Origin of the sequence: Wolbachia endosymbiont (group B) of Parapoynx stratiotata, from assembly GCF_947250635.1 — a bacterium.
Taxonomy (GTDB): domain Bacteria; phylum Pseudomonadota; class Alphaproteobacteria; order Rickettsiales; family Anaplasmataceae; genus Wolbachia.
In genome coordinates this window covers 749,729-865,071 of the sequence record NZ_OX366335.1, presented here as the reverse complement: position 1 = coordinate 865,071, position 115,343 = coordinate 749,729, and the positions used below count along the sequence as shown (strand labels likewise).

Sequence of the window (115,343 nt, the reverse complement as noted above, 5' to 3'; positions counted from 1 at the left end):
TATTCTCCTGATTTTAATCAAATCATTGGTTTGTTATAAAAAATTGAGCCAGAAAGAATATCCAGCTATTCGAACTATTAGAAAAAGAGCTATATATGAGCATGTTTTAGCACAGACATTATTTTTGTAACTAGGCAAATGCAATCAGTGTTAGCGGCTTGAAAGGATATCAATTAATAAAGAAATGCATCTATAGTAATTAGAAGAAAGAATGAAAAAGTACAGAAGTAGAAATGTGAGTTGACAAAATAAGAGAAATATACTATATTGATGATAGTAAGACTATTTAAAATTAATTATGCCAGTAGTAGTAAATACACCAGGTAACATACAAAGAACGTCAAAATTAAGAGATATTTTACTAGCCCCTGTGAGGTGGCTAGTCATTGGTTTAGCTGTAGTATTACTAATAGCATCTATTGTTCTTGTTCTAGCATTAACTCTAGTCGCTCAAGCATTGAGTAAGCTATATGTTCTTGCAGGAGGCAAATTACCAGAATGGTTAGAGCAAAGAACTGAAGCATTTATGGAGGCAGCGCGTATCCAACAAACAACGCATGATACTAATGTAAATGATGCAATTAATATTAACGTTCAAAAGCTAAAAGAAAACTATGGCGAGCCTGATGTTGATGATAAGTTTATAGAGGAAATAGAAGGATTTATTGATCAGTTAGAGTGCATAGCAAATGGCATACAAAAAGCTGTAGATAAAGATCAACTCACATCAGATGAGAAAAAACATGCACTTGAGTGCCTAAAGCGTATAAAAAATGACCCTAATTCACATAGTGGAAGTGGATTAAGATTGAAGCAAGTTTTAAGTTTGGTTTGGAAAGCTTGTAAGGATAAAAATAAAAAAAGTACTGATAATAATATAGATACTAATACCCGCATATCACAGAGAAAATATCAACTGGTTAAACATTTAGTAGAATCGCAAACAGAATACGGAGTACTTGTTGGCAGTGCATGTTTTACTGGTACCTTTAACAGTATTGTCTCTTCCTTGTACACTTTTGAAGAGTTTTCCTTCTTGCAAAGAGCGGATAAGGCTACTGTAAAACAAGAATTTCAAAATGAGCTACAAAAAAAAGGTGAAGAATTATTTAATCAGCTTGCCAATGATGAAGAAAAAAAAGAAGTTGCAAAAGCTTTAAGTAATCCTTCTACAAATTTCTTTATTAGCTTTATAGAATCATTTAAAAATCACTCTGCACGTGCAGTTTTAGGTGATAAAAAATGTGATGAACTAATAAAAGAAAATTTTGCTAATCTTCAATACAAAAAATCAATATCTAGCTTTATCTAAAGTAATCACTTAACTAACGGCAAAGTGATACCACACTGATTCATATATTTTCCTTTCATATCATCATATGATTTCTCACACTCACTTTCGCCGCTTAAAAACACAAATTGGCATGCGCCTTCATTAGCATAAATTTTTGCAGGAAGTGGAGTAGTGTTTGAGAATTCAAGTGTGACATGACCTTCCCATCCAGGTTCTAAAGGTGTGACGTTTACTATAATACCACATCTTGCATAAGTTGATTTGCCAACACAAATTACTAGTACATTCCTTGGTATACGAAAATACTCCACTGTGCTGGCAAGTACAAAACTATTTGGTGGGATTATACATACATCTGTTTCCTTATCTATGAAACTATTCTCAGAAAAATTCTTGGGGTCTACAATAGCTGAATTAATATTAGTAAAAATCTTAAACTTATTACTAACTCTTGCATCATAGCCATAAGATGATAATCCGAAAGATACGACACCCTTACTGCTTTTATGATTCACAAAAGGTTCTATCATTCCAGAGTTTTCAGCTTTGTCCCTTATCCATTTATCTGGCATAACTGCCATAATTGTCCTTTAAAGTTTTGTAATACTTATAATAATATGTAATAGAATTTAAATGTAAACCTGAATTAGCGTTACACTCTGGAATGGCAAAGTTTCCAGTATAAACTACCTATACAAAAATAAATTGGCAATATTTCAAGCCTGCCAAGCAGCATCAAAAACGATAGAAATAGCTTTACTCCACCACTAAAGGAGGAATAATTACCTGAAGGACCTATTAGGTTACTAAATCCTGGGCCAGAATTTGTAAGCATTGCAGAAACAGAGCTGATGCTAGTTATAAAGTCCGCATTGCTCAAGTAAGACATCACTATTGATGATATAGCGAACGTTAACATGTAAATCGCAAAAAACGTAAAGACAGATTGAACTTCATCATTCTCCAGTATTTTACCATTGAGTTTTACTCTATCGCTTTCACTTGGATTTAATAAAGAGCTAAAGTAATTCCTTATAGATTTTAGAAAAATGACTAAACGGAAGATTTTGATTCCACCACTAGCAGAACCACCACATCCACCAATAAAGGCTAAAAAGAAAGCTAAGACTGAAATAAAGCTCCAATTCAAGTAGTTGCACATTACATAGCCAGTTGATGTGATAAAGGAGGTAATGGTGAATGTGCTGTACCTAAATGATAAAAATACTCCTAAGTCAAAATTTTTATATAACCAAAAACAAGCAAGCAAAGATGAGATAACAACTATCTTAATAAAGTAAGAGACCTGTTCATCATAACAAACGTCTAATCGTCTTATAATTTTTAAATAGCTCAGAAAAGGTAAAGAGCCTAAAATCATAAAGATAATTGTTATGACCTCCAATATAGGGTTATTGTAGTAGCCTATAGAATCGTTATAGTTAGCAAATCCACCAGTTGATACAGCGGACATTCCGTGACATACTGCGTCAAATAATGGCATGCCAGCTAGATAGTAGGAAAATATGCACAATAAAATTAGGCAGTAATATATTTCTGCAATATGTATTACTACGCTTCGCGTATGTGGTAACTTTCTTTTAAGAGCATCTGAGTACTCAGAATAGAGTAAATTATTTAAGCTCAAAACCTTAAATATGGGAAAAATTGCAATTCCTACTGTAATTACTCCAAAACCACCTATACCGTGCAGCATTGCTCTCCACAGTAGTATCCCCGGAGATTGTTGCTCGATGTAACTTAGAACAGTTGCTCCTGTGGTTGTAATCCCAGATACTGCTTCAAACAGTGCATCAATGTAGCTTAAACTATCAAGATAAAATGGAATAGCTGCAAATAGAGATAATGCAATCCAGGTACAACTGGTAATCGCAAAAATTGCTGGCATTCCATGTACCCTATTTAGTTTACCCAGTAGAATAAAAATCGCACTAAATGTGCAGGTAACTATAAATCCAACCAGAAAATTTTTCCATTCGTAACCTAGATAATTATTAGTAATAGCAGGAATAAGCATTGCTACGCCAAACAACAATAGAAAAATTCCCACAATAAACGCAATTGAACGTAAAACTTGCAGACTTTCCATAGACAGTACTGTGAAAGCTATATGTTATTAAAACTTCAACCGCTTTGCTAATTTTTTCTCTTGACTTGATTATAAATACGTATAATTATAGCGCTAAATTTGCCATAAGAGATAGAGGTAAGGTATGTTATTAACTAACAGACAAAAAAACATTCGAGATTCATTAATTAGTGAAGCTATACAAGGCAACTTTGAGAATATAAAAAATAATTACGATAGCGATATACAAGAAGTTTTGAAAAGCGAATTACCTAGTAATATACAAAAAGAGTTTAAAGACGATCTACCTAACCCTTGTACCACTTCACAGTTGATTATATTCAAAAAAAATCAAAAGGAAATTAATCAATGTATACAGAAAATGGAGCAAAAAATTGAGAGTATTTCGTGTGATATAGCTATGCAAGAAGCGAAAGGAAATGATGATTCGCATATGCAAAAAGTGAAAAACTTAAAGAGAACAAGTGATCTTCACCACAAATTACGTCAAGCAATAGATTATTTAGATGTTAAAAAAGTTAAAGCAGTATTAGAAGATTGTGATACAAATCTAGCAATGATTTTAAATAGACCTATACATTCACAGAGCAAAACTACCCTTTTACTTTATCCTCTGCAAGTTGGTCTTAATAAACGATATATAGGTGATGGTAAAAGATTGAAACAAGAAGATCTGAGAAATATAAAAGAAATTACTAAACTTCTTTGGGATAAAGCTTCTCCTGATATTCGCAATTTCTGGTTTAAATTCCATCAAGATCAACAAGAAGAAAGTACAAAAGACACAAAAGCAACCTTTGAAGCTCATTTGAAAAAAGCTCCTCCTGATATTCGTGACTTGTGGCTTAAATATCAAAGAGTGCCTGAAAATCAAGATGCAGCTGTAATAAAACTTCTTAAAGGTGAGCAACAACGACATGCCAAGATAGGTAGTGAGAAGTGGCTTGAAGATTTCATTCAAGAAGTTAAAGATTACAGAGAACAAAAAAGCATAGAAGAAAACCTTGAAATAGCTACAGAGAAACCTACAACAAAATCTGTTCTACAAGACGCACAACTTTCTCAAATAAATAGAACTTGTTGTATTTTGTAGTAAATAAGTTCTTAGGAAATCTAAGTATGATAACAATAAAAACAAGAAATTTAAACGTTCTATTTTTAACCTAGTATCCAGAATAAAAAGGGAGTGTTAAATAAACTGTGTCAAACCGCATTTTTAATTCAACTCAATTTTTAACCTACTAGGAAAAAAGATATCAAGTTGAGAGATAGTTAAAGCCCAATCATGTATAGGCATAGTCCATTTCTCTCCTGCCTTCTTTATAGCACAATATACCTGTTTATACAAGGCATTTGTGCTAGTAAATGAGCCCTTGGTTTTAGTAAATTTTCTGATCTGTCTATGTAGTCCCTCAATAGGATTTGTGGTATAAATTAATTTTCTTACAGGGCCAGAATATTTTAAATAACTAGACAAATTTTCCCAATTATTCTCCCAAAACTAAAGTATATTTTTCTCCTATGATTATTGTCCAGTAGAAATTTCAAATTTTGTAAAATCTTTAAAAACCCAGTTATTTTTAAGAGTGTAGAAAATAGTTATAAGAAATTTTCTAGCAGTAGCAGTTATAGCCTTAGCAGAATCACGCTTCTTTTTTATATGTTCATAAAAGCTTTTCAAGTAAGGACTGTAACGTACAGCAATCCAAGTACATTGAACTAAAGAAGTACGCGCTATTTTTGACCCTCGTTTGGTAATTCTTCCAATTGTACATTGCTGATTAGATTGAGAAACTCTTGGTACAACTCCAAAATATGCAGTAAGTTTCTCAGGTCTACGGAAATCATTAATGTCTCCGATTGTTACAATAAAAACAGCTGCAGAAATTGGACCTATTCCCTTTATGCTGATAAGATTGCTGAACCCAGGAAGTTGTTTAGCGAAAGCTATAATTTCCTTTTCAAGCTTTTTAAGGCTTTCTCGGATAGCTTCTAAATGATAGCTAATCACTTCAATTTCAACTTTTTCTAAAGGATCCCAATTATGCTTTTGAGTAGCACGTTCAAATCCTACTTTAGTTGTAAGTACTTCTTTTTTAATTTTTATTCCATGGTAATTAAAAAGACCATGAACTTTATTGATTAAAGATACCCGTGACTTTACTAACTGATCTCTCATTTGAAGAAGAGAAGCTAACTGCTGGCATTGTTTGTTTTTGCACCTTGCCTCAGGCAACATATCTTTGCTGAGAAAGAAAGCAATAGCTCGTGCATCATGCTTATCTGTTTTGTTCACAGAGCGACGAACAACTTCAAACTGCCCAGGAGCAATTATTACTATGCGTTTAACGTAAGGTGAAACTGCATCATAAAAGAAACAGCTGTTACCTGTTGCCTCTATGGCTACTTCATCTGTTTCTTGAAGCAGTTGTGTTAAAAGTCAATAGAAAAATACTAAAAATAAATTTTTACTTAGTGGACTATAAAGCCAAAGATGCTTTTAACACATTTTACGTAATTTAAGTTGTAGTATTTGATTTGAATTCTTTTAAGAAGTGTGGATGTGGATAAGTGCTTTCAGTCTGTGTAAGCGCACTTATCCACAACTACACTAATTTTCAATCTAAGCAGCTTTAGGGCTATATTCCTCAGTAAAAACCCTGCCATCTCTGATTAAAGAGTTAGCAAGGATAAGTAATTTTCTCATGGCAGCAGTAGAAGCAACTTTATATGGTTTTTTGTATTGATCGTATAGCCTATCAAAGAAGATTCTTATATAAGAATTGTACTTTTGTGCACTAAGAACACACATATGTAAAACTGTTCTAATCTGTGATCTACCACCTTGAATACATCTTTTTCCTTTACTAAAACCACTATCTCGATTAAAAGGTGCAACTCCAGAAAGGCTAGATATTTCTTTATGTCGGAGAGTTCCTAATTCTGGTAGATAACAGATCATAGTAATAGCTAAGATTCTACCTGCTCCTGGCATACTAGTTATTGATATGTATTTTTCTTTAAGCTCTTGACTTTGCTCAATCAATGTTATCATCTCGTCTTCTAAAACTTGAATTTGACTTTGCAAAATGGCAAGTAGTTCTTCCATTTGTTTGATTATGGATATATCAGTTACTTGATGAGCTTGAGTTTTTTGTATTTTTGCCATTTCCACTAATTGATTTCTGCGAGATAACTTTTGCTTCAAACTGTCAATATTACTAACCTTTAAAGGAGTAACACGCATATCTGTATTATTGATATAACGTGAGATGATGCTGCAGTCTATTTTATCAGTTTTAGTAGCGATACCAAGGCTTTTTGCATAATCTCTAACCCATCTAGGTTGAATAACATATACTTCGAAACCATGGCTTAGTAAAGTATAAGCACATAATTTTTCGTACCCACCAGTTGCTTCAAGTCCAACTTTGGTTACATTATGCAAACGTAAAAAGTCGAGTATTTGATCAATAGCTTGAACGTCATTTTCAAATACTTTATAATGTCCAAGTGGATGAATGTGGATATCTAGCTTATTTTTGCTAACATCAATGCCAGCAATGATATTTGATGAATTCATAATTCCTCCGTAAGAATAATATAATACTGCATTTTCCACCCTTATATACGAGCCTAAAAACTCAATCAGTTGTTCGGAACTATTCAGTATATAAACAGAGAAGAGAACCTTGCTCCAATACGGTCCCTTATGACCAAGATCTATGACGGTTCCTCTTCTCTATACATCTTTATATTACTACTTCTTAATACTTATAAAGACTTGTTTTTAACATATAAGATCTTTGGTGAAATTATCCAAGTCTTTTAAGCGAAACGTTTGAATATGCTCAGGTTTCCCTTCTTGTAAGTAACAAACAGTAAAACTATTGGTATGTAAATCGACTCCAATGTGACGCATATTTTTTCCTCCAATTGCATATTTCAATATATCAGAGTAGAATATTGCCGGTTGTTCCAAACTCCTATACGAGGTCATCACATTTTGTGAGCCTCACGATGATTTTCGGTGGCAGGGGCAGTTAATCTCCCCCACGAAGTCTTCTTTCTACTCCCTGGGCAGAAAGTGCTTCAGAAAAACATCCAACCTGCCACCTATCCACTCTGAGAAGTCATTATCTTCTCTTGCTTCCAACCAAGCAATACTTATTCATACCATCTCCCTATTTTTCCTCCAGTTCAAGTAAATAATTCTCGGCAATTTCTCTACTTGATATGTTTTTTTCAAATCATTCATGAAAACTTTTGCTCGATACATATTTCAGTGAATTTCTTATCTGATGTACTATACATTTCTGCTTTAGGAAATACACTGTTTATTGCTTTAGGAAAGCTTTTTAACACATACAATCAGGATATCTTCTACTCCTTTCTCTTTTAAGTCATTTAACATCCCTAGCCAAAAGTTAGCTCCCTCACTTTCTGCTATATAAAAGCCTAAAACTTCTTTTCTGCCATTTTGCTAATATGTTATACATACATTTGCTTACACAATGCCCGTCCTCCTTGACCTTAAAAAACCATGAACACTATTGGATATACAGATTGCAGCGGACGACTGCGCCATTCGTTGATTACCAGTAACAATTTGTCAGTAATACTTGATATCTCTGCTGCAGATATTTTATATTTCTTCTACATGCGATGCTATATCCCATGCCACTGGCATATGTACTTAAAACCTTTGCTTCAAGTTCGGTTGTTTGCCTTTTTCTGACTACTTGTGGCTCGAAACTTCCTTCTCTATCTCCTGGTGTCAATAGTTCAAATACTTGTCCGTAAAGTCTTTGAATTTCTTCGGTTGTTTTCTTCGCTTTCAGCCGACAAATGGTTTTCTATCTCGCCTTCCCTCTAGCAGTTTTTTTATAAATGGTGTTAATGCTCCATCTCTTTCCGTCAATGGTCTTCCTTCTCGTATAGATGATAAGATATTTGTTTCTAATTCTTTATAGTCTACCAAACCGGTAGTTCTGTTTGCTTGACTCATTGTCAAACCTCCATTTTTTTATCAATTTATTACTTTACTTCTCGGTTTGACACAGTTTATTTAACACTCCCGAGAAAGATTATGCTATTTTTTTAATGGAATTTCTTGAGTGGTAGATTATTTTTTACAGCTCTAGCTTAGGTAGCTGTCACTACCTGAAATGTAACAAATAAAATACCAATCTTAAATATTGCTATATTTCACGATAATTTCTCAACTTGACGCACATGCTTTTGGAACATTCTCATTTGTCAAATAGTTTCTGGCATGCTACACAATCTGTAATGCAGGTTTTAACTTACTTTTACGCAATATTGATCATTCTTGAAAAGCAATCTAACATTTTCTATTCCTTGATTACGAAGCTTTGATGCAGCTGATTTAGCTACTTGAGCGTTTACAAAAAATGCTACATATCCCTTACTTTCTGCATTGTTTTGTTTTGGGTGACGTTTCTGCATTTCTTTTTCATATTGCCTTTTGTAATGAGGAGTATTTTGTATCAATTGTTCTGACCTCTTTCTTAAGTACTCGACTTTTACCTTCGCAAGCCCAGACTTATGAAGTCCTAAAACTTGTGCTGCTTTTTCTGACAAGTCTATTATTCTACCTTCAACAAATGGCCCTCTATCATTAACTCTTATAACAAGCTTTCTTCCATTTTCTAAATTAGTAACACGAACAAAGCAGGGTAGGGGCAAGGTCTTATGTGCTGCAGAAATCAAGTGACGATTAAACACTTCACCGTTGGCTGTAATTGTGCCATGATCTTCTATTCCATACCACGATGCTATTCCTACTTCTTCGTAACAGCTACAGTATTTTGGGTGGTAGGTGATACCATTTATTGTATAGCTATTGCCAATTTTATAATGACCTGCAGTGTGATTACACCTATTGCTAAAACTACAACTACTCATCAAAACGAATATTAGACATAGAAAGGCTAGTTTTTTTATCATTGTACTTAGTGAAATGGTTCGATACCATGAGGATTTTAAATTATACTATAATAAATTTAGTAATAAGTAAACGTCTACTGCCAAATATGCACAGCACTAAAAAAGGTTCTGTCGCATCTATAAACCATAGGAAAGAAGATCATTAAAGGTGGGATTATAGGAGTTATGAAGCCATTAACATAGCAAAATTCTCAAAAGTAGAAACATTATTTTAATAATTTGTCTTTCTTGAATCATACGAATATTTTCTATGCCTGTGATGGTAATCTTTGCGGAATGGAAGCTTTTAAACCCAAGCATTGGCTTTATTAGTTTTTTGATAAATCTATCAACAATATTATTTAGATATTTTATTTGAAGAACTGTAATCTTCAGAAATTTCTGCATTCAAATCATCAAGAGCAGCAGTATTACTGCCGCTTTTATCAATTACAATTTTCTCAGGAAGATAGTTACTCCTGAAGGCTTTACGAAAGAATGCAAGTGCTGCAGACTTGTCTCTACTAACACACAAGTCTACAGTATATAAATAAACCCATTTACCGTTTAATTTAATGTAAGTCTCTCCAACTACTACCAACCTGCTTCTTTCTTTTCCTTACTGCCTCATCTATCAGTGGTGATAACCCACCTTTGTAACGTAGCATTTTGCTCCCCTTATACTCATCATTTCTTCCAAATCTCGATAGCTCAAAGAGAATCGACATTTCATGTATACAGATAACATCCTCTGAAAAGCTAAATCCTTTGAAATATGGCAACAATTTTTGATTGATACGAAACATCTTTGCTTTTTTTTTAGACAATTATATCATTCTTCTTTCTACTTCCCTACAAATGCGACAGAACCGAAAATATTCGTATGATTCAAAAAAGACAAATTATTAAAATAATGTTTCTACTTTTGAGAATTTTGCTATGTTAATGGCTTCATAACTCCTATAATCCCACCTTTAATGATCTTCTTTCCTATGGTTTATAGATGTGACAGAACCGTTGGTAAACATGAAAGCGCTTTACAACATTTTTTATGTGAAAGCCAATGTCAGCTACTCAAATGATACCATTTGTTATAAACTCACTTTTACTCTATGGTCTTGTCGATATCCTGAACAGATACAATATTTTTTATTTATAAAATGAAGTAACTACTTATCGTAAAGTTGATCTATAGATATAATACTACCATTTGATGACTTTTCAGCACATTTCTCACTTTCATATTCTTTATCAGAATCAACGCTAAATACTAAAGTATCTCCTGAAATTTTATCATGAAACTCACTAATAGCAAAAAACGGTACAGTGACTTGTTCTTGTTTTCCACGAAAGCTCAAACTGACGCTAAACTTATCTTCAAGAATTTTTAGACCAAAAAATTGATGCTGTAATATAATAAGCATTTGAGTAGGGTATGATTCTTTCAAGTAGTCTGGCATGACAACACCATTAAAGCGCGTAGAAAATACTATTTCTAAGTGAGGAGTAAAAACATTATCTAATATAGTATTCAAAGCCTTTTTGATAACTTGAAATTTAGCATAACTAAGCGACTTCTGATAATCTGTTTTATCCATATAACCCTTACATGTTTGGGGGAACTTCTGTTACCCGGCGTTCCCTAAACCGTGCTTATAGCAATGAAGTTATAGTGCCTAAATTAAGCAGCTAATGCAACATTGTCTTCAGCAGCAAAGTTATCGTTTGCATCTAAATTGTGAACTCTTAGCGGTGGTATCTAACCGAGCAAAGCTACCATCTTTACTATGCATGTCGATCCTTACTCGCCCCCATATCAATCAAAAAATATGGTGGAGGCGCCGAGTACTGCCCTCGGGTCCAATACACCTATTACAAGGTAATTTTATTGCCATAGTGTATAAAAAATACACATGCTTATTATACAGTAGTATTGAATAAATGTCAAGTTATTGAACTCCAAATTGATTGGCAACTAAAAAACTAATATAAAAATTACTTCGCCTATTTATCTAATCTTAGTATACTCACAGTAGAGGTATTTTTAGAGCTCAAAATCTATCTTCGTCTGCAGACTTTTCTATCAAATAATCAAACTCAGTAAAAATGTAGCGTATCTTCTTCAGCGCACATGGGTGCACACATATGCTTAATCTCTGTCGTATGTGCGTTACATTTTTTCTGTTCTTTATTAATAAATATGGGGGATTCTATGCCTAATTCTTAACAAAAAACTACTCAAATGCTTTTGTAGCTATTGAATTTCTGAGTTCAAGAAAGCAAGAGACAGTGTGAGAAATGGCACAAGCCGAAAAAAAGATAAGTTGTGGAACAAAAAATGCAGACAACTGTGGAAAATTACCCACTGGAATCCAGACTTTGATTGTCAAATAAAAAATTCACATCTTAAAAGGATCATATACATTAATTTCCTTAATTTTCACTTTTTCATTTAATAATCTTAAGATGGGCTGTAAATCATCGTCGATTGATAAGCACAGTACTTCTCTATCAAGATAATTGGCTAAATGATTCTTCTTCTCAAGAATTTCTGTTTCTTCCAATAAGTCACATTTATTTAACACTACAATTTCCTCTTTTTCAACAAGATCGCTATTGTAAAGCTTCAGTTCATTATGCGTACAATTATAAGCTGAGATAACGTCATCGCGCGTTACATCAATTAAATGCAGTAAAATTTTGCACCTTTCTATGTGCTTTAAAAATTTGTGTCCGAGCCCAACTCCAAGATGAGCATCAGCGATTATTCCAGGAATATCTGCTATTACAATTTCGCTATAATCCACTTTTGCTACACCTAAATGTGGTCTTATAGTAGTAAATTCATAATCGCCTACTTTCGTATCAGAATTCGAGCAGCGGGTTAAAAATTTAGATTTACCTACATTTGGCATACCAATAATGCCAACATCAGATAAAACTTTTAGCTTCAATATTATATTTCTTTCTTCACCGGGCTGACCATGGGTAAAATGTCTTGGTGCCCTATTAGTAGCAGATTTAAAGTTAGTATTTCCAAGCCCACCTTTTCCACCTTTCACTACTTGAAATTCCATGTCAGGTTTATCAAGATCTACTATTATTTCCTCACTTTCTTCATCGATTATTTGTGTACCAACTGGAACTTTAAGTATAATATCTTTTCCTGCCGTGCCAGATCTATCTCTACTCGTACCACTTTTTCCACTACTTGCTTTAATATGTCTTCGACAACGAAAATTAAGCAAAGTGTTGAGATTTGCATCACTGATGAAAATTATGTCTCCTCCCCTGCCCCCATTACCACCGTTTGGGCCACCAAATTCAACGAATTTTTCTCGACGAAAACTCGCGCAGCCATCGCCACCATCACCTGCTTTTAAATATAATTTAACTTCGTCTATGAAGTCCATGATAACCCACAATAATATTTAGCATTTTCTCCTAATGAACTTTCTATTCTCATTAATTCATTATACTTTGCAAGCCTATCAGAACGCGACAGCGAGCCAGTCTTGATTTGTCCACAATTCGATGCAACCGCTATGTGGGATATCGTTGTGTCTTCTGTTTCACCTGAGCGATGCGAAATAATAGCCCTATAGCCATTTGATTTTGCCATTTCAATAGCAGCAAAAGTTTCCGTAAGTGTTCCTATCTGGTTTGGCTTGATTAGTACAGCATTTGCCATTTTCTCCTCTATTCCTTTACTTATTAGTTCACAATTTGTAACAAATAAATCATCTCCAACCAATTGAACTTTATTCCCAAGTTTTACAGTAAGTAATTTCCAACCTTCATAGTCGTCTTCATTCATTGCATCTTCTATAGAAATTATTGGATATTTGCCTACAAGGTCAAAATAATACTGAACCAATTCCTCTGAAGTGAGTTCTCTGTTTTCAAATTTATAAACTCCATCTTCATAAAAAGTAGATGCAGCAACATCAAGACCCAGTGCAAAGTGGTTTTTCATCGAATAACCGGCAGATTCAACAGCCTGAATTATCAAATTAAGAGCTTCTTCAGTGCTTCCAATGTTTGGTGCAAAACCACCTTCATCTCCTACGTTTGTGCTATAACCTTTTTTCTTAAGAATGCTGCGCAAGTTATGAAATACCTCTGCAGATATTCTGATTGCTTCACTGAAAGTTTCAGCACCAACCGGAAGAATCATAAATTCTTGAAAATCTAGTTTATTATCTGCATGTACTCCACCATTAATGACGTTAATTAGCGGAACTGGCATCTGCTCTTCCCCTACTCCCAAATACTTATATAACGGCATTTTAAAGCTGTTTGCTGCTGCTTTTGCAACAGCAAGAGACACACCCAAAGTTGCATTTGCTCCAAGTTTAGATTTATTTTTTGTTCCATCTAGTTCAATTAAAACTTTATCAATTGCACTCTGGTTTGCTGCATCCATGCCAATGATTTTATTTGCTATCACTCCACTCACAGATTGAACAGCTTTCAGCACTCCTTTACCACAATACCTTTTTTCATCTTGATCTCTCAGCTCCAATGCTTCTAGTTTACCGGTCGAAGCCCCAGAGGGGACAGCGGCTCTACCTGTTGCTCCATCACATAGTTCTATTTCTACCTCAATTGTTGGGTAACCCCTGCTATCTAAAATTTCTCTTGCAAATACACTGCTGATCGTCTTTTTCATCATGCTAAACCTCCACTAGATTCACAATTGTGTTCACGTTCGGGAAATGTCACCCCAGCGCTGTAACATTTCAGTGTACGAACATTGCAACCTACAGATAAACAGATAATTTGAGTAGCAGATGGTGTCATTCCAGTGCTTGACACTGGAATCCAGTTTTTATTATACAGCCACTTATTTAAAGTTAAGTTTTCTGGATCCCAGTGTCTGGGCACTGGGATGACACCATTCTTAATGGAAGCTATCCCCATATCGCAATGTCTGTACAGTTGTTTGCCTAGACACTGGGATCCAGTTTTACTACACAATTTTATCATATAAATCACCAATGCTTAAGTTTATTTTACTAGCAGCAGCTTTGCAGTTTCTTTCGCTAGTTTAGCTATATTACTACCAGCACCAATAAATAATACTACATCTCCTGAACTTGTCGAATTACTAATAAAATGTGAAATGAGTAAAGCATCATTCATAATCTTCACATCATTAAACCCATTACTGATCAAGGTTTTTTGTATATCATCAATTCCACAGCCAGGAATAGGCTTATCTTCTGGAGGATGGACAGGAGTGAGAATTACATAATCAAACATCATGAAAATTCGTACGAACTCATCAAAAAAATTACGAATACGAGCAAAACGAAGCGGCTCGATAATTCCTGTTACCTTTCCTTTAGTGGTCAAACGTGCTGCTGACAGGGTTGCCTGTATTTCATTTGGATGATGAGCATAGTCCTCAATTAACTTAACACCTTTAATATCGGCAATTAAAGAAAATCTCCTTGCTACTCCTTTAAATTCCAAAAGACCTTTTTTAATCTCTTCATCACTAATTCCAAGTTTCACTGCAACTGATATTGCAGCCAGGGCATTGCTAACTTTATGCATTCCTATTGCATTTGATAGCACTACATTCTTTATAATTCTGGTACAAGGTTGAATATCTTCTTTTTGTCTTTCGAGAGCGAGTTCTTTTAATCGAAACACCATATGTACATTATCATCATCAATTTCAATACGCTGAACTAACTTTCTAATTATATTAAATTTAGTCTCCCAATCTACCTCTGATAAATCACACTTTTCCTTCGTTATACGCCCTCTTAACATCTTCACTTCTTCCCATACTACCCCTTCTAGTATATCTGCGCGTATTGATTTGCTGTTACATTCACCAAAACGTTTTCCAGGACAACGATAGTAACTTCTTCCTCCCTTAGCATTACTCATTCCATAATAAACGGATTTGCAACACTGACATATCACTAACCCTTGTAATAAGTATTTTCTTCCACTTTGTTGCATTTTTTCTATTTGTAGCTTTTCTTTTTCCACACTGTATCTCTACGACTTATATATATATTTTGCCTATAGTAAAATACGCACATAATGAGCCAAATCAAGGAAAGTGCAAACCAAGTAATTGCGTATTCAAGATGCTTTATTGGCTGTATAGTCAATTTGCCACCAAAATTATCTTGCCACAATATACATTTCTCTAGCTTAATACCTAGTTCATTGGAGATCTCTTCTGTACTTAGGGTAAACCATGTATTTGAAGCAATATCATTTTTGATAAACCAATTTTTGCTACCATCACAATACAAAACGCCATCAGCAGCTACTTTTTCAATTTTTGCTTTTTCTTCTTTTTTTTCTCTGACTATTCCTTTATTTATTAACATATAATGTCCATTGATAAGCAACATAGGAGACAGCACATGATAGCCACGTTGACCTGCGAAAACATATAGTTCTATATCACTTAAAATTCCGTCGATTCTAACGTTTCTGTAGTTAAACTTTGAAAGATTATCACTAGGCAGTAGATGAATAACTGGAAGATCCATATTTTTGATAATATTGTTCTTCCAATTTAACCTAAATAATTGCCATAACCCGAGTGAAAAAAGAAGTAAAAAAGGTATAATGAAAATAAATAATGTTTTTCTTAACACTCTATATTTGTGTTCTCAAGTAATTTTCGATACCTACAAGTTCAATAAGGTCGATCTGTCCTTTAATCCAATGTAAGTGCTCTTCCTCATTTTTCATTAGCTCTTCTAATAACATTACACTAACGCAATCCTTTTCTTTTTCAGCAACAGAAATTGCCTCTCTGATGCCCTTTATACCTCCTTCTTCCAACTTAAAATTATCTTCTAAGATTTTCTGTATTGTATCTTTTGTGAACTTTCCTTCATACTTTGAGATTTGATTTGTATCTTGAAAATTTGGCACGCCCTTAAGCAGTAAAATTCTTTCTGCTAGCCTATTTGCATGCTCAAGTTCTTCATTAAGCTCGTTTTTCATCTTTTCTGCAAGTTTATTGATTCCGCTATCTTTAAGAATCGCAAAATGCAAAAGATACTGGCGTACAGAAGTCAGCTCATTTGTAAGTAATTTATTTAAATGTTCTACTATTTCTTTATTCATAACCTTTCTTTAGCTAATATACCAATGTAATCTACATAACAATCAAGGCAACATCAATTCATTTTTCTCACAACAATCGTATCAAATAGCACATCATGAAATGCCTGTTTCCTCTGAGAGAAGCAAGCAACTAAATACCAACTGAAGGTAAGCATCACTATAATCACTTCTAGTGTACTTAAAGCATTTACTGATGTTTGAAAAAGTTTGATAAAGGTGATAATTGAATTATTTAGCATAGGAAGAAAAAACTGAGAGATAGTGCGATCAAATGCTAAGCTCAAACCTATTTTAGAACTATCTAAAGTGATAGTATATATATTCATTAACTGTTGACCAGGAGTTGCTTGAGCTGTTGAAGATATAAAATATGTAAAGTAGCCACAATTTATACACATGTATGAAAGGTGTAAAATTAATGGAAAATCCCCTAATGACAACACAATTAGTAAGGTTGGAATTAATAAAATTGCTACATCTATTAAATATGCGCAAAAGCGCCTGTGTACACTAGCGATCTCTGTCATTACCACCTATCTTTCAAATACTTTACTATGAATTCTGTAAGTTTATTAAAATGTTGAAAATATAACAAATCTTCATAACCTCTTATTGATTGTCCGTATACAATAGGTAAGCAATTTGCATTTTGTGCACATAGAATATCTGTGATGCTGTCACCAACAAAAAACACATTTTCTCTATTTACAGGTAGCGTACTCTCCTCTAGTGCAAATAGCAGTGGAGTTGCAGATGGTTTATCTTCTGCAGTATCACATGATCCAACTATTCTTTCAAAGTAAGAATCTAGTTTAAAGTAGGCAACTTCTTGACGTAAATTAGTATTTTTCTTATTGCTAACTATCGCTAGGTAAATATTGTGGCTTTTCAGTGTCTGCAGCATTTTCTCTACTCCTTCATTCAGAGTAATATTTTGTAACAATGCATTATCTAGGTATTTTTGATATATCTGATTCGCTTTTTTCCACTGATCACCAAACAAATTGACCATGTAGCTCTTTCTTGATTCATGAGAATTTCTATCAACAACTTTACTGCCAGATCCCATCAAATCTAAAGTATGCTTAATGGCATTAGAAATATTATCTTGAGTATCAACTAAGGTATTATCCCAATCGAATACTACCGCTAATCGGCTATTTTTCATTTTTATATTGTGACGTATTTTAAACTAATAAGTAAATAATATTTTGATGATAAAGCTTCTATGTTAATCATTTTTACATAGTAACCTAATACACTGGTTATATTATATGCTTTCAGGTAGTAGGTATGGCACAGTTTAAAGACACACCAAGTGTTGAAAAGAAATTCAAAGACGTTTTTAAACGTTCTCCAGGTGCTTTTCCGGAAGGCACATCGCTAGAAGAGAAGGTTGATCATATAGCAAAAGGAACAAAGGCTCTGAATGCTGCAAGAAATCAAGAACTCGAAGGCAAGATGAAGAATGTTGCTGAATTAAATAAAGAGCTTCAAAGACGACAAAGGCAAGAAAATGAGGAAATACGTAAACTCACAAGATCAACACAAGAGCTAAGAAAGGAATTTGGTATAAATAAAAGTAGTAGACCAGACAGCAATGATAAATCATTGCAGGAAACTAAGCAAATTTCTAAACAAAAAGACATAGGAGTTCAAGCTTCAATGACTACAAAGAGTAGTGAAGAGCTTAAGCAACCAGATAACAATGATAAACCATTACGGGAAATTAATCAGATTTCTAAGCAGAAAGGCATGGGAGTGCAAAACTCAAAGAGTAGCAGAGAACTTAAGCAAGATGATACACCACAACCGCAAGAAAATCAGAAAGAAGAAGGCTTGCTTAGTCTCTTGGGGCGCTTTTTGAAAAAAATATTAGAAAAACTTTTTGGTGAGGATGAAAAGAATGTGGAAAATGCTCGTGATACAAAAGAAGCTGCTCAAAAAAGTATATCAAATAACGGAATTCAGCAACATAGTATGAGTCAAAGCTCTTTCATAAATATAAATGGAAAAGAGTTCAATTTAGAACCAGGAAAAGCATTTAATTATCAAGATAAAGCTCTCAATATTAAGATTACATACAATAGTTCTGAGCAAGATACAACTTTTCCGAATGTTACTAATGCGATTAACTTAAATATTGATGGTAAGGAAAATAATGTCCAACCCGGCGAGTCTTTCAATTATAAAGGACCTGGCTTAGAAATTAGCGTGATGAATGGCAATCAACAAAGTAAAAACTTCGACAAAATTTTAAGTCAAGATCAAAGTATAAGAGAAGGTTTAAAGCAAGCAACAAAGCTTGATGATCCATCGGTAACGCCTGTCAATACTCCTGAAGTAGAAAAAACAAACACAGGTCGCGGAAGATAATGCACATAGCCTGTATAATAGACTTGCGTCACATAAGTTTATTATACAGGAGATTTTACTAACTTCTAGCTCTAGAATGAGGGTTGATTAATACGCCTGTAATAAAGAATTCAGCTTCTAATTTTCATAGCATGGACATATCTAGGTGACAATTAAACTACCGTCATCAGTATCATTCCAATATTGATAACTTTTTCTTGCATCTTGCCAATCTTTTTGGCTAACCTGAGAAACTTGTGGCCAGTTAATCTCGCCATTAGCATTAGATACTCTTTCCTTCTTTAATATAGCAGCCTGTGAATAATGATTAGAGTCACCTTACAACAAGAAAAAATTTAAAAATCCATAATCATAAATCATAAGTGTCCGCATAAAGAGTTGCTCATTCTATGTTAATCATTTTTACATAATTAACTAATATACTTATTTTGGTATAAGATTTTACGTAACAGGTATGACACAGCTTCAAGACACACCAAATATTGACAAGCAACCAGATAATAATGTTAAACCATTGCAGAAAACTAAGCAAGTGTCTAAGCAGAAAGGCATGGGCGCTCAAGACGGTTCTGTCGCATTTGTAGGGAAGTAGAAAGAAGAATGATATAATTGTCTAAAAAAAAAGCAAAGATGTTTCGTATCAATCAAAAATTGTTGCCATATTTCAAAGGATTTAGCTTTTCAGAGGATGTTATCTGTATACATGAAATGTCGATTCTCTTTGAGCTATCGAGATTTGGAAGAAATGATGAGTATAAGGGGAGCAAAATGCTACGTTACAAAGGTGGGTTATCACCACTGATAGATGAGGCAGTAAGGAAAAGAAAGAAGCAGGTTGGTAGTAGTTGGAGAGACTTACATTAAATTAAACGGTAAATGGGTTTATTTATATACTGTAGACTTGTGTGTTAGTAGAGACAAGTCTGCAGCACTTGCATTCTTTCGTAAAGCCTTCAGGAGTAACTATCTTCCTGAGAAAATTGTAATTGATAAAAGCGGCAGTAATACTGCTGCTCTTGATGATTTGAATGCAGAAATTTCTGAAGATTACAGTTCTTCAAATAAAATATCTAAATAATATTGTTGATAGATTTATCAAAAAACTAATAAAGCCAATGCTTGGGTTTAAAAGCTTCCATTCCGCAAAGATTACCATCACAGGCATAGAAAATATTCGTATGATTCAAGAAAGACAAATTATTAAAATAATGTTTCTACTTTTGAGAATTTTGCTATGTTAATGGCTTCATAACTCCTATAATCCCACCTTTAATGATCTTCTTTCCTATGGTTTATAGATGCGACAGAACCTTTTTTTTGACTCTGTTGAATTAAAAAGGCTAACTACAGAACGGCCAACTCAGTCTAGTCTTGTAACGGCTTACTAAGGATTCTTTAAATATCGATCCTCAAAAAAATCGGCGTAGGTTTAGGCAGTGTAATGCCTAAGCTTACACATGCGTTGCACAGAGATTTTAAATCACGTTGTTCTTTTGGAATTTGCAACTGATCGAGTATCATTTTTGCTGACTTTGGAGCAATTGGCTGCAGCAAAATGCCAATCATTCTAATGTATTCAAGTAATTTGTAGATTACTAAATCCATGCGCTCTCTATCGGTTTTACTGAGTGTCCAGGGTGCACTTTTATCTATGTAAGCATTGGCCTTGGAAGAGATATTGATAATCAGGAGTATAATCTGGTTAAATTCATACTTTGATAGATGATCCATTACTTGATCAATTATGGCTTTGCAATTTGGTAAACTCTCATCATCTTTAAGCAAATTGCGATCGACCACTGGTACAACTCCAAAGCATTGCTTGTGCAGAAATGAAATTGTTCTTTGCACTAAATTGCCTATATTGTTTGCCAGCTCTGAGTTTATGCGGCTGATCATGTTCTTCTTACTGAAATTACCATCTTGACCGAAACTTGCTTCCCGAAGGAGAAAATAGCGTAGTTGATCAACACCAAACTCTTCTGCAAGATCAATTGGATCTATAACGTTACCAAGGGATTTGGATATTTTTTCCCCCTCGTTTAGCCACCAACCATGAACTGCAATTTGCTTTGGCAGTGGTAAATCTGCTGCAAGAAGAATAGCTGGCCAGTATATAGCGTGAAAACGCAATATGTCTTTACCGATCACATGAACGTTGAAGGAGTTTGTCCAAAACTTCTTATATTCCTCATCTTCTATATTAGGAAAGCCTATTGATGTGAGATAGTTAGTGAGCGCATCTATCCAAACATAAATTACGTGCTTGTCATTCCCTGGTACTTTTATTCCCCAATTAAAACTAGTACGAGAAATCGAAAGGTCAGTAAGTCCTGATTTTACAAACGATACCACCTCGTTTTTTCTGCTCTCAGGAAAGATGAAATTCGGCTGATTTTCGTATAACTCTAGTAATTTATTTTGCCAACTTGACAAACGAAAAAAGTAGCTCTCTTCTTTTATCCACTGAACTTCAGCACCTGTTGGTGCTCTGCCATCTATCAACTCTGATTCCTGATAAAACGCTTCATCACGAACTGAATACCAACCTGAGTAAGAATCCAGATATATTTGCCCTCTCTCTTCAAGCCTATTCCATAGAGCTATAACTGCTTTTTCATGACGTTCTTCTGTGGTGCGAATAAAATCATCATAATCAAAGTTCATTAGCTCAGCCAATTTTCTGAACGTAACACTTATTTCATCTGTAAATTCTTTTGGCTCTATTCCCTTTACCTTAGCCGCTTTTTCAATTTTCTGTCCATGTTCATCTGTACCAGTGGTAAATTTGACGTTCTTTCCAGCTAATTTCATAAATCTAGCTGTAACATCACAGATAAGGGAAGTATATGCGTGGCCGATATGTGGCTTGTCGTTTACGTAATATATTGGCGTAGTGATGTAAAAGCTCTCAAATTGCTCCATCTTGTAGTGCTTAAAGCTTTATCGTATCTGCACTAGTAATAAAAATCAATATATATCCTATCGTACAAGCAATCTGAAAAGCCATTATATGCAGAGGTATAATGGCTGGTTCTGTCGCATCTATAAACCATAGGAAAGAAGATCATTAAAGGTGGGATTATAGGAGTTATGAAGCCATTAACATAGCAAAATTCTCAAAAGTAGAAACATTATTTTAATAATTTGTCTTTCTTGAATCATACGAATATTTTCTATGCCTGTGATGGTAATCTTTGCGGAATGGAAGCTTTTAAACCCAAGCATTGGCTTTATTAGTTTTTTGATAAATCTATCAACAATATTATTTAGATATTTTATTTGAAGAACTGTAATCTTCAGAAATTTCTGCATTCAAATCATCAAGAGCAGCAGTATTACTGCCGCTTTTATCAATTACAATTTTCTCAGGAAGATAGTTACTCCTGAAGGCTTTACGAAAGAATGCAAGTGCTGCAGACTTGTCTCTACTAACACACAAGTCTACAGTATATAAATAAACCCATTTACCGTTTAATTTAATGTAAGTCTCTCCAACTACTACCAACCTGCTTCTTTCTTTTCCTTACTGCCTCATCTATCAGTGGTGATAACCCACCTTTGTAACGTAGCATTTTGCTCCCCTTATACTCATCATTTCTTCCAAATCTCGATAGCTCAAAGAGAATCGACATTTCATGTATACAGATAACATCCTCTGAAAAGCTAAATCCTTTGAAATATGGCAACAATTTTTGATTGATACGAAACATCTTTGCTTTTTTTTTAGACAATTATATCATTCTTCTTTCTACTTCCCTACAAATGCGACAGAACCCTTTGACGTACTCAAAAAAAGAGAATAAAAGGTACCGATATTACGTATGCAACAATCACTTAAGGGGAAAGAATTGTGAATCAATAAACCGAACAATAGTAGCAGGAGAAGTGGAAAAAGAAATAATGAAGAAAGCGGAGCAGCTATATGAAAAATGGAGAGAAAAAGCAGAAGAGTGGAAAAATTTAAGTTTTGGAAAACAGAAAGAAGTAGTGAAAAAGTTAATAAGAACAGTATTGGTGAGAGAGGATGGAATAGAGGTGAGTTCTGAATCAGAGGAAAAATTTATACCAATAAAAAAGAAAGGAAACAAATGTGTAGTAATAGAACCAGAAGGAAAAACAAATAATGCATTGCTAAAAGCAGTGGTAAGAGCCTACCTGTGGAAACGGGAACTAGAAGAAGGAAAATACGAAAGTGTGAAAGAGCTGAGTGCCAAAATTAATATAGGTACAAGACGTATACACCAAATTTTAAGATTAAATTATTTAGCACCAAAAATGGGAACGTTCAAAAAAGTGTGTCAAACCGAAAAAAAAGTAATAAATTGATATAAAAAATGGAGGTTTGATATGGGTCAAGCAAATAGAACTACTGGTTTGGTAGATTATAAAGAATTAGAAACAAATATCCTGTCATCTATACGAGAAGGAAGACCATTGACAGGAAGAGATGGAGCATTAACACCGTTTATAAAAAGGTTGCTAGAGGCAAGTCTGGAAGGTGAAATAGAAAGCCACATGTCAGCTAAAAGTGAAGAAAATAACCGAAGAAATGGAAGGAATGCAAAAACTTTACGTACAAGTTCAGGCTCATTTGAACTATTAACACCAAGAGACAGAGAAGGAAGCTTTGAACCGCAAATAGTCAAAAAAAGGCAAACAAGCCTACATCCAGAACTTGAAGCAAAGGTCTTAAGCACATATGCCAGTGGCATGGGATACAGAGATATAGCTTCACATGTTGAGGAAATATATGACCACAAAATATCAGCAGCAGAGATATCCAGTATTACTGATAAACTGCTACCAGTAATCAATGAATGGCGCAGCCGCCCACTGCAATCAGTGTATCCAATAGTGTTTATGGATGGCATGTTCTTTAAGGTCAAGGAGGACGGACATTGTATAAGTAAATGCATGTATAATATATTGGGCATAAATCAAAATGGCAGAAAAGAAGTATTAGGTTTTTATTTGGCTGAAAGTGAAGGAGCTAACTTCTGGTTGGGAGTTCTAAATGACCTAAAAGAGCGAGGAGTAGAAGATATTCTAATTGCCTGCATTGATGGGCTAAAAAGCTTTCCTGCGGCTATAAATAGTGTGTTTCCTAAGGCAGAAGTACAGCTATGTATAGTGCATCAGATAAGGAATTCACTGAAATATGTATCTAGCAAAGATGTAAAAGTTTTCATGAATGATTTGAAAAAAATATATCGTGCTTCAAGTAAAGAGATCGCTGAGAATTATCTGCTTGAGCTGGAAGAAAAATGGGGAGAGAAGTATCCTTTAGTTATAAAATCCTGGCAGAACAATTGGGAAAACTTATCCAGTTATTTTAAGTATTCTGGGCAAGTTAGGAAGCTGATTTACACCACCAATCCAATTGAGGGGTTGCATAGACAAATCAGGAAATTTACTAAAACTAAGGGTTCATTTACTAGTACAAATGCCTTGTACAAACAGGTATATTGTGCTATAAAAAAGGTAGAGCAAAAGTGGATTATGGCTCTCCCTAATTGGGCTTTAACTATGTCTCAACTTGATATTTTCTTTCCAGATAGATTGAAAATTGAGTTGAACTAAAAATGCGGCTTGACACACTTTTTTGAACGTTCCCTTATACATGCATTTACTTATACAATGTCCGTCCTCCTTGACCTTAAAGAACATGCCATCCATAAACACTATTGGATACACTGATTGCAGTGGGCGGCTGCGCCATTCATTGATTACTGGTAGCAGTTTATCAGTAATACTGGATATCTCTGCTGCTGATATTTTGTGGTCATATATTTCCTCAACATGTGAAGCTATATCTCTGTATCCCATGCCACTGGCATATGTGCTTAAGACCTTTGCTTCAAGTTCTGGATGTAGGCTTGTTTGCCTTTTTTTGACTATTTGCGGTTCAAAGCTTCCTTCTCTGTCTCTTGGTGTTAATAGTTCAAATGAGCCTGAACTTGTACGTAAAGTTTTTGCATTCCTTCCATTTCTTCGGTTATTTTCTTCACTTTTAGCTGACATGTGGCTTTCTATTTCACCTTCCAGACTTGCCTCTAGCAACCTTTTTATAAACGGTGTTAATGCTCCATCTCTTCCTGTCAATGGTCTTCCTTCTCGTATAGATGACAGGATATTTGTTTCTAATTCTTTATAATCTACCAAACCAGTAGTTCTATTTGCTTGACCCATATCAAACCTCCATTTTTTATATCAATTTATTACTTTTTTTTCGGTTTGACACACTTTTTTGAACGTTCCCAACGTACGTAATGAATTTGATAATGAAGAGAATTTAAAAAAGCTATATCCAGAATATGCACATATTTTAATTAATAAGGCTGATGAAGTAAAAAAAGAAATTTTCCTGCACAATAATAAACCATTGGTGGATTTTCTATCAACACATTATAGATATGATTTTCAAAAGGCGAAATTCTTTGGCATGGAGAGATTTTTTGAGGTGCACAAAAATGACTTTAAAGAAGAAAGAGTAGGAGTCCGAAATAATACACTATTTTACTTTGTAGACTTTAATGTTGAAAAGAGGTACGCTCCTAAACTAAAATTACAGGCGTTTGTAGAGACAATTGGAAACGAGGGTGTAAACAGCAATCTTCATCACCCACACACTGAACAAACTCAAGGAGCTAGTCAGTCTCTTAATTAAAGAGGGATACATGGAGACCTGCTGCAAAAACAAAAAGAGGTGTTTCTCACTTGTATAAAGTATTTTTAAACGTGATTTTTTAATATCATAATTACTATGAAAACTGGGGCTTTCCTTTTGCAGCAGTTCTTGAGTTCCAGCAACAGACCAATCCATCCCAAAACGAACTCTTCTCTCACTAGCCAGTTTTAGTTGTTGGGAATGGTTGTTTTATTTAAATTTTTAGTAATATATACTATTAAGTCAGTATTAATTCGTTAAGAACTTTCATTAAAGATTATCAAAAAAACTTCTAAATAGGGATTGACAAGTTTTAGAGATGGAGTATTTTATGAAAAGTATATTGAGCTATTAATTTTTTATGTATAATAAATATGATAGTGAAAATATTTTTCTTTATATTATGAGGTAGCTGTTTTATTCAGGAAAAGATTTTTTTCTTACTTTGAAATTGAGTGGTTTTTATCGAAGGTTAAATGATTAATGAATTATTTGCTGCTGTACGTAGTGGAGATGCTAATCAAGTTGCGGATCTTATCAATAAAGGGGATGATGTTAATGCTAGGGACAATAGAGGCAATACTCCTCTACATTTAGCTGTTCTTGCAGATAAATTACAGGTAGTAGAAAAGCTTATAGAGAGAGGAGCTGATATTAATGCTAAGAATAATCATGGCGCTACTCCTCTGCACTGGGCTGCTCTTAATCAGAATGTCAGTATAGTAGAAAAGCTTATAGAGAAAGGGGCTAATGTTAATGAGAAGAATAAATATGACAATGTCCCTCTGCACTATGCTGCTTTTTTTAATGGTTGCTTAGGTACAGCAGAAAAGCTTATAGAGAGAGGAGCCAATGTTAATGCTAAGAACAATGATGGCGCTACTCCTCTGCACTGGGCTGCTCTTCATGATAATTTACAAGTAGCTGGTCTTTTTATAAATAAGCGTGCTAATGTTAACGCTAAAGATGAGAATGGTTGGACACCTTTGCATACTGCAGCTGCTCGTGGCAATTTGGGTGTAGTTAAGCTCATTCTTGATAAAAGTGATTATGTTGATGCTAGAGGAGCTTTAGCCGTAGCAAATACGCTTAATGAAGAAAACAGCTTAGAAATACGAAACCTTCTAGAAGAAAGAATAAGAAGAAATGAAGAAATCACCCAACATCTTAACTTGCAAGAAGAAAGCAGCTCCCTATCAACACGTGTCCATAATCGCCTCAGTATTGCACAAGAAGATGAAAATTCGTTGCAAAATGATAAGATAGGTCCTGATAAAATAGGAGTTACAAGCGGAACAAGTAAGCCATCTTCATTTATCAATATTTTTGCTTACACTACGGTAGATACTATTAAAGGTATTTTTCAGTTTGTTTCTTCTCCTTTTAAGGCAGCTATAAGTATGGAACCTTCTCAAGCTATTACAGTTCAAGGTATTGATAACAACGGTATACTTCTTTTATTAGATGTATTTATAAGGAAAATCACAGGTCAGAATTATATTTCCACAGTAGTTCAGTCTATATCACCATTAGAAGCACAGGGCTATGCATTAAATATTATAGAGGAATTTGAGAAAGTAGTAGAGCAAGCTGCATTAAAAATTGGGATATCAATGCATCGGTTAAATATTGATTGTGTAGAAATGCAGAAAGAGGTTACTGCAAAAATCACGGGTGGTAAGTTTAATGACATTTCAGGAATTTTAAACTCATATGTAGAGCAAGCATGCCACGATAGAGAAACAGGTAAGTTAAGTCCAAAGAAGTTTAACAAATTTATGGTTGTATTTAATAAGGAACTAGATTTAATAGTAAATCAATCAATAGAGCAGATATTACACAATAGAGATAGTACATTAGAAGTTGAAGAACAGCAAATAAACTTAGAGCCTCAAAGTTATTTAAGTAATACTTCTGTTCAAGGTCATTTAATTCAGGATAGAGGTTTAATAAATTAAGGTAAGGCTTAATTCCTTAGCTTTTTGATTTCATCTAGTAAAAGGTCGGTAATTTGATCTTATAACATCAATGGGCACACCAGCCTTTGTTTTGTATGCATTCAAGCAATGTGTGACTATTACGCCACCTAAAAAAATAATCATACACTGTCTTCCATAGAGGAAAATCTTTTGCTCTACTGGCAAATACCTTTCATTATGTATTGTATAACATTAATAATTGCTTATTTTGTGCTTTCTTGGCCACACCTTGTGCAACTCTTGGCTCAAGAAATTTCCATTCTTTGTCACTTACATCACCTGGATATATTTTTTACTGATCCTATCATATTATCTTCCTGATTTCCTTTCAAGATATGTTCTAAAAAGTAGAATCCATTCAGCAGGGTGACAAAATAAGATAGAAAAGACAGCCATAGAAATAAATGGTGTCATTTCAATATGATGCTTTCTCTGTCATCCCAGTACTTGACACTGGAATGACAACATTTTTGCTTCGATATTTACACATTAGCCATGCATCTGAACGGATACAAAAGTAGAATTTAGAATTCTATCTAAAAGGATACCAAAAAAGAGCAGGAGTCCTATCTGGGAATTATTTTTAAATATGGACATGCATTGATTAGAATCGTTTGGATTGAAATTTTTGTGTTGGTGGTGAAATATGAATCCTATGGCAAGTAAAGCAATATAAAAGATGTTATTTAATGATGATAGTATACCAGCGTACAACCATGCCATTAAGGATATTAAATAAAATCTTTTCAACCAAGATTTTGTTGTATTGCCAAAATATAATGCAGTAGATTTCATTCCTAATTTCTCATCATCTTTTTTATCTTGATGAGCGTATATAGTATCATAACTAAGCGTCCAAAAGACGCATCCTATATAAAATAGCAAGGATTCTATGCTAATCTGGTTTGTTATTGCTGCTGAACCCATGAGTGATCCCATGTTGAAAGTAAACCCTAAAAACAATTGTGGCCACCAAACGTAACGCTTTAGCAAGGGATAGATAACTATCATGCACATTGAAATTATTCCAAGTATAAGAGTAGTTTTATTGGTTAATAATAAGATTACCAGGGCAATAGACAGTAACAGTGAAAGTAAAGCCAAAGCCTGCTTTATGTTTAATGCACCACTTGCAAGTGGCCTATATTTTGTTCGTTCAACATGTGCATCTATTTCTCTATCGAAGATATCATTGATTATGCACCCTGCGGGTCTCATTAAAAATGCACCTATAGTAAACAAAACAAGGAGAAAAAGAGCCTGATACGATAGAGAAGTTGAGGCTAAAAGAATGCCGCTTAAGCTAGAAAATAGCACAAGCCATAAACCTGTTAAACTGTGTATTCTCATTAATGAGAAATAATGGTTGAAATACATTAATTAAGTGTGATTATGTAATATTTTGCTTACATTGACAAAATTATCGAATGCTAAATCAGGCTTAAAAACTAACTCAGGTATAAATCGCAAATCAACATAACACAATATAGATTTACGTATTGACCATGCAGATTGGTTCATTTCATTAACAACAGTGCTGATATCATCATTATCATTTTGGATGTTCAATGAAGATAACACAATATATACATCTGCTTTCTTCAAATCTTTGCTTAGCTTTACATCAGATACTACTACTTTTTCATTAAGCACATTACTTTCCATTAAGACTTTTGATATTGCCCTATGTAATACCGATGCTACTTTTAGGTTTCTAATTTCCTTTTTCATATTCAACTACTATAACGTCCTTTCTTCTTGCACTAATTGATAAGCTTCCAAAATGTCTCCAACTTTAATATCGATATTACCCTCTAGCGATATTCCGCATTCAAAATTTACACCCACTTCTTTAACATCATCTTTAAATCTACGTAGTGCTTTTAACTTTCCTTCATGCACCAATTTGCTGCCACGTACTACCTTAATTAAAGAATCTTTTTTTATAACTCCATCAGTGACATAACATCCGATTATATTACCGGCTTTGGATGCATTAAATATTTGCCTTACAGATGCAGAACCAACACGAACCTCTCGTGTAACAGGCTTTAACATTTTAGTTAGATACATCCTCATGTCTTCAATAAGCTCATATATTATATTGTAAGTATGTATTTCTATACCTTTTTGTTTTGCTAATTCTCTTATTTTTGAATCCACTTTTACATTAAAAGCTAAAATTACTGCGCTTGATGCTTCTGCAAGCAGCACATCTGAATCTGTTACTCCTCCTACTGCTTTGTGTAGAATATTTAATTTCACTTGCTCTTTACCAAGCTTATCAATTGAGCTTGATATTGCTTCAATAGAACCAGTGACATCGCACTTTAAAACTACAGATAGTTCTTCTGTTTCACTATCATTACGACTGAATATATCTAAATTACTGTCGTCTAAATCTTCTTGCTTTTTCTTGATTAATTCTAACCTGTATTCAACAATTTCACGAGCCTGCCTTTCAGAGTTTACAACAACAAATTTATCTCCAGCATTTGGTACACCATTTAAACCAGTAACTTCAACTGGAGTAGAAGGTAGTGACGCTTTTTCTCTTTGACCAAGGTGATTAATCATACTGCGTACTTTGCTGTATGTTGTACCAACTATCAATATGTCACCAATCTTTAATGTCCCTTCTTCAACTATTAATGTAGCTGATATTCCTTTAGCTTTATCTATTTTGGACTCTATTACCCATCCAAGTGCTCGACAATCCTCTATTCCTTCTAGCGTCATTAATTCAGCAATTAATAAAATTGCCTCTTCTAGTTTATCTAAGTTGATTTTCTTTTTTGCTGATACTGGCACAATTATAACATCACCACCAAGTTCTTCGGGGATGAGGTCATACTGAGGCAAACTATTAATTATTCTTTCTACATCGCCAGGTTGTGATTTATCAATTTTATTAATGGCAACTATAATAGAGACATTTGCTGCTTTTGCATGGTTTATTGCTTCAACTGTTTGTTTCATGATTCCATCATCAGCTGCAACTACTATCACAACTATATTAGTAATATTGGCACCACGTGCACGCATTGCAGTAAACGCCTCATGCCCTGGTGTATCAATGAAAGTAATTTTTTGCTTATTTTTTGTCGTTAATTGATAAGCACCTATATGTTGAGTGATGCCACCTGACTCTTTTTCTGCAACATTGGATTCACGAAATGCATCAAGCAATGATGTTTTACCATGATCCACATGTCCCATAAAAGTAACGATAGGTGGTTTTGGTCTTTTAGGTAAGTTTTCTCTGTTGCTTATGAAGAGTAAATTCTTTTCTTTATCAGCATCACTTACTCGTTTAGCCGTATGATTAAATTTTTTTGCTATTTCGCATGCTATATCTGGATCTACTAGATCATCTACTCTATAGCTCTCCCCAACTTCTTCTTTGAGCATTTTTAGCACACTCTTGCTATCTTCTGCCATACGAATAGATAACTCCCTGATAGTTATTTTGTCTGGTATAATAACTTCTCTTGCTATATTTTTACCCTTAGTAAACTTTGATTGTTTACTTCTTATACCAAATTTTTGCTTAAATACAGGGAGGTGTTCATTTCTTTCATCTATTGCCTGTGTAATTACTAGCTTAGAATGCTTAGAGTATATATCTTTGCTAGCTTTAAAAGACTTTTTATCATTGTTCTCATATTCAATACTATCTTCTTTTTGTTCAACTGAGTTAGTATTACTTAAAACTTCCTTATTTATTTCTTTAGGTACAGAGTGTGATTCATTTTTATCTTCAGCTTCTTGATTGCTTTCTTCTTTTTTTATTTTCTCTTCTTGTTCTCTCTGATTCCTTTCTTTCAGCAAAGTAGCATTCTGTACAGCATTAATGCGGGAAATTTGTTCTTTTTCAGTTAAAGAGCCTAATTTACTCTCGTCAAATAAACTATATTCTTCTGCAGAATGAATTTTTCTTCTTTTTTTTACTATTGTAGTACCAGTACTTTGACTATCTAAAGAGTTTAAATTAATGTCTAATTTAAGCTTGCTTAAGCCTTGTAGGGTTAATTTTTTATTACTGATATCTTCATTATTCATATTGTTTTTATATTAATCCAAGCTTTTTACGTGCTTCTATGATTATTAAATCTGCTGTATCTTTTAGATTGTCTTTATTATTAGTTGAGGAAGAGAGTATGCTACAAAACTCATAATTTGATAAATCTGCTATGTCCTCTAAAGTTTTAATATTATGTTTACTAAGAGCAATTTTATTATCTATTGATAAGGCTAAGTTGATTACATCGTCTTCCATACCTAAATTTTTTAGCTCTTCTATTTTTCTATCATTCTCTGCTTTCAGGTAATTATTTGCTCTATTATGAAGTTCATTTGCAATATCTTCATTGAAGCCCTCTATTGAAGCAAGTTCCTTAATTGAAGTGTTAGATATATCTTCTACACTTGAAAAACCTTCTGTTACCAATAATTGGCCCATAATCTCTTCTAAGTTTAAAGCTTCAGCAAATAAAACTGAACATTGACTAAATTCTTTGTTTCTTCTTTCTGATTCTTGCTGAGTGCTTAATATCTCAATTTTCCATCCAACAAGCTCTGAAGCTAATCTTACATTCTGACCCTTTTTTCCTATAGCTAAACTCAATTGATCTTCAGCAACTATTAACTCTATACAATTTTCATTTTCGTCAATAATGACCTTTGATACTTCTGCAGGAGTAATGGCTTTAATAACAAATTGACCCAAATCTGATGAGTAATGTATGACGTCGATTTTTTCACCGTTTAATTCGTGTATAATAGTTTTTATTCTATCTCCTTTAACTCCAACGCAAGCACCTACTGGATCGATATTCTTATCAGATGAAAAAACAGCAACTTTAGATCTTGAACCAGCGTCTCTAGCTATACCTTTAATTGTTATCAATCCGTCAGCAACTTCTGGTACTTCTTGATTCAACAATGCCTCTAAAAAGCCTTCATGAGTCCTAGAAAGAATGATTTGACGTCCATCGTCAGAGCGCTTAACAGCCTGTATGTAAGCTTTAACCTTATCGCCTTCACGAAATGACTCACCACCAATTAAGTTTCGTAAAGGGAGGTATGCTCCAATTCCGTTTATGTCTATAATAAGATCTGAATATTCTACTTGTTTAACGATGCCATACCTCATTTCTCCTACCTTATCTTTAAATTCCTCATATTGCTTTTTTAACTCTTCATTTTTGATTATTTCAGAAATCTTTTGCTGGGCAATTCTTGCTGAAACAAGATCAGTGTTAAGAGAAATCAACTCACTAATAGTATCTCCAACTTTTGCATCTTCTTTTATTAACTTAGCTTGTGTCAACTTAATTAAGTCACACTCATTTTCATTTGATTCATCATTAATGACTTTTAGTTGTCTATATGAGGTAACTTTGCCTGTGTTTCTATCTATATTAACTACAATTTTACTTTTGCTACCATACTTTTGTTGAGCTACTGCTTCGATAGCACTTTTAAGTGCATTTATTATAATATTAAAATCCAAACCTTTTTGAAGTGAGAGCTCTCCCGCTGTTTTTATTACATCAAGGCTCCCAACTATGTTATTCTTGTTGCTTTTCTGCTTAACACTGCTTTTACGATTAGCAATCATATAAATAAATCCAATTTAATTAGTTATAATTATAGCTTCAACAGGTAAAGAACGCTATCTTAAATGTTAAATGATTGCTAATTTAAGTCAAGTTTTTTCATGTCTTTGTATGACAAGCAACGCCGGAGTAAAGAGTAAAGTTAAGACCGTTGCAGCCAATATTCCACTTGCTATGGTTGCTGAAATATCAACCCACCACTGGCTTGATGGAGCATCATATGTGATTTGTAGCGTAAAAAAACTGATATTTAACCTAGTAATCATCGGTATTAAACCAAGAACTGTAGTTGCAACGGTAAGTAGTATTGGCCTGATGCGAGAAATTGAAGCGTTTATTATACATTGCTTAATGTTATTTTTGCGCACCTTAATTTGCTGATGAAAGGCATCAAGCAATAGTATATTATTATTCACTATAATTCCTGCTAAAGCAATTATCCCCACTCCACACATGACAACTACAAAAACTTTCTGAATAAGAAAGAAAATGAAAAATACACATGTTGTTGATAAAAACACTGCTGTCATTACGATAAATGTATAGTATATGTTGTTAAACTGTGCCACTAGCACCAATATCATCAATGTAATTGCTAATATAAAAGCCTTTAATAAAAATGCTCCTGATTTTTGTTGATCTTCCTTATCACCTTTGAAATCAATCTTTACTCCTTTACTACAGTCTTGAGTAATCGAATTTTGAATGAACTTAACTCTTTCATCAACAAGATAGCCAGTATCAACGTCAGCAGAGATTGTTACTGTGCGTGATCCATCAATCCTACTTAGTTTATTTGCCTTTTTTTCGGGAACGTATTTCACTATGCTACTCATAGAATATGGTCCATTTGCTGTATTAATAAAAAGGTTATCTATAGTTTTCATGTTGCGATTCTTTCTGGGAAAGCGTAGTACAATATCAATTTCTTCATCTGCGTTATTTGGTCTATATTTTCCAATTAATACTCCATTTGTAACCATCTTTATAAAATCACCGATGGTTGCAACACTTACTCCAGAGCTTGTAGCCTTACTCTTATCAATACTCATATTCCACTCTATTTCAGGTGCTGATCTACTATCTTGAATATTTATAAATCCAGATGAAGGTTGGTCCATAATTTTTAGGATTTTCTCTGCTACTGAATTCAAGTTGGATGCACTTCCGCTTAAGTTAATTTGTATTGGCTTGTCAGCTGATGGTCCTGATTTTTGTTCCTGTACATCAATTATTACTCCTTTTATGTTTTGTACACTACTCCTTATATCATTTAGTATTTGCGTAGCTTTGCGCCTGCAGCGCCAATCTACAAGTTCCAATTGAATTTTGGCAATAACGTTGTCTGAAAATTTTCCTGATCGAGCATAAAAAACATAAATTTCCTTTTCAACACCCAAAATACGTTCTTCTACTTTCTTAAGTATCAAATCTCGTTCTTTGGCTGATAAGCTTTCTTTTACTTTAACGCTGATTAAAATGTTATCTGAATCTACATTCGGAAAGAACTTTAATCCAGGACCAAAAGTAAAATATAATATACTAGACAAAAATAAAACAAACACAACAACACATACAAATTTTTTGGGGTGATCTAAGACTTTCTCTAACATACGTACATAAGTTCTTATTATAAGCCCAGTATTTTTTATCTCACCACTTTCTATAGCACTCATTCTTATTATTTCTTTTTTTGAAGTTATGGAAGGTTTACCAAATATTGCACCAAGTGTTGGTATAAAAACCAAAGCCATAATTAGCGATCCAGTCAAAGTTAAAATTATTGTAATTGGTATGTACTGCATAAATTTACCGACCGTATCGGGCCAGAGTAGCAGAGGGAAAAACACTGCTAATTTAGTTAATGTTGATGATAAAACTGGATAGAACATATCATGAACTGAGGTGCAAAAGGCTTCTACTTTATCCATGCCACAAATCATCTTTCTATCAGCATATTCGCTGATTACAATTGCATCATCAACCAGCATGCCAACTGCCATAATTAAACTGAAGAGGACAACTATATTTAGAGTAATACCCATTAGGTAAAGAGCCATTATTCCTATGAGAAAGGAGCCGGGTATTGATAGTGCAACAAGAATAGCAGCCCTTGTTCCCATAAAGAGCATTATTATGGTTAGTATTAGTAATACGGCAAATATTATACCATTTTCCAAGTCGTCAAGCACATCACGTACATTTTTTGACTGGTCATTCAAATAAACTACTTTTAAATTTTCAGGTAATTGATCTTTTGCTTTGTCCATTAAGTATTTTACTTGATTTACCGTGTCTATTATGTTTTTTCCATTACGTTTTGAAATTTCTAGTACAATGCTAGGTAGTCCATTAATACGAGCAAATCCTTGGTGATCTTCAAACCCAAAGTATACTTTTGCTATATCTTTGATTCTCAAAACTGCATCACTTTGAGATCTAATAGGAATATTCATAATATCTTCTATGTCTTTTAATAACCCTGATATTTTAATCGAATATTTACCGGTATCGTTTTCTAGTGATCCAGCTCCTACTAATCTGTTGTTGTTTGATATAGCTTGAAATATCTCATTTGATTGAATGTTATATTTTGTTAGAACTGTGGGCTCAATTATAACTTCCACTGTTTCTTTACGCATACCTGCTACTTCAACTTTAAGAACATTTGGCAGAGATTCTATTTCTTTCTTTAGTTTGCGTGCTATTTCAGTTAAAGCTCTTTCCGGCAAATTACCAATCAAGCCAACGTTTAGTATCGGAAATAAGCTCAAGTTTATTTCATTGATTATTGGAGATTCTGCTTCAATAGGTAATTTTGATTTTATGTTTAAAAGCTTTGAACGGACATTATCGAGCACTTCTTTATTATTATACTCTGTTCTAAATTCGATTATCATGTGAGCACCATCATTAGTTGCAAAAGCTCTCAATTCTTTTACACCTTCGATGGATCTTAGTTCATTTTCTATAGGAAGCACTAATAGCTTTTCACTATCCTCGACAGAAATACCAGGAAACCCGACAAATACACTAATTATAGGAATCTGTATATCAGGATTGCTTTCTCTTGGCATCTTTATATAAGTGTATGAGCCGAAGGTAAAAATCACGATAAGCAATAATATTACTGTTCTATTCTTCTCTACAAGTAAGCTTTTCATGCCAAACATTATACGTATTTATATCATATTATAGCTAAGATAAATTATATATTAATTAATCCTTATATGTCTTTATGTAAATGATTAAAATTTTTACAGTTTTGCAAGCGTAAGAAAATTTCTATATAATATGACTTTAGTATGGTATTTGAGGGATTATTATGGCAGCAGTTTTAAGTGTGACAGAAGGCAAGAATAAAGTGATCGTATCTGGGTTGATTGGGCTTTCATCAACCTTAGTATTTTTGACAGTGATTCACATTGCTGCAAAAATAGCCATTATAGTTACTGCTGCTGCAGTTACTTACTTATTACTTTTGCTGATTCATAAAATAAGAACTAAAAAAGAACAGCCTGCTGAAATTACTGGTGTTTCAGAAGATGAAGGGTATAGCAGTGTTGATGAAGATGAAGAAAAAGATACCGTAAAAGCACCAGAAAGAACTGAAACTGAGTTAGAAGAAGAATTAAAAAATAAAAGAGCAGAAGAAGAAATGAAAAGTGGACTACCTGAACATATGGACCTCGACGGTAACTCACTTGCTGGGGCTGATGATACAAGTCAGACTAAATGCGCAACGAATTATATGGATTTAATGCTACCCCCTCCTATGCATATGGATGGATATTACCGAGAAATCAAAGAGGTTAATGCTCTGAGAACTTCTGTAAATAATTATCCAATGATAGTACCAGAGCGGCTAACTATGGAAGATATTGTTAAACAACGTGGTTAGAGTTTATATCAAACTCTCCATCTTGTATTGAGAATCAGATGCAATGCCGTAGACTCTACTTGGTGGAATGATTTTGTTCTCTATACCGAAAGCCATGCCTTCAACTATTGCTGCAAGCACCTTTTCAAGGTTGCAATCTGCTCCAGGAACACGGTGCTCTAGGCGGCATCTTTTGGAATCGTTGCCAAAATAGGGAATTCTTATCGCAGCAGTTCTGTTATTCACTCCCCAACTAATCGTAGTTGGAGTATGAATATCTGGGTACTGAAATCTTAAATATGAATCATCATTTGGAGCAAAAAACAACATATGTTTTTTCATCATTGCACATAATCCACCTATGCTGTGAATCAGGTGGTCACTATATTTTTGCTTATTGCCATAAAATAAGTTATTATTATTTGAATCCATGAGGCTAACATGTACATTTAGTGCGCTGCCTGCTCTATCCAAATAAGGTTTTGCTTTAAAAGAAACATTACCATCGAACTCTTGTGCTGTTCCAATCAGTAATTTTTTTACTAACTCAAAATGCATAATTAAATTATCAGGACTCGTATAACAATCACTTTTTATCTCGTATTGGTTTAAAGAACTCTCTTTCTCACAAAAAAATCCAAGAGAAGCTATTTTATTTTTGATGCTATTCAGAAATAAATATTCTTTTTTTATTCCCTCAGTGTAAAACTCCAGTTCAATACCGAATACAGTATTATGACTCAAATTACTTAATATAATCACAAATTTACTTCAATAAATTTATACTAAATCAGCTATATTTATACAAGTACTTTACTTATTTATCAGTAAATTTAATATCTTATTTATACATAATATATTACTATTTTTTAATAACATACTTCTAATCCTCGGTACAAGCGACATTTACAAATTGATTGTTTTTATTTCAAAAAAATGATCAATTTTAGTGCTTTTATACTCTTTACAACTCGTCAAAAAATCCTCATAATTTTAGATATGTATTAAGTAGTGTTAGCTTTTTATCTTACAGTAAGCTATTGATTATCTTGCATCTTTCTGATTATTGTTCTTTCTTGGTGTGGTATATGAACTTAACTAACCCTAAGGTTTCTACTATGTTTTTTGATCAGATTATTACAGTAACGGACCACAATGTTACTTGGGAAAAAATCCAAAATTATCTCCATAATCTCTATGGAGAAGCAACATATAACAGCTGGCTGAGTTCACTAAGATTTATCAGCAACAGAAATGGAGAAGTTTTGTTGTCTGTACCAACAAGATTTATAAAGGAGTGGATTACAGTTCACTACATGGAAAAAATATTGTCATTATGGCAAAGCGAAGATCAAAGTGTATGTTCTATTGATATTCAATTAATTGAAGAAAGAAATTCAAATTCTAATACGATACTAAAAAATAGAGAGGAAAATAATCATAATCTTGGTTCACCACTAGATACCAGATTCACTTTTGATAATTTTGTGGTAGGAAAGTCAAATGAGTTAGCATTTACAGCGGCAAAGCGTGTAGCGGAATCTATAGATCCAATATCAGGAAGCAACCCTTTATTTCTATATGGTGGAGTGGGACTTGGTAAAACACATTTAATGCATGCTATAGCTTGGGACATAGTCAATTCTCCGTCAGCAAAAAGAAAAGTGGTATATTTATCAGCAGAGAAATTTATGTATCAATATATTACGGCGCTGCGGAGCAAAGATATTATGTTATTTAAAGAGCAATTTAGATCAGTAGATGTATTGATGGTAGATGATGTGCAATTTATCAGTGGTAAAGATAGTACACAAGAAGAATTTTTTCACACTTTCAATGCATTGATAGACCAAAATAAACAATTGGTTATATCAGCTGATAGGTCTCCTAGTGATCTTGATGGAGTAGAAGAAAGAATAAAATCACGACTTGGTTGGGGATTAGTTGCAGATATTAATGAAACAACTTTTGAATTAAGACTTGGTATATTGCAGGCGAAAGTGGAACGAATGAATATGTATGTTCCAAAGGATGTCCTAGAATTTTTGGCAAGGAATATAAAATCCAATATAAGAGAACTAGAAGGAGCATTAAATAAGGTTGCTCATACCTCTTTAATTGGAAGAAGCATGACAGTAGAATCAGCTAGTGAGACCCTAATTGATCTTCTTAGGTCAAATCATAGGTCAATCACAATAGAAGAAATACAGAAAAAAATAGCTGAATTTTTCAATATAAAGATTGCAGATATGCAATCTAATAGAAGGCTCCGCAGTCTTGCGAGGCCGAGACAAATAGCTATGTATTTCGCAAAGAAGTTTACGCAAAAAAGTTTACCAGATATTGGAAGAAATTTTGGTGGTAGAGATCATGCTACTGTTATACACGCAGTCAAACAAGTGGAAAATTTCATAAGAACTGACCCAAAATTTGCTGATGAAATCAATCGATTAAAAAAGATGTTTAAGTAGCACTTTATTAATGACAACCAGGCTGTTTTCATTTTTTTGATCAAATATCTTTTTCAAGTAGATTAAGTAAATCAAAGATCATTATTAGTATAAGCTAAGAGAAAATAGCTAGTCGATTGCTTAAAAAGTATATAAAATCACAATTTAAGTAGTAAATATGGCAATTAGACTTATTCCAGATAATCTTGATATAAAATTTAGTAAATATAGAAATTTGACAGCACTTGTTAGCGTTATTCTTATCATTTTTTCAATGCTTACTTTTATGCTGCGAGGAATGAATTTGGGTATAGACTTTACAGGTGGAATTTTGATAGAGATAAAATCTTCAAGCAAGGATGATGCTATTCTCGGTATATTAAAAGAGAGTGGATTTACGATACAGAGTTCAAAAGCTGGTGATAACTTAGTTGTGCGGTTTAAAGATGAGGGAGATGAAGATAAAATTAAAAAGGTTAAAAGTATATTAGAGAGCAAATTAGGTAATTTAGTAACTTATCGCAAAATAGATTATGTTGGTCCACAAATAGGCTCAACGCAGATATTTGAAGGGATATCAGCCATGTTAATTGCAATTATTGGAATATTTTTTTATGTTTGGCTTAGATTTAACTGGCAGTGTGGACTTGGTGGAATAATGGCACTGATCCATGATGTGATTTTAACTCTTGGCTTTATCAGTTTAACGAGTATTGAGTTTAATATTTCATCAGTTGCAGCTCTCCTTACCGTAATTGGCTACTCAATCAATAACTCAGTGGTTATATATGATCGGATTCGAGAGTATCAAAAAAGTGGAAAAAATGCAAAAATAGGTGAAGTAGTTGATGCCAGCATTAATTCGACGCTATTTCGCACTATGTTAACTTCAGGTACTACTCTTCTTGCCGCTCTTCCTTTAGTGCTGATTTGTACAGGTGTGGTCAGAGACTTCTGCTTAATCATTTCTTTTGGCATTGCAATCGGCACCTGTTCCGCAATATTTATCTCTGCTCCTATATTGACCTGCAGAGCGTTGATAAGTAGAGTATAGAACGTTTAACTACGATATAATATTAGCTTGTTATCCCTAATAGTGAAATGAAAATATCTCAAAAAGCTCATACCAAGTAATGAATGGGACATAGAGTGAGTATTAACACTAGCGTGCACATCATTAATTAAAAAATTTCCTATTTTAACTTGAGGTATTTGAACCACTCCAGCTTTTATTTGACCTTTTGCAGTTTCATATATTTTAAAGTCTTGAATGTTTTGTAAGTTAATACCAGCATGTAACGCATCTTTTTGCGATAGAACAATATCAGTTGCTCCGGTATCAAGCAAAAACGTTATATTACGATCATTGACTTGAGCTTGAATATAAAAGTGTCCATCGTATGACTTTGTAAATTCAATACTTCCGCCATTTTGAACCCTTCCTTTGTACGGTAGAAAAGTGCTCAGAAACCTATTGCTTAGTTTATCCCCTTGTGAATCAATAAACATTGCAGTAATGACTATTATCAGTAGCCAAATAACTAGATTTTTTGCTGCATTCATATTATTAAAATTTGAAGCCATAAGAGTAGATTTTTAAGATTAGCGTTAAAAGCTATTATTAAAAACAAGTAAACTTTATTGTTTTAGTACAATATTTAATATATACTTTAAGGAGGTATGTTCGATTTAATTTCATGTCAGAAGCAAAAAATTTAATTTTAGCAACAATTCTTTCTATATTGATTATAGTATTATGGCATATTATTTATGATAATTTTCTTAACACGAGTCAAAGCCAACCATCGATTGAAAATATTGAACATATCGAATCTTCTAACGACCTTGCTCCTATGATATACCAAAATCGTTCTGAAATTATTAATTCTACTAGAGAACAGAGAGTTAATTTAACCAATAACATGCTTGAAGGATCAATTTCTCTAAAAGGTGCAAGGTTTGATGACTTAATCTTAACTAACTACCACTTAGAACCGAGTTCTTCTTCTCCACAAGTGGTGTTACTGTCACCTGCAGAATCAAAAGATGTATATTTCGCAGAATTTGGGTGGCTCGATCCGAATGAAAAGATTAAAGTTCCAGATTCTAAAACAGTATGGCAAGCAGATAAACTCAATCAAAAAGAGGTCAATTTATTTTGGGATAATGAAAATGGCATTTTATTTAGAATGAAAATTAGCCTTGACGATAACTACATGTTTAAAGTTGAGCAAATTATTGAAAACAATACAAAAGATAATGTAGTTTTGGTTCCCTATGGTAAAATCAATCGTAAACGTGATAATATTAACGAATCCTATTGGATATCACATGAAGGAGTACTAGGTGCATTTAACAATAAGCTAGAGGAGTGGACATATAAGGATATTTCTAAGAAGCGTTTAATAAAGGCAAGCACGAGTGAAAAAAATTGGTTTGGTTTTGCTGATAAATACTGGCTTACAGCCATCATACCTGAGAAATCTGATCAAATAAATGTAAGTATTAAGCATACGAATGTTAATAACGTTGATAAGTTTCAAGTAGATTTTGTTAAACCTTACAAACACATACTCCCTGGTGCAAGTGTTTCTACTCTGAACTACTTTTTTGCTGGGGCAAAGAAATTGAATTTACTTGATTCTTATAAAGACACTCTTAATATACCTTTATTTGATAAGGCTGTAGATTTTGGTGTACTTTATTTTATAACCAAGCCAGTGTTTTTACTGCTTGAATATTTTAACTTTGTTTTGAAAAATTTTGGCTTAGCAATATTATTGCTAACTTTAGTAATCAAACTTTTGATGCTTCCCTTGTCTAATAGATCATATATTTCAATGTTTAAGGTAAAAAGCCTTCAGCCTGAATTAACTCGTATAAAAGAGTTGTATAAAAGTGACAGCTTAAAGCAGCATAAAGAGACAATAGCGTTGTTCAAGAGAAACAATGTAAATCCAATGTCGAGCATTTTCCCTATGCTCATACAAATACCAGTATTTTTTGCTCTGTATAAAGTATTATTTGTTACTATAGAGATGAGACACGCCCCTTTTTATTTATGGATTAAGGATCTTTCAGCTTCTGATCCAACAAACATTTTTACATTATTTGGGTTGTTTAATTATAACTTTCCTATTTCTATAGGCATTTTACCTATAATTTTCGGCGCTACCATGATAATTCAGCAGAAGCTAAGTGAGAAAAGTAAAGATGATATTCAAGTAAATGTTATGAAGTTTTTACCTTACATTTCTGTCTTTATTTTTTCTTCTTTTCCTGCCGGCCTGGTAATATATTGGATATTTAGTAATATTATAACTCTGGTTCAACAATCATTAATAAAGTTGCTTTTAACAAGAAAAGTAGGAATGAATGTCGAAAATACTAATAGTTAATTCAGTTTATTATACTGAAATAGCAAACCTTTTGCTTGAGGGTGCAACTGATAAATTCAAAGGAAATAATATTGGTTACGAGATAATTAAAGCGCCTGGTACGTTTGAGATACCAGCTGCAATTCTTTTTGCGGTCAAAGGCAAGAATACTAATTATGATGGTTATTTAGCTCTTGGATGTGTAATTCGTGGTGAAACTGATCATTATAAATACGTTTGTAAAGGAGTAATCGAAGGCTTAAATGCAATTGTTATGCATCATGCAATACCTCTTGGTATGGGAATAATCACAGCAGATAGTAAAGATAAAGCACTAATTAGAGCTGACAAAAATAAAAAGAACGTTGGTGGCCATGCAGCCTCAACTGTTTTGCATATGATAGATCTACACAATAAATTAAAATAATGGAGGAAAAACCAGTAGATAAAAAGTGGCGCATAAAAAGAAGTACGGCAAGATTTCTTGCTGTACAAATTGCTTATTCAAATATTTTTGTAAGTTACAACAAAAGCACTTTTAAATTGGAAAATTGTGAGCTTAAGGACTACATAAGTACGTTGAAAGATATATTTGAATGTGAAGAATTTGAACATCAATTCTTAGAAAACTTGTTATGTAAGGTTATAAAAAGCAGTGAAGAATATGATAAAATAATAGAGTCTTATTTACACCCAAGCTGGTCACTTTCACGATTAAATCTTATAAGCTTATCTATTTTGCGTATTGCAGTATGTGAGTTGATTAATTGCGATACACCAGTTCCAGTTGTTATCAATGAGTATACTAATATTGCATCTGATTTACTTGATAAACCAAGCGAAATTGGTTTTATTAATGGGTTATTGGATAAGGTAAAGGATGCAGTCAGACTAAATAAAAATCCTTAGCAAATTTCTTATAAGTATGTGAATATCTATTTTTTGAGATAGTTTCTACAATAAGTTTAAGTAACCTAACACTAAAAAATGAAGGGCAGACTTATTTAGTCTACCCCTTTTATACTTAGCTGGGTAATGATCTATCTTTCTTTTGTTGTTCAGCTTCTGGTGATTTAACAATTGAGCTTGGCACAAGTCTAATGATGAGTTCTTTAGGATCATTTTCTTCAGTGCTAAAACCTAACGTTTTTGACTTTTCTTCATGTATTAATTCATACTCACCTTTATCATTTTTTCTTCCTAATGAATTTATCTTTAATAATCCATCATTGTTATTCATTTCCTTACTTGTAGCAGTAATGTAGTAACTTTTACTTTCTAAGCTAAAATATATAAGATACTCATTGGTGATAATACTGCCATCTGGATTCTTATTTCGGTTGTGTTTTTTGATATACTCAAAATCTTCATCTTTTACTTTCACAAATAGATCTTATATGTTAAAAACAAGTCTTTATAAGTATTAAGAAGTAGTAATATAAAGATGTATAGAGAAGAGGAACCGTCATAGATCTTGGTCATAAGGGACCGTATTGGAGCAAGGTTCTCTTCTCTGTTTATATACTGAATAGTTCCGAACAACTGATTGAGTTTTTAGGCTCGTATATAAGGGTGGAAAATGCAGTATTATATTATTCTTACGGAGGAATTATGAATTCATCAAATATCATTGCTGGCATTGATGTTAGCAAAAATAAGCTAGATATCCACATTCATCCACTTGGACATTATAAAGTATTTGAAAATGACGTTCAAGCTATTGATCAAATACTCGACTTTTTACGTTTGCATAATGTAACCAAAGTTGGACTTGAAGCAACTGGTGGGTACGAAAAATTATGTGCTTATACTTTACTAAGCCATGGTTTCGAAGTATATGTTATTCAACCTAGATGGGTTAGAGATTATGCAAAAAGCCTTGGTATCGCTACTAAAACTGATAAAATAGACTGCAGCATCATCTCACGTTATATCAATAATACAGATATGCGTGTTACTCCTTTAAAGGTTAGTAATATTGACAGTTTGAAGCAAAAGTTATCTCGCAGAAATCAATTAGTGGAAATGGCAAAAATACAAAAAACTCAAGCTCATCAAGTAACTGATATATCCATAATCAAACAAATGGAAGAACTACTTGCCATTTTGCAAAGTCAAATTCAAGTTTTAGAAGACGAGATGATAACATTGATTGAGCAAAGTCAAGAGCTTAAAGAAAAATACATATCAATAACTAGTATGCCAGGAGCAGGTAGAATCTTAGCTATTACTATGATCTGTTATCTACCAGAATTAGGAACTCTCCGACATAAAGAAATATCTAGCCTTTCTGGAGTTGCACCTTTTAATCGAGATAGTGGTTTTAGTAAAGGAAAAAGATGTATTCAAGGTGGTAGATCACAGATTAGAACAGTTTTACATATGTGTGTTCTTAGTGCACAAAAGTACAATTCTTATATAAGAATCTTCTTTGATAGGCTATACGATCAATACAAAAAACCATATAAAGTTGCTTCTACTGCTGCCATGAGAAAATTACTTATCCTTGCTAACTCTTTAATCAGAGATGGCAGGGTTTTTACTGAGGAATATAGCCCTAAAGCTGCTTAGATTGAAAATTAGTGTAGTTGTGGATAAGTGCGCTTACACAGACTGAAAGCACTTATCCACATCCACACTTCTTAAAAGAATTCAAATCAAATACTACAACTTAAATTACGTAAAATGTGTTAAAAGCATCTTTGGCTTTATAGTCCACTAAGTAAAAATTTATTTTTAGTATTTTTCTATTGACTTTTAACACAACTGCTCCTTTAATATAAAACGAGCTAATTCTTCTTTTTTTTCATCATTTAAAATATACACATATCTTTCTATGGGTACTTCACTAGATACATACTTTTGTTTTACCTCCTCCCACTTTCTTAACTCCCATTCAAAGGGAAGCCGATAGCCGTATTTTTCAGCACAGTTATATTCCTCTAGATTATGTTCCTCAGAATTATATTGATAATAATTAACAGTTTCATCTTCTTCTTTTTTCTTTATTCCTACCCATTCATACAATTCTGAGGTTACTAAACTTTCACCACTTTGCTCATCTTTTACTTCATATCCAGGACGCGTAAAATATCCTTTCTTTTTTGACTTACCTAGAACAACACCTTGTGTTATAAGATCAACAGAAAAGTCTTGTTCCTCAGAAGTTAAAAGGTAATTCATTGTTCTATGTACAGCATCTATTGCTAACTTCTTAACTTTCCTATGATAAAAAGAGGGATTGATATCTACAACTTTTATGAATGGTACCTCAAACCTGTGAAAAATTTCTAAGCCAGCTTTTACTAAAATCTCTCTCATTTCAGCTTTGTAGCAAGGCGTAGTTATTGTAAAAATATTTTTCGCTCCTTTCTTATGCCGTTTTCCTGTAACACAATGATTGATACTCTCATTAACTTTAACACTAAATAATTTTAGTGGACTTGCTGGAATAGTATTATTCAAAAAAGAACTAAAGCTGGCTGAAGCTTTGCTTATTTTTTGTATATTTGAATCTGGTTCTGCCTCCTCAAAATATTTAGATAATTTTTCCTCGAATTCTTTAACAAAAGTCTTAACAAAAAAAGTTGCTTTTTTCACTATTTCATCACTTGTAATGCTTATACAGCTAAACATTTCTTCATCATCAGTCGATGTACTACTGCTGCCTATAGATGAAGATCTTGTTACTCTAGGGCTCTCTTGACTTCGTCCACGCTGAAGTTCTTCACTAGATGATCTATCTTCATGATTAAGACCTCCTTTTGCTCCTATTGTTGACTCATCATCTACATAATCCATTTGATTATCTATTACTTGTCCCTTTGTATTTTCTTTACCTAACATAAAGCCCCCTATATTTTAACATTCATATTTTGATTGTTTTGTCGTAAACCTCTTTTCTGAAGATTGGTTTCAACATTTGATTCTTATGCAGTTGTACCAAAGCAATTTACTGTAGAAAGTTTATAGTAACCCTAAGTAACTTTAATTGCTGAGTAACAGTGTGTTTTTCTTTTTATTTCTTACTAAACTAGATATATGCCTAAAAAAGCTAGTATTGCTTTCCGAATGACATACATAATACAGTGCATCTAACACCATACCCCACATATTGATTACATTAAATTGTACTATAGCTAAAAAGATTTAGCAGAGCAAGGACTTTTTTGCATATTCTAGCATTTTATTTTAAAACTAAAGCAGCTCAGTTTCATGTACTTTTATTTCTTTATCGACTCTTATTTTCTTCTTCAATGCACCTGTGAGTAATGATAACGTGGCAGTTAAAGCTTGTAAAGCAATTTTTATATAGCAAGATTCAGCTATTTAATAAAAAGATCGTGGCTAGACCAAAAAATATAAGAGCTGAGAGAATATCAGTTGTTGCTGATGTTAGAATTGAAGACGAAACAGCAGGATCGGATCTTAAACGATGAAGCATTATAGGAATGAAAGTTCCGATGAACGTTGCAATAATTGACATCATAATCATGGAGACCACAAAAATCATCTCCACTTTGACATTGTGAAACCTTATTGCTAACACTACTAATGAAATAGTAGATAAGATCACCCCGTTTATAAGACCTATTAAAAATTCTTTCATCAGTATTCTTTTTGCATTTTGCTCAGTTAGATATTTTGTTGCGATTGCCCGGATAGTTAGTGTTACTGTTTGGGATCCTGCATTTCCGCTCATCGATGCAATGATTGGCATAATTATTGGCAGTACTATAAAACTTTGTATTACGTTATCGAAAAAGCCAACTACTATAGAACATATTGTTGCAGCTAAGAGGTTAAACAGTAACCAAGGTAGTCTTTTAATTATAGTTTTATGTATAGGGGCATTTATATCAGATTTAGATGATACACCGCTTATTTTAAGCACATCCTCTTCTGCTTCTTGTTGAACAATTTTGATTACATCTTCAATAAGGATTACACCTATAATTTTACCATTCTTATTTACTACTGGAGCTGATAATAGAGCGTAATCTTTAAATATTCTTGCTACTTCTTCTTGGTCCATTCCAGTTTTAATTATTTTTATATCTTGACTCATTATCTCTTTTATTATTGTTTCTCCTGAGTGAGATATTACCTTATTTAAGTTGAAAATGCCTATGGGTTCTAATTTTGAGTTAATGATGAAAATTTGATAAAATGTTTCTGGTATTTTTTTATAGTTGCGTAAGAATTCCATTAGCTGATTTATCGTCCAATAATATGGAGCTATAACCATATTTTTATGTATCAACCTTCCTGCACTTTCTTCTGGGTATGATAACAATTCCTCTACTAATTTTTGAGTTGCATTGGGTAAGTAGTTCAGTATATTTTCTATAGACTTTCTATCTAAATCTTTCACTATGGCTACTATGTCTTCTATATCAAGAAGCATTAGTAACTTTGCTGTATTTTCTATTCCCAATATTTCTATGATCTCTACTTGTAAATCTGGTACTACATGTACTAAGGCATCACTTAACAAATGTTGATCGAGGATATTAACTAATTTCTCCCTGTGATCACTGATCGAAGTAGATAAAAAATAAGCTAACTGAACGCTATCTATCGTTTTTACAATATTACGAACATTCTCTAATTCTTGATTATCGAGAGACTCTATTAAATCATCAATAGCCTTTTTGTCTAAACCATAATGAGAACTTGTTTTAATATTCATTACTTTACCTTATTTTTTAATAAATATACACACTTGATTTTATTGAACATTCAAGTATAATAAAATTATTTTGAATTAACTATTATATGGTTAAATTTCTATTTTGTTTGCTGTTATTGTTAGTGATAATAAATATATTAAAGTCTAAAGTATAATGAAAACCCATCCAGAAATCCTTGAATACTTTCAAGGCTTAAATAAAAGTATTTCTCTTATCAGGAGGTGTCTTTGACATAGAAAAATTGAAGTTGCGTCTTGAAGAGCTGGATTCTCAAGCGTTGAATGATAATCTGTGGCAAGACAATCAAAAAGCACAAGAAATTTTAAAAGAACGCTCTAAAATTAAGCATGACATAGAATCGTTTTCAAAGCTAGAAAGCGATTACAACGATGCTATCAGCTTGATGAAATCTGCTATTGATGAGAATGATGAAGAATTTTTTTCTGAAGTTAAAGGTGAGTTAGTAAAGCTAGAGAAATTAATCAAACTTAAAGAGACAGAATCCTTATTTACTGGTGAAGCAGATAACAATAACTGCTTTTTAGAAATCCACTCAGGAGCTGGTGGAACAGAGAGCAATGATTGGACTGAGATGCTCATGCGCATGTATACAAGATGGGCAGAAATTTATCACAATTTTAAAGTTGAAGTTGTAGAAAAATTAGATGGTGATGCAGTTGGTATAAAATCTACAACAATAAAGATCATCGGAGAAAAAGCTTACGGGTGGGCAAAAAGCGAAAGTGGAGTTCATAGATTGGTTAGAATATCACCATTTGATGCAAATGGTAAACGTCATACCAGTTTTGCAAGTGTAGGAGTAACTCCAGTGATTGAAGATTCAATAGATATTGTTGTGGATGAAAAGGATTTAAAGATCGACACTTACCGTGCTTCTGGAGCAGGTGGTCAGCATGTAAATAAGACTGAAAGCGCGGTACGTATTACGCATATTCCAACAGGCGTTGTAGCTCAATGCCAAAATGGTCGTTCTCAACATAAAAATAAAGATGAAGCACTTAAACTACTTAAAGGACGTTTATATCAAATTGAATTGGAAAAAAAAGAACAGAAAATGGCCGAAGAATATGGCAAGAAATGCGATATAGGTTGGGGCAGTCAGATCAGATCGTATGTTATGCATCCATATCAAATGGTAAAGGATTTAAGGACTGGACATGAAGTTGGCAATATAAATTCCGTTTTTGATGGCAATATAGATTGTTTCATAGTTAGTGTATTGGAGTTAAAATGAGATTTATTAAAAAGCTAAGTTTTATGCTCTGCTAATAAGGGGAAAAGAAAACCAAAACCTATTGAGAAAAATGGAACAATTTTGTGAATATATCTATTATCCAAGTAGCTGATGAAAATGGCAACTCGTTTCTTATGGGCACAAAAATGTAATATGAAGAGAAATCTTCGTACATTAAGTTGTAGCCGCGCAACGTCTGCCATTGATGATTATTTCACCTACTGTAACTGCTGCTAAAATAAAGCAGTAATACACTTGTGTTAACAAAGAAATAGGTGAGACAGAAGCAATGCTACCTGCTAGCAGCAGCTGGGAACCATAAGGCAAAATGCCTTTTGTAACGCAAGCAAAAATGTCTAACAAGTATGCACTACGGTATGACGGAATATTATGCTTTTGCGCGAGCCTTTTTGCAATATCGCCACTTAATAAAATAGCAATGGTATTATTAGCAACTAAAACAGTAAACATAGATGCTATGCCCGCTATTACAAATTCAGCTTTAGTTTTTGTGATATTGCTTTCATCGATAAGTTTGTGTAATGCCTTTTGACCCTGCTTGTACATTATATGACTCAATCCGCCAATAAATAGAGCAAATATCACTATCTCGTTTACTTTTTTGAAACCGTCATATATGTCATGAGAGAGTTGAATGATAGTATAGTCAAAAAAAGTCATCCCTAATACACTAGCAACAATTATATTTATAGTTATTGTTACTAAAGTAGTAACTTCAAATAACCCCATGATTATTAAAGAAATATAAGGAATAATCTTTATTACTGATAAATAATCTAAATTTGATGTAGGAATAATTTTTGTACTATCTGCCATAATTGCCAGATAGACAAGCGTTATAATGCTGGCAACAAATGCTACTTTAGAATTCACTTTAAGTTTATCCTTTATCGTGGCCCCCTGTGAAGAAACAGATGCAATAGTAGTGTCAGATATCATTGAAAGATTATCACCAAATACGGCACCTCCAACTACAGTTGCAGTTCCTATTTCAAGACCAAAAGCCCCACTTTTTGCTAAGTTAACAGCTATTGGTACCATTAATACAACAACTCCCATAGACGTACCAATTGCAGTTGATATAAAAGCGGAAGCCAAAAATACTCCAGGCAGTAGTAATCTTGCTGGAAGGAAATTGAGAATTAAATCAGCAACAGTATCTGCACTACCAATTGATTGAGTCACCACAGAAAATGCTCCAGAAAATAGAAAAGTTAAACACATAGTAAGGGTGTTTTTATCGCCCATACCCTCGATGACAGTATCGATGTTACGTTGAATTTTACCTGCACTGCATGCAACAGCAAAAAATAGCGCCGGTAGTAGGCAAATTACCGGTGAAACTTGGCGAAGCGGATTATCAATTCCAATAAAGGAAAAATAGACACCACTTCCAAGGTATAAGATTAAAAAAATAACCAAAGGAAAAAAAGCTGTCATTTTACTGCCTTAAAACTTATGATTATAATCAATTAAGTGGTTTCAGGCAAGCTTGGTTTTCTGTAAGTTAATAACAGTCCTTTTAGACTCTCAAGTTACGCTATGGAAAATGCGTTGACTATTCTACCATAATATATAGCATCAAAAAATACTCTGTAGTATGAGGTAAAGCTATGGTAATGACATATGAACAGTGGAACATAATATTAGGTGTAATTGATCAAGAGGTAAATTTAAGTAAAGACAATGTAATTGAAAGAATAAAAGAGCTATTAAAGGAAGTAAAGATACTAGGGCAAGCAGAAACATCAAGAATGTTAGAAGAGATATCGCATGGATTAGAAGTATCAAGCAAGATTCCAAGAGTAAAAGAGACACAAGAGCCATCAAAAAAGAGACTAAAGGTGGTAAATGTACCGCAGACAAAAGAAGAAGCAAAAAAGATACTAAAGGAGTCAAGGGTATCAAATGCGCAACAGATGGTAAAAAGAATGCTAAAAAAGTTAGGTGTACAAGAGACATCAGAAGAACCAAAAGCAGTGGCGCTAGAGGATGTGCTAAATGCACGAAAGATCTCAGAAAAGGTACCAGTGATGCTAGATACACAAAAGATACTAGAAACACTAAATAGACTAAAGAAAGAAAGTGGAAATGTGTATAAAGAGTGGGAAGAAAATGAGTTTAATATAAATTATTGGTTTGAAATAGATTGTTTGCATGAACGCTTTTCATACACGTTATTATATTTAGCTATTGATTTTAAGGGAACGTTCAAAAAAGTGTGTCAAACCGAAAAAAAAGTAATAAATTGATATAAAAAATGGAGGTTTGATATGGGTCAAGCAAATAGAACTACTGGTTTGGTAGATTATAAAGAATTAGAAACAAATATCCTGTCATCTATACGAGAAGGAAGACCATTGACAGGAAGAGATGGAGCATTAACACCGTTTATAAAAAGGTTGCTAGAGGCAAGTCTGGAAGGTGAAATAGAAAGCCACATGTCAGCTAAAAGTGAAGAAAATAACCGAAGAAATGGAAGGAATGCAAAAACTTTACGTACAAGTTCAGGCTCATTTGAACTATTAACACCAAGAGACAGAGAAGGAAGCTTTGAACCGCAAATAGTCAAAAAAAGGCAAACAAGCCTACATCCAGGGGAACGTTCAAAAAAGTGTGTCAAACCGAAAAAAAAGTAATAAATTGATATAAAAAATGGAGGTTTGATATGGGTCAAGCAAATAGAACTACTGGTTTGGTAGATTATAAAGAATTAGAAACAAATATCCTGTCATCTATACGAGAAGGAAGACCATTGACAGGAAGAGATGGAGCATTAACACCGTTTATAAAAAGGTTGCTAGAGGCAAGTCTGGAAGGTGAAATAGAAAGCCACATGTCAGCTAAAAGTGAAGAAAATAACCGAAGAAATGGAAGGAATGCAAAAACTTTACGTACAAGTTCAGGCTCATTTGAACTATTAACACCAAGAGACAGAGAAGGAAGCTTTGAACCGCAAATAGTCAAAAAAAGGCAAACAAGCCTACATCCAGAACTTGAAGCAAAGGTCTTAAGCACATATGCCAGTGGCATGGGATACAGAGATATAGCTTCACATGTTGAGGAAATATATGACCACAAAATATCAGCAGCAGAGATATCCAGTATTACTGATAAACTGCTACCAGTAATCAATGAATGGCGCAGCCGCCCACTGCAATCAGTGTATCCAATAGTGTTTATGGATGGCATGTTCTTTAAGGTCAAGGAGGACGGACATTGTATAAGTAAATGCATGTATAATATATTGGGCATAAATCAAAATGGCAGAAAAGAAGTATTAGGTTTTTATTTGGCTGAAAGTGAAGGAGCTAACTTCTGGTTGGGAGTTCTAAATGACCTAAAAGAGCGAGGAGTAGAAGATATTCTAATTGCCTGCATTGATGGGCTAAAAAGCTTTCCTGCGGCTATAAATAGTGTGTTTCCTAAGGCAGAAGTACAGCTATGTATAGTGCATCAGATAAGGAATTCACTGAAATATGTATCTAGCAAAGATGTAAAAGTTTTCATGAATGATTTGAAAAAAATATATCGTGCTTCAAGTAAAGAGATCGCTGAGAATTATCTGCTTGAGCTGGAAGAAAAATGGGGAGAGAAGTATCCTTTAGTTATAAAATCCTGGCAGAACAATTGGGAAAACTTATCCAGTTATTTTAAGTATTCTGGGCAAGTTAGGAAGCTGATTTACACCACCAATCCAATTGAGGGGTTGCATAGACAAATCAGGAAATTTACTAAAACTAAGGGTTCATTTACTAGTACAAATGCCTTGTACAAACAGGTATATTGTGCTATAAAAAAGGTAGAGCAAAAGTGGATTATGGCTCTCCCTAATTGGGCTTTAACTATGTCTCAACTTGATATTTTCTTTCCAGATAGATTGAAAATTGAGTTGAACTAAAAATGCGGCTTGACACACTTTTTTGAACGTTCCCACATCCAGAACTTGAAGCAAAGGTCTTAAGCACATATGCCAGTGGCATGGGATACAGAGATATAGCTTCACATGTTGAGGAAATATATGACCACAAAATATCAGCAGCAGAGATATCCAGTATTACTGATAAACTGCTACCAGTAATCAATGAATGGCGCAGCCGCCCACTGCAATCAGTGTATCCAATAGTGTTTATGGATGGCATGTTCTTTAAGGTCAAGGAGGACGGACATTGTATAAGTAAATGCATGTATAATATATTGGGCATAAATCAAAATGGCAGAAAAGAAGTATTAGGTTTTTATTTGGCTGAAAGTGAAGGAGCTAACTTCTGGTTGGGAGTTCTAAATGACCTAAAAGAGCGAGGAGTAGAAGATATTCTAATTGCCTGCATTGATGGGCTAAAAAGCTTTCCTGCGGCTATAAATAGTGTGTTTCCTAAGGCAGAAGTACAGCTATGTATAGTGCATCAGATAAGGAATTCACTGAAATATGTATCTAGCAAAGATGTAAAAGTTTTCATGAATGATTTGAAAAAAATATATCGTGCTTCAAGTAAAGAGATCGCTGAGAATTATCTGCTTGAGCTGGAAGAAAAATGGGGAGAGAAGTATCCTTTAGTTATAAAATCCTGGCAGAACAATTGGGAAAACTTATCCAGTTATTTTAAGTATTCTGGGCAAGTTAGGAAGCTGATTTACACCACCAATCCAATTGAGGGGTTGCATAGACAAATCAGGAAATTTACTAAAACTAAGGGTTCATTTACTAGTACAAATGCCTTGTACAAACAGGTATATTGTGCTATAAAAAAGGTAGAGCAAAAGTGGATTATGGCTCTCCCTAATTGGGCTTTAACTATGTCTCAACTTGATATTTTCTTTCCAGATAGATTGAAAATTGAGTTGAACTAAAAATGCGGCTTGACACACTTTTTTGAACGTTCCCGATTTTAAGCTGAACAATTTAATCAATTCTATGCTTAAAGTAAAAGGAATCGATATTAATGCACCAAGTCCGTTTTCCGAATGGACTGCTTTACATTGGGCTGTTGAAAATAGGAACACAGAAGTAGCACGCAAGCTAATAGAAGAAGGGGCAAATGTTAATCAGTTGGATTCATCTCAACGGACTACTTTATATCAGCCAGCTGTAAATGGAGATATAGAAATAACAAAAATCTTAGTAAAAAATAATGCAGATGTTAATGCAGAGGATCTAGCGAGATTGACTGCTTTATATGAGGCTGCCAGGAATAGCCATAAAGAAGTAGTAAAGTTCTTAATGAATAGTGGAGCAGATGTTAAGAAGAATGGGGCGCTTAAACTTACTCCTTTACATATTGCTGTTGCAAATGTTGATGAAGCAATGGTGGATTGTATAATACAAAATGATAAGAATATTGACGAAAATATTGAGACAGTGGATGTATTTGGATGGACTCCTTTATATTGGGCTGCTGCAAGGAATAATACATCAATATTAGGGAGCCTATTACAGGCCATATTACGATATAGAGCAAGTGTTGATATAGAGGATATGTTAATTGGGCGATCTCCCTTACATATTGCTGCTACGAATGATAATGTGGAAGCAGTAGAGCTCTTAATAAACTATGGAGCAGAGGTTAACTATAAGGATGCATGGGGATGGACTCCTTTTAATTGTGCTGCTGCAAGAGGCAATATAGAAGTAATGAATTGTCTAATAGCCAATGGAGCAAATATTGAGACGAATGATCCACAGAAAATATTATTTTCTATTCATCCATATAATTTTCTAAAAGCAGTAAATACTATGATACAACTTGAAATATGTAAGGATGTGATAAAATTGGTGGAAACTGATCTTTTACGTTATGCTTCCAGAAATGGTAATATACTAATGGTATGTGCTTTATTAGAAGCTGGAGTAAATGTTAATGCAAGTGACGATTTAGGATCAACTGCTTTACATAAAGCTGCCAAGTATAACCATCCGAAAGTAGTAATGACCTTAATTTCATATGGAGCAAATGTTAATGCACAGAATAACTCAGGCGAATGTCCTTTAAGTTATGCTATCGAACGTAGACACTGGATAGTAGTAATGACCTTACTATTTTATTGCGCAAAAACTTCATTGCCTGATCACTGCGGTGAAACTGTAAAAGATTTAGCTGAACGTCAAGGTATAAGTAATCTTCTAATAGAAGCAGAAAAAAGAGCACTAGATATACTTACGCGGCTTAACTTAGAATTAAGTATACTCAGAAACAAAGCATTAATGACAGTGCAACACACAGATTCACATATGGTGCAACACATAGCATCACATATGTTGAGAGAAATAGAATTACATCTATCTATCAGCTTTGAATTTATGATAAGAGATCAAGCTAATCAAATTGAACAATTACAGTATAACGCTAAACTTAATGAAAAAGGAGTAGTACTTATAACTGACCCCATTAAATGTATGCAGTTAGGAACTAACACTAAAGCGTGTCCAGCTGAAATGGAGGGAACGTTCAAAAAAGTGTGTCAAGCCGCATTTTTAGTTCAACTCAATTTTCAATCTATCTGGAAAGAAAATATCAAGTTGAGACATAGTTAAAGCCCAATTAGGGAGAGGGGAACGTTCAAAAAAGTGTGTCAAGCCGCATTTTTAGTTCAACTCAATTTTCAATCTATCTGGAAAGAAAATATCAAGTTGAGACATAGTTAAAGCCCAATTAGGGAGAGCCATAATCCACTTTTGCTCTACCTTTTTTATAGCACAATATACCTGTTTGTACAAGGCATTTGTACTAGTAAATGAACCCTTAGTTTTAGTAAATTTCCTGATTTGTCTATGCAACCCCTCAATTGGATTGGTGGTGTAAATCAGCTTCCTAACTTGCCCAGAATACTTAAAATAACTGGATAAGTTTTCCCAATTGTTCTGCCAGGATTTTATAACTAAAGGATACTTCTCTCCCCATTTTTCTTCCAGCTCAAGCAGATAATTCTCAGCGATCTCTTTACTTGAAGCACGATATATTTTTTTCAAATCATTCATGAAAACTTTTACATCTTTGCTAGATACATATTTCAGTGAATTCCTTATCTGATGCACTATACATAGCTGTACTTCTGCCTTAGGAAACACACTATTTATAGCCGCAGGAAAGCTTTTTAGCCCATCAATGCAGGCAATTAGAATATCTTCTACTCCTCGCTCTTTTAGGTCATTTAGAACTCCCAACCAGAAGTTAGCTCCTTCACTTTCAGCCAAATAAAAACCTAATACTTCTTTTCTGCCATTTTGATTTATGCCCAATATATTATACATGCATTTACTTATACAATGTCCGTCCTCCTTGACCTTAAAGAACATGCCATCCATAAACACTATTGGATACACTGATTGCAGTGGGCGGCTGCGCCATTCATTGATTACTGGTAGCAGTTTATCAGTAATACTGGATATCTCTGCTGCTGATATTTTGTGGTCATATATTTCCTCAACATGTGAAGCTATATCTCTGTATCCCATGCCACTGGCATATGTGCTTAAGACCTTTGCTTCAAGTTCTGGATGTAGGCTTGTTTGCCTTTTTTTGACTATTTGCGGTTCAAAGCTTCCTTCTCTGTCTCTTGGTGTTAATAGTTCAAATGAGCCTGAACTTGTACGTAAAGTTTTTGCATTCCTTCCATTTCTTCGGTTATTTTCTTCACTTTTAGCTGACATGTGGCTTTCTATTTCACCTTCCAGACTTGCCTCTAGCAACCTTTTTATAAACGGTGTTAATGCTCCATCTCTTCCTGTCAATGGTCTTCCTTCTCGTATAGATGACAGGATATTTGTTTCTAATTCTTTATAATCTACCAAACCAGTAGTTCTATTTGCTTGACCCATATCAAACCTCCATTTTTTATATCAATTTATTACTTTTTTTTCGGTTTGACACACTTTTTTGAACGTTCCCTCAAATACTACAACTTAAATTACGTAAAATGTGTTAAAAGCATCTTTGGCTTTATAGTCCACTAAGTAAAAATTTATTTTTAGTATTTTTCTATTGACTTTTAACACAACTGCTTCAAGAAACAGATGAAGTAGCCATAGAGGCAACAGGTAACAGCTGTTTCTTTTATGATGCAGTTTCACCTTACGTTAAACGCATAGTAATAATTGCTCCTGGGCAGTTTGAAGTTGTTCGTCGCTCTGTGAACAAAACAGATAAGCATGATGCACGAGCTATTGCTTTCTTTCTCAGCAAAGATATGTTGCCTGAGGCAAGGTGCAAAAACAAACAATGCCAGCAGTTAGCTTCTCTTCTTCAAATGAGAGATCAGTTAGTAAAGTCACGGGTATCTTTAATCAATAAAGTTCATGGTCTTTTTAATTACCATGGAATAAAAATTAAAAAAGAAGTACTTACAACTAAAGTAGGATTTGAACGTGCTACTCAAAAGCATAATTGGGATCCTTTAGAAAAAGTTGAAATTGAAGTGATTAGCTATCATTTAGAAGCTATCCGAGAAAGCCTTAAAAAGCTTGAAAAGGAAATTATAGCTTTCGCTAAACAACTTCCTGGGTTCAGCAATCTTATCAGCATAAAGGGAATAGGTCCAATTTCTGCAGCTGTTTTTATTGTAACAATCGGAGACATTAATGATTTCCGTAGACCTGAGAAACTTACTGCATATTTTGGAGTTGTACCAAGAGTTTCTCAATCTAATCAGCAATGTACAATTGGAAGAATTACCAAACGAGGGTCAAAAATAGCGCGTACTTCTTTAGTTCAATGTACTTGGATTGCTGTACGTTACAGTCCTTACTTGAAAAGCTTTTATGAACATATAAAAAAGAAGCGTGGTTCTGCTAAGGCTATAACTGCTACTGCTAGAAAATTTCTTATAACTATTTTCTACACTCTTAAAAATAACTGTGTTTTTAAAGATTTTACAAAATTTGAAATTTCTACTGGACAATAATCATAGGAGAAAAATATACTTTAGTTTTGGGAGAATAATTGGGAAAATTTGTCTAGTTATTTAAAATATTCTGGCCCTGTAAGAAAATTAATTTATACCACAAATCCTATTGAGGGACTACATAGACAGATCAGAAAATTTACTAAAACCAAGGGCTCATTTACTAGCACAAATGCCTTGTATAAACAGGTATATTGTGCTATAAAAAAGGTAAGAGAAAAATGGACTATGCCTATACATGATTGGGCTTTAACTATCTCTCAACTTGATATCTTTTTTCCTGGTAGGTTAAAAATCGAGTTGAACTAAAAATGCGATTTGACACAGTTTATTTAACACTCCCAAAATATTTTGCGTATTATCCAAAAAGTCATCCTTTATAGCAGCTAGCTCGGATTGTTTTTGAGATAGATTATCTTCTATTGTTCTATTGAAACAATCAAGATCATTGCACTTTAGTTGAGAGCGCATGTCTCCATTTTCATATAAACCTCGTATAACGTCACAATATGCTCGATTTTCATCAGTTTTTGGTTGTTGCTTTTCTTTGAATATTGCCTTTAATTTCGAATCTATGTCTAATAATTTCGAGTCTATGTCTAATTCTCTTTTTATATCTTCAGTAGCATTTTTATGATACTTTTCATAATCTTCAAAATTCTTTAATATTTTGCCTTTTAACTCTTCTTGCGAATCTTTGCTTTTTAACGTTTCTTGCAAATTTTTGTCTTTTAACAACTCGTTAGCATGAGGTTTTTCAATTTTTTCCTTCCACTCATCATACGTATATTCTTGTCGACTACCATATTTTGTATCTTGACACTCACTTCCTATGTTAAACAGCTCTTTGTTACAGATTTTATCACCCTGATAAAAGTAATCGCTTATATTAATTTTATCGCTAGTTAAAGTTTGTCTAATTGCTGCTTTATTTTCTGCAAGTTCTTCTCTGTACTTGCTAATGCAATTTAGTAATTCTTTTTTGCAATCTGTAGTCATAAGCTGTTTCCTTTAATAAAATAAAACCTATTTTAGCATAAAATAATTAATACTTTATTACTAATCTGAGGTATACTAAGGTAGTGATAAGAAGTCCAGCATCTACAAAGTTTGTTTAAACTATTTTCAAAACGAATAAAATGTAATTTTAGGTAAATAAAATGAATTACGATGTAATCATTTCAGGTAGTGGGCTAATTGGTCTTATTACTGCTATTGGCCTGAGTAATGACTCTGTATCTGTAGCCGTAATTGAGAAAAATAGTTTACCACGTGCAGTTGATGATAATCGAGCATTTGCTATTTCTCAAGGATCAAAAAAAATACTAGAAAAATTAGGGATTTGGCGGCTCTTAGAAGGCGAAGCTGAACCAATACTTGATATATGCATATTAGATGGAGATAGTCCATTTACTGTGCATTATGACCATAAAATGGTTGGTGAAGAGCCAATGGGCTATGTAATCAAGAGCGCTATTATATGGAATGCAATCAATAACAATTTTTTGCATAAACTCAATATATATTCTCCACGTTCCTATAAGACAATCTCTTGTGACGAAGGATACATGGAAGTTACTCTTGATAATGATCAAAAATTGATATCATCACTATTTATCTGTGCTGAAGGTAAAAACTCTAAGTTGCCAGAGTTGTTTTCTATACCAATGATAAAATTTGATTATAAACAAAATAGCATGGTATTTAATGTAAAACATGAACTACATCACCAAAACTTAGCTGTAGAGAGGTTTTTTCCTGGTGGTCCATTTGCAATTTTGCCAATGAAAGGTGGCTATACTTCTTCAATAGTTTGGACAGAAAAATGCGAAATTTCAAAAATGCTGATGAGCTTATCTGAAGAGGAGTTTATCATAGAACTCAAAAAAAGATTTGGTTCTTATTTGGGAGAAATTGAATTAGAGGGTGAAAGAAAATCTTACCCTTTGAGTTTTACTTTTGCGAGAAAGCTTCATAAAAGCAGAATTTTGCTTATTGGCGATGCAGCACATTCAATCCATCCAGTTGCAGGTCAAGGACTTAACCTTGGAATGAGAGATGTAGAGAGTGTTATTAGACAAATAACTGCTGCAAAATCCTCTGGCATTGATGTTGGCAGTAATTATCTATTGAAGAAAATTTCACGTGATAGATACTTTGATAATTTTACTATGGCACTTGCAACTGATGGACTAAATAGAATATTTTCCAACAGAATACTTTGCGTTAAAGTTCTGAGCAATCTTGGTTTAATGGTAGTTGAAAATTCAGATTTTCTTAAAAAAAGCTTCGTTCGACATGCTATGGGGTTGGTTCTGTCGCATTTGTAGGGAAGTAGAAAGAAGAATGATATAATTGTCTAAAAAAAAAGCAAAGATGTTTCGTATCAATCAAAAATTGTTGCCATATTTCAAAGGATTTAGCTTTTCAGAGGATGTTATCTGTATACATGAAATGTCGATTCTCTTTGAGCTATCGAGATTTGGAAGAAATGATGAGTATAAGGGGAGCAAAATGCTACGTTACAAAGGTGGGTTATCACCACTGATAGATGAGGGCAGTAAGGAAAAGAAAGAAGCAGGTTGGTAGTAGTTGGAGAGACTTACATTAAATTAAATGGTAAATGGGTTTATTTATATACTGTACTCTTGTGTGTTAGTAGAGACAAGTCTGCAGCACTTGCATTCTTTCGTAAAGCCTTCAGGAGTAACTATCTTCCTGAGAAAATTGTAATTGATAAAAGCGGCAGTAATACTGCTGCTCTTGATGATTTGAATGCAGAAATTTCTGAAGATTACAGTTCTTTAAATAAAATATCTAAATAATATTGTTGATAGATTTATCAAAAAACTAATAAAGCCAATGCTTGGGTTTAAAAGCTTCCATTCCGCAAAGATTACCATCACAGGCATAGAAAATATTCGTATGATTCAAGAAAGACAAATTATTAAAATAATGTTTCTACTTTTGAGAATTTTGCTATGTTAATGGCTTCATAACTCCTATAATCCCACCTTTAATGATCTTCTTTCCTATGGTTTATAGATGCGACAGAACCCCTGAAAATACCTTGATAATTCGAGTGAATGTGAACCTGAGTGGTTTCAAGACTGAAATAGTTGTTGTAAACTTGCTTTTATTATCTTTTAGTTTAAGAAATTAAAAATTTAACGATGAGAATTATAATTACAGACCAAAGTAAAAAGTAGGCTTTTCCATTTGATCTATTTTTCACTTGTAATTTTTTGTCAGCTATTAGGTTTAATTTTTCTATAAGGCTAAATATTCCTTGGATTGTTTTGATGGGATAAGAGCTTTTAATTTTTTCCCTATACCCTATTTTACTTTCATGTTGACTGTTTATCCATGTTTCAACTACTTTCCACATATTGATTTCTGGATAGACTTTCCTACATGTTCCTTCTAATAAAATCATAGTTTTCTGCAGCAATAACAATTGTGTTTGAACTTTCATATCAAAATCACCAGTTATTTTTAGTAGCTGAGTAAGTAATCGAGCAAATGAAATCTTCTGTATAGGCTGTCCAACAATGGGCTCACCTATTGCTCTGCAAGCTGTAACAAAATTTCTATGCTGTGATGGAACATAACCGGCTCTAAAGTGCATTTTTGCAACGTGATCGTAATCCCGATTTAAAAAGCCTTTGAGTATCTCTATAACGTAATAGCATGTCTCACGATCTATTCTACCCATGATTCCACAATCCAGGGCAATAATATTGTTATTACTATCGATCATTAGATTTCCTGGATGCATATCAGCATGAAAAAAACAATCCCTATACACTTGATTACAAAATGATTCTATAAGATTGATAGCTATTTGCTTGCGGTTATTCAGCTTTTCAACTTCGTATATTGGTATAGCTTCCATCCATTCTAATGTTAAAACCTTTTTTGAAGTTCTACTCCAATCTATTTCAGGTACGTAGAAACCTCTGTCATGTTTAGTATTTTCCTTCAGTTCCGAAGAGTGGGCAGCCTCAAAGCGTAGATCTAACTCTAATCGGCAAATTTCAGCAAAAGTTTTGACTAATTCAACTGGCTTCAGCCTTTTTGATTGTTCACTAAATTTTTCTGCAATTTCTGCAAGCCAAGAAAGCATTTTTATATCCCTTGAGAATGTTTTCTCAATATTTGGCCTCAAAACCTTTACAGCAACTTCCTTACCCTCAATTGTAACTGCTCTATGCACCTGAGAAATTGATGCTGCTGCAATTGGCTTTTCAGAAAAACTTGAAAAAATGTCGCTTAATTTACAATTAAACTCACTTTCTATAGTTTTAACTGCTATTTTATACGAAAATGATGGCAATCTATCACATATCAATAGCAAGTTATTTGTTATGTCCTCATTTAAAATATCAGTGCGTGATGAAATGGATTGCCCAAATTTAATGAACACCGGACCTAATCTTTCAAGAGCACGCTTTAGTTTATGACCTTGTATTTTATTTATTGATTTTTTTGATGGTGGAAGTAAATAAGGTAACACATTGTAGCGTGTTAGCACTGTAGTTATTTGCAGAAGACGTAGAATATTTTGAATCATTTCGCTGCGTAACTGCCAAATATTTCATTTATCTCCATAATTTCATCAGGTTTACCTTGATAATAGATAGTATTATTTATGCAAATTATGTAATCTGAGGATGGTAGAGCAGAGTTAAGGTCATGAGAAGTCATGAGAATCGACACTGATCGTTCTTTTGCGATTTTATTTATAATATCATAAAATTTAGCTCGTGCGTTAATATCCATTGCACTGACTGGCTCATCTAAAATGATCAAATCAGATTCTGAAATTAAACAGCGTGCAAGCAGCAGTAATTGTGTTTGTCCTGCAGAGATTTCTAATACTTGATTTTTTAGGATGTTACCGATACCAACCAATTCTATTGCTTCTGTAACAATGGGTTGATTTTTCTTCAATTTCTTCGAGGAGCTATTGAAAAGGAAAGACTCAACTGTTATTGGCATCAAATTACCAATACTAAAATTTTGTGGCATATAGCTAATTTTTATATTGTCAGCGAATACAATACTGCCAATAAAACCTTTATTTATACCAGCAACTGCTTTCACTAAAGAGGTTTTACCTCCGCCATTTGGACCAAGTATTGTAACTATATCTCCTCTTTCTACTGATATATTGATATTATCAAGAACTTTTTTACTACCATGTGCAAGAGTAAGGTTTTCTATTTTTAGAATGCAGTTATTGACATTACTTAATTTTTTGTCAAAAATTGACTTCTTCTCAATATTTATATGAGACATTTACTGATTTTTTTTCTATTACTTTCACTTACACTATACTACAATAGTGCCTTTTCATCCAATTTAAAAATTGTAGCTACAATCAAACCTATACACTCACTTGTAGCTTCTGTTACAGATGGAATTTCAAAGCCAGAATTACTAATGTACGAAATAGTGTCTGAACATAACTACATGCTCAGGCCTTCAGATGCAAGTAAATTAGAATCTAGTAATATTATATTTTATATCGATGATTCTTTGGAAACATTTGTTAAAACTTTCGCTAAAGAAAATAAGAAGTTAATACCGCTATCAAGTGCAATCGATCTACTTCCTGCTCGACCACATTCGTTTTCTAGTCACATTCAAGATGAAAAAGATTTGCATATTTGGCTGAGTCCTGAAAATGCAAAAAGTATGATACTTTCTATCAGTGCAACATTATCTAATATAGATAAAGAAAATGCCTATCGATACAATACTAACGCAGAGGAGGCTATAAGAAAGATAGACCAAGAAGTAGAAAAAATTACGAAAGAATTGGATGAGTTAAAAAATCAAAAATACATAGTTACTCACGATGCTTATCAATATTTCGAAAAATATTTTGATTTAAGTTACCCAAGCGCCATTCTTTCTATAGAAGAGGATTCTTACATAGGTATGAAGAGTTTAATGAAATTAAAAAAGGTAATGAAAGAGGAAAACGTTAAATGTATTGTTTCTCATTCACGAGAGGATAGCATAAAGCCTAATGTCTTTTCTAGTGACGTAAAAATGGTGATTCTTGATCCTATTGGATCAGATGTAGAGCCTGGAAAGGATGCATATCTAGATATAATCAGCAGCATTGCACAAAATTTCAAGTCTTGTTTCACTGAGTAATGAGTTCTTTTATCTATTCAGATAGCATTGCAAACTTAGTGCTTTCTATTCCAATCACAACTATACCGACATTATCTACCAGAAGTATATCATCCCAGTCTGGGATTCAGTTAAGTTGGTAAGCATAAAAATATTATGTTAAAGCACAACGTTCTTGATGAGATTAGGGCAAGCCAATGTCAGCTACTTGAATGACACCATTTGCTATGCCCTCAAAAATGAATGCTCGTACAGCTGTGTGCCAGCTACTTGCATCTGCTATTTTTACTCATAATTATCTTGCCTGAACGAACTTAATTTCAAGTAGTTAATTATAGAAATAATCGTATAAAAAAAAAGAAGATAACCAATATCTTCTTTTACTCTAATTAAAAAGACATTGAATTGTAATTGTCTATTTCATCTGATATAAGCGATAATTTTATGCTCTCAAAACTGAGATTACTTGCAATATCTGTTAACTGTTCACTAAGGTTACTTTTTCTGGTGAATGGTGTTCAGGAGCTTTTAATTTTCTATTACAGTCAGCCTTACACTAAGATCTATTAATTTTTGTCAATAAATCATTACCCTCGTATTTATTTTCACACTGTCTGTGGCACAAATTAAGTAAATCAACACCATGCACTGTCAATGAAGCAGAATCTTGTGTAAATTTTACCATAATATACTCCTTAATCTGATTATATCTATATTAACATATAAATGTGAATATCATACTAATATAGTTACTTTTTATGGCAAGTGGTTTTTGGTTATTTTCTAAACTTTCTTTATAAAAACCATAGGCGCCTATGGTTTTTAGCTAAAGTAAAGATCAAGTATCTGGCATTCTGGACATAAAATCCTCCTGTGTAAAAAAGATTAGAAAAAAAGTGCGGCGCACATACGACAGAGATTAAGTATGTGTGTGCACCCACGTACGCTGAAGAAGATACGCCACATTTTTTAATGAGTTTGATTGTTTAATGAAAAAAGTCTGCAGATAAAGATAAATTTTGAGCTCTTAAAATATCTTTTACTATGATTATAGTCAGATTTAAAATATGCGCAAGCAATTTTTTTCTGTAAAAGTTTAACAAAAGAATTCAAAAGTTTGTGAACAACCTCTAAGTGTATGGTCCCAGAGTGTGATGGTATATAGACTATCTGGATCATTTAAAGTATCAGATCAAGTCCCATTTAAGCAATAAAAAGACCAGATCAGGACAAAAACGCTACCATTTTCAGCCCTTATTCAGGTGGCTCAATTTCCCGTAACTTATATAAGTTACCGTAATCTTTCAAAACCTCAAACAGACTTTCTCTAATGCAAAACAGTATAACTAGTGAGCAATAAGCTACACTCCTTTTAGCTGTAAGCTTTGCATGATAATATACTTACTTTAATTTTTCTTCTTTAAATAATACGTGTCTTCTGACCACTGGGTCATACTTCCTAAACTCGAGCTTCTTGGAAAGGTTCTTAGGATTACGTTTTTTTACACAAAAATAGCCTGTTAGTTTCTCTTCTCCAGTTTTTGTTGTTTTAGTTGCGGTGCTAACTAGCTTGACAAGCAAAGAAGCATTTTTTTTCGCCATAATTGTAGTGATATAATAAATTCTATGCAAGTTTAGAACGCAAAACACTGAAAGTCAACCCAATAATGCAGGTCGCAAAATTCTTGACAATCAATAATATATTAAGTAGTATAAGAAGATTTCAGAATGAAAAGCAGACGGTAAATAAGTGGCGAGTGATGGCAAAAGGTTATTATTGATAGAAAGTACTACCTGTTCTAACGAGGTAAGGGTTGCCCTACTAGTTAATGGTAGGGTTGTAGAGTTTGAACAAGAATTCAAGGAAAAAAGACAATTAAGAGGTAATATATACGTTGCTTATGTAAAGCGTATAGAGCCTGCTTTGCAGGCCGTGTTCATTGAGTATGGAAAAAATAAGCAAGGTTTTTTGTCTTTTTCTGAGATATCTCTAAATTACTTTAATATTCCAGAAAAAGAGAAGGAAATTTTCCCTGACGAAGGCTATTCGAGCGGTGTGGACTGTTCAAATGATAATTGCACAGAAGAAGGCCTAGATTCTACAGCTAGTAATGAATCCAGCAGTGGTTTTGTGAGGGAGGTACCTTTACATAGAAAATATAAGTTACAAGATGTGATTTCAGTAAATCAAAAGTTATTGGTTCAATTAACTAAAGAAGAACGAGGAAATAAAGGAGCTTCATTTACAACATACGTAACTTTGGTCGGTAGATACTGTGTTTTCATGCCCAATTCCATAAGTAGGGGTGGAGTATCTCGCAGAATTGAAGATACCAACGTTAGAAAACAGTTAAAGGATATATTAAATTCAATAAATTTACCAAAAGGCTCAGGTTTAATAGTAAGAACTGTTGGTGCAGGAAAAAGTAAGAAAGAAATTGAGCAAGATTACGATAATTTGACCTTATTATGGCAAAATATCCAGCAAAACTTCTCTTCTTTAAATGTTCCATCATTAATTTACAACGAAGCAGATGTAGTTATGAGATCTGTACGTGACTTTTGTAGTAATGATACAGAAATTATAGTATCTGATAGAGAAGTTTGTGAAGCGGTAAGAAAATACACTAAAAATGTGTTACAAGGAAAATTACGTCCTAGGTTATATAGAGGCTCTGTTCCAATCTTTACTTACTATCGAGTCGAAGATCAAATTTCTGAATTATATAGCAATAGAGTAGAATTACCATCTGGTGGGTCTTTGGTGATAACCTTAACTGAGGCATTTGTTTCAATAGACGTAAATTCAGGGAAAATGACAGGAGAAGATAACATAGAAGAAACAGCTTATAGAACTAATATGGAGGCATTATCTGAAATATCAAGGCAAGCGAATCTCAGGGGCTTATCAGGGTTAATAGTTGTTGATTTTATTGACATGTTGAAACTTGAGTATTGCAAAAATGTTGAATTTGCTATCAAGCAGGCGTTTAAAGATGATAAAGCTAAAGTTCAATTTAGCTTTATCAATGACTTTGGTTTAATGGTCTTTTCAAGACAAAGAATTAAACCAAATATACAGGAAATTAATACTACAGAGTGCTTACGCTGTAAAGGTATTGGAAGAGTGAAATCAAACGAAGTGGTTGTTGCATCGATACTAAGGGATTTGCAACATATTGCTAATAAAAATCAAAATAAGTCCTTTGATTTAATAGCACGCAGTGCAGTTATAGCGCACATTTTTAATAATAAGCGTGATATGGTTTCTACAATCGAAAAAGAGTTCAATATTACATTAAATGTTAGTATTGATAATAGTTTAGATGCAGATACATTTATTTTAAAGCAAGGAGACCATATTAATTTTAATGATTATAAGCCATTGCAGAATTCTGGATGTCAAATTGTGAATAGCAGGGATAAAGAAGCTGGTAGTTCAGATAAACTACCGGGCAACTTTTGGTTAACTAAATGGCTTTCGCGCCTTTTGGGCTCTAACAACTAAACGGGACTTGTAATTAACGAGTTTTATACTTATATATTTTACATCAGATAATATTTAAAAGGGAGTATTCATTATGGGAAGAGCAATAGGTATAGATCTTGGAACGACAAATTCTTGTGTTGCAATAATGCAAGGTAAGGATACAAAAGTAATTGAGAATAAAGAAGGAGCAAGAACTACTCCATCTATAGTTGCATTTACTTCATCTGGAGAAAGGTTGATTGGTGCTCCAGCAAAAAGGCAAGCAACTACCAATGCAAGTAATACTTTTTTTGCAACTAAGAGATTGATAGGTCGCCAATATAGCGATCCTGAAATGAAGAATCTAGGTGTACCGTATAAGGTATTTGCAGCAAAAAATGGTGATGCATGGGTTAAAACAACTGATAGTAAAGAATACTCTCCTAGTCAAATTGGTGCATTTATACTACAAAACCTGAAAGAAGCAGCGGAAGCTTATCTTGGGGAAGAAGTAAAGGATGCTGTGATAACAGTGCCGGCGTACTTCAATGATTCTCAACGTCAAGCAACAAAAGATGCAGGAAAAATTGCTGGATTAAATGTCCTCAGAATAATTAACGAACCAACTGCTGCAGCACTTGCTTATGGTCTTGATAAAAAGCACGGACACACAATAGTAGTGTATGATCTTGGTGGTGGTACATTTGATGTTTCAGTTCTTGAAATAGGTGACGGAGTTTTTGAAGTAAAGGCTACAAATGGTGATACTCACCTTGGAGGGGAAGACTTCGATAATGCAGTAGTGAATTATTTACTGGGTGAATTCAAGAAAAGTAATGGCATTGATTTGAAAAACGATCCAATGGCTATGCAAAGAATCAAAGAAGCTGCAGAAAAAGCAAAGGTAGAATTGTCAAGTGCAATGGAAACAGAAGTAAATCTACCGTTTGTTACAGCTGATGCAAGTGGCCCAAAACACTTAAATATGAAGCTAACAAGAGCAAAGCTTGAAAGCTTAGTGAATGATTTGATTGAAAGGACTATAATTCCTTGCAAAAAAGCTCTTGAAGATGCTGGTTTGTCTGCTAGTCAAATTGGTGAAGTAGTTCTTGTTGGTGGCATGACTCGTATGCCAAAAGTCATAGAGAAAGTTAAAGAATTTTTTGGCAAAGATCCACACAGAGGGGTTAACCCTGATGAAGTTGTAGCAATTGGAGCTGCAATACAGGCGGGAATCATTCAAGGTGATGTAAGAGATGTATTACTACTTGACGTAACTCCACTTTCTCTTGGTATTGAAACTCTAGGTGGAGTATTCACTCCACTTATTGAACGTAATACTACTATTCCCACAAAAAAATCTCAGGTGTTTTCAACTGCAGAAGATAACCAAACAGCCGTTACAATTAAGGTACATCAAGGTGAAAGAAAATTGGCGATTGATAATAAACTGCTTGGTCAGTTTAGTTTAGAAGGAATACCACCTGCTCCTCGCGGGGTTCCTCAAATTGAGGTGACATTTGATATAGATGCAAATGGAATAGCGCATGTTTCTGCAAAGGATAAAGCTACTGGAAAAGAGCAAAAAATACGTATTCAGTCTTCAGGTGGTTTATCGGAGGATGAAATAAATCGGATGGTGAGAGAAGCTGAGGAAAAAGCACAAGAAGATGAAAAGCGTAAGAAATTTATTGAAGTGAAGAATCAAGCGGATAGTTTAGTTCATTCTACAGAAAAATCTTTGACAGAATATGGTGATAAAATTTCTCCAGAAGATAAATCTGCTATTGAAAATGCAGTTAATGAGTTAAAGGAAGTGAGTAAATCTGACAACATTGATGATGCTGATTCAATACAACAGAAGGTTACTAATCTTTCTCAACTTTCTATGAAGCTTGGAGAAGCTATGTATCAAGCATCTCAGCAAAACAGTGCTGAAAATGGCTTTTCATCAGAAGGAAATCCAAATGATAAGGAAGAAAAAGTAGTAGATTCTGATTATCAAGACATAGATAATAAAGAAGAGAATAAGTAATTCGATTGTCATCCCAGTGCCCAGATACTGTGGGATGACAAGAGGAGCGTATTGTTGCTTAAAGGAACCATTATGGATATTATTAAAACGATGGAAGAAAAGCTGCGCGGTTCAATAGGTATAATTGGTATTAATGTTATAGATGAGTCAGCGAAGCATGCAGATCATTATTTTGCTTCTTCTTCGACACTACCTTCACATATCAAATTAGTATTAATATCTAACGACTTTTCTGGAATGAGCTCTTTAAAGAGGCATAAATTGATCTATGAATTATTAAAGAGTGAAATAGAACGAGTACATGCGATTTCTCTTCACTTGTATACGCAAAGCGAATACAATCTAAAAAATAAATAATAAAAATGTGAACGAAGAGTCTATATTAGTTAAAGCAGGAAGAAAATTTAATGACTATAAAGGTTCTATGAACCCGCCAGTTTATCATTCTTCTACCATATTATTTCCTACTTACAAGGATTACTTAAGTGCAGCGAATGGGGAGAGTATATATGATGTGATCAATGATGGTGTTGCAAGGGATTACAGCTATAGTAATGTTGGTACGCCTACTGTTCATTATTTTTCAAATGCACTGGCTGAAATTGAGGGTAGGGGACAAGCACTCATCTACCCTTCTGGATTATTTGCACTTACTTTTGCTATTTTGACTTTCACTAAAGCAGGTTCACATGTCCTGATACAAGATAATAGTTATTATAGGCTAAAGAGATTTGCCGAAAATGAGCTACCAAAAAGAGGAGTAGAAGTAACTTTTTATAATCCGACACAGGATATAACTGATTTAGTTCAGAGTAATACTTCACTCATCATGATTGAGACTCCTGGTTCTATAACGTTTGAGATTTCAAATATAGAGCATATAGTAAAAGTTGCTAAAGCACGTGGAATCGTAACCGTTTGTGACAATTCATGGGCCACTCCTTTGTTGTTTAAGCCGCTTGATTATGGAATTGATGTTGCACTATACGCGGTGACAAAGTATCTAGCCGGTCACTCAGATTTAGTTATGGGAGCTATTATTGCTGAAGGTGAAATTTTTAAATTGCTTTATGAGAGCTATAAAAATTATGGAGTAACCATTCAATCGCACGACTGCTACCTTGCACACAGGGGACTAAGAACACTGCACACACGTATGAAAAGGCACCAAAATACAGCAATGGAAGTGGCAAAGTGGCTAGAAGCACAGCAAAAAGTTAGAAAGGTTTTATATCCAGCACTTCCCTCCCATCCTCAACACGAATTATGGAAAAGTTACTTCAAAGGAGCAAGCGGCACATTCAGTATAGCACTGGATAGAGAATATTCATGTGAAGAACTAGGCTGCATGGTTGATCACATGAAAGTTTTCGGCATTGGTGCTTCTTGGGGAGGATGTGACAGTTTGATATTACCAATAGACCATAGATCTATTTCAAGATCTGTAATGAATTCAGATTGTGGTGGAAGTTTTGTGCGAATATTTTGCGGACTAGAAGATCCTGAAGATTTGATTTTTGACTTGAATACTGCATTAATAAGACTGCCATGTTCAAGTGTTAAAGATGATTGTGAGACTGAAAGAGCTACTGCATAACATTGTAAATGCTGACTTTGATATTGAAATCAAAGGCGTCACATGTAATCCTAAGAGAGTTAAAGAAGGTTACCTTTTTGTTTGTGTGTCAGAAAGGAGTAAAGAACACGTAACATGTCTTCCTAATGTATGTGTACACAACTGTGTAGACGTTGTAATACAAGGGGCCAAGAAAGATGTCATCCCAGTGCTCAGACACTGGGATCCAGAAAATTTAATTGTAAACAAGCATACTAGACAATTGTATAATGAAAACTGGATTCCAGTGTCCGCTACTCGAATGACAAGTACTCCAAGTTTTGCAGTGCTTTACCACTCGGACCCTCAAGGAATATACAGTGAAATAGTCAGCAGGTTTTATCAATTCAAACAACCTAAATATGTTGCTGCTGTAACTGGTACGAATGGTAAAACTTCAGTGGTGGAATTTTGTCGCCAGATTTGGCAAGATAATGTAGCGTCTATAGGAACACTGGGAACATGTGTCAATAATAATAGAAAAGATAATAGCCTTACAACGCCAAGTGCAGATGATCTTTATTCCACATTGCGTGACATAAATAATAAGAACGTAGAACACTTAGCATTAGAAGCTTCAAGCCATGGAATCGATCAATACAGAATCCATGGACTCAGGCTCAATGCTGCAGCTTTTACTAATTTCTCTCAAGATCATTTGGACTATCACAAAAGTATCGATGAGTATTTTGAGGCCAAGAAAAGGTTGTTTGATGAGGTATTGCCAAAAGAAAAAACAGCGATTTTAAATGCAGATATAGGCGAATATGGAGAGTTGCTCAACATAGCTGAAAAGCGTGGCAACAAAGTTATAACCTATGGAAAAAAAAACTCTGACATTACTTTATTAAAGCAGATACCCACTGCCAATGGTCAATACCTGAAAATTCAAATCGGTGATGAAATTTATAACGCATTTTTTCCGATTTTTGGGCAATTTCAAGCATATAATTTGTTGTGTGCAATCGGTATAGTTATTTCATCTGGTATGGACTATCAAAGAATGTGTATAGATAAACTCGCTTCTCCATCTGGAAGAATGGAAAAAGTGAACACTTTTGCATTTGTCGATTACGCTCATACTCCAAGTGCACTCAAACAAGCTCTGTTGTCTTTAAAATGGCACTTCAATAAAAAGATAGTTCTAGTGTTCGGTTGTGGCGGGAATCGTGATCAAACAAAACGTGCAGAGATGGGTAAAATAGCACAAATGCTTGCAGGTAAAGTTATAGTCACAGATGACAATCCGCGCGATGAAGATCCGGGGAAAATTCGTCACGATATTTTGTTACATTGCCCTGATGCACTGGAGATAGGAGATAGAAAAAAAGCTATAGAGAAAGGTATAAATATAGCACATGATGAAAATATGATTCTGCTAGTTGCAGGAAAAGGACATGAAAGATTCCAAATAATAGAAGGCCAATCCCTTGAATTTAGTGATGTTGAAGTTATTAGAGAGGGCCAAAAATTTGCTACTGCTGTTTTGCGCTCTCCTTCATCCAACGCCTGAATGGCTTTTTTCCTTAAGTCATAACTGTACGCTGCTGGCATTTTTACCTTCTTGTTACACTAAATCACTATCTTATCTTGTTCCTACTATTATGAGAAGAGCTATACAAGGATATGAAAGTGGAGATTGTGGTTACAAGATTAGTGAGAGAATATAGAAAAATTGAGGATGAAATATTGCGTGATATAGTTCATTTAGTGATAAAGGCTCTTACAGGTATAGTAGCGCTTCATAAGTAAGAATATTTTTACAAAGAATTTAATAATCACAATTTAGGCAATGATGAAAGTTCTTTAAGAAAAAAGTTTAATACTATCAAGAAAAGTTTGCATAGGCATAGCAATATAATACATAATAATCAAAATATCTAAAATTCTGTCAATTTATTTGCACAGTCAATCACTTGAGAATTAGGAAATTGATTTTTAAACCAAGTGTACTGGCGTTTTGCATAATGCCTTGTGTTTGTTTGAGCAATCTGTATTGCTTCGTCTAAAGTAATCTCCCCTTTTAAGTATCTTATAATTTCTGGTACTCCATGTGCTTTCATAGCTGGCAAATGTGGAGATGGGTTCATGCTAAGTAGGTTTTTTACTTCATCAATTGCTCCATTTTCAACCATTTCAATAAAACGAGAATTTATTTTTCGGTATATATCCTCACGTTTAGGTAGAATTGTATATACCTTAAAATTATTGAACAAAGGAGGCTGTCTATTTTCTTGCCATACAAAGATTGTCTTGCCAGTTTCAGTGATAACTTCAAGTGCTCTTGAGAGGCGATGTGAGTCATTAATAAATATTTTACCTTGAATCCTTGGATCTTTGCTTAGCACTAATTTGTAGAATTCCTCTTTACTTAAATTTTTCCTAAGTTCATTTACGTTTTCTCTCACTTCCTGGCTTATTTGTGGAATCGATGATAATCCCTTGATTAAGCTGCTAATGTAAAGCCCACTTCCTCCAGTGATGATGGGTATTCGTGAATTTTTCAGCGCGTTGTTAACTTCCCTCTTTAAATCCTCTAGCCATAAACCTACGGAATAATTTTCTCTTGCTGAAACATAACCGTATAGCCTATAAAATTCTTTCTGCTTTGGTGGTTGAGCAGTAATTACGGGAATCTCTTTGTATACCTGCTTTGAGTCACAGTTTATTATGCTAATGTTTTTATACTTTTTTATCAAGTTATCGCATAATTCTGATTTACCTGAGGCTGTAATTCCTGTAATAATTACTATATTATCTTTCATTTATATTAATTTAACTAACCTATGATAGGGTGTAGTAAAAATTTGGATTCTACAATCTAAAATTTGGAGACTTTTATGGCAGAAAATGATAACGATAACTCGTTTACTAAGCGTTTTACAAATAGGACCTCTAATGAGACAAGAGGAGGTTTTTCCAGTAAGTATTCATCTCAAAATACCAAAGAACATGCACTAGGAGCAAAAGGAAAAATTTCTGAATTGGCAAACAAAAAAGCTGAAGCCAAGGAAGCTTTTTCTGAAAGTGGCGGCATAAAGAGTAAAAGCAGAACTATCAATGAAAGATCCTTTGCTGATGCAACAAGAAGAAGTAGATCAGATCTCATATATCTAGTTCGTGGTAAAGATCGAGGAAGATCAGCTTGGCACTATGTATTAGTTGATAAAGATAAAAGAGAAATGTTTCTGGCAAAAAGTAGAACTGGCTCTATAGATGTTGCAGATTATGGAGAGATTTTATATTCAGGATGGGGAGATGATCCACCACAGGAGATAGTCGATAAAATCAATGCGGAGTTCGGATTGTAGTAAATCTGTTGTAAAAGCAACAAGGACAACATTGCAAATTTAGAGTTCAAAAGGGTTATTCCTCGAGAACTACTGCGTCAGAAAGCTGGCGTTGAATTTGTATATAATGTTGACCTTGGAGGTTTTTATGAATAATAGTGAGAGAAAAGAAAAATTGGAAACTCGTATTCTATCAAGCAGAGGCAGGTCTTTATTGGATCACGAGCTACTAGAACGTACTCTGTCTGGATATGCAGAAGGAAGAGAAGTGGCAAAAAGGCTAATTGAGCTCTTTAGTAGTTTAGGAAGGGTAATTAATGCTGATTTTCATGAGCTAAAAAACGTTACAGGAATGAATGATGGAGCAATAGCAAATATCTTTTGTCTGAAAGAGATTTTTGATAGGATACTGAAAGGTAAGTTAAAAAAATTGTCAATTCTTGATAATAGAGAAGAGCTACTAAAATACTTTAAAGCAGCAATAGGGCAGTCACGAAAGGAAAGCTTACGAGTGGTATACTTAGATCGAAGTGGTCATTTAATATATGAGTATATTCAAGACTGTGGAACTATAGACAGAGTACCTCTGTATGTGAGGGAAATAATAAAACAGGGATTACTGATTGATGCAGCATCTGTTGCAATTTCACATAATCATCCAAGTGGAGATATAGAACCATCAAAAGAGGATGAGGATAACACACTTACATTAGCTGCAACCTGCGAAAATGTAGGAATGAAATTGATAGACCATATAATCGTAACACAGAAGAGCCACTTTAGTTTTTATGATAGTGGTTTATTGTAATCTGTAGACCGGAAGGAAAGTTCTCCAACTTTCCTTCTTTTTTTCACTTCATAAATTAAAAAATTCAATATAAGCTTGAACAGCTAAAATTAGTAATGAAAGGTGGAATTAGGCAAAAAAATAAAGGAACTTAGGTTATACTGTGGCTTGACACAAACTGAATTAGGAAAAAGAATAGGTGTTTCATATAGACAGATACAAAGGTACGAAAATGGTTCAAATTGTATTTTAGCCAGTAGACTGTATGACTTAGCAAAAGCCCTATCGATTAATGTTGCTGATTTTTTTACTGATATGCACGCCGACTCACATGAAAGTTACGATGAAGAAATACTAAAACTAGTCAAAGGATATAACGAAATTAAGAGCAAAAGGTTACGTAGTGTAGTTTATATATTGGTAAAATCTTTTTCTCAAAGTGATAATACATAGCTAATATTACCTGATATGTAAAATGACCATACAACATCCTATCGATAAGCAAATAGCTGAAAGAATAAGAAAAAGAAGGCTAATATGTGGTTTTAGCCAAAGGGACTTAGGAAAAAAGCTTGGAATTTCATTTCAGCATATACAAGGATATGAAACTGGAGAGATAAGGCTTGTAGTTGATAGATTGTACAATTTGGCAGAAGCTTTGTACGTTGATATGTCATATTTTTTTACCAAAGCCTCTGAAGACTTGCATGATAAGGCCTTCCGTAGCGATGTGGGCAGCGAAGAAATATCAAGATTAGTAAGAGAATATAGAAAAATTAAAGATGAAACATTGCGTGATATTGTGCATTTAGTGATAAAGGCTATTGCTAACAAATAGTACAAATTTTAAAGTTCAGGTATTTTTTATAATATAAAACACTTCTACAAGCAATACTAATTAAAGTAAATTATTTATGGTAAATTGGATTAAGTTTTAAAAACCACTTTACTTTGTAATAGTTAACCATTTATTTCTGATATACAAGTAGCTATGTGAAACATAGCCACTTGTCTCCAATCAAGAACGTCCTACGGATGTCGTTTTGTTGTCTTTTAATTTATTCACCCAAGAAAAGGTCTCACTACTTTTAGAATTTTGGTCACCCCACCTTCCACACCTAGTAAAACTGCCTCTTTAATAGACATTCCACCAAATAAACACCCCTGTCCTATGATTTCTCCTATTTTTTGCAACTCATTCCACATTTCTTCGTTTTCCACCTCAACTTGTACTTGATGATAGTCTTCTGTGTCATGATATACCATTAAATTTAGCTCTCCTAGGCTAGTATAAAATGTGACTGCAAAAGCACTGCTATCTGATATATCCACGTAGTCTCTTTTGCCGTCCTTCCCAGTTTTAACTTCAACTTCACCATCACCTATTTTTATGATATTGCCACCGAGATTTAAATCTCCCTTGCTCAGGCCCAAGTTTTTTGCGCCTTCTACAACTTTGGCAACATCAACTATGCAGCTATGTGAAAATTCCATATAGAAGGTCTTATTATCAATTTCTACATTTTCAACAGTTCCTTCTATAGTAGCGTTCTCTCCGATTTCTCTGAGCTTTTTGAGCCTACTATATATTTGTGGCTCAATTTCTTTTTGCACTTTTTCAGCTATTTTCTTATCAACTTGTACATTAAAATCTGCTCCATGTAAGGCTAACTTCCTGATTATATCTTCTTGTTTATTTCCTTTGAACTCATCACGATACATCTTAAACATTGTAACGTTAGCAAGGCTAAAGCCATTTTTATTGGCAGCATTTATTCTTATTCCTAAATCCAAAGCTTCATCAACAACTTTACTTAACTCGTTTATATTTTTAGCTGCAATAGCTTTTTCCAAGAATTCATTTAGTTTCATATTTTCATATTCACTTAGCCTTATCTTGGATAAAGCTGATCGAAATGGATTGAGCTCCTCAGGATATGACAAGACAGATAGTTTACTGATCTTTTTATTTGCTGTTGGAGCAGCTTTTATAAAATTAGGTAACAACCCTTCTTTTGCTATTCGCTCTACCGCTTTTAACATTTTACTAGACAATTTTTTACTTTTTATCTTTTTCATTGTAACCCTCACTTAATCTTATTAACATTCAATCATATCGTGATAAATATTGTTTAATTATTAACATTATACGACTTATTGATTTACTATGAATTATAGTAACAAGTTTAACGGGCATTTACACTACAAAAACACATCTTGTAAAAATTATTTCAGTTTCAACAAAAATAGGGTATTGTGATTATAAAATTAAAAGCAATGGATCTTATATGTTAAAAACAAGTCTTTTATATGTTAAAAACAAGTCTTTATAAGTATTAAGAAGTAGTAATATAAAGATGTATAGAGAAGAGGAACCGTCATAGATCTTGGTCATAAGGGACCGTATTGGAGCAAGGTTCTCTTCTCTGTTTATATACTGAATAGTTCCGAACAACTGATTGAGTTTTTAGGCTCGTATATAAGGGTGGAAAATGCAGTATTATATTATTCTTACGGAGGAATTATGAATTCATCAAATATCATTGCTGGCATTGATGTTAGCAAAAATAAGCTAGATATCCACATTCATCCACTTGGACATTATAAAGTATTTGAAAATGACGTTCAAGCTATTGATCAAATACTCGACTTTTTACGTTTGCATAATGTAACCAAAGTTGGACTTGAAGCAACTGGTGGGTACGAAAAATTATGTGCTTATACTTTACTAAGCCATGGTTTCGAAGTATATGTTATTCAACCTAGATGGGTTAGAGATTATGCAAAAAGCCTTGGTATCGCTACTAAAACTGATAAAATAGACTGCAGCATCATCTCACGTTATATCAATAATACAGATATGCGTGTTACTCCTTTAAAGGTTAGTAATATTGACAGTTTGAAGCAAAAGTTATCTCGCAGAAATCAATTAGTGGAAATGGCAAAAATACAAAAAACTCAAGCTCATCAAGTAACTGATATATCCATAATCAAACAAATGGAAGAACTACTTGCCATTTTGCAAAGTCAAATTCAAGTTTTAGAAGACGAGATGATAACATTGATTGAGCAAAGTCAAGAGCTTAAAGAAAAATACATATCAATAACTAGTATGCCAGGAGCAGGTAGAATCTTAGCTATTACTATGATCTGTTATCTACCAGAATTAGGAACTCTCCGACATAAAGAAATATCTAGCCTTTCTGGAGTTGCACCTTTTAATCGAGATAGTGGTTTTAGTAAAGGAAAAAGATGTATTCAAGGTGGTAGATCACAGATTAGAACAGTTTTACATATGTGTGTTCTTAGTGCACAAAAGTACAATTCTTATATAAGAATCTTCTTTGATAGGCTATACGATCAATACAAAAAACCATATAAAGTTGCTTCTACTGCTGCCATGAGAAAATTACTTATCCTTGCTAACTCTTTAATCAGAGATGGCAGGGTTTTTACTGAGGAATATAGCCCTAAAGCTGCTTAGATTGAAAATTAGTGTAGTTGTGGATAAGTGCGCTTACACAGACTGAAAGCACTTATCCACATCCACACTTCTTAAAAGAATTCAAATCAAATACTACAACTTAAATTACGTAAAATGTGTTAAAAGCATCTTTGGCTTTATAGTCCACTAAGTAAAAATTTATTTTTAGTATTTTTCTATTGACTTTTAACACAACTGCTCCCTATCTTACTCCACTGAAAAATTAAAGAAGCATTGTCAGCTACTTGATGATGAAGAAAAAATAATTCTATATGAGCAGCTGCTAGACAAGGCTAAAGATATACTTGAAAATTCAAGAGATAATGTCTCTGAGCTGAAAAAGATCAGTAAAGCTGCTGTAGCGATAGAGGAAACTACCGATAAGCAGTTACTAGAAAAGTTTAATGATGACCACCCGCTAAGAGAATTGGATATTCTGATCTATTCTCCTCAAGGAAACACTGACGTAGCAAACTATTTATTCAGTATAGATAACTCATCAGAGCTTTATGATTTAAAAAAAGATAAGGATAAAGCTCTTTATAATGCAGTTAAGTCAAATGATGTTGAGCTCATAAAAAAGCTGCTCATGATTCTTGTACCTGAAAAAGTAAGTAATTTTGATACGAAATATTTGGAAGAATTAAAAATATCGTTATCAGGAATTCACAAAGAATTGCAATTATCACAAGATATGAAAAATTATCTTGTGAAGACGATAAAGTTCTATAGTTTTTTATGTAGTAATTTTAGCTTATTAGTTGCAAATCCTACTGATGTAAAAGCTATGATCAATCTGTTTGCTACCCAACCAAATATTGATTACCAAATAGATAAGCTTCTGCTTTCTTTTATTGTGAAAGATGTTGAGGAAAAAAAGCTGAATTCTGAAATCAAACACATGATAGAGCTTCTTGAGCAGCATGAAAGATTTGTTGAGCTCGAATATAAGGTTAGAAGATTAAGATCAGAGTTTGCATGTGGCAAAAGCAGATACTCGGCTGAAGTAATACGAAATAGCATTGCAGAACGAGAAAAAGAGATGAGGGAAATTGAGAAAAAATACGTAAGGCCAAACGATTTAATTAGCGAGAGGCAGAAATTATTAAAGCAATTACTTTGCTAGCTTTTTTTCCACTTCATAAAATTTGTTGTAAATTTGAATAAGAGGTGAAAAGTGCAATTAGGTAAAAAAATAAAACAACTTAGGTTAGATCGTGCTTTGACACAGACCGAATTGGGAAAGAGAATAGGTGTTTCGTATAGACAGATACAAAAGTACGAAAATGGTTCAAATTGTGTTTTGGCCAGTAGATTATATGATTTAGCAAAAGCACTATCGATAGATGTTGCTAACTTTTTTACTGATATGCACACTGACTCACATGAAGCTTATGATGAAGAAATACTAAAGTTAGTCAAAGGATATAATGAAATTAAAGGCAAAAGGTTACGTAGTGTAGTTTATACATTGGTAAAATCTTTTTCTCAAAGTTATAATGAAAGTTAGTACTACTTTAATATACAAGTTAAGGTATTAATAAGTGATTGTGCAAGATAAACAACATCCTATTGATAAACAAATAGGTGAAAGAATAAGGAAAAGAAGGCTAATGTGTGGTTTTAGTCAAAGAGACTTAGGAAAAAAGCTTGAAATTTCATTCCAGCATGTACAAGGATATGAAAGCGGAGAGATTAGGCTTGTAGTTGATAGGTTATATAAATTAGCAGAAGTACTATCGGTTGATATGTCGTATTTTTTTACCAAAGCCTCTGAAGACTTACATGATAAGGCCTTCAATAGCGATGTAGGCAGCGAAGAAATATCAAGGCTAGTGAGGGAATATAGAAAAATTGAGGATGAAACTTTGTGTGACATTGTTCATTTAGTGATTAAGGCTCTTGCTCACAAATAATACAGGTTTTAAAGTACAAATACCTGGATATTTTCATAACATGAAGAAGTTTTCAATAAACCATTGCGTCAAGTTAAGGAAAAGTAGAATAAGGAAAAAAGAAGATGAAAAAAAACTATTTTATATATTAAGTTAGTAATTTATAAACTTTTCTAAAATAATTGCAACCGTTCACAGAGATAAGGTAGTGCAAGAAAAGGTTGTAGCAGAAAACGCTTCTAAGAAACTCCCTCAACCAGTTCATCTTTTTGAACTAAGATGTAGCCAAATTCCTGTGCTTTTTTGGGGAATGTTCAAAAAAGTGTGTCAAAGCGAATTTTTAGTTCAACTCAATTTTTAACCTATCAGGAAAAAAGATATCAAGTTGAGATATAGTTAGAGCCCAATTAGGCAAAGCCATAGCCCATTTTTGCTCTATCTTTTTTATAGCACAATATACCAATTTGTACAAGGCATTTGTACTGGTAAATGAACCTTTGGTTTTAGTAAATTTTCTGATTTGTCTGTGCAACCCCTCAATTGGATTGGTGGTATAAATTAGCCTTCTAACAGGGCCAGAATACTTAAAATAACTAGACAAATTTTCCCAATTGTTTTGCCACGATTTTATGACTAAAGGATATTTTTCACCCCATTTTTCCTCCAGTTCAAGTAAATAATTTTCGGCGATTTCTTTACCTGTAGCACGGTATATTTTTTTCAAATCATTCATAAAAACTTTTATATCTTTGCTGGATACGTATTTTAGTGAATTTCTTATTTGGTGCACAATGCATAACTGTACCTCAGCAGGGAACGTTCAAAAAAGTGTGTCAAGCCGCATTTTTAGTTCAACTCAATTTTCAATCTATCTGGAAAGAAAATATCAAGTTGAGACATAGTTAAAGCCCAATTAGGGAGAGCCATAATCCACTTTTGCTCTACCTTTTTTATAGCACAATATACCTGTTTGTACAAGGCATTTGTACTAGTAAATGAACCCTTAGTTTTAGTAAATTTCCTGATTTGTCTATGCAACCCCTCAATTGGATTGGTGGTGTAAATCAGCTTCCTAACTTGCCCAGAATACTTAAAATAACTGGATAAGTTTTCCCAATTGTTCTGCCAGGATTTTATAACTAAAGGATACTTCTCTCCCCATTTTTCTTCCAGCTCAAGCAGATAATTCTCAGCGATCTCTTTACTTGAAGCACGATATATTTTTTTCAAATCATTCATGAAAACTTTTACATCTTTGCTAGATACATATTTCAGTGAATTCCTTATCTGATGCACTATACATAGCTGTACTTCTGCCTTAGGAAACACACTATTTATAGCCGCAGGAAAGCTTTTTAGCCCATCAATGCAGGCAATTAGAATATCTTCTACTCCTCGCTCTTTTAGGTCATTTAGAACTCCCAACCAGAAGTTAGCTCCTTCACTTTCAGCCAAATAAAAACCTAATACTTCTTTTCTGCCATTTTGATTTATGCCCAATATATTATACATGCATTTACTTATACAATGTCCGTCCTCCTTGACCTTAAAGAACATGCCATCCATAAACACTATTGGATACACTGATTGCAGTGGGCGGCTGCGCCATTCATTGATTACTGGTAGCAGTTTATCAGTAATACTGGATATCTCTGCTGCTGATATTTTGTGGTCATATATTTCCTCAACATGTGAAGCTATATCTCTGTATCCCATGCCACTGGCATATGTGCTTAAGACCTTTGCTTCAAGTTCTGGATGTAGGCTTGTTTGCCTTTTTTTGACTATTTGCGGTTCAAAGCTTCCTTCTCTGTCTCTTGGTGTTAATAGTTCAAATGAGCCTGAACTTGTACGTAAAGTTTTTGCATTCCTTCCATTTCTTCGGTTATTTTCTTCACTTTTAGCTGACATGTGGCTTTCTATTTCACCTTCCAGACTTGCCTCTAGCAACCTTTTTATAAACGGTGTTAATGCTCCATCTCTTCCTGTCAATGGTCTTCCTTCTCGTATAGATGACAGGATATTTGTTTCTAATTCTTTATAATCTACCAAACCAGTAGTTCTATTTGCTTGACCCATATCAAACCTCCATTTTTTATATCAATTTATTACTTTTTTTTCGGTTTGACACACTTTTTTGAACGTTCCCCGTTGGGCGCATTTACCAGCAGACTTTTATTGATACATATTCGAGAGTGGCTTTTGCTAAGCTTTATACAGATAAAACTGCTATTACCGCTGCCGACTTGCTGAATGATAGAGTAATACCATTTTTCGATGTACAAAACGTGCCATTATTGCGCATTTTGACTGATAGAGGTACAGAATATTGTGGTAAACCAGAAAATCACGCTTATCAGCTTTATTTGGGAATTGAAAATATTGATCATTCAAGAACTAAAGCCAATTCACCACAAACTAATGGCATATGCGAAAGGTTTCATAAAACTATGCAAGATGAGTGTTACAATATTATCTTTAGAAAGAAAATCTACAGTTCTTTAGAAGATTTGCAGATAGATGTTGATCATTGGTTACGCTCTTACAATGAGACCAGGCCTCACTCAGGTAAATATTGCTATGGTAAAACGCCTATGCAGACTTTTCTTGATAGCAAACACATTGCTTTTCAGAAAAATATTAGTAACGTTAAACAAGAGACTGATATTAGTTTTAACTACCTCAATTCTTCTGTCAGTTAATTCGTTGCTGTCAGATTAAGTTGTGTCTAGTACAACTTATCCACAACTACACTAATTTTCAATCTAAGCAGCTTTAGGGCTATATTCCTCAGTAAAAACCCTGCCATCTCTGATTAAAGAGTTAGCAAGGATAAGTAATTTTCTCATGGCAGCAGTAGAAGCAACTTTATATGGTTTTTTGTATTGATCGTATAGCCTATCAAAGAAGATTCTTATATAAGAATTGTACTTTTGTGCACTAAGAACACACATATGTAAAACTGTTCTAATCTGTGATCTACCACCTTGAATACATCTTTTTCCTTTACTAAAACCACTATCTCGATTAAAAGGTGCAACTCCAGAAAGGCTAGATATTTCTTTATGTCGGAGAGTTCCTAATTCTGGTAGATAACAGATCATAGTAATAGCTAAGATTCTACCTGCTCCTGGCATACTAGTTATTGATATGTATTTTTCTTTAAGCTCTTGACTTTGCTCAATCAATGTTATCATCTCGTCTTCTAAAACTTGAATTTGACTTTGCAAAATGGCAAGTAGTTCTTCCATTTGTTTGATTATGGATATATCAGTTACTTGATGAGCTTGAGTTTTTTGTATTTTTGCCATTTCCACTAATTGATTTCTGCGAGATAACTTTTGCTTCAAACTGTCAATATTACTAACCTTTAAAGGAGTAACACGCATATCTGTATTATTGATATAACGTGAGATGATGCTGCAGTCTATTTTATCAGTTTTAGTAGCGATACCAAGGCTTTTTGCATAATCTCTAACCCATCTAGGTTGAATAACATATACTTCGAAACCATGGCTTAGTAAAGTATAAGCACATAATTTTTCGTACCCACCAGTTGCTTCAAGTCCAACTTTGGTTACATTATGCAAACGTAAAAAGTCGAGTATTTGATCAATAGCTTGAACGTCATTTTCAAATACTTTATAATGTCCAAGTGGATGAATGTGGATATCTAGCTTATTTTTGCTAACATCAATGCCAGCAATGATATTTGATGAATTCATAATTCCTCCGTAAGAATAATATAATACTGCATTTTCCACCCTTATATACGAGCCTAAAAACTCAATCAGTTGTTCGGAACTATTCAGTATATAAACAGAGAAGAGAACCTTGCTCCAATACGGTCCCTTATGACCAAGATCTATGACGGTTCCTCTTCTCTATACATCTTTATATTACTACTTCTTAATACTTATAAAGACTTGTTTTTAACATATAAGATCACTGTGAAGAAGCATTGCCGCATTTTTGTATAAGTGGAAGCAGAGATGTATTTATAAACGGAAGACCTGTCTGTAGGCAAGGAGATAGTTTGAGTGAAGGAAAAGTAATGACTCAAGGGTCGAAAGCAGTGTTTGCAAATGGCAAAGCGATTGCTCGTACTGGTGACCTAATTTCCTGTGGAGCAATAGCAGAACAAGGAAGTAACAATGTCTTTGCAGGGTAAATAATATGCGTGGTATGAGTTCTGAAACTGGCAAAAGAATCAGTGGTATAGAGCATTTAAAACAATCAATAGTTGATATTTTAACTACACCAATTGGTACTCGTGTTATGCGCCGAGATTACGGATCAAGATTATTTGAGCTGATTGATCATCCAATTGTACCTGGTTTTGCACAAGAACTTTATGCAGCAGTTGCAGAAGCACTGGAAAAGTGGGAGCGTCGATTTAAGCTTAAACGTGTACAAGTAACAGAAATTAAAGAAGGCAAAGTAACTCTCATTTTAGAAGGAACCTATCTACCAAATGGAGAGCCGATCCGCCTTGATGGTATTATAGTATAAGGCAGTAGAATGAAAACACCAAATATTGTCGAAACATTAAAATTTGAGGAAATCCTTTCGCGAATGAAAGAAGAGTTAATGCGTCGAGATGCAAGTTTTTCTGCGCTAACTGAGAGTGATCCAGCAATAAAAATCCTGGAAGTGGCAGCCTGGCGTGAACTACTTCTTAGGCAAAGGATTAATGATGCAGCACAGGCAAATTTACTTGCTTTTGCAAGAGGTAATGACCTTGATCACTTGGCTGAATTTTATGGTGTGCTGAGAAAGGAGTCAGAGAATGATGAATCCTTAAGAAAGCGGGTAAAAGCCAAAATTGTTGGTTGGTCAACAGCAGGAAGCAAAGAGCATTATCGTTATCATGCATTATCTGCTGACACAAGAGTAAAAGATGCGCAAGTGGTATCAACTATACCAGGAAGTGTACAGATTTCAATATTTTCCACAGAAAATGATGGAGTACCTTCAGAAGAATTGCTAGAGATCGTCAGAAATCACGTTATTCGCGATGATATTCGTGTATTAACAGATACGCTTACAGTTATTGGCTGTGGTATTATTCCCATTACTATTCATGCTAAAGTGCATATTTACCCTACTGCATCCAAAGATGTTATCGAAGCTGCAAAGGAACAATTTATCAAAGATCTTGAATCTGCTAAAGGTTTAGGGTGGAATGTTACCAGATCATGGATTATTGCCCACCTCTTTATAGAAGGTATGCAGAATATAGAGCTTACAGAGCCGATAGAAGACATCGTCGTGCGAGATAATGAATGCGTTACTTTAAATAATTTAAGTGTTAGGTAAAAATTGGTGATACTTCCTCCAAATGCTTCAAAGCAAGAGCAAATACTTACAGACATAATTAATTATTCTTTTGATGCAAATTCTCTACGGGGATTTAAAATTAACCCACAGACTGAAATGTTGCCGTGGCTAGTAGCGGAATACGGCTTGGGAGAAATTTTATCCTGGGGTAAGAAAGCTACTAAGAGTGCATTAAAAGAATGGGTCTCAGCTAAGCAAAACGGAATAAGATTTCAACGTTTGCGCGGTACACCACAGTCACTGAAGATGGCGCTGAAGTGGGCAAACATTGATAATATTACCATTCAAGAAGAACCACCAGGAGAGCATTTTGCTGAATTTCAAATTGGCATCTCTGATGTTCCTAATGACTTTTTTGTCGATAGTGTAATTGCTCTGGCAAAACTTTCTGCACCGGCAAGATCTCGATTAATGCGAATATTCAATGACTATTATAATGCTCAGCGATTTATGTTAGATGAAAGTATTTTTGGAGATCTTCTTTCAGACTACTCAGGTGTAAAAATAGCAAAAGAAGGACCAGTATTATCGTTTGGAAGAAAAAACTCATTTGAGCTGAAAATAGGAAATCCAAGATTTAAATTTGGCACTTTTAGATCACATTATGATAGAAGTTACAGTAATGATTTATATAGGTTAGATGTTGCAACATTAGGAGAGAAAGAGCCTCACACGAAGAATTACAACGGTACATATGAAAGAAATCATGAGTGGTACAACTTAGAAGCACTATATCCTCTACCACAGAGTTTATTGCCAGAAATTAAGTGTGCTAAAGCATTAATAGTATTGTCAGATAGTTGGAATTTAGGGGATATCAATGCTTGTTTTGCATCAACTACTTATGAAGAAATAGAGCATACACTTCACTTAAGTGAAGATAAACTTTCTGAGCAGATTTGGAATTTTCAACGTACACCAATTTTAGAGCGATTTAGTATAACTTATTACTATGAAGCGAAGAATTTTACTGATCAAAAAATAATAGAGTCTAATTTAGTGGAATATCATGTTGATTGTCAAAATGATTCAGATTCAAAACAGAAAGATCCCATTCATGAGCTAGAAAATTACGTAGCAGCATTCTATTCAGGTATGGTTACTTGGCATGAACATCGCCACTTAAATCGCCCTTGGAAAGATTTTGATCCTATTATTGCAAAAAAATTGGACGTTTTTTCTACGGATCTTGTATATACATAATATCAACTGCACAATCAACTATGTCAGTACTCACACAATCAGGCAGAGCAGCTATTGCTGCGAGCATAAAAGAGCAACCGATACATCTTGCTTGGGGATCTGGAGATTCTACCTGGGAAAGCAGCTACAAAGTTGAAAAAACTTTTGCAGCAGGCGGCAAGATAAGTTTAGATCACCACACTATTAAAGATGTAAAAGTTTATACAGGGCAAACAATTTATCAGTCAAGCATAGATTATATAGTTGATAGTAGCTCAGGCACTATTGAGCGTGTAGAAAATGGTGCAATTATAGCAGATAGCGTAATCACTATAGAGTACACTCAAGACACACCACCGGAACTAATTACTTCTGCAACATTAATTAAGGAAGTTGGACGTCGTGTTGTTGATGAGATACTCTTTTGTACTGATGATGGAGAGCTTCTAACTCCCACAGGTAGGTTTAAACCCTCTAATGTACCAACTAATAATCTCTATCTTAAATTTACTTTCGATTTCACGGACGCAGCAAATCAAGTAATAAGGGAGCTCGGAGTTATGGTTGGTACAAAGGTAAAGGAAAAAGTGTCATCTGGGCAGAGATATTTTGAGCCAAAAGACGTGGAAAATCCGGGAATTTTGTTAGTTTTAGAACACACTGTGCCACTTATCAGAACATCTGCAACTCGGGAAACTTTTTCATTTGTTGTAACTTTTTGAAACAAAATGACCTTAAATAGTTATTATAACCGCTTTAATCCTGACAAAGAATACGAAAAAAGTTTGTTCCTGGCAGGAAGAGGTCTACAATCTGCAGAATTAAACGAGACTCAGGAGTATGCTCTTTCTAAGCTTAAAGGCATAGGTGATGCAATATTTCGTGATGGTGATGTTATAACAGGAAGCAATTGTATTATAGATAGAGAAACTGGTAAAGTTACACTTGAAGGAGGAAAAATCTATCTTCGTGGAGCGGTGAGAAAGGTAGAGGCAAAAGAGTTTGTTATTCCACTGAGTACCACAGTTCGTATAGGTGTTTATTATCTAGAATCTACGATTACAGAACTTGAGGACGAAAATCTTCGTGATCCTGCTGTTGGTACACGTAATTATCAAGAAGTAGGAGCTGCAAGGCTTAAAGTTTCCACCATTTGGGGTTATCAAGCAGAAGGTCTTTCTCCACGTTTTTCTGCAGGAGAGTTTTATCCAATCTATAACATTGAAAATGGAGTATTAATAGAACATTCACCACCACCACAAGCAAACATAGTAACTACTGCTCTTGCTCGTTATGACAAAGAAGCTAATGGTTCCTACGTTGTAAATGGCCTTGAAGTAATGTTTTTGCAAAAGGAAGAAGAGGGCAAAAAACAAGTATTCGTGATTAATGAGGGAAAAGCTCATGTTGATGGCTATGAGATTGAGTTACCTCATAGTATTCGTGTTTCTTTTGATCAAGATCCGAATATAAAATCAGTTGAATCAGAACCACATACTTTTCAGCCGAATAGCCAAAGAGTAATGGAACTTAAAGTTAATGATTTTCCAATAAGTGAAATCAAAAAAGTAGATATAACTGTTCAGAAAACCACTACTGTTACTCATGGTTCATACTCAGGAGCTGTTGATCCGATACCTGACTCTGCAGTACTTGAGATTATTCAAGTTAAACAAGGCAATGTTATTTATGAAAATAGTACAGACTATAAGTTAAATGCAGGAAACGTTGATTGGTCATTACCTGGCAAAGAACCAGCTCCTGGGAGTAGTTACCTGATAACCTATCGCTGTCGTACTCATGTAAGTCCTGAAGATATAAGTGAAGAGGGATGCAAAGTAAAAGGAGCAGTTGATAACAGCTTGGTTCTGATTGATTACACCTGGAAAATGCCCCGCTTTGATTTAATTACTATCGATAGCAAAGGGGTGGTAAGGAGAATAAAAGGAATTTCCCATTCTTGGCGACCATCGATGCCTAAAGCGCCCTCTGGACAACTTTTGCTCTGCTACATTCATCAGACGTGGAAAAACGGAGAAAAAGAAGGGGTGAAAATAGTGAATAATGCTGTTCATGCTGTACCGATGAATGAGCTTGAAGCAATGAAAAAAGGAATAAATGATCTTTATGCGCTGGTTGCAGAGGAACGTCTACGCAATGATGCAAATTCAAGAGAACCTACAACGAAAAAAGGAGTGTTTGTAGATTCGTTCTTTGACGATGATATGCGTGATCAAGGAGTTTCGCAGTCTGCAGCGATAGTAAATAAGGAACTAATTTTACCGATAGACGTAGAAATTATTGATGTTGAAAAGAGCACAAAACCTTATCTTTTACCGTATGAACTTGAGCCGGTATTAGAACAGCTTTTACAGACTAAAAGTGAAAAAATTAATCCGTATCAAGCTTTTGATAAAATAACCGCAAAAGTTACCATAAATAAAAACATTGATCACTGGACGGAGGTAAAAACAAATTGGAAAAGTCCAGTAACTAGAGAATTTAATACTAGAGAGACCACAGAGCTATTATCAAGTAATTCTTATGAAACTGAATTTATGAGAGAAGCAATACAGAATTTTGAAATTGAAGGTTTTGAGCCAAATGAGAAGCTTAAAGAGATAAAATTTGACGGAATAAACATTCAACCTATAACTTAAAACTGGAAAACCAAATGTTAACAGCTAACAATCAGGGAAAATTAAAGGGAAAAATAAAAATCCCAGCAAACATTCCAGCAGGTACTAAATTGGTGCAATTTTATGGGAATAAAGGAAGCTATGGAGAAGCAACTTATACTGGTAAAAAAACAATTACCATAGAAGAAAGAAGAAGAGTGATCGCAGCAAGACGAGTTGATCCTTTAGCACAAACATTTACTTTAAATGAGAGCAGACACATAGGGGGTCTAGATTTATGGTTCACAAATAGCGGCAAAAAACGTGTTGTTGTGCAGATTAGAGAAACAGCAGTGGGAATGCCCTCGCAGACTGTCATTGCTGAAAGTTATATTGAGCCAAAAGATATAAAGATAGATGGCACAGCAACACGTATAGAGTGGTCACCAGTGTTTTGCCATGCAGGAGAGGAGTATTCAATAGTACTGCTTACTGATGATCCTGGTACTGCAGTAAAGATAGCAGAACTTGGCAAATATGATGCAGTAAATAGCCGTTGGGTAACAAGTCAGCCATATCAAGTAGGAGTATTACTTTCATCTAGCAACGCAAGTACTTGGACACCACATCAAAATTTAGATCTAACTTTTAGGCTTTTAGCAGCGAAGTTCACTGAAAATTCTCACGTTATTGATCTTGGTAAAGTTACTGCAAACAATACTTCAGATTTAATTGTTTTGACGAACGTCGAAAAAGTAGCATTTGATACCAATGTAGAATTTATTCTGATAGATGAAGAGGGAAAAGAAAATTTTCTATCTGATAACTTGTCGCTCGCGCTGCGTGAAAGACTATCTGGAGAGTTAACAGTAAAGGCAAATTTAAAAGGGTCAAAAGAAAAAAGTCCAGTGCTATATCCTGGGTTACAGCTAGTTATGGGTAATATAGGGGAAAAAGGAGATTATGTTACAAGAAGCATTACAGCAGGAGCTAACACTAAAATTACCATAACATATGATGCGCTAATACCTGGCACTGCAGACATTAAAACTTATGTAGAGAAAAACGTGGGAGAATGGCAATTAGTAAATTTAACATCAGGAAAACCAATTGGAGAAAATTGGGTAGAGAGAACTCATGTGCTGACAAACTTTAATGGCAATGAGACAAGGATAAAATTAGTTTTAAGTGGAACAGTTATCTATCGTCCTAAAGTCAAAAATCTACGAATCATTGTTACATAGAAGAATGTCAAATGATAAAACGAGTAGAGGGTATCCACTACCTCATCCAGAAAACATTGCAGTGGAAGATGTAGTACGTATTCGTACCACAATTGAGAAAATAGATGAAGATATGAGTGAGAGAGAAAATAAACATAATCAACTGAAAAGTAATTTTGAACGATTTAGATTTGAAACTTTTTTGAATTTTTGGGAATGAAAGAAGCAATATACCAAAGGATAAAGGATTTAGCAGTAAGTAGCACAGCTGATCAACTGGCATATCTTGCAAAATCCCTGGAATTGATAGCAGATAAAAAAGCTATTTCCAACGTTGTGCAGATGACTGAAGTAAAAGGAATAATTGATGCACTACAAAAAAGACTTAAGGATTTAGCAGAAAACAGTACTCCAGATCAATTAGCATATCTTGCTAAAGCATTGGAATCAATAGTCGACAAAAGTGCGGTTTCTGAAATTGTGCAGATGACAGATGGTAAGCTAAAAGAACTTCTTGATAGTGCAAAAAAACACTTAACTGATCTGGATAATAAAAAAGCTAGTTCTTTAGCAGTGATCTCTGAATCAGAGAAGCAGTTATTAAAGAGAATTGATGAAAAAGGGACAACAAATTTATCGCTACTTGATACGAGAAAGAATGCCAATATTGCAGCAATAAATAGCATTAGTAACAGTCATAAAGATGGTCTTAAAGGTTTAGTAGAAGATTTTCGTGCTGTTAATAATGTACCACCTGGCTCATCAATTATAGGAGAAATAGAAACTCGAATTGAAAACATCTCTAATGAGGTAAAAACTCGGGATGAACAGTTAAAAGCGTCTCTTATAAATAAAATAAGAAAGCGCAACATGGTTGAACCAGGGTCATTACCTTTCCTATTTGGTGTACTTGGCAGAAAAAATAATTATTTTGGCCACGGAACTTTTACGACAGAGCTTGGAAAGTGGAGTAGTGATATAACAAAAACTGACTATATGTTACAACTACTAGCAGGTAGCCATACGTACAATACAGATTACGTTAGTTTTTATCGGCCAAGACAACTAAGTTTTATAGAGGGAAGCAAGGGAACATTTATTTACGGAGAGTTATGCACAAAAAGCTTTTCGGGTAGTTATGATGAGATATACTATTACCCATATGCTGCACTTGGAGTAGTATTTGTAAAAAATACAACCAATGTGAACATAAATAAAACAATAGAATTTGTTGGATCATCATATTCTAGTACGGAGTATGGGGGTGCAGGACTATTTGTGGGAACACCAGATAATACCAATTCTAATAAATCAAGTATTTCAAGAATAATATGGAAAAATGTTTACCAATACACGAGTTCTGATAGCAAGTTAGTTGGATCTGGTAATGTGGAAATTCCAGCAGGAAAAACAGTTGCAACATTACTTTACACATCATCTTACCTATGTTCCAGAACACAAGTCAGTCAAGGTATGCTTGCATCAAATTATGTATACAACTATGGTCAATTTATTCAGTGGGGGATTTATAACATACGTAGCAACTTTTTGACTGTAGGACTTGAGGTGGACGTAGAGAGAACGCTAAGAGCTTGGCAATGCCCAGGATTAGATGCCACTCATAAAATTTGGAATTAAAAACGGAGAAAACCAATGTCAATTTATATTCATTTTGAAAACCACAAGCAGATTGAAACAACAACACTTGAAAACAAGCCAACTGGAAATGATTGGTATGAAGCACCAAAGAATTTTGACTGGCAAAAAAGTTATTGTTTAACAGAAGGAGAGAAAATTGTTGAAAGGAATAAGGAAGATATTGAGCTGGAGTTATTGGAAAATGCGAAACTTTCTGCACTTCGTTTTTATTTTAATAACTATACTAACGAATACGCTGGAAATTCTCACCAAAAAGCTAAATCGTATCAAATACAAGAAAAAGCCGCAAAAAGCATTCTAGCAGCACCAGAGTCTATAAGTAAAAAGGATACAGAAATTATAGAACCATTAGCAAAAGTCCGTGGTATTACAGTTATTGAAATGGCAAGAATAATTGAAGAAAAAGCAAAAAAAGCAGTAAAAGAAATAATTAAATGTGAAGAGTTGGAAGACATTACCAAGAAGAAAATTGCAGAAGCCAAAAGTGTAGAGAACTTACTAAACGATTTTAAACAAAAGATACAAAGAAATGGCCGAAGAATTTTTACATGGCGTAAATGTTATTGAGGTAACCTCAGGAGCAAAGACAGTACGTACAGCTAAATCATCAGTGATAGGTGTAATTGGTACTGCACCTGAAGCAGATGAGCAAAAATTTCCACTGAATAAGCCAGTACTGATAGCAGGAAGCTTAAAAGAAGCGGTAAAACTTGGCAAAAAGGGGACTCTTTTTTCAGCAGTAAATGGAGTATTTTCCCAAATTGGTGCAACAGTAGTAGTTATTCGAGTTAAAGAAAGTGAAAACAGCGATTCAAAGCTCAAAGAAAGTGAAACTATCCAAAATATAATTGGCGGTGTTGATAAAGAGACTGGAGAGTATTAAGGGATAGAGGCATTCCTCAGTAGTGAAAGCATAGTTCATGTTGCTCCAAGAATATTAATTGCACCTCAATTTACTCACCAACTACCAGAAGATGGCAAAAATCCAGTGGTTGCAGCATTAATTCCTATAGCAGAAAAGCTGAGAAGCATAATAGTAGCAGATGGACCAAATACTAATGATGAAGAAGCAATAAAATGGCGAAAGAGCATCGGCAGCTCAAGAGTTTACGTCGTTGATCCATGGATTAAGTTATTTATTGAAGGAAAAGAAGAAATCTTGCCATCGAGTCCATTTGTAGCTGGTTTAATAGCTAAGATAGACAGCGAGCAAGGCTTCTGGTACTCACCTTCAAATAAAGAGATAAACGGTATTGTTGGCACAAGCAGGCCTATTGATTTTACGCTCGGTAATACAAATTGTAGAGCAAACCATTTAAATGAAAATGAAGTAACAACGATAATTCGGGAACGTTCAAAAAAGTGTGTCAAACCGAAAAAAAAGTAATAAATTGATATAAAAAATGGAGGTTTGATATGGGTCAAGCAAATAGAACTACTGGTTTGGTAGATTATAAAGAATTAGAAACAAATATCCTGTCATCTATACGAGAAGGAAGACCATTGACAGGAAGAGATGGAGCATTAACACCGTTTATAAAAAGGTTGCTAGAGGCAAGTCTGGAAGGTGAAATAGAAAGCCACATGTCAGCTAAAAGTGAAGAAAATAACCGAAGAAATGGAAGGAATGCAAAAACTTTACGTACAAGTTCAGGCTCATTTGAACTATTAACACCAAGAGACAGAGAAGGAAGCTTTGAACCGCAAATAGTCAAAAAAAGGCAAACAAGCCTACATCCAGAACTTGAAGCAAAGGTCTTAAGCACATATGCCAGTGGCATGGGATACAGAGATATAGCTTCACATGTTGAGGAAATATATGACCACAAAATATCAGCAGCAGAGATATCCAGTATTACTGATAAACTGCTACCAGTAATCAATGAATGGCGCAGCCGCCCACTGCAATCAGTGTATCCAATAGTGTTTATGGATGGCATGTTCTTTAAGGTCAAGGAGGACGGACATTGTATAAGTAAATGCATGTATAATATATTGGGCATAAATCAAAATGGCAGAAAAGAAGTATTAGGTTTTTATTTGGCTGAAAGTGAAGGAGCTAACTTCTGGTTGGGAGTTCTAAATGACCTAAAAGAGCGAGGAGTAGAAGATATTCTAATTGCCTGCATTGATGGGCTAAAAAGCTTTCCTGCGGCTATAAATAGTGTGTTTCCTAAGGCAGAAGTACAGCTATGTATAGTGCATCAGATAAGGAATTCACTGAAATATGTATCTAGCAAAGATGTAAAAGTTTTCATGAATGATTTGAAAAAAATATATCGTGCTTCAAGTAAAGAGATCGCTGAGAATTATCTGCTTGAGCTGGAAGAAAAATGGGGAGAGAAGTATCCTTTAGTTATAAAATCCTGGCAGAACAATTGGGAAAACTTATCCAGTTATTTTAAGTATTCTGGGCAAGTTAGGAAGCTGATTTACACCACCAATCCAATTGAGGGGTTGCATAGACAAATCAGGAAATTTACTAAAACTAAGGGTTCATTTACTAGTACAAATGCCTTGTACAAACAGGTATATTGTGCTATAAAAAAGGTAGAGCAAAAGTGGATTATGGCTCTCCCTAATTGGGCTTTAACTATTTCTCAACTTGATATTTTCTTTCCAGATAGATTGAAAATTGAGTTGAACTAAAAATGCGGCTTGACACACTTTTTTGAACGTTCCCGATAATTCATCAAAATGGCTATAGGCTTTGGGGAAATAGAACATGTTCAAATGATTCGAAATGGGCTTTTCTGTCAGTGAGAAGAACTGCAGATTTAATCAACGATAGTTTACTTCGAGCTCATCTATGGGCAGTTGATCGCAATATCACCAAAACTTATATAGACGATGTAATTGAGGGGGTGAATTCTTATTTGGCCAATTTAAAAGCACAAGGAGCTATTATCAGCGGAAAATGTTATGCAACTCCAGAGCTCAATACACCAGCAAATATTGCAAGTGGAAAAGTATACTTTGACTTTGAGTTTACACCACCATATCCGGCAGAACAAATAATATTCAGATCTCATCTCGTAAATATAAGTTAGGAGAAAGCAAAGTGTTACCGAAAATACTGAGAAATTTTAACGTATTTGTTGATGGTCGTGGTTATGCTGGTCGTATCGATGAGATCACTCTGCCAAAACTCACCATTAAAACAGAGGAATATAGAGCTGGTGGTATGGATATTCCAATAAATATTGATATGGGCATGGAGAAACTGGAAGCAGATTTCACTCTTTCTGAATATGATACAGAGCTCTTTCGGCTATTTGGGTTGATAAATGGAAACTCTGTATCTTTAACTCTTCGTGGTGGAATGCAAGGAAGTGGAAGTAATGAAGTTGAAGGAGTTATTATCAACCTTAGGGGCATATTTAAAGAATTTGATTTTGGTAGTTGGAAACCTGCTGAAAAAGCAACGCTGAAGTGTACTGTAGCTGCCCATTACTATAAACTTACTATAGGTGGTAATGAATTAATAGAAATCGATGCTGAAAATATGATCCGTAAGATTAACGGTGTTGATCAAATGGCTTTGTTGCAAACGATTCTAGGGATTTAATGGAATGGACGAATGCCTTTTCACTTTTTTATTGAAAAATTACTGATAATACTGTATAATTACTAACGTTTTTTAGGCATTTTTGCTATGGCTTTATCTAAATTTCTCGACCCCAAGAACGATATTGCATTTCGCCGTATCTTTGGTACTGAAAAGAATAAAGACATCCTCATTCACTTCCTCAATGATATTTTGAGCTTTACTGGCAAAAATGCAATACAGGATATAGAGTTTTTAAGTACTATTCAAGATCCTGAAATTGCCGCTAAAAAGCAAAGTATTGTTGATGTGCTATGTAAAGATTCAACAGGAGTGCAATGGATAATTGAGATGCAGGTCGCTAAAACCAAAGGCTTTGAAAAACGTGCCCAATATTACGCTGCTAAAGCCTATTCAAGACAAGCAGATAAAGGTGATCAATACCATGACCTTAAGGAAATTATCTTTATTGCTATAGCAGATTGTATACTGTTTCCTGATAAGTCCGAGTATAAATCAAAGCACACTATTCGCGATGAAGATACTAATGAACATGATCTAAAAGATTTTTATTTTGTATTTATTGAATTGCCTAAATTTTCCAAAACTAAAGAAGATCAGCTTTCAAATATAGTTGAGAAGTGGGTGTATTTTTTTAAGTACGCTGATGAAACAAGTGAAGAAGAATTGGAAAGAATAATAGGAAGTGACGTAATAATCAAAAAAGCGTATGAAGAGCTAAACAGGTTTAACTGGTCAGAAAAAGAGTTTATAGCATATGAACAGGAGAGCAAGCGTATTTGTGATGAACAGGCTGTCCTTGCTCAAAAACTTGATGATGCTAAAGAGGAAGGAATCAAAATTGGTGAAGAGAAAGGAAAGATTGAAGGAAAGATTGAAGGAAAGATTGAAGGAAAGATTGAAGGAAAGATTGAAGGAAAGATTGAAGGAAAGATTGAAGGAAAGATTGAAGGAAAGATTGAAGGAAAGATTGAAGTTGCAAAAGCGATGTTGACTAATAATGTTGATATTAACACTATTGTCAAGTGTACAGGTCTTTCTGTCGATGAAGTTCAAGAATTAATTCAAGTTGAAGAGAAATAACCCCTACTATAACTTTTATATTAGGTTGCGGGAACGTTCAAAAAAGTGTGTCAAGCCGCATTTTTAGTTCAACTCAATTTTCAATCTATCTGGAAAGAAAATATCAAGTTGAGACATAGTTAAAGCCCAATTAGGGAGAGCCATAATCCACTTTTGCTCTACCTTTTTTATAGCACAATATACCTGTTTGTACAAGGCATTTGTACTAGTAAATGAACCCTTAGTTTTAGTAAATTTCCTGATTTGTCTATGCAACCCCTCAATTGGATTGGTGGTGTAAATCAGCTTCCTAACTTGCCCAGAATACTTAAAATAACTGGATAAGTTTTCCCAATTGTTCTGCCAGGATTTTATAACTAAAGGATACTTCTCTCCCCATTTTTCTTCCAGCTCAAGCAGATAATTCTCAGCGATCTCTTTACTTGAAGCACGATATATTTTTTTCAAATCATTCATGAAAACTTTTACATCTTTGCTAGATACATATTTCAGTGAATTCCTTATCTGATGCACTATACATAGCTGTACTTCTGCCTTAGGAAACACACTATTTATAGCCGCAGGAAAGCTTTTTAGCCCATCAATGCAGGCAATTAGAATATCTTCTACTCCTCGCTCTTTTAGGTCATTTAGAACTCCCAACCAGAAGTTAGCTCCTTCACTTTCAGCCAAATAAAAACCTAATACTTCTTTTCTGCCATTTTGATTTATGCCCAATATATTATACATGCATTTACTTATACAATGTCCGTCCTCCTTGACCTTAAAGAACATGCCATCCATAAACACTATTGGATACACTGATTGCAGTGGGCGGCTGCGCCATTCATTGATTACTGGTAGCAGTTTATCAGTAATACTGGATATCTCTGCTGCTGATATTTTGTGGTCATATATTTCCTCAACATGTGAAGCTATATCTCTGTATCCCATGCCACTGGCATATGTGCTTAAGACCTTTGCTTCAAGTTCTGGATGTAGGCTTGTTTGCCTTTTTTTGACTATTTGCGGTTCAAAGCTTCCTTCTCTGTCTCTTGGTGTTAATAGTTCAAATGAGCCTGAACTTGTACGTAAAGTTTTTGCATTCCTTCCATTTCTTCGGTTATTTTCTTCACTTTTAGCTGACATGTGGCTTTCTATTTCACCTTCCAGACTTGCCTCTAGCAACCTTTTTATAAACGGTGTTAATGCTCCATCTCTTCCTGTCAATGGTCTTCCTTCTCGTATAGATGACAGGATATTTGTTTCTAATTCTTTATAATCTACCAAACCAGTAGTTCTATTTGCTTGACCCATATCAAACCTCCATTTTTTATATCAATTTATTACTTTTTTTTCGGTTTGACACACTTTTTTGAACGTTCCCTAAAAAATCTTGCAAATTTTGATCAAAGTAGCCATAATAGAATTATGCAATGTTGTACTAGCAGTCAAAACGAGCAGTTGCTAATAAAATTTACTGTAGTATACAACAGATGCGTGCTAGCCATTTCGGTATCTTAATTGCTACCATATAGCGAGATAACGGTAAACCCAGAGCTATTGTAGACATAAGTTTTAGCTATATGGTATTTGAAGTAATAAACGCAATACAAAATAATTTGTTAGCATGCTTTCCAACAGAAACAGTATATGCTCTTGCTTGTAATGCGCTAGATAATGGATCTATAGAAAAAATATACCGGATAAAGAAGCGTTCTCAAAACAAGCCACTCTCTATATTTGTTAGTGATGTTGATAGTTTGACAAATATAGCAAAGGTAAAAGAAGAATATATCGATTTAATAAACTATTTTTCTCCTGGACCAATGACCTATATTTTACCACTTCAAGATAACAGTATATTACCAAATGAGTTCTTTAAAGATAGTATAGGCATAAGAATTCCTGATCATCCTATTGCGATTTCAATATTAAATGAACTGAAAACTCCAGTAGTTGCAACTAGTATTAACATTTCAGGAGAAAAAAGTATATGCAAAGCAAGAGATATACCTCAGTCTATTAAGCAACACTTATCTGCAGTAATTGAAGATGATGAATTAGTTTCTGGTATAGAATCTACTATTATTGACTTAACTGGAGACAAGATTAAGGTTTTAAGAAAAGGTAAAATTTCATTACAAACAATAAATAACGAATTTTCAAACTAAGATCTATAGGAGAAAGAATGAAAAAGGTGATAGGCCACAACCAAGCAAAAAAAAAGATAATGAACAACTTGTCTGTTCAATCTTGGCTGATCTGTGGTAAAAAAGGTATAGGAAAAGCAACATTCGCAAAATCCTTTTCTAATTGGTTTCTTATCAAAAATTACGATGAAGTAGCATTAGACTTACACATTGTTGAAGGTGATACAATAGGAGTGGAAAAGGTGAGAGAAATGAAAAACTTTTTGCACTTAAGCCCCATTCAATCAGAATATAAAATAGCTATAATAGATAGCTTAGAGTCAATGACTAATAATGCTAAAAATGCAATATTAAAAATATTAGAGGAGCCGCCACAAAATTCTAAAATATTTGTAATTAGCCATAAGCCATATGATGTACAAACCACCATCCGGTGTAGGTGTTTTCAGCTGAATTTACTTCCATTAACTTACGATGAAACAAAGCAGGTTGTTTCATCTCAATGTAAATTTGACGATAAAATATTTAGTGAGATCATTACTTTGTTTCCTGGAACTCCGGGAGTAATAATAAATGCAATAAACAGTGGTGCTTATGAGTCACATAAGCATTTTTATACATTTTTCCGTAATCTAAATAATTCTGATATAGTTAATAAAATAATTAATAGTGAGATTGAGCTAGAACTAGCATCACATATAATTCAAACCTCTATTTTAGAAAGTATAAAGAAAGAAGTAAATAATGTTGAAATTCTACTAAGTCGATGGAAAGAAATAGATGAACTTTTCGTTGCTGCAAAGCAATTTCGCTTAGATAAAAAGCATGTTTTAGCTAATGTAGTTAACATCATGACACAAAAATATAATACTTTTAACATAAATTTATGATAAAATTCTGCTAATTTAATACTTAAATTATATAATTTGACTGATAATAAATTAACTGTATGGCAATCAATAGAAGTTTTAACAAAAACCATATTGAACATGCAGAAAGAATTGAGTTTAATCAAGAATACATCTTTAGATCAAGACGTCACTTTAGAAAAAGGGAAGGAGCTGTCAAGTGGCATCTATGAGGCAAATTTTAAGCTAAATAAGGCAATCAATATAGCTACTTTGCCGAGAATTGGCTATCATATGATTAATGATGAACTTGTTGTACGTAATCATATTACGAAAGAGGAAGTAAAGATCCCTAGAGATTTTCATTACTTTAAAGTTGTTAAATCCAATCACGATGATTGTAAATTAACGTTTTGTAATTTTTTAGGTAATGAGTTTTTTGAATATAAAAAGTATGATCCACAATATTCTGGTCTTTCAGATGAATATAAACTCATGGATTTTGGTAGTATAAAAAAGACTAATAATCTAAAACTTAAGGAGTATGTTGGTCATGCACCTAAATTTTTTGCTGTAGAAGGATCTATTGAGCCTGGATCTGAAAACCATGTAATTGATCTATTTGAGCTAGTCAGAGACGGTAAAGGCAAAAAAGTGGGAACTCTTGCTGATGAATTTGGTTATTTTGATGATCAAAATAAATTACACTACTATAATTATCACAAAAGTGCAGAAAGTAATACTTATGATCCTGAAAGCTTCAGTGTAAAAATGATAAATTTAGATGTGAGCAAAATTGATAAATTTCACCTTATTGCAGAACAAGGTGATATAATAATTCATCCTATTTTGGAAAATTTAGACATATTTTAAAGTTTTTTAGAGTATCCAGTATATTATATAATTGGGTTTGTATTATGGAAGATAAATTACTTGAATCAGTAAAAAACAAAAGTTACTTCAGGAAAGCAGTTGAATGGTATTGCCACAGATACCTGTTCTGCGTTGTAGAAAGATCTTGGATGGCGTTAATAGCGTTACTTCTCTTAGTATGTTTATTTTTATCACTACTAAACATATACCTATTACTTCCTGTTAAAAAAGATTTAAATTTTGTGAAGTATATGAACCACACAGAAGATGAGTTCTCTGCAATACATAAACTTAGTTTTAGTAAAAAAGAAGATGAGTACATTTCCATAGCAAGGTATTTAATAAGTAAATATATTGAAACATATGAGTCCTCTCGGACTGTTGAGCCAAAGTATCAAGAAAATTTTATAAAAAACAATTCTGTATACAAAATCTACCAAAACTTTCAGGAAAAAGTGAACAATGAAGCTGTTTCATCCACAAGAAAAATTACCAACATAAACGTAACAACATTATCTATTGACCGGTTGACCAAGAACTTAGTTACATTTGCTGGAAACGCTACTGTAGTTTTTACAGCTGAGCAAAATAAGAAGATGAAAGATTATGCTGTGGAGGTCAGCTTCACTTTGTCAAATATAAAAGCAACTCTAGCTGGAATAGTGCCATTTAAATTTATTGTTAATAGCTATAAATATAGATGATTATATTTATAACATTATTTGGTAGCTAAAAAAAATAACTAAAGTGCATATAGCAGTAATAACTGGGGGTAAAACTAGAAGCATTGGTGTCTTTTTAATAAAATAATTTCTAGAAGGTTTTGAGAAAAAGGCGTTGTAAATTATTGGTAAAAAGTATAGAGCATTGAGTATAGTACTAACAATTAACACTAGAGTTACAAACACAGAAAGTGTTACATTACTAGAGTTGAAAACAGCTTGAAAGATGAGAAATTTGCTCCAAAAAGTCGGAGCAGGAGGTACTCCTATCATGGACAATGCACCTATAGTGAATGCTATCATGCTAATTGGCATACTACGTCCTATACCGTGAATTCTATCTATATATTTTTCACCCGTTTTCGTTATTATGATACCTGCAAAAAAAAATAAAGTAATTTTTGCAAATGCATGGCAAACTAATTGAAAGATTGCAATCTTCATGCTGAATTCACTAAAAATTGAAGCGAACAATATAATATACGACAATTGGGAGATGGTAGAGTAAGCAAGCAATTTCTTTAATTCCTTTTGCTTTAATGCAATCAACGATGCAGTAATGATAGTAAATCCAGCAGCGTACGGAAGCCACCCTCCAGCAAACCAATTTTGCTGCACAAAACGTTGCATATTATCGACGCCAAAAGTGTATAATATAACTTTGATGATGATGAAAACTCCGGATTTCACAACAGCAACAGCATGTAATAGTGCACTCACAGGAGTTGGTGCAATCATTGCTTTTGGTAACCAAAAATGCATTGGCATTAATGCAGCTTTTCCTATTCCATAAATCAGCATAGCAAAACACACTGCAATAAAAGTGATGAGTGAAGTATCAAACTTGAATATTCCACCACTTACAAAATCTAAAGTATGGAATTCATTATATAATAGGCCTATTGCAGGAAAAAATAATACTAAAGAAGAGAAAAATAGTAAACCAAAGTAATAGCGTCCTGCAATTACTGATTCATTTGTTGAGTTGTAAGTAATCAGAGGGTATGTACTAATAGTTAGAAGCTCATAAAAGACAAATGTAGTGAGCAAATCTCCAGAAAAAGCAATAAACATTGCACAACTGATTGATGTTGAAAAAAAGCATAGAAAACTTGAGTGATTGCTATCAGCATAGTTATTTCTCATATAACATATTGCATATATACTGGTTAGTACCCACAAAAATGATATTAATAAACTGAATATTGCTCCACTAGACTCTAGCTTTAAACTAATATGCAAATTATTACCAAAATCCATGAGAATAAATTGAGAATGATCACCATACACCAAATATAAAGTGCATAGAGATGTATACGCAAACAGAAGCATAGAAGAAGCAACAGTAACGCTACTGTTCACTCTGGGCCATTTACTAGTAAAAGAAATAGCTAATGCACTTAAAAGTGGGATCAACGCAGTAATTAACAAATAATTCTCAGTAATAAAAAGTGGCAAGGAAAGAGATATTAAAACAAAATCCATTAAGTAATTCATCTTTCTGTTTAGGTAAAGCTAAAATTATATTCAAGTTATAGAGAATTTGCTATTTTTTAGTTGTATATCGGAAGTGTTAAATAAACCATACGCATCAAGTTAAGAAAAAGTGGCGTAAGGAAGAAAGGAAATAAGAAAAAACTATTTTATATATTAAGTAATAAAGTTAGTAATTTATAGATTTTTCTAAAAAAATATCTTATCCTAGATAAGAATTTCCTAAAAAAATAAATGTAACAAATAAAATGCCAATCTTAAATATTGCTATATTTCACGATAGCTACTTAATTTGGCACGTATGGTTTGTTAAACACTTCCAGAATTACTCAAAACCGCTACAGACTATATCTTTCTGTATAATCTTTAAATGCACCTCTATTGGAGTCAAAATGTAGTTTCACACTACCAATTGGCCCGTTTCTTTGTTTTGCAATGATCAGTTCTGCAATATTTCTAATTTTCTCCATTTTCTCTTGCCACTCTCGATGTTTATTACTTCCTTCATTTGGTTGCTTTCTTAATTCATAATATTCTTCTCTATAAAGGAACATTACTATATCCGCATCCTGCTCTATGCTTCCTGAATCACGTAAATCAGAAAGTTGTGGTTTTTTATCATCCCTTTGCTCAACAGAACGAGAGAGCTGTGATAGTGCAACAATGGGAATATTTAGTTCCTTTGCAATTGCTTTTAAACCCTGCGTCACTTCTGAGATTTCTTGCACTCTATTTTCACTACTCCTTTTTGTTGTTCCTCGAATTAACTGCAGATAATCGATAAAGACCAACTCTACATTATATAGTTGATAGAGAAGACGTATTCTGGTACGAAGAGCACTAATTGATAACGCAGGAGTGTCATCTATGATGAAAGGTAATTCGGATAGATCTGTACTAGCATTAATGAATTCGTGTAATTCAAAATCACTAATTCTCCCAGTCAGTGCCTTATAATAACCAATGCCTGAATCTATAGTAATCAATCTTGCGGTCAATTGCTCTGCTGACATTTCAAGTGAAAAGAATGCTACATAATGTTGTTTATCTGTTCTTTTTTGCAAAATCTTACAAGCATTAAGTGCGATGTTCAGCGCCAATGCTGTCTTTCCCATTGAGGGCCTTGCAGCTATAATTAACAGATCAGATTTCTGCAAACCACCAAGAAGCTGGTTTAGGTCTTGAAGTCCGGTTGTAATACCTAGAGCCTCTGGGTTATTCTTCAGCTTGCTGATCTTCTCAACCACATCTTTAATTGAACTTGCAAGCTTTATATATGTCTTATCACCTTGCTTTTTTACTGCTAAGTTGAACAACTTTGTCATTGCCTGCTCAATTTGTACCTGTGCAGGATTTTCAATGTCGTAGTTGTAACTATCGTCAACTATCTCCTGCCCGAGCTTGATTAAGCATCTCCTTAAATAAGTATCACGGATTATTCTGGTCAAGCTATAGATGTCAAGCGCAATGCTTGCCTTTGCTGCAAGTTTTGCTAGGTACTCAACTCCACCACATTCGGCAAATGCTTTATCATTCTCGAAAAACATCTTGAGGCTCAGTTCATTAGCAACTATACCGTGTTTTCTGGTTTTAGATATCTGGGTAAAAATGCTTTGATGTAGTGGATCATAGAAATTATCTGCTGCAATTATATCTTCGACTGCATCACAAATTCTATTATCACGAACCATTGCACCAATGAGCATTTGCTCTGCTTCTAAATTGTGTGGCAATTTACATATTTCTTCTCTTGAATCAATAAGATTGGCTAATTCATTCATTTTAAGTTTTCAGAGTAATGATTGATTATTGTAGAATATTCAGTCCTTACTTGAAAGAGAAAAAATTTGACTAATCCTGTGTTGCTTATAGCATTAAAGTAGGCCCCTGTGGTGGAATGGTAGACACGGCAGACTCAAAATCTGTTGCTTGCAAAAGCATGCTGGTTCAAGTCCGGCCAGGGGCACTCAAATATTGGAAAATGCTTTATGTTACACAAGTTTTTTAATCGTTTATTTTCCATTCTTTCTTCTATAAATGCTATTCAAAGGGTAAAGAAAGATGAAAATGGAATATGTTACGTAACAGGACTTAGACGCTATTTGTCAGTGCTGCTTGATTTAATTATCATCGTTTTGTTCTTGCAGCTTTGCGGCCAAGCCTTAAGCCAACTCTTCATGAACTCAGAGAGCAGTAAAATATTAGGCCAAATTGCTGCGAAATATCAGATGCAAACACCATTATCTGCAGAGGAAACAGCAATGCAGAGTAAACTAATCAAGTTACTAGTTCTAAATCAGATAGTTCAATTTATTATGCTTTTTAGTTATGTAGCATATATGTGGATAAGATTTGGCGCTACACCTGGAAAGTTATTACTTGGACTCAGAGTTGTAAATGCACAAACTTTTGAAAAATTGACTCTAAAACAAGCAATAAAGAGGTTTTTTTCCTTTATATTGTCAACTTCACCACTATTCTTAGGTTTCATATGGGCAAGCTTCGACAAACGTTGCCAAACTTGGCACGATAAGATTGCAGGCACAGTAGTTGTAACAAGTAAAAGTCTTAGATGTATGGTCTCAGAACATAATAGAGTGGATTAAGGGTTCTGTCGCATTTGTAGGGAAGTAGAAAGAAGAATGATATAATTGTCTAAAAAAAAAGCAAAGATGTTTCGTATCAATCAAAAATTGTTGCCATATTTCAAAGGATTTAGCTTTTCAGAGGATGTTATCTGTATACATGAAATGTCGATTCTCTTTGAGCTATCGAGATTTGGAAGAAATGATGAGTATAAGGGGAGCAAAATGCTACGTTACAAAGGTGGGTTATCACCACTGATAGATGAGGCAGTAAGGAAAAGAAAGAAGCAGGTTGGTAGTAGTTGGAGAGACTTACATTAAATTAAACGGTAAATGGGTTTATTTATATACTGTAGACTTGTGTGTTAGTAGAGACAAGTCTGCAGCACTTGCATTCTTTCGTAAAGCCTTCAGGAGTAACTATCTTCCTGAGAAAATTGTAATTGATAAAAGCGGCAGTAATACTGCTGCTCTTGATGATTTGAATGCAGAAATTTCTGAAGATTACAGTTCTTCAAATAAAATATCTAAATAATATTGTTGATAGATTTATCAAAAAACTAATAAAGCCAATGCTTGGGTTTAAAAGCTTCCATTCCGCAAAGATTACCATCACAGGCATAGAAAATATTCGTATGATTCAAGAAAGACAAATTATTAAAATAATGTTTCTACTTTTGAGAATTTTGCTATGTTAATGGCTTCATAACTCCTATAATCCCACCTTTAATGATCTTCTTTCCTATGGTTTATAGATGCGACAGAACCGACATATCAGTTGATAAACAGACTAATCAGTTATTGTTTATACCTGTTTCAGTATGAAAATTATTGTGAGGCTTGATTTTATATATATCACTACACATAATAGACTTTAGTATAAATTAGTAATATGCATCCAATCATATACTTACTTAACTTGTTACTTGATCTTTACAGCTTAGTTCTAATATGCTCAGTTGCTCTCGATTTGTTGATTAAATTGAATGTAGTTAACATGTATAATGAGATTGTAAGCAGCATAATGCAAACTTTAAACAGACTTACCCATCCTCCACTAAAGGTTATCAGAAGGTATATACAACCATTCAATGGATTAGATTTATCCGTGATGATATTGATAATAGCAATTCACTTTGTAAAATATACAATTACTTATTACTTTAAGTAGATGTTAAAAAAACAGCTAAAATCAGCGATATACCTGTTACTCTTAATGTATATATATATATCGGTTTTTAGCTATAATTATCAAGATCCATCCTTAAATACAGCTACAAATCAGGAAGTAACAAATTTGGGCGGAGTGGTAGGTTCATATTTAGCTGATATATTGGTTCAATTTCTTGGACTCGCTAGTATTACAATAGCTACAACCATAGTTTACTTTTTGATATCAAAAAGGCTGCTGAAAATTCTCTATTTAATATTAATCAATTTAGGAATATGTGCTACATTAGCGAAACTTTCGCTCGGTATCACTACTAGGTACATGCACAGTGGAATAGTCGGCAATACTCTAATTGGCCACTGCCCGTTTTACATATTCACAGTAGCAGCATCAATAGGTTTTGTAGGGTTAATTGGTTGGAAGAGAACGGTTTATTCTTTACTTTTCCTATGTAAAAAAATATTTTCCCTTTTGACAAAGGTTCTGTTTTTCAGGTTACGTAAAACTACTGATTATTCAATAGCACCGTTAGTAGTAGAAGAAAAATATAGAACCACTAGACAACAACCAAAAGAAAGACAGAAAAAAGCTACCGAAGAGATTTTTAAACCACCTTCTAGCGAGTTTGAGTTTCCAAGCATTCACTTACTTTCTAAAGTAGAAGAATCTGTGCAGAGAAAACAGTTGAATGCATTAGAGAGCAATAAGAATTTATCTCTGCTCGAGCAGGTTCTAAGTGATTTTGGCGTGCAAGGAAAAATTATAAGTGTATGTTATGGACCGGTTGTGACTTTATACAAACTTGAACCACAAGCAGGCACAAAATCTGCAAGAGTGATTGGTCTTGCAGATGATATTGCACGTTCAATGAGTGCACTTTCTGCACGTATTTCAATAATTCGTGGACAAAATGCAATGGGAATAGAATTGCCAAATAAAGAACGAGAAATTGTTATGCTGCGTGATTTACTGGAATCGCCAGAATACCAAAATGCAAACTTAAATCTTCCGATTGCACTAGGCAAGGAAATAAGCGGAAAACCAATTATTGCAGATCTGACTAAAATGCCCCACTTGCTTGTTGCCGGAACTACAGGATCAGGTAAATCAGTTGCGATTAACACGATGATTCTGTCGCTTGTTTATCGATTAAGTCCTGATGAATGCAAGATGATAATGATCGACCCAAAGATGCTTGAGCTTTCAATATATGATGCAATACCGCATCTAATAACGCCAGTGGTAACAGAGCCAAAAAAAGCTGTTATTGCTCTTAAGTGGATCGTGAAAGAGATGGAAAATCGCTATCGTATGATGTCATATTTAAATGTGCGGAATGTAATAAACTATAATCAAAAAATTACAGAAGCGATGAATAGCGGAATAGAATTGGAACGCGTTGTACAGATTGGCTTTAACTCAACAACGGGTAAACCTTTGTTTGAAAAAATACCGATTAAAATGGAGACATTTCCGTATATTGTGGTGATTGTAGATGAAATGGCAGATTTAATGCTTGTTGCTGGCAAAGATATAGAATGCTCTATTCAACGTTTAGCTCAGATGGCTCGTGCTGCAGGAATACACATCATAATGGCAACACAACGCCCATCTGTAGATGTGATAACAGGTGTGATAAAAGCAAACTTTCCAACGAGAATTAGTTTTGCTGTTACTTCTAAGATAGATAGCCGTACAATACTTGGTGAACAAGGGGCTGAACAATTGCTCGGTATGGGTGATATGCTTTATATGGCCTCTGGTGGTAAGATTATTCGAGTTCACGGTCCATTTGTAAGTGATGATGAGGTACAAAATATAGTTGATCATCTGAAAATGCAAGGTGAGCCAAACTACATGGAGGAAATCACTCAAGAAGATGAAAATTCTTTTGCAGAATCAGAAGGTGAAACAGAGAATGAAGAGAACGATCTATACAAGCAAGCGGTGGCCATCATTCAGAGAGATCAAAAGGTTTCAACTAGTTACATTCAAAGGCAACTTAGAATAGGCTATAACAGAGCTGCAAATATTGTTGAAAGAATGGAGAAAGAAGGTATTGTCAGTGCTCCAAGTTACTCAGGAAAGAGAGAGATATTGGTAGAATGATCGCTAGCTTAAACTTTCAGGTCGGGGAAAGTTATTTTAAGATCAATGTATAATGATAGTTAATTTAATAATAATTTAAACATTGGGAATGTAAAATTATAATATATTAATTAGCTAGGGGGTTAAAATGGTAAAAGGAATTTTGCGCAATTGGTTAGGTGTAACAGAATTGCAAGAAAGTCAAAAGATAGATGCTGAGAAGTTTGAAAAAGTTTTTGGTGAATTAAAAAAATGGCAAGAAGCTCAAAATATTGATGCTAAGCAGTTTGAAGAGGTATTTAGTGCATTAAAAGAATGGCAAGAAGCTCAAAAGATAGATGTTGAGCAGTTTGAAAAAGTTTTTGGCGCATTAGAAGAAAAGATTGGTATTGAGCAGTTTCAAGGTATGCAAGAGCACTTAAACGGCCTGCAAGAAAAATTTACAGGTTTAGAAGAAAAAGTAGAGACATTTGCAGACATGGTAGGGGGACAAGAACAAGCAATACTAACTTGTGCCATAGTCAGTGCTGTTGCTGCAATAGCTGTAACTAGTTTTGTTGCATTCTGTATCTATCAGGGAGTTAAGCTTGATAAAGAGAAGAAAAACGAATTGTTTCAAGATATGCCAAGCGGAAAGTTTAATAATGTGAATGATACCGAAAAACTGAAGAATAACTTACAGCAAGGAAGAGTGTAATGCTCTTCTTGAAAGGGTGTTACGTAAAATTTGTAACACCTTAAATTTCCTTTAGATTATGTAGGTTTTGGTAGTAAATTTTTTAGAAAGATGTTTGTATTATAAAGTTGGTAGAGATTCTGATTTACTTGAAGTTTGTTAATTGGTATCTTTTAAAGTGCAATATTCACTATAGTATGCTTAAGATCTTTTCTAAAGTTTTATTTATATTAATACTTTTGGTTTCTAGTTTCTTTACTGTACATAATGTTGAAGCGAAGTCTAATGTAAAGTTCAGTAAGAGGTACATACCTCCTGGTAACCCTGGTGGTGCAAACTTTCATGCAGACGAGGATTTTGCTGAGTCATATAAACTGTATGAGAAGCGTAGGGAGCTCCTCAAGAAAAAAAAGTTACAAGATCTAGCTATAAATAAAGAAGATCTAATCAAAAAATTAAAAGAAAAAAAAATTGCTAGCCTTGATAACGAGCCAAACAACGTGGGAGCTTGCATAGTTGAAGATGGGGAGGATGCTATGATCAATCAGCATGGTATTAATCTTGCACGTTTAAAGGGTGCTGTATTTATAGATCAAGAGCCAGTTTCTCAGTATGAAAGTAAGCAGCATAAAAGTGAACAACAAAAAGGGAAAAAAGTTACTTCAACACGAGAAAAAAAAGTTTCCCCTATAAATGTTACTATAAAAGAAAGTCCATCAAGAAGAACGTGCTCTCATGATTCTATTACTGATCTAAATAGAACACCACAGCATAGTTTAAATGGTTCAAGTTCATTTGGCAGTGTAGTTGACACAGTAAAATAGTGTCAAGATTAATAATATGCTAGATAGAGACCTGACATTGAGTGATGATGCATATGAGTCATCGCCGGTTTCCAGGCATAAAACTCATACTGTAAAAGTTGGACAAGTGAAGATAGGTGGAAATAATCCTATAGTTGTTCAATCCATGGCACTTGGTGCACATATAGATTCTGACAACATAAAAAGCAGTGCTCAGAAATATGCAAAAGAAGTAATAGAACTAGCGCATGCAGGTTCAGAATTGGTGCGAATTGCTTTGAACTCAGAGGAAGTAGCAAAAGCAATACCTTATATAGTAGAGGAAATAAATAAAGAAGGCTTTGATGGTAAGATATTAGTAGGCTGTGGACAATATGAGCTCTACAGGCTGATTCAGGATTATCCAGACAACATTAAAATTCTGGGTAAAATTAGGATAAATCCAGGTAATATAGGCTTTGGTGATAAACGTGATGAAAAATTTGAAAAAATTATAGAGTATGCAATAACGCATGATCTTCCTGTCAGAATTGGAGTAAATTGGGGTAGTCTTGATAAGTACCTTTCACAAAAATTAATGGATGAAAACTCCTTATCTAGTAATCCAAAAACTTCTGATGTTATATTACGTAAGACGCTTGTAATGTCTGCTCTTGGTAGTGCAAAAAAAGCTGAAAAGATTGGCCTTAATGCAGAGAAAATAATCATTTCATGTAAAGTCAGTAGAGTGCAAGATTTAATTTTAGTTTATACTGCACTTGTAAAATCTTCCAATTATGCGCTGCATTTGGGTTTAACCGAAGCTGGTATGGGTAACAAAGGCGTAGTAAATACCACAGCAGGGCTTACTTATTTATTGCAAAATGGTATTGGAGACACTATCCGGGCTTCTTTAACTCAGCGCCCTGGTGAATCACGCACTAATGAGGTGGTAGTATGTCAGGAAATACTGCAGTCTATAGGTTTGCGCTACTTTAACCCTCAGGTGAGTTCATGTCCTGGTTGTGGACGCACAAGTAGCGATCGTTTTCGTATATTAACTAAGGAAGTAAATGGCTACATAAAAACTCATATGCCGGTATGGAAGAAAAAGAATCCTGGTGTAGAGTATATGAAAGTTGCTGTTATGGGATGCATAGTAAATGGTCCTGGAGAGAGCAAACATGCAAATCTGGGGATCAGCCTGCCTGGGTATGGAGAAAAACCTGTTTCAGCAGTCTACAAAGACGGCAAATATTTCAAAACTTTACAAGGTGATAATATTTTTGAAGAATTTAAGGCAATTATTAGTGATTATGTGGAGAAGAATTACACGTAACAGGTTCATGATTAATGTAAATCTAATGTTAAAAATGAGTTTTATAAGAGGGAGTTAAATTTTTCTAAAACCAGCTAATGGAAAAATTTGCTTTTCTAGATTATCGGGAATTACTTGATTTTATATCATAGATATTATATAATAAACTATATATATAAATTTATTAAAGAAACATTATGGCCATACAAAGAGACGAAGCTTTAAAAATATTAGGTTTTGAATCAAGCGATGCGCCCAGTGAACAAAAAATTAAATCAGCGTACAGAAAATTAGCTTTGAAATATCATCCTGATAAACATTCAGGTGAAAGTGAGATTGTGAAGAAACAAAATGAGGAGAAATTCAAAAAGCTAGGTACTGCATATGAATTTCTCACTGAGAAAAATATAGAAGAGGTTACAAATCTAACTGACAAAAATTTAAATCAAATTAATTCGCCTGAAGATTTGAGGTTTTACTTATATAGAGCTCTATATAATCGGGATATAGCGTTTCTTAAAAAGCTTTTTTCCAAATTCAAAAGCGGTAAAGATGGAAGATTTGGTGATTACATCAATGAAATGCATTCAGGATCTTTATTACCACTAGAAGTTGCTTTCTATAAAGCCGAAAGCTGTGGAGATTTAAGTCTCCTTGATCTGCTTTTAATAAATGGTGCTAATCCTAACATAGAAGTGCTTTGTGGCATAGTACCATTACATTGTGCTTTAGTTCTCAGAAATAGTAAGGTTGTGGAACTGTTGTTAAAGCACGATGCTAATCCTAATGTAAAGGATGAGTCATCCACAACGCCATTAATGGAAGCCTGTGGCAAGGGATATTATGAAACTGTAGAAGTACTTTTACAGTATAATGCTGATTTTGACATACAAGATAAATATGGTAATACTGCATTACATAAAGCATCTTCTAGAGGGCATTATGAAATTGTAGAACTGCTTTTAAAACATGGTGCTTATAAAGAAAGTGAAAGCCTCAATAAGGCATTACATAAAGCGGTGGAATGTCGTGAAAATTGGCATGAGAGAGAGAAGGTTGTAAAACTGCTTCTGCAATATGGTGCAGATCCTAATGCAAATAAAAAATATTACTTACCAAGAGCAATAGAGTGTGATTCATATCTTGCTACTAATAGTGTAACAGCTTTTATTAAGATATTTTGTTTACCATACGGCAGCAATAACAAAGTTAGAAAATTAATGGCCGAGTATGGTGGTGTTGATAGACAGTATATTATGCTTCAAGCAATATTTACTTGTTGTTGCTTAACAGTAGCTTCTGCTACTTTTTTTAGTATAGCTTCTCCTTGGTGTTATATACCAACAGCAATATTTGCACTTGCCGCGTGTTTTTTCATTAAAAATGCTGTACATGCTGCATTTTTTGCAAAAGAACCTTCTCCTGAGTTTACCGAAGCTATAGCTTGTCCAGAGATTAGTAAAAGGCTATAATATCTAAAGTTTTAGTGCTGGGTAAAGATGAGAAAAAAGCATCCAGCAGACCTAAGTCAAAAGGAATGGACAAGAATAGAAAGCTACTCCAGAGTATCATACAGGAAAGGAGGAAGGTCGTCAAAGTATAGCAAAAGAGAAATATTAGAAGCAATTTTCTATGTATTGTGTACAGGTGTAAATGGCGGTATTTACTATGTGATGGGATACCAAGGAGAAAATTTAAAAAATCATATAAAGGAAGAATATGGTATGGATATTGAGATTGTCAAAAGGCCTTCATGTAGGTTCTAAGTCAACAAAGACACACCGCCTTAGCTACTACCAATGAGGGGTTTAAAGTACAGCCAAGAAGGTGGGTTGTAGAAAGGACTTTGGGAACGTTCAAAAAAGTGTGTCAAGCCGCATTTTTAGTTCAACTCAATTTTCAATCTATCTGGAAAGAAAATATCAAGTTGAGACATAGTTAAAGCCCAATTAGGGAGAGCCATAATCCACTTTTGCTCTACCTTTTTTATAGCACAATATACCTGTTTGTACAAGGCATTTGTACTAGTAAATGAACCCTTAGTTTTAGTAAATTTCCTGATTTGTCTATGCAACCCCTCAATTGGATTGGTGGTGTAAATCAGCTTCCTAACTTGCCCAGAATACTTAAAATAACTGGATAAGTTTTCCCAATTGTTCTGCCAGGATTTTATAACTAAAGGATACTTCTCTCCCCATTTTTCTTCCAGCTCAAGCAGATAATTCTCAGCGATCTCTTTACTTGAAGCACGATATATTTTTTTCAAATCATTCATGAAAACTTTTACATCTTTGCTAGATACATATTTCAGTGAATTCCTTATCTGATGCACTATACATAGCTGTACTTCTGCCTTAGGAAACACACTATTTATAGCCGCAGGAAAGCTTTTTAGCCCATCAATGCAGGCAATTAGAATATCTTCTACTCCTCGCTCTTTTAGGTCATTTAGAACTCCCAACCAGAAGTTAGCTCCTTCACTTTCAGCCAAATAAAAACCTAATACTTCTTTTCTGCCATTTTGATTTATGCCCAATATATTATACATGCATTTACTTATACAATGTCCGTCCTCC

General features: G+C 34.0%; 94 protein-coding genes, 1 tRNA gene, 1 other RNA gene and 23 pseudogenes (2 of these 119 running past the window's edge). 71 read left to right on the top strand and 48 right to left on the bottom strand.

Annotated elements, in window-relative coordinates; translation table 11 throughout:
* Both OOT12_RS03905 and OOT12_RS03900 read left to right on the top strand, forming a co-directional pair.
* Positions 1–44: pseudogene (locus OOT12_RS03905) on the top strand (transposase); its annotated part reaches 297 nt to the left of the window's first position; the annotation flags it as partial.
* Positions 45–298: 254 nt separating this feature from the next.
* Positions 299–1,312 (top strand): hypothetical protein, encoded by a 1,014-nt coding sequence (locus tag OOT12_RS03900; RefSeq protein WP_264375376.1) that lies wholly within the window; start codon positions 299–301, stop codon positions 1,310–1,312.
* A gap of 5 nt (positions 1,313–1,317) precedes the next feature.
* On the opposite strand, the gene dcd is transcribed toward OOT12_RS03900, so the two are convergent.
* Together dcd and OOT12_RS03890 are read right to left on the bottom strand one after the other, a co-directional pair.
* Positions 1,318–1,875 (bottom strand): dCTP deaminase, encoded by a 558-nt coding sequence (gene dcd, locus OOT12_RS03895; protein WP_264375377.1) that lies wholly within the window; start codon positions 1,873–1,875, stop codon positions 1,318–1,320.
* A 71-nt stretch (positions 1,876–1,946) separates the two neighbouring features.
* Positions 1,947–3,404: a TrkH family potassium uptake protein gene (locus OOT12_RS03890; RefSeq protein WP_010404910.1), complete on the bottom strand. Its 1,458-nt coding sequence runs from the start codon at positions 3,402–3,404 to the stop codon at positions 1,947–1,949.
* Between the two features lie 124 nt (positions 3,405–3,528).
* Here OOT12_RS03890 and OOT12_RS03885 point away from each other — a divergent pair, with 124 nt between their 5' ends.
* On the top strand, positions 3,529–4,497 hold the full coding sequence (locus tag OOT12_RS03885; protein ID WP_264375379.1) for a hypothetical protein: 969 nt from the start codon (positions 3,529–3,531) through the stop codon (positions 4,495–4,497).
* A 123-nt stretch (positions 4,498–4,620) separates the two neighbouring features.
* Here OOT12_RS03885 and OOT12_RS03880 read toward each other — a convergent pair.
* From OOT12_RS03880 to OOT12_RS03800, 17 genes and pseudogenes are all read right to left on the bottom strand, one after another.
* A pseudogene (locus OOT12_RS03880) lies at positions 4,621–4,902 on the bottom strand (transposase); the annotation flags it as partial.
* A gap of 27 nt (positions 4,903–4,929) precedes the next feature.
* A pseudogene (locus tag OOT12_RS03875) lies at positions 4,930–5,829 on the bottom strand (IS110 family RNA-guided transposase); the annotation flags it as partial.
* Between the two features lie 198 nt (positions 5,830–6,027).
* Positions 6,028–6,987: an IS110 family RNA-guided transposase gene (locus tag OOT12_RS03870; protein WP_264688607.1), complete on the bottom strand. Its 960-nt coding sequence runs from the start codon at positions 6,985–6,987 to the stop codon at positions 6,028–6,030.
* 216 nt (positions 6,988–7,203) lie between these two features.
* A pseudogene (locus OOT12_RS03865) lies at positions 7,204–7,326 on the bottom strand (IS110 family transposase); the annotation flags it as partial.
* Between the two features lie 265 nt (positions 7,327–7,591).
* Positions 7,592–8,412, bottom strand: a pseudogene (locus tag OOT12_RS03860) (IS256 family transposase); the annotation flags it as partial.
* A 293-nt stretch (positions 8,413–8,705) separates the two neighbouring features.
* Positions 8,706–9,374 (bottom strand): septal ring lytic transglycosylase RlpA family protein, encoded by a 669-nt coding sequence (locus OOT12_RS03855; protein WP_012481726.1) that lies wholly within the window; start codon positions 9,372–9,374, stop codon positions 8,706–8,708.
* Positions 9,375–9,537: 163 nt separating this feature from the next.
* A pseudogene (locus OOT12_RS03850) lies at positions 9,538–10,159 on the bottom strand (IS6 family transposase).
* Between the two features lie 363 nt (positions 10,160–10,522).
* The gene (locus tag OOT12_RS03845; RefSeq protein ID WP_264375380.1) at positions 10,523–10,951 is read right to left on the bottom strand and encodes a ClpXP protease specificity-enhancing factor SspB; all 429 of its coding nucleotides are present in this window, start codon (positions 10,949–10,951) and stop codon (positions 10,523–10,525) included.
* A 16-nt stretch (positions 10,952–10,967) separates the two neighbouring features.
* Positions 10,968–11,305, bottom strand: a transfer-messenger RNA (tmRNA) gene (gene ssrA, locus OOT12_RS03840).
* A 447-nt stretch (positions 11,306–11,752) separates the two neighbouring features.
* Positions 11,753–12,766, bottom strand: coding sequence for an Obg family GTPase CgtA (cgtA, locus tag OOT12_RS03835; protein ID WP_264375381.1), 1,014 nt, complete (start codon positions 12,764–12,766; stop codon positions 11,753–11,755).
* Positions 12,754–14,028, bottom strand: a complete 1,275-nt coding sequence (eno, locus tag OOT12_RS03830) for a phosphopyruvate hydratase (RefSeq protein WP_264375382.1) — start codon at positions 14,026–14,028, stop codon at positions 12,754–12,756. Before eno ends, cgtA begins: the two co-directional genes overlap by 13 nt.
* A 66-nt stretch (positions 14,029–14,094) precedes the next feature.
* A pseudogene (locus OOT12_RS07460) lies at positions 14,095–14,243 on the bottom strand (WPE palindromic element domain-containing protein); the annotation flags it as partial.
* A 120-nt stretch (positions 14,244–14,363) separates the two neighbouring features.
* A complete protein-coding gene (locus tag OOT12_RS03820; RefSeq protein WP_264375384.1) occupies positions 14,364–15,362 on the bottom strand; it encodes a recombinase zinc beta ribbon domain-containing protein in 999 nt (332 codons plus the stop codon).
* A complete protein-coding gene (locus OOT12_RS03815; protein ID WP_264685168.1) occupies positions 15,338–15,985 on the bottom strand; it encodes an SURF1 family protein in 648 nt (215 codons plus the stop codon). Before OOT12_RS03815 ends, OOT12_RS03820 begins: the two co-directional genes overlap by 25 nt.
* A 1-nt stretch (position 15,986) precedes the next feature.
* Complete coding sequence (gene bfr / locus OOT12_RS03810; protein WP_264375386.1) at positions 15,987–16,463, bottom strand: bacterioferritin; 477 nt, start codon at positions 16,461–16,463, stop codon at positions 15,987–15,989.
* A gap of 53 nt (positions 16,464–16,516) precedes the next feature.
* On the bottom strand, positions 16,517–16,990 hold the full coding sequence (locus OOT12_RS03805) for an RDD family protein (protein WP_064085312.1): 474 nt from the start codon (positions 16,988–16,990) through the stop codon (positions 16,517–16,519).
* On the bottom strand, positions 16,990–17,631 hold the full coding sequence (locus tag OOT12_RS03800) for an HAD family hydrolase (RefSeq protein ID WP_010401658.1): 642 nt from the start codon (positions 17,629–17,631) through the stop codon (positions 16,990–16,992). The genes OOT12_RS03805 and OOT12_RS03800 overlap by 1 nt, the downstream gene beginning before the upstream one ends.
* A 125-nt stretch (positions 17,632–17,756) precedes the next feature.
* On the opposite strand from OOT12_RS03800, the gene OOT12_RS03795 reads away from it, so the two are divergent.
* The 3 genes and pseudogenes from OOT12_RS03795 (at position 17,757) to OOT12_RS03785 (ending at position 20,091) form a co-directional block, all read left to right on the top strand.
* Positions 17,757–18,839 carry a hypothetical protein gene (locus OOT12_RS03795; RefSeq protein ID WP_264375387.1) on the top strand — a complete coding sequence of 361 codons (1,083 nt, stop codon included), beginning with the start codon at positions 17,757–17,759 and terminating at the stop codon, positions 18,837–18,839.
* A 454-nt stretch (positions 18,840–19,293) separates the two neighbouring features.
* Complete coding sequence (locus OOT12_RS03790; protein ID WP_264375388.1) at positions 19,294–19,431, top strand: hypothetical protein; 138 nt, start codon at positions 19,294–19,296, stop codon at positions 19,429–19,431.
* 38 nt (positions 19,432–19,469) lie between these two features.
* Positions 19,470–20,091: pseudogene (locus OOT12_RS03785) on the top strand (IS6 family transposase).
* Between the two features lie 143 nt (positions 20,092–20,234).
* Here the strand turns inward: OOT12_RS03785 and metG are convergent.
* Together metG and OOT12_RS03775 are read right to left on the bottom strand one after the other, a co-directional pair.
* Positions 20,235–21,764 carry a methionine--tRNA ligase gene (gene metG, locus OOT12_RS03780; RefSeq protein WP_264375389.1) on the bottom strand — a complete coding sequence of 510 codons (1,530 nt, stop codon included), beginning with the start codon at positions 21,762–21,764 and terminating at the stop codon, positions 20,235–20,237.
* A gap of 166 nt (positions 21,765–21,930) precedes the next feature.
* A pseudogene (locus OOT12_RS03775) lies at positions 21,931–22,552 on the bottom strand (IS6 family transposase).
* Between the two features lie 67 nt (positions 22,553–22,619).
* On the opposite strand from OOT12_RS03775, the pseudogene OOT12_RS03770 reads away from it, so the two are divergent.
* Together OOT12_RS03770 and OOT12_RS03765 are read left to right on the top strand one after the other, a co-directional pair.
* Positions 22,620–23,120: pseudogene (locus tag OOT12_RS03770) on the top strand (recombinase zinc ribbon domain-containing protein); the annotation flags it as partial.
* Positions 23,121–23,189: 69 nt separating this feature from the next.
* Positions 23,190–24,422, top strand: coding sequence for an IS256 family transposase (locus OOT12_RS03765; RefSeq protein ID WP_096097236.1), 1,233 nt, complete (start codon positions 23,190–23,192; stop codon positions 24,420–24,422).
* A gap of 36 nt (positions 24,423–24,458) precedes the next feature.
* Here OOT12_RS03765 and OOT12_RS03760 read toward each other — a convergent pair.
* A pseudogene (locus OOT12_RS03760) lies at positions 24,459–25,031 on the bottom strand (transposase); the annotation flags it as partial.
* 58 nt (positions 25,032–25,089) lie between these two features.
* Here OOT12_RS03760 and OOT12_RS03755 point away from each other — a divergent pair.
* On the top strand, positions 25,090–25,509 hold the full coding sequence (locus tag OOT12_RS03755) for a hypothetical protein (RefSeq protein WP_264685167.1): 420 nt from the start codon (positions 25,090–25,092) through the stop codon (positions 25,507–25,509).
* A gap of 476 nt (positions 25,510–25,985) precedes the next feature.
* Positions 25,986–27,467 (top strand): ankyrin repeat domain-containing protein, encoded by a 1,482-nt coding sequence (locus tag OOT12_RS03750; RefSeq protein WP_264685166.1) that lies wholly within the window; start codon positions 25,986–25,988, stop codon positions 27,465–27,467.
* Positions 27,468–27,977: 510 nt separating this feature from the next.
* Here OOT12_RS03750 and ubiA read toward each other — a convergent pair.
* The 5 genes from ubiA to OOT12_RS03725 form a co-directional block, all read right to left on the bottom strand.
* On the bottom strand, positions 27,978–28,865 hold the full coding sequence (ubiA, locus tag OOT12_RS03745) for a 4-hydroxybenzoate octaprenyltransferase (RefSeq protein ID WP_264685165.1): 888 nt from the start codon (positions 28,863–28,865) through the stop codon (positions 27,978–27,980).
* A 3-nt stretch (positions 28,866–28,868) separates the two neighbouring features.
* The gene (locus OOT12_RS03740; protein ID WP_264374680.1) at positions 28,869–29,219 is read right to left on the bottom strand and encodes a ribosome-binding factor A; all 351 of its coding nucleotides are present in this window, start codon (positions 29,217–29,219) and stop codon (positions 28,869–28,871) included.
* A gap of 9 nt (positions 29,220–29,228) precedes the next feature.
* Positions 29,229–31,550 (bottom strand): translation initiation factor IF-2, encoded by a 2,322-nt coding sequence (gene infB / locus OOT12_RS03735; RefSeq protein WP_264374681.1) that lies wholly within the window; start codon positions 31,548–31,550, stop codon positions 29,229–29,231.
* A gap of 7 nt (positions 31,551–31,557) precedes the next feature.
* Positions 31,558–33,111, bottom strand: a complete 1,554-nt coding sequence (gene nusA / locus OOT12_RS03730) for a transcription termination factor NusA (protein WP_010407241.1) — start codon at positions 33,109–33,111, stop codon at positions 31,558–31,560.
* Between the two features lie 87 nt (positions 33,112–33,198).
* Positions 33,199–36,273: an efflux RND transporter permease subunit gene (locus OOT12_RS03725; RefSeq protein ID WP_264374682.1), complete on the bottom strand. Its 3,075-nt coding sequence runs from the start codon at positions 36,271–36,273 to the stop codon at positions 33,199–33,201.
* 161 nt (positions 36,274–36,434) lie between these two features.
* Between OOT12_RS03725 and OOT12_RS03720 the strand changes: the two genes are divergently transcribed.
* On the top strand, positions 36,435–37,010 hold the full coding sequence (locus OOT12_RS03720; RefSeq protein WP_264374683.1) for a hypothetical protein: 576 nt from the start codon (positions 36,435–36,437) through the stop codon (positions 37,008–37,010).
* 3 nt (positions 37,011–37,013) lie between these two features.
* On the opposite strand, the gene OOT12_RS03715 is transcribed toward OOT12_RS03720, so the two are convergent.
* Complete coding sequence (locus OOT12_RS03715) at positions 37,014–37,751, bottom strand: type I glutamate--ammonia ligase (protein ID WP_264374684.1); 738 nt, start codon at positions 37,749–37,751, stop codon at positions 37,014–37,016.
* A gap of 326 nt (positions 37,752–38,077) precedes the next feature.
* Here OOT12_RS03715 and dnaA point away from each other — a divergent pair, with 326 nt between their 5' ends.
* Together dnaA and secF are read left to right on the top strand one after the other, a co-directional pair.
* Positions 38,078–39,460 (top strand): chromosomal replication initiator protein DnaA, encoded by a 1,383-nt coding sequence (gene dnaA / locus OOT12_RS03710; RefSeq protein WP_012481713.1) that lies wholly within the window; start codon positions 38,078–38,080, stop codon positions 39,458–39,460.
* Between the two features lie 157 nt (positions 39,461–39,617).
* Positions 39,618–40,493, top strand: a complete 876-nt coding sequence (gene secF, locus OOT12_RS03705; RefSeq protein ID WP_010401100.1) for a protein translocase subunit SecF — start codon at positions 39,618–39,620, stop codon at positions 40,491–40,493.
* A gap of 5 nt (positions 40,494–40,498) precedes the next feature.
* Here the strand turns inward: secF and OOT12_RS03700 are convergent, their stop codons facing one another.
* Positions 40,499–41,023, bottom strand: a complete 525-nt coding sequence (locus OOT12_RS03700; protein ID WP_010401102.1) for a TIGR02281 family clan AA aspartic protease — start codon at positions 41,021–41,023, stop codon at positions 40,499–40,501.
* Positions 41,024–41,136: 113 nt separating this feature from the next.
* Between OOT12_RS03700 and yidC the strand changes: the two genes are divergently transcribed.
* From yidC to nusB, 3 genes are read left to right on the top strand one after another with little or no spacing between them, the layout of a single operon-like run.
* Positions 41,137–42,837: a membrane protein insertase YidC gene (yidC, locus tag OOT12_RS03695; RefSeq protein ID WP_264374685.1), complete on the top strand. Its 1,701-nt coding sequence runs from the start codon at positions 41,137–41,139 to the stop codon at positions 42,835–42,837.
* Complete coding sequence (locus OOT12_RS03690; protein WP_007302797.1) at positions 42,815–43,243, top strand: 6,7-dimethyl-8-ribityllumazine synthase; 429 nt, start codon at positions 42,815–42,817, stop codon at positions 43,241–43,243. Before yidC ends, OOT12_RS03690 begins: the two co-directional genes overlap by 23 nt.
* A complete protein-coding gene (gene nusB / locus OOT12_RS03685; protein ID WP_264374686.1) occupies positions 43,243–43,725 on the top strand; it encodes a transcription antitermination factor NusB in 483 nt (160 codons plus the stop codon). The genes OOT12_RS03690 and nusB overlap by 1 nt, the downstream gene beginning before the upstream one ends.
* 115 nt (positions 43,726–43,840) lie before the next feature.
* Here nusB and OOT12_RS03680 read toward each other — a convergent pair whose 3' ends face one another.
* Complete coding sequence (locus OOT12_RS03680; RefSeq protein WP_264376487.1) at positions 43,841–44,200, bottom strand: hypothetical protein; 360 nt, start codon at positions 44,198–44,200, stop codon at positions 43,841–43,843.
* Between the two features lie 227 nt (positions 44,201–44,427).
* Here OOT12_RS03680 and OOT12_RS03675 point away from each other — a divergent pair, with 227 nt between their 5' ends.
* Positions 44,428–45,387, top strand: a complete 960-nt coding sequence (locus tag OOT12_RS03675) for an IS110 family RNA-guided transposase (RefSeq protein ID WP_264688607.1) — start codon at positions 44,428–44,430, stop codon at positions 45,385–45,387.
* A 186-nt stretch (positions 45,388–45,573) separates the two neighbouring features.
* Here OOT12_RS03675 and OOT12_RS03670 read toward each other — a convergent pair whose 3' ends face one another.
* Complete coding sequence (locus OOT12_RS03670; RefSeq protein ID WP_264377255.1) at positions 45,574–46,662, bottom strand: hypothetical protein; 1,089 nt, start codon at positions 46,660–46,662, stop codon at positions 45,574–45,576.
* A 475-nt stretch (positions 46,663–47,137) separates the two neighbouring features.
* On the bottom strand, positions 47,138–48,508 hold the full coding sequence (mgtE, locus tag OOT12_RS03665; protein ID WP_064085731.1) for a magnesium transporter: 1,371 nt from the start codon (positions 48,506–48,508) through the stop codon (positions 47,138–47,140).
* Between the two features lie 154 nt (positions 48,509–48,662).
* Between mgtE and prfB the strand changes: the two genes are divergently transcribed.
* Positions 48,663–49,764, top strand: a protein-coding gene (gene prfB / locus OOT12_RS03660) for a peptide chain release factor 2 (RefSeq protein ID WP_250119949.1) whose coding sequence is annotated in 2 segments (ribosomal slippage) — positions 48,663–48,728 and positions 48,730–49,764 — 1,101 coding nt in all. Because the reading frame shifts where the segments join, the coding sequence is not laid out codon by codon here.
* A 174-nt stretch (positions 49,765–49,938) separates the two neighbouring features.
* On the opposite strand, the gene OOT12_RS03655 is transcribed toward prfB, so the two are convergent.
* Positions 49,939–51,225, bottom strand: a complete 1,287-nt coding sequence (locus OOT12_RS03655; protein ID WP_211908158.1) for a Na+/H+ antiporter NhaC family protein — start codon at positions 51,223–51,225, stop codon at positions 49,939–49,941.
* 173 nt (positions 51,226–51,398) lie between these two features.
* Between OOT12_RS03655 and OOT12_RS03650 the strand changes: the two genes are divergently transcribed.
* From OOT12_RS03650 to OOT12_RS03630, 5 genes and pseudogenes are all read left to right on the top strand, one after another.
* The gene (locus OOT12_RS03650) at positions 51,399–52,037 is read left to right on the top strand and encodes a hypothetical protein (RefSeq protein WP_264685164.1); all 639 of its coding nucleotides are present in this window, start codon (positions 51,399–51,401) and stop codon (positions 52,035–52,037) included.
* Positions 52,038–52,058: 21 nt separating this feature from the next.
* Positions 52,059–52,397, top strand: a pseudogene (locus OOT12_RS03645) (transposase); the annotation flags it as partial.
* Positions 52,398–52,453: 56 nt separating this feature from the next.
* On the top strand, positions 52,454–53,686 hold the full coding sequence (locus OOT12_RS03640) for an IS256 family transposase (protein ID WP_096097236.1): 1,233 nt from the start codon (positions 52,454–52,456) through the stop codon (positions 53,684–53,686).
* A gap of 35 nt (positions 53,687–53,721) precedes the next feature.
* Positions 53,722–54,636 (top strand): annotated as a pseudogene (locus OOT12_RS03635) (IS256 family transposase); the annotation flags it as partial.
* Positions 54,637–54,658: 22 nt separating this feature from the next.
* Positions 54,659–56,317 (top strand): ankyrin repeat domain-containing protein, encoded by a 1,659-nt coding sequence (locus OOT12_RS03630; RefSeq protein WP_264685163.1) that lies wholly within the window; start codon positions 54,659–54,661, stop codon positions 56,315–56,317.
* 51 nt (positions 56,318–56,368) lie between these two features.
* Here OOT12_RS03630 and OOT12_RS03625 read toward each other — a convergent pair whose 3' ends face one another.
* Positions 56,369–57,601 (bottom strand): IS256 family transposase, encoded by a 1,233-nt coding sequence (locus OOT12_RS03625; RefSeq protein WP_096097236.1) that lies wholly within the window; start codon positions 57,599–57,601, stop codon positions 56,369–56,371.
* 182 nt (positions 57,602–57,783) lie between these two features.
* On the opposite strand from OOT12_RS03625, the pseudogene OOT12_RS03620 reads away from it, so the two are divergent.
* Positions 57,784–58,683, top strand: a pseudogene (locus tag OOT12_RS03620) (IS110 family RNA-guided transposase); the annotation flags it as partial.
* Between the two features lie 27 nt (positions 58,684–58,710).
* Positions 58,711–58,992 (top strand): annotated as a pseudogene (locus OOT12_RS03615) (transposase); the annotation flags it as partial.
* On the opposite strand, the gene OOT12_RS03610 reads toward OOT12_RS03615, so the two are convergent.
* Entirely contained in the window at positions 58,972–59,682 is a 711-nt protein-coding gene (locus tag OOT12_RS03610) for a hypothetical protein (protein ID WP_264685162.1), read from the bottom strand. The pseudogene OOT12_RS03615 and the gene OOT12_RS03610 sit on opposite strands and share 21 nt — an antisense overlap.
* Before the next feature lie 161 nt (positions 59,683–59,843).
* Here OOT12_RS03610 and ubiH point away from each other — a divergent pair, with 161 nt between their 5' ends.
* Entirely contained in the window at positions 59,844–61,013 is a 1,170-nt protein-coding gene (gene ubiH / locus OOT12_RS03605) for a 2-octaprenyl-6-methoxyphenyl hydroxylase (protein WP_264374827.1), read from the top strand.
* A gap of 46 nt (positions 61,014–61,059) precedes the next feature.
* Positions 61,060–61,682, top strand: a pseudogene (locus tag OOT12_RS03600) (IS6 family transposase).
* Between the two features lie 152 nt (positions 61,683–61,834).
* Here OOT12_RS03600 and ubiB read toward each other — a convergent pair.
* The gene (gene ubiB / locus OOT12_RS03595) at positions 61,835–63,256 is read right to left on the bottom strand and encodes a 2-polyprenylphenol 6-hydroxylase (RefSeq protein ID WP_010401467.1); all 1,422 of its coding nucleotides are present in this window, start codon (positions 63,254–63,256) and stop codon (positions 61,835–61,837) included.
* Positions 63,253–63,984 (bottom strand): metal ABC transporter ATP-binding protein, encoded by a 732-nt coding sequence (locus tag OOT12_RS03590; RefSeq protein ID WP_264374828.1) that lies wholly within the window; start codon positions 63,982–63,984, stop codon positions 63,253–63,255. The genes ubiB and OOT12_RS03590 overlap by 4 nt, the downstream gene beginning before the upstream one ends.
* On the opposite strand from OOT12_RS03590, the gene OOT12_RS03585 reads away from it, so the two are divergent.
* The gene (locus OOT12_RS03585) at positions 63,976–64,851 is read left to right on the top strand and encodes a zinc ABC transporter substrate-binding protein (RefSeq protein ID WP_264374829.1); all 876 of its coding nucleotides are present in this window, start codon (positions 63,976–63,978) and stop codon (positions 64,849–64,851) included. The genes OOT12_RS03590 and OOT12_RS03585 overlap by 9 nt on opposite strands.
* Positions 64,852–65,386: 535 nt before the next feature.
* Here the strand turns inward: OOT12_RS03585 and OOT12_RS03580 are convergent.
* Both OOT12_RS03580 and rpmG read right to left on the bottom strand, forming a co-directional pair.
* Positions 65,387–65,515 (bottom strand): hypothetical protein, encoded by a 129-nt coding sequence (locus tag OOT12_RS03580; protein WP_264374830.1) that lies wholly within the window; start codon positions 65,513–65,515, stop codon positions 65,387–65,389.
* 716 nt (positions 65,516–66,231) lie between these two features.
* The gene (gene rpmG / locus OOT12_RS03575) at positions 66,232–66,432 is read right to left on the bottom strand and encodes a 50S ribosomal protein L33 (RefSeq protein WP_264374831.1); all 201 of its coding nucleotides are present in this window, start codon (positions 66,430–66,432) and stop codon (positions 66,232–66,234) included.
* A gap of 148 nt (positions 66,433–66,580) precedes the next feature.
* On the opposite strand from rpmG, the gene OOT12_RS03570 reads away from it, so the two are divergent.
* From OOT12_RS03570 to OOT12_RS03550, 5 genes and pseudogenes are all read left to right on the top strand, one after another.
* On the top strand, positions 66,581–68,338 hold the full coding sequence (locus OOT12_RS03570) for an Rne/Rng family ribonuclease (protein ID WP_264374832.1): 1,758 nt from the start codon (positions 66,581–66,583) through the stop codon (positions 68,336–68,338).
* A gap of 73 nt (positions 68,339–68,411) precedes the next feature.
* On the top strand, positions 68,412–70,334 hold the full coding sequence (gene dnaK / locus OOT12_RS03565) for a molecular chaperone DnaK (protein ID WP_264374833.1): 1,923 nt from the start codon (positions 68,412–68,414) through the stop codon (positions 70,332–70,334).
* Positions 70,335–70,406: 72 nt separating this feature from the next.
* Positions 70,407–70,691, top strand: coding sequence for a BolA family protein (locus OOT12_RS03560; RefSeq protein ID WP_264374834.1), 285 nt, complete (start codon positions 70,407–70,409; stop codon positions 70,689–70,691).
* Between the two features lie 7 nt (positions 70,692–70,698).
* A complete protein-coding gene (gene metC / locus OOT12_RS03555; protein WP_264374835.1) occupies positions 70,699–71,931 on the top strand; it encodes a cystathionine beta-lyase in 1,233 nt (410 codons plus the stop codon).
* A pseudogene (locus OOT12_RS03550) lies at positions 71,900–73,351 on the top strand (Mur ligase family protein); the annotation flags it as partial. The gene metC and the pseudogene OOT12_RS03550, both read left to right, overlap by 32 nt.
* A gap of 478 nt (positions 73,352–73,829) precedes the next feature.
* On the opposite strand, the gene miaA reads toward OOT12_RS03550, so the two are convergent.
* Positions 73,830–74,714 carry a tRNA (adenosine(37)-N6)-dimethylallyltransferase MiaA gene (gene miaA, locus OOT12_RS03545; RefSeq protein ID WP_010407423.1) on the bottom strand — a complete coding sequence of 295 codons (885 nt, stop codon included), beginning with the start codon at positions 74,712–74,714 and terminating at the stop codon, positions 73,830–73,832.
* Between the two features lie 75 nt (positions 74,715–74,789).
* Between miaA and OOT12_RS03540 the strand changes: the two genes are divergently transcribed.
* The 4 genes from OOT12_RS03540 to OOT12_RS03525 all read left to right on the top strand — a co-directional run bounded on the left by OOT12_RS03540 (position 74,790) and on the right by OOT12_RS03525 (position 76,864).
* Complete coding sequence (locus OOT12_RS03540) at positions 74,790–75,260, top strand: hypothetical protein (RefSeq protein WP_127464170.1); 471 nt, start codon at positions 74,790–74,792, stop codon at positions 75,258–75,260.
* Between the two features lie 127 nt (positions 75,261–75,387).
* Entirely contained in the window at positions 75,388–76,047 is a 660-nt protein-coding gene (locus OOT12_RS03535; RefSeq protein ID WP_262986367.1) for a JAB domain-containing protein, read from the top strand.
* Between the two features lie 102 nt (positions 76,048–76,149).
* A complete protein-coding gene (locus OOT12_RS03530; RefSeq protein ID WP_006012370.1) occupies positions 76,150–76,479 on the top strand; it encodes a helix-turn-helix domain-containing protein in 330 nt (109 codons plus the stop codon).
* Between the two features lie 22 nt (positions 76,480–76,501).
* Positions 76,502–76,864, top strand: coding sequence for a helix-turn-helix domain-containing protein (locus OOT12_RS03525; RefSeq protein WP_264685161.1), 363 nt, complete (start codon positions 76,502–76,504; stop codon positions 76,862–76,864).
* Between the two features lie 224 nt (positions 76,865–77,088).
* Here OOT12_RS03525 and OOT12_RS03520 read toward each other — a convergent pair whose 3' ends face one another.
* Entirely contained in the window at positions 77,089–78,105 is a 1,017-nt protein-coding gene (locus OOT12_RS03520) for a hypothetical protein (protein ID WP_264685160.1), read from the bottom strand.
* A gap of 445 nt (positions 78,106–78,550) precedes the next feature.
* Between OOT12_RS03520 and OOT12_RS03515 the strand changes: the two genes are divergently transcribed.
* The 4 genes from OOT12_RS03515 to OOT12_RS03500 all read left to right on the top strand — a co-directional run bounded on the left by OOT12_RS03515 (position 78,551) and on the right by OOT12_RS03500 (position 81,426).
* Complete coding sequence (locus tag OOT12_RS03515; protein ID WP_264688607.1) at positions 78,551–79,510, top strand: IS110 family RNA-guided transposase; 960 nt, start codon at positions 78,551–78,553, stop codon at positions 79,508–79,510.
* A 427-nt stretch (positions 79,511–79,937) separates the two neighbouring features.
* Positions 79,938–80,636: a hypothetical protein gene (locus OOT12_RS03510; RefSeq protein ID WP_264685159.1), complete on the top strand. Its 699-nt coding sequence runs from the start codon at positions 79,938–79,940 to the stop codon at positions 80,634–80,636.
* Positions 80,637–80,687: 51 nt separating this feature from the next.
* Positions 80,688–81,020: a helix-turn-helix domain-containing protein gene (locus OOT12_RS03505; protein ID WP_264685158.1), complete on the top strand. Its 333-nt coding sequence runs from the start codon at positions 80,688–80,690 to the stop codon at positions 81,018–81,020.
* A gap of 40 nt (positions 81,021–81,060) precedes the next feature.
* Positions 81,061–81,426, top strand: a complete 366-nt coding sequence (locus OOT12_RS03500; RefSeq protein WP_264685157.1) for a helix-turn-helix domain-containing protein — start codon at positions 81,061–81,063, stop codon at positions 81,424–81,426.
* Between the two features lie 319 nt (positions 81,427–81,745).
* On the opposite strand, the pseudogene OOT12_RS03495 reads toward OOT12_RS03500, so the two are convergent.
* Positions 81,746–82,222: pseudogene (locus OOT12_RS03495) on the bottom strand (transposase); the annotation flags it as partial.
* A gap of 29 nt (positions 82,223–82,251) precedes the next feature.
* Complete coding sequence (locus tag OOT12_RS03490; protein ID WP_096097236.1) at positions 82,252–83,484, bottom strand: IS256 family transposase; 1,233 nt, start codon at positions 83,482–83,484, stop codon at positions 82,252–82,254.
* A 71-nt stretch (positions 83,485–83,555) separates the two neighbouring features.
* Here OOT12_RS03490 and OOT12_RS03485 point away from each other — a divergent pair.
* Positions 83,556–84,107, top strand: a pseudogene (locus tag OOT12_RS03485) (integrase core domain-containing protein); the annotation flags it as partial.
* A 63-nt stretch (positions 84,108–84,170) separates the two neighbouring features.
* On the opposite strand, the gene OOT12_RS03480 reads toward OOT12_RS03485, so the two are convergent.
* Positions 84,171–85,130, bottom strand: coding sequence for an IS110 family RNA-guided transposase (locus OOT12_RS03480; protein ID WP_264688607.1), 960 nt, complete (start codon positions 85,128–85,130; stop codon positions 84,171–84,173).
* A gap of 236 nt (positions 85,131–85,366) precedes the next feature.
* On the opposite strand from OOT12_RS03480, the gene OOT12_RS03475 reads away from it, so the two are divergent.
* The 15 genes and pseudogenes from OOT12_RS03475 (at position 85,367) to OOT12_RS03405 (ending at position 98,078) form a co-directional block, all read left to right on the top strand.
* Positions 85,367–85,576 carry a PAAR domain-containing protein gene (locus tag OOT12_RS03475; protein ID WP_264377170.1) on the top strand — a complete coding sequence of 70 codons (210 nt, stop codon included), beginning with the start codon at positions 85,367–85,369 and terminating at the stop codon, positions 85,574–85,576.
* A 5-nt stretch (positions 85,577–85,581) separates the two neighbouring features.
* Complete coding sequence (locus OOT12_RS03470; RefSeq protein WP_264377169.1) at positions 85,582–85,917, top strand: GPW/gp25 family protein; 336 nt, start codon at positions 85,582–85,584, stop codon at positions 85,915–85,917.
* Between the two features lie 9 nt (positions 85,918–85,926).
* Positions 85,927–86,724: a baseplate assembly protein gene (locus OOT12_RS03465; RefSeq protein ID WP_264377168.1), complete on the top strand. Its 798-nt coding sequence runs from the start codon at positions 85,927–85,929 to the stop codon at positions 86,722–86,724.
* A gap of 6 nt (positions 86,725–86,730) precedes the next feature.
* A complete protein-coding gene (locus OOT12_RS03460) occupies positions 86,731–87,948 on the top strand; it encodes a phage tail protein (RefSeq protein WP_264685156.1) in 1,218 nt (405 codons plus the stop codon).
* Positions 87,949–87,968: 20 nt separating this feature from the next.
* Positions 87,969–88,649, top strand: coding sequence for a hypothetical protein (locus OOT12_RS03455; protein ID WP_264685155.1), 681 nt, complete (start codon positions 87,969–87,971; stop codon positions 88,647–88,649).
* 6 nt (positions 88,650–88,655) lie between these two features.
* Positions 88,656–90,587 carry a DUF4815 domain-containing protein gene (locus OOT12_RS03450; RefSeq protein WP_264685154.1) on the top strand — a complete coding sequence of 644 codons (1,932 nt, stop codon included), beginning with the start codon at positions 88,656–88,658 and terminating at the stop codon, positions 90,585–90,587.
* A gap of 14 nt (positions 90,588–90,601) precedes the next feature.
* Positions 90,602–91,789: a hypothetical protein gene (locus OOT12_RS03445; protein WP_264685153.1), complete on the top strand. Its 1,188-nt coding sequence runs from the start codon at positions 90,602–90,604 to the stop codon at positions 91,787–91,789.
* Between the two features lie 4 nt (positions 91,790–91,793).
* The gene (locus tag OOT12_RS03440) at positions 91,794–91,988 is read left to right on the top strand and encodes a hypothetical protein (RefSeq protein WP_264685152.1); all 195 of its coding nucleotides are present in this window, start codon (positions 91,794–91,796) and stop codon (positions 91,986–91,988) included.
* Complete coding sequence (locus tag OOT12_RS03435; protein ID WP_264685398.1) at positions 91,985–93,406, top strand: hypothetical protein; 1,422 nt, start codon at positions 91,985–91,987, stop codon at positions 93,404–93,406. Before OOT12_RS03440 ends, OOT12_RS03435 begins: the two co-directional genes overlap by 4 nt.
* Before the next feature lie 15 nt (positions 93,407–93,421).
* On the top strand, positions 93,422–93,994 hold the full coding sequence (locus tag OOT12_RS03430; protein WP_264377166.1) for a hypothetical protein: 573 nt from the start codon (positions 93,422–93,424) through the stop codon (positions 93,992–93,994).
* Positions 93,957–94,778, top strand: a pseudogene (locus tag OOT12_RS03425) (phage tail sheath subtilisin-like domain-containing protein); the annotation flags it as partial. The gene OOT12_RS03430 and the pseudogene OOT12_RS03425, both read left to right, overlap by 38 nt.
* Before the next feature lie 65 nt (positions 94,779–94,843).
* Positions 94,844–96,076, top strand: coding sequence for an IS256 family transposase (locus OOT12_RS03420; protein WP_264685173.1), 1,233 nt, complete (start codon positions 94,844–94,846; stop codon positions 96,074–96,076).
* Between the two features lie 35 nt (positions 96,077–96,111).
* Positions 96,112–96,477: pseudogene (locus tag OOT12_RS03415) on the top strand (phage tail sheath family protein); the annotation flags it as partial.
* An 11-nt stretch (positions 96,478–96,488) separates the two neighbouring features.
* Entirely contained in the window at positions 96,489–96,995 is a 507-nt protein-coding gene (locus OOT12_RS03410) for a phage major tail tube protein (protein ID WP_264377165.1), read from the top strand.
* 87 nt (positions 96,996–97,082) lie between these two features.
* Entirely contained in the window at positions 97,083–98,078 is a 996-nt protein-coding gene (locus OOT12_RS03405) for an Rpn family recombination-promoting nuclease/putative transposase (RefSeq protein ID WP_264685397.1), read from the top strand.
* A 63-nt stretch (positions 98,079–98,141) separates the two neighbouring features.
* Here OOT12_RS03405 and OOT12_RS03400 read toward each other — a convergent pair whose 3' ends face one another.
* Positions 98,142–99,374, bottom strand: coding sequence for an IS256 family transposase (locus OOT12_RS03400; protein ID WP_096097236.1), 1,233 nt, complete (start codon positions 99,372–99,374; stop codon positions 98,142–98,144).
* Positions 99,375–99,643: 269 nt separating this feature from the next.
* On the opposite strand from OOT12_RS03400, the gene OOT12_RS03395 reads away from it, so the two are divergent.
* Genes OOT12_RS03395 through OOT12_RS03380 form a run of 4 tightly spaced genes read left to right on the top strand, consistent with a single transcriptional unit; the run spans position 99,644 to position 102,635 of the window.
* A complete protein-coding gene (locus OOT12_RS03395) occupies positions 99,644–100,231 on the top strand; it encodes an L-threonylcarbamoyladenylate synthase (RefSeq protein WP_264374836.1) in 588 nt (195 codons plus the stop codon).
* A gap of 17 nt (positions 100,232–100,248) precedes the next feature.
* Positions 100,249–101,100 (top strand): DNA polymerase III subunit delta', encoded by an 852-nt coding sequence (locus OOT12_RS03390; RefSeq protein ID WP_264374837.1) that lies wholly within the window; start codon positions 100,249–100,251, stop codon positions 101,098–101,100.
* Between the two features lie 36 nt (positions 101,101–101,136).
* Positions 101,137–101,931, top strand: coding sequence for a hypothetical protein (locus OOT12_RS03385; RefSeq protein ID WP_264374838.1), 795 nt, complete (start codon positions 101,137–101,139; stop codon positions 101,929–101,931).
* Between the two features lie 44 nt (positions 101,932–101,975).
* Positions 101,976–102,635: a VirB8/TrbF family protein gene (locus OOT12_RS03380; protein WP_139686506.1), complete on the top strand. Its 660-nt coding sequence runs from the start codon at positions 101,976–101,978 to the stop codon at positions 102,633–102,635.
* Between the two features lie 6 nt (positions 102,636–102,641).
* Here OOT12_RS03380 and OOT12_RS03375 read toward each other — a convergent pair whose 3' ends face one another.
* Together OOT12_RS03375 and OOT12_RS03370 are read right to left on the bottom strand one after the other, a co-directional pair.
* Positions 102,642–104,138, bottom strand: coding sequence for a proton-conducting transporter transmembrane domain-containing protein (locus OOT12_RS03375; RefSeq protein WP_264374839.1), 1,497 nt, complete (start codon positions 104,136–104,138; stop codon positions 102,642–102,644).
* Between the two features lie 347 nt (positions 104,139–104,485).
* On the bottom strand, positions 104,486–105,928 hold the full coding sequence (locus tag OOT12_RS03370) for a replicative DNA helicase (protein ID WP_139686507.1): 1,443 nt from the start codon (positions 105,926–105,928) through the stop codon (positions 104,486–104,488).
* 102 nt (positions 105,929–106,030) lie between these two features.
* Between OOT12_RS03370 and OOT12_RS03365 the strand changes: the two genes are divergently transcribed.
* The 10 genes and pseudogenes from OOT12_RS03365 to OOT12_RS03320 form a co-directional block, all read left to right on the top strand.
* A tRNA-Leu gene (locus tag OOT12_RS03365) sits at positions 106,031–106,113 on the top strand.
* 22 nt (positions 106,114–106,135) lie between these two features.
* Entirely contained in the window at positions 106,136–106,753 is a 618-nt protein-coding gene (locus OOT12_RS03360; RefSeq protein WP_264374840.1) for an RDD family protein, read from the top strand.
* A 66-nt stretch (positions 106,754–106,819) separates the two neighbouring features.
* Positions 106,820–107,441: pseudogene (locus tag OOT12_RS03355) on the top strand (IS6 family transposase).
* Between the two features lie 183 nt (positions 107,442–107,624).
* Positions 107,625–107,903 (top strand): YggT family protein, encoded by a 279-nt coding sequence (locus tag OOT12_RS03350; RefSeq protein ID WP_264374841.1) that lies wholly within the window; start codon positions 107,625–107,627, stop codon positions 107,901–107,903.
* Positions 107,904–110,012 (top strand): FtsK/SpoIIIE family DNA translocase, encoded by a 2,109-nt coding sequence (locus OOT12_RS03345; protein ID WP_264374842.1) that lies wholly within the window; start codon positions 107,904–107,906, stop codon positions 110,010–110,012.
* A gap of 127 nt (positions 110,013–110,139) precedes the next feature.
* The gene (locus OOT12_RS03340; protein WP_264374843.1) at positions 110,140–110,688 is read left to right on the top strand and encodes a hypothetical protein; all 549 of its coding nucleotides are present in this window, start codon (positions 110,140–110,142) and stop codon (positions 110,686–110,688) included.
* 176 nt (positions 110,689–110,864) lie between these two features.
* On the top strand, positions 110,865–111,491 hold the full coding sequence (locus tag OOT12_RS03335; RefSeq protein ID WP_264374844.1) for a TRP75-related protein: 627 nt from the start codon (positions 110,865–110,867) through the stop codon (positions 111,489–111,491).
* 16 nt (positions 111,492–111,507) lie between these two features.
* Entirely contained in the window at positions 111,508–112,788 is a 1,281-nt protein-coding gene (gene ispG, locus OOT12_RS03330) for a flavodoxin-dependent (E)-4-hydroxy-3-methylbut-2-enyl-diphosphate synthase (RefSeq protein ID WP_264374845.1), read from the top strand.
* A 176-nt stretch (positions 112,789–112,964) separates the two neighbouring features.
* Positions 112,965–114,239, top strand: coding sequence for an ankyrin repeat domain-containing protein (locus OOT12_RS03325; protein ID WP_319606850.1), 1,275 nt, complete (start codon positions 112,965–112,967; stop codon positions 114,237–114,239).
* A gap of 27 nt (positions 114,240–114,266) precedes the next feature.
* A pseudogene (locus OOT12_RS03320) lies at positions 114,267–114,613 on the top strand (transposase); the annotation flags it as partial.
* A gap of 36 nt (positions 114,614–114,649) precedes the next feature.
* Here OOT12_RS03320 and OOT12_RS03315 read toward each other — a convergent pair.
* A protein-coding gene (locus tag OOT12_RS03315; protein ID WP_096097236.1) for an IS256 family transposase crosses the window boundary here: on the bottom strand, positions 114,650–115,343 show its 3' portion. 539 nt of this gene lie beyond the right edge of the window; the window shows 694 of its 1,233 coding nt (coding positions 540–1,233); the start codon falls outside the window, past its right edge — the gene reads right to left on this strand; the stop codon is at positions 114,650–114,652.

What these genes read in the sequence shown, in the direction of transcription:
- OOT12_RS03900 (WP_264375376.1), top strand. Translation starts at nt 299, where the DNA reads ATGCCAGTAGTAGTAAATACACCAGGTAACATACAAAGAACGTCAAAA.
- dcd (WP_264375377.1), bottom strand. Translation starts at nt 1,875, where the DNA reads ATGGCAGTTATGCCAGATAAATGGATAAGGGACAAAGCTGAAAACTCT.
- OOT12_RS03890 (WP_010404910.1), bottom strand. Translation starts at nt 3,404, where the DNA reads ATGGAAAGTCTGCAAGTTTTACGTTCAATTGCGTTTATTGTGGGAATT.
- OOT12_RS03885 (WP_264375379.1), top strand. Translation starts at nt 3,529, where the DNA reads ATGTTATTAACTAACAGACAAAAAAACATTCGAGATTCATTAATTAGT.
- OOT12_RS03870 (WP_264688607.1), bottom strand. Translation starts at nt 6,987, where the DNA reads ATGAATTCATCAAATATCATTGCTGGCATTGATGTTAGCAAAAATAAG.
- OOT12_RS03855 (WP_012481726.1), bottom strand. Translation starts at nt 9,374, where the DNA reads ATGATAAAAAAACTAGCCTTTCTATGTCTAATATTCGTTTTGATGAGT.
- OOT12_RS03845 (WP_264375380.1), bottom strand. Translation starts at nt 10,951, where the DNA reads ATGGATAAAACAGATTATCAGAAGTCGCTTAGTTATGCTAAATTTCAA.
- cgtA (WP_264375381.1), bottom strand. Translation starts at nt 12,766, where the DNA reads ATGGACTTCATAGACGAAGTTAAATTATATTTAAAAGCAGGTGATGGT.
- eno (WP_264375382.1), bottom strand. Translation starts at nt 14,028, where the DNA reads ATGATGAAAAAGACGATCAGCAGTGTATTTGCAAGAGAAATTTTAGAT.
- bfr (WP_264375386.1), bottom strand. Translation starts at nt 16,463, where the DNA reads ATGAATAAAGAAATAGTAGAACATTTAAATAAATTACTTACAAATGAG.
- OOT12_RS03805 (WP_064085312.1), bottom strand. Translation starts at nt 16,990, where the DNA reads ATGACAGAGATCGCTAGTGTACACAGGCGCTTTTGCGCATATTTAATA.
- OOT12_RS03800 (WP_010401658.1), bottom strand. Translation starts at nt 17,631, where the DNA reads ATGAAAAATAGCCGATTAGCGGTAGTATTCGATTGGGATAATACCTTA.
- OOT12_RS03795 (WP_264375387.1), top strand. Translation starts at nt 17,757, where the DNA reads ATGGCACAGTTTAAAGACACACCAAGTGTTGAAAAGAAATTCAAAGAC.
- OOT12_RS03790 (WP_264375388.1), top strand. Translation starts at nt 19,294, where the DNA reads ATGACACAGCTTCAAGACACACCAAATATTGACAAGCAACCAGATAAT.
- metG (WP_264375389.1), bottom strand. Translation starts at nt 21,764, where the DNA reads ATGGAGCAATTTGAGAGCTTTTACATCACTACGCCAATATATTACGTA.
- OOT12_RS03765 (WP_096097236.1), top strand. Translation starts at nt 23,190, where the DNA reads ATGGGTCAAGCAAATAGAACTACTGGTTTGGTAGATTATAAAGAATTA.
- OOT12_RS03750 (WP_264685166.1), top strand. Translation starts at nt 25,986, where the DNA reads ATGATTAATGAATTATTTGCTGCTGTACGTAGTGGAGATGCTAATCAA.
- ubiA (WP_264685165.1), bottom strand. Translation starts at nt 28,865, where the DNA reads ATGTATTTCAACCATTATTTCTCATTAATGAGAATACACAGTTTAACA.
- OOT12_RS03740 (WP_264374680.1), bottom strand. Translation starts at nt 29,219, where the DNA reads ATGAAAAAGGAAATTAGAAACCTAAAAGTAGCATCGGTATTACATAGG.
- infB (WP_264374681.1), bottom strand. Translation starts at nt 31,550, where the DNA reads ATGAATAATGAAGATATCAGTAATAAAAAATTAACCCTACAAGGCTTA.
- nusA (WP_010407241.1), bottom strand. Translation starts at nt 33,111, where the DNA reads ATGATTGCTAATCGTAAAAGCAGTGTTAAGCAGAAAAGCAACAAGAAT.
- OOT12_RS03725 (WP_264374682.1), bottom strand. Translation starts at nt 36,273, where the DNA reads ATGAAAAGCTTACTTGTAGAGAAGAATAGAACAGTAATATTATTGCTT.
- OOT12_RS03720 (WP_264374683.1), top strand. Translation starts at nt 36,435, where the DNA reads ATGGCAGCAGTTTTAAGTGTGACAGAAGGCAAGAATAAAGTGATCGTA.
- dnaA (WP_012481713.1), top strand. Translation starts at nt 38,078, where the DNA reads ATGAACTTAACTAACCCTAAGGTTTCTACTATGTTTTTTGATCAGATT.
- secF (WP_010401100.1), top strand. Translation starts at nt 39,618, where the DNA reads ATGGCAATTAGACTTATTCCAGATAATCTTGATATAAAATTTAGTAAA.
- OOT12_RS03700 (WP_010401102.1), bottom strand. Translation starts at nt 41,023, where the DNA reads ATGGCTTCAAATTTTAATAATATGAATGCAGCAAAAAATCTAGTTATT.
- yidC (WP_264374685.1), top strand. Translation starts at nt 41,137, where the DNA reads ATGTCAGAAGCAAAAAATTTAATTTTAGCAACAATTCTTTCTATATTG.
- OOT12_RS03690 (WP_007302797.1), top strand. Translation starts at nt 42,815, where the DNA reads ATGTCGAAAATACTAATAGTTAATTCAGTTTATTATACTGAAATAGCA.
- nusB (WP_264374686.1), top strand. Translation starts at nt 43,243, where the DNA reads ATGGAGGAAAAACCAGTAGATAAAAAGTGGCGCATAAAAAGAAGTACG.
- OOT12_RS03675 (WP_264688607.1), top strand. Translation starts at nt 44,428, where the DNA reads ATGAATTCATCAAATATCATTGCTGGCATTGATGTTAGCAAAAATAAG.
- OOT12_RS03670 (WP_264377255.1), bottom strand. Translation starts at nt 46,662, where the DNA reads ATGTTAGGTAAAGAAAATACAAAGGGACAAGTAATAGATAATCAAATG.
- mgtE (WP_064085731.1), bottom strand. Translation starts at nt 48,508, where the DNA reads ATGAATATTAAAACAAGTTCTCATTATGGTTTAGACAAAAAGGCTATT.
- OOT12_RS03655 (WP_211908158.1), bottom strand. Translation starts at nt 51,225, where the DNA reads ATGACAGCTTTTTTTCCTTTGGTTATTTTTTTAATCTTATACCTTGGA.
- OOT12_RS03650 (WP_264685164.1), top strand. Translation starts at nt 51,399, where the DNA reads ATGGTAATGACATATGAACAGTGGAACATAATATTAGGTGTAATTGAT.
- OOT12_RS03640 (WP_096097236.1), top strand. Translation starts at nt 52,454, where the DNA reads ATGGGTCAAGCAAATAGAACTACTGGTTTGGTAGATTATAAAGAATTA.
- OOT12_RS03625 (WP_096097236.1), bottom strand. Translation starts at nt 57,601, where the DNA reads ATGGGTCAAGCAAATAGAACTACTGGTTTGGTAGATTATAAAGAATTA.
- OOT12_RS03610 (WP_264685162.1), bottom strand. Translation starts at nt 59,682, where the DNA reads ATGACTACAGATTGCAAAAAAGAATTACTAAATTGCATTAGCAAGTAC.
- ubiH (WP_264374827.1), top strand. Translation starts at nt 59,844, where the DNA reads ATGAATTACGATGTAATCATTTCAGGTAGTGGGCTAATTGGTCTTATT.
- ubiB (WP_010401467.1), bottom strand. Translation starts at nt 63,256, where the DNA reads ATGATTCAAAATATTCTACGTCTTCTGCAAATAACTACAGTGCTAACA.
- OOT12_RS03585 (WP_264374829.1), top strand. Translation starts at nt 63,976, where the DNA reads ATGAGACATTTACTGATTTTTTTTCTATTACTTTCACTTACACTATAC.
- OOT12_RS03590 (WP_264374828.1), bottom strand. Translation starts at nt 63,984, where the DNA reads ATGTCTCATATAAATATTGAGAAGAAGTCAATTTTTGACAAAAAATTA.
- OOT12_RS03580 (WP_264374830.1), bottom strand. Translation starts at nt 65,515, where the DNA reads ATGGTAAAATTTACACAAGATTCTGCTTCATTGACAGTGCATGGTGTT.
- rpmG (WP_264374831.1), bottom strand. Translation starts at nt 66,432, where the DNA reads ATGGCGAAAAAAAATGCTTCTTTGCTTGTCAAGCTAGTTAGCACCGCA.
- dnaK (WP_264374833.1), top strand. Translation starts at nt 68,412, where the DNA reads ATGGGAAGAGCAATAGGTATAGATCTTGGAACGACAAATTCTTGTGTT.
- OOT12_RS03560 (WP_264374834.1), top strand. Translation starts at nt 70,407, where the DNA reads ATGGATATTATTAAAACGATGGAAGAAAAGCTGCGCGGTTCAATAGGT.
- miaA (WP_010407423.1), bottom strand. Translation starts at nt 74,714, where the DNA reads ATGAAAGATAATATAGTAATTATTACAGGAATTACAGCCTCAGGTAAA.
- OOT12_RS03540 (WP_127464170.1), top strand. Translation starts at nt 74,790, where the DNA reads ATGGCAGAAAATGATAACGATAACTCGTTTACTAAGCGTTTTACAAAT.
- OOT12_RS03535 (WP_262986367.1), top strand. Translation starts at nt 75,388, where the DNA reads ATGAATAATAGTGAGAGAAAAGAAAAATTGGAAACTCGTATTCTATCA.
- OOT12_RS03525 (WP_264685161.1), top strand. Translation starts at nt 76,502, where the DNA reads ATGACCATACAACATCCTATCGATAAGCAAATAGCTGAAAGAATAAGA.
- OOT12_RS03520 (WP_264685160.1), bottom strand. Translation starts at nt 78,105, where the DNA reads ATGAAAAAGATAAAAAGTAAAAAATTGTCTAGTAAAATGTTAAAAGCG.
- OOT12_RS03515 (WP_264688607.1), top strand. Translation starts at nt 78,551, where the DNA reads ATGAATTCATCAAATATCATTGCTGGCATTGATGTTAGCAAAAATAAG.
- OOT12_RS03490 (WP_096097236.1), bottom strand. Translation starts at nt 83,484, where the DNA reads ATGGGTCAAGCAAATAGAACTACTGGTTTGGTAGATTATAAAGAATTA.
- OOT12_RS03480 (WP_264688607.1), bottom strand. Translation starts at nt 85,130, where the DNA reads ATGAATTCATCAAATATCATTGCTGGCATTGATGTTAGCAAAAATAAG.
- OOT12_RS03470 (WP_264377169.1), top strand. Translation starts at nt 85,582, where the DNA reads ATGCGTGGTATGAGTTCTGAAACTGGCAAAAGAATCAGTGGTATAGAG.
- OOT12_RS03465 (WP_264377168.1), top strand. Translation starts at nt 85,927, where the DNA reads ATGAAAACACCAAATATTGTCGAAACATTAAAATTTGAGGAAATCCTT.
- OOT12_RS03455 (WP_264685155.1), top strand. Translation starts at nt 87,969, where the DNA reads ATGTCAGTACTCACACAATCAGGCAGAGCAGCTATTGCTGCGAGCATA.
- OOT12_RS03450 (WP_264685154.1), top strand. Translation starts at nt 88,656, where the DNA reads ATGACCTTAAATAGTTATTATAACCGCTTTAATCCTGACAAAGAATAC.
- OOT12_RS03445 (WP_264685153.1), top strand. Translation starts at nt 90,602, where the DNA reads ATGTTAACAGCTAACAATCAGGGAAAATTAAAGGGAAAAATAAAAATC.
- OOT12_RS03440 (WP_264685152.1), top strand. Translation starts at nt 91,794, where the DNA reads ATGTCAAATGATAAAACGAGTAGAGGGTATCCACTACCTCATCCAGAA.
- OOT12_RS03435 (WP_264685398.1), top strand. Translation starts at nt 91,985, where the DNA reads ATGAAAGAAGCAATATACCAAAGGATAAAGGATTTAGCAGTAAGTAGC.
- OOT12_RS03430 (WP_264377166.1), top strand. Translation starts at nt 93,422, where the DNA reads ATGTCAATTTATATTCATTTTGAAAACCACAAGCAGATTGAAACAACA.
- OOT12_RS03420 (WP_264685173.1), top strand. Translation starts at nt 94,844, where the DNA reads ATGGGTCAAGCAAATAGAACTACTGGTTTGGTAGATTATAAAGAATTA.
- OOT12_RS03405 (WP_264685397.1), top strand. Translation starts at nt 97,083, where the DNA reads ATGGCTTTATCTAAATTTCTCGACCCCAAGAACGATATTGCATTTCGC.
- OOT12_RS03400 (WP_096097236.1), bottom strand. Translation starts at nt 99,374, where the DNA reads ATGGGTCAAGCAAATAGAACTACTGGTTTGGTAGATTATAAAGAATTA.
- OOT12_RS03395 (WP_264374836.1), top strand. Translation starts at nt 99,644, where the DNA reads ATGGTATTTGAAGTAATAAACGCAATACAAAATAATTTGTTAGCATGC.
- OOT12_RS03390 (WP_264374837.1), top strand. Translation starts at nt 100,249, where the DNA reads ATGAAAAAGGTGATAGGCCACAACCAAGCAAAAAAAAAGATAATGAAC.
- OOT12_RS03380 (WP_139686506.1), top strand. Translation starts at nt 101,976, where the DNA reads ATGGAAGATAAATTACTTGAATCAGTAAAAAACAAAAGTTACTTCAGG.
- OOT12_RS03375 (WP_264374839.1), bottom strand. Translation starts at nt 104,138, where the DNA reads ATGGATTTTGTTTTAATATCTCTTTCCTTGCCACTTTTTATTACTGAG.
- OOT12_RS03370 (WP_139686507.1), bottom strand. Translation starts at nt 105,928, where the DNA reads ATGAATGAATTAGCCAATCTTATTGATTCAAGAGAAGAAATATGTAAA.
- OOT12_RS03360 (WP_264374840.1), top strand. Translation starts at nt 106,136, where the DNA reads ATGTTACACAAGTTTTTTAATCGTTTATTTTCCATTCTTTCTTCTATA.
- OOT12_RS03350 (WP_264374841.1), top strand. Translation starts at nt 107,625, where the DNA reads ATGCATCCAATCATATACTTACTTAACTTGTTACTTGATCTTTACAGC.
- OOT12_RS03345 (WP_264374842.1), top strand. Translation starts at nt 107,904, where the DNA reads ATGTTAAAAAAACAGCTAAAATCAGCGATATACCTGTTACTCTTAATG.
- OOT12_RS03340 (WP_264374843.1), top strand. Translation starts at nt 110,140, where the DNA reads ATGGTAAAAGGAATTTTGCGCAATTGGTTAGGTGTAACAGAATTGCAA.
- OOT12_RS03335 (WP_264374844.1), top strand. Translation starts at nt 110,865, where the DNA reads ATGCTTAAGATCTTTTCTAAAGTTTTATTTATATTAATACTTTTGGTT.
- ispG (WP_264374845.1), top strand. Translation starts at nt 111,508, where the DNA reads ATGCTAGATAGAGACCTGACATTGAGTGATGATGCATATGAGTCATCG.
- OOT12_RS03325 (WP_319606850.1), top strand. Translation starts at nt 112,965, where the DNA reads ATGGCCATACAAAGAGACGAAGCTTTAAAAATATTAGGTTTTGAATCA.